At 59.1% G+C, this 111,522-nt stretch carries 111 protein-coding genes and 1 pseudogene (2 of these 112 running past the window's edge); 70 read left to right on the plus strand and 42 right to left on the minus strand.

From position 1 onward, the window contains the following. Both LEPTO7104_RS0119740 and LEPTO7104_RS0119745 read left to right on the plus strand, forming a co-directional pair. Nucleotides 1-183, plus strand: the final stretch of a protein-coding gene (locus LEPTO7104_RS0119740) for a putative PEP-binding protein (protein WP_017300314.1). The gene continues 2,187 nt to the left of window position 1, outside the view; only the last 183 of its 2,370 coding nucleotides appear in the window; the start codon falls outside the window, past its left edge; its stop codon occupies nt 181-183. Nucleotides 184-394: 211 nt separating this feature from the next. Next, nucleotides 395-859 carry a glutathione peroxidase gene (locus LEPTO7104_RS0119745; protein WP_017300315.1) on the plus strand — a complete coding sequence of 155 codons (465 nt, stop codon included), beginning with the start codon at nt 395-397 and terminating at the stop codon, nt 857-859. Here the strand turns inward: LEPTO7104_RS0119745 and csaB are convergent. After that, nucleotides 856-1,923, minus strand: coding sequence for a polysaccharide pyruvyl transferase CsaB (gene csaB, locus LEPTO7104_RS0119750; RefSeq protein WP_017300316.1), 1,068 nt, complete (start codon nt 1,921-1,923; stop codon nt 856-858). The two genes, LEPTO7104_RS0119745 and csaB, sit on opposite strands and share 4 nt — an antisense overlap. Nucleotides 1,924-2,016: 93 nt before the next feature. Here csaB and LEPTO7104_RS0119755 point away from each other — a divergent pair, with 93 nt between their 5' ends. Continuing rightward, nucleotides 2,017-2,328: a DUF2499 domain-containing protein gene (locus LEPTO7104_RS0119755; protein ID WP_017300317.1), complete on the plus strand. Its 312-nt coding sequence runs from the start codon at nt 2,017-2,019 to the stop codon at nt 2,326-2,328. Between the two features lie 122 nt (nt 2,329-2,450). After that, a complete protein-coding gene (locus tag LEPTO7104_RS0119760) occupies nt 2,451-2,768 on the plus strand; it encodes a DUF3593 domain-containing protein (RefSeq protein WP_017300318.1) in 318 nt (105 codons plus the stop codon). A 324-nt stretch (nt 2,769-3,092) separates the two neighbouring features. On the opposite strand, the gene gorA is transcribed toward LEPTO7104_RS0119760, so the two are convergent. The 8 genes from gorA to LEPTO7104_RS0119800 form a co-directional block, all read right to left on the minus strand. Next, on the minus strand, nt 3,093-4,448 hold the full coding sequence (gene gorA / locus LEPTO7104_RS0119765) for a glutathione-disulfide reductase (RefSeq protein WP_026072872.1): 1,356 nt from the start codon (nt 4,446-4,448) through the stop codon (nt 3,093-3,095). Between the two features lie 113 nt (nt 4,449-4,561). Beyond that, entirely contained in the window at nt 4,562-5,209 is a 648-nt protein-coding gene (locus LEPTO7104_RS0119770; RefSeq protein WP_017300320.1) for a TenA family protein, read from the minus strand. 143 nt (nt 5,210-5,352) lie between these two features. Then, the gene (gene lptC, locus LEPTO7104_RS0119775; protein WP_155523710.1) at nt 5,353-6,501 is read right to left on the minus strand and encodes an LPS export ABC transporter periplasmic protein LptC; all 1,149 of its coding nucleotides are present in this window, start codon (nt 6,499-6,501) and stop codon (nt 5,353-5,355) included. 33 nt (nt 6,502-6,534) lie between these two features. Then, nucleotides 6,535-7,185, minus strand: a complete 651-nt coding sequence (locus LEPTO7104_RS0119780; RefSeq protein WP_040695555.1) for a LabA-like NYN domain-containing protein — start codon at nt 7,183-7,185, stop codon at nt 6,535-6,537. A 69-nt stretch (nt 7,186-7,254) separates the two neighbouring features. After that, a complete protein-coding gene (gene metG, locus LEPTO7104_RS0119785) occupies nt 7,255-8,862 on the minus strand; it encodes a methionine--tRNA ligase (protein ID WP_017300323.1) in 1,608 nt (535 codons plus the stop codon). A 173-nt stretch (nt 8,863-9,035) separates the two neighbouring features. Continuing rightward, nucleotides 9,036-9,278: a hypothetical protein gene (locus tag LEPTO7104_RS0119790; protein ID WP_026072873.1), complete on the minus strand. Its 243-nt coding sequence runs from the start codon at nt 9,276-9,278 to the stop codon at nt 9,036-9,038. A 119-nt stretch (nt 9,279-9,397) separates the two neighbouring features. Continuing rightward, nucleotides 9,398-10,006, minus strand: coding sequence for a signal peptidase I (gene lepB, locus LEPTO7104_RS0119795; protein WP_017300325.1), 609 nt, complete (start codon nt 10,004-10,006; stop codon nt 9,398-9,400). A 229-nt stretch (nt 10,007-10,235) separates the two neighbouring features. Further along, nucleotides 10,236-11,231 carry a cysteine synthase A gene (locus tag LEPTO7104_RS0119800; protein WP_017300326.1) on the minus strand — a complete coding sequence of 332 codons (996 nt, stop codon included), beginning with the start codon at nt 11,229-11,231 and terminating at the stop codon, nt 10,236-10,238. Between the two features lie 205 nt (nt 11,232-11,436). Between LEPTO7104_RS0119800 and LEPTO7104_RS0119805 the strand changes: the two genes are divergently transcribed. Together LEPTO7104_RS0119805 and LEPTO7104_RS0119810 are read left to right on the plus strand one after the other, a co-directional pair. Then, the gene (locus LEPTO7104_RS0119805) at nt 11,437-12,198 is read left to right on the plus strand and encodes an HAD family hydrolase (protein WP_017300327.1); all 762 of its coding nucleotides are present in this window, start codon (nt 11,437-11,439) and stop codon (nt 12,196-12,198) included. Nucleotides 12,199-12,317: 119 nt separating this feature from the next. Continuing rightward, nucleotides 12,318-12,944 carry a TenA family protein gene (locus LEPTO7104_RS0119810; RefSeq protein WP_017300328.1) on the plus strand — a complete coding sequence of 209 codons (627 nt, stop codon included), beginning with the start codon at nt 12,318-12,320 and terminating at the stop codon, nt 12,942-12,944. A gap of 191 nt (nt 12,945-13,135) precedes the next feature. Here the strand turns inward: LEPTO7104_RS0119810 and LEPTO7104_RS0119815 are convergent, their stop codons facing one another. Next, complete coding sequence (locus LEPTO7104_RS0119815) at nt 13,136-13,810, minus strand: phosphoribosyltransferase (RefSeq protein ID WP_017300329.1); 675 nt, start codon at nt 13,808-13,810, stop codon at nt 13,136-13,138. A 223-nt stretch (nt 13,811-14,033) separates the two neighbouring features. On the opposite strand from LEPTO7104_RS0119815, the gene LEPTO7104_RS0119820 reads away from it, so the two are divergent. After that, the gene (locus LEPTO7104_RS0119820; RefSeq protein ID WP_017300330.1) at nt 14,034-14,867 is read left to right on the plus strand and encodes a Cof-type HAD-IIB family hydrolase; all 834 of its coding nucleotides are present in this window, start codon (nt 14,034-14,036) and stop codon (nt 14,865-14,867) included. Here the strand turns inward: LEPTO7104_RS0119820 and LEPTO7104_RS34645 are convergent. From LEPTO7104_RS34645 to LEPTO7104_RS0119850, 6 genes are all read right to left on the minus strand, one after another. Next, nucleotides 14,788-15,594, minus strand: coding sequence for a polysaccharide deacetylase family protein (locus LEPTO7104_RS34645; RefSeq protein ID WP_017300331.1), 807 nt, complete (start codon nt 15,592-15,594; stop codon nt 14,788-14,790). The genes LEPTO7104_RS0119820 and LEPTO7104_RS34645 overlap by 80 nt on opposite strands. 5 nt (nt 15,595-15,599) lie before the next feature. Then, the gene (locus tag LEPTO7104_RS0119830; RefSeq protein ID WP_017300332.1) at nt 15,600-16,511 is read right to left on the minus strand and encodes an ABC transporter permease; all 912 of its coding nucleotides are present in this window, start codon (nt 16,509-16,511) and stop codon (nt 15,600-15,602) included. Next, on the minus strand, nt 16,501-17,463 hold the full coding sequence (locus LEPTO7104_RS0119835; RefSeq protein WP_017300333.1) for an ABC transporter permease: 963 nt from the start codon (nt 17,461-17,463) through the stop codon (nt 16,501-16,503). The genes LEPTO7104_RS0119830 and LEPTO7104_RS0119835 overlap by 11 nt, the downstream gene beginning before the upstream one ends. 51 nt (nt 17,464-17,514) lie before the next feature. Beyond that, complete coding sequence (locus LEPTO7104_RS0119840; RefSeq protein WP_017300334.1) at nt 17,515-18,831, minus strand: MFS transporter; 1,317 nt, start codon at nt 18,829-18,831, stop codon at nt 17,515-17,517. Between the two features lie 481 nt (nt 18,832-19,312). After that, nucleotides 19,313-19,960: an ATP phosphoribosyltransferase gene (gene hisG / locus LEPTO7104_RS0119845; protein WP_017300335.1), complete on the minus strand. Its 648-nt coding sequence runs from the start codon at nt 19,958-19,960 to the stop codon at nt 19,313-19,315. A 9-nt stretch (nt 19,961-19,969) separates the two neighbouring features. Then, nucleotides 19,970-21,205 carry an LL-diaminopimelate aminotransferase gene (locus LEPTO7104_RS0119850; RefSeq protein WP_017300336.1) on the minus strand — a complete coding sequence of 412 codons (1,236 nt, stop codon included), beginning with the start codon at nt 21,203-21,205 and terminating at the stop codon, nt 19,970-19,972. A gap of 156 nt (nt 21,206-21,361) precedes the next feature. Here LEPTO7104_RS0119850 and purC point away from each other — a divergent pair, with 156 nt between their 5' ends. The 21 genes and pseudogenes from purC to LEPTO7104_RS0119955 all read left to right on the plus strand — a co-directional run bounded on the left by purC (nt 21,362) and on the right by LEPTO7104_RS0119955 (nt 43,738). Next, nucleotides 21,362-22,120, plus strand: coding sequence for a phosphoribosylaminoimidazolesuccinocarboxamide synthase (gene purC / locus LEPTO7104_RS0119855; RefSeq protein ID WP_017300337.1), 759 nt, complete (start codon nt 21,362-21,364; stop codon nt 22,118-22,120). 130 nt (nt 22,121-22,250) lie between these two features. After that, nucleotides 22,251-24,767, plus strand: a complete 2,517-nt coding sequence (locus tag LEPTO7104_RS0119860; RefSeq protein ID WP_017300338.1) for a BamA/TamA family outer membrane protein — start codon at nt 22,251-22,253, stop codon at nt 24,765-24,767. Further along, a complete protein-coding gene (gene lpxC, locus LEPTO7104_RS0119865; protein ID WP_017300339.1) occupies nt 24,767-25,696 on the plus strand; it encodes a UDP-3-O-acyl-N-acetylglucosamine deacetylase in 930 nt (309 codons plus the stop codon). The genes LEPTO7104_RS0119860 and lpxC overlap by 1 nt, the downstream gene beginning before the upstream one ends. An 88-nt stretch (nt 25,697-25,784) precedes the next feature. Further along, entirely contained in the window at nt 25,785-26,303 is a 519-nt protein-coding gene (gene fabZ, locus LEPTO7104_RS0119870) for a 3-hydroxyacyl-ACP dehydratase FabZ (protein WP_017300340.1), read from the plus strand. Nucleotides 26,304-26,351: 48 nt separating this feature from the next. Then, nucleotides 26,352-27,176: an acyl-ACP--UDP-N-acetylglucosamine O-acyltransferase gene (lpxA, locus tag LEPTO7104_RS0119875; RefSeq protein WP_017300341.1), complete on the plus strand. Its 825-nt coding sequence runs from the start codon at nt 26,352-26,354 to the stop codon at nt 27,174-27,176. Between the two features lie 18 nt (nt 27,177-27,194). Then, entirely contained in the window at nt 27,195-28,394 is a 1,200-nt protein-coding gene (gene lpxB, locus LEPTO7104_RS0119880) for a lipid-A-disaccharide synthase (RefSeq protein WP_017300342.1), read from the plus strand. Between the two features lie 104 nt (nt 28,395-28,498). Beyond that, on the plus strand, nt 28,499-29,248 hold the full coding sequence (locus LEPTO7104_RS34650; protein WP_083887099.1) for a MotA/TolQ/ExbB proton channel family protein: 750 nt from the start codon (nt 28,499-28,501) through the stop codon (nt 29,246-29,248). Beyond that, on the plus strand, nt 29,245-29,922 hold the full coding sequence (locus LEPTO7104_RS0119890) for an ExbD/TolR family protein (protein ID WP_017300344.1): 678 nt from the start codon (nt 29,245-29,247) through the stop codon (nt 29,920-29,922). Before LEPTO7104_RS34650 ends, LEPTO7104_RS0119890 begins: the two co-directional genes overlap by 4 nt. A gap of 424 nt (nt 29,923-30,346) precedes the next feature. Then, nucleotides 30,347-31,588, plus strand: a complete 1,242-nt coding sequence (locus LEPTO7104_RS0119895; protein WP_017300345.1) for an ABC transporter substrate-binding protein — start codon at nt 30,347-30,349, stop codon at nt 31,586-31,588. 122 nt (nt 31,589-31,710) lie between these two features. Next, on the plus strand, nt 31,711-32,610 hold the full coding sequence (locus LEPTO7104_RS0119900; protein ID WP_017300346.1) for a carbohydrate ABC transporter permease: 900 nt from the start codon (nt 31,711-31,713) through the stop codon (nt 32,608-32,610). A 53-nt stretch (nt 32,611-32,663) separates the two neighbouring features. Continuing rightward, complete coding sequence (locus LEPTO7104_RS0119905) at nt 32,664-33,548, plus strand: carbohydrate ABC transporter permease (RefSeq protein WP_017300347.1); 885 nt, start codon at nt 32,664-32,666, stop codon at nt 33,546-33,548. A gap of 129 nt (nt 33,549-33,677) precedes the next feature. Continuing rightward, a complete protein-coding gene (locus LEPTO7104_RS0119910) occupies nt 33,678-34,745 on the plus strand; it encodes an ABC transporter ATP-binding protein (RefSeq protein ID WP_017300348.1) in 1,068 nt (355 codons plus the stop codon). A 1,102-nt stretch (nt 34,746-35,847) separates the two neighbouring features. Then, nucleotides 35,848-36,141: a hypothetical protein gene (locus LEPTO7104_RS0119915; protein WP_026072878.1), complete on the plus strand. Its 294-nt coding sequence runs from the start codon at nt 35,848-35,850 to the stop codon at nt 36,139-36,141. A 107-nt stretch (nt 36,142-36,248) separates the two neighbouring features. Further along, nucleotides 36,249-36,701 carry a hypothetical protein gene (locus LEPTO7104_RS0119920; protein ID WP_017300350.1) on the plus strand — a complete coding sequence of 151 codons (453 nt, stop codon included), beginning with the start codon at nt 36,249-36,251 and terminating at the stop codon, nt 36,699-36,701. Nucleotides 36,702-36,711: 10 nt separating this feature from the next. Next, nucleotides 36,712-37,224, plus strand: a pseudogene (locus LEPTO7104_RS43700) (hypothetical protein). Nucleotides 37,225-37,368: 144 nt separating this feature from the next. Next, a complete protein-coding gene (locus LEPTO7104_RS0119930) occupies nt 37,369-38,673 on the plus strand; it encodes a P-loop NTPase fold protein (RefSeq protein ID WP_017300353.1) in 1,305 nt (434 codons plus the stop codon). Then, on the plus strand, nt 38,663-40,885 hold the full coding sequence (locus LEPTO7104_RS0119935) for a tetratricopeptide repeat protein (protein ID WP_017300354.1): 2,223 nt from the start codon (nt 38,663-38,665) through the stop codon (nt 40,883-40,885). Before LEPTO7104_RS0119930 ends, LEPTO7104_RS0119935 begins: the two co-directional genes overlap by 11 nt. A gap of 24 nt (nt 40,886-40,909) precedes the next feature. Then, the gene (locus tag LEPTO7104_RS0119940) at nt 40,910-41,605 is read left to right on the plus strand and encodes a HEAT repeat domain-containing protein (RefSeq protein WP_017300355.1); all 696 of its coding nucleotides are present in this window, start codon (nt 40,910-40,912) and stop codon (nt 41,603-41,605) included. A gap of 10 nt (nt 41,606-41,615) precedes the next feature. Beyond that, nucleotides 41,616-42,266 (plus strand): HEAT repeat domain-containing protein, encoded by a 651-nt coding sequence (locus tag LEPTO7104_RS0119945; protein ID WP_071527283.1) that lies wholly within the window; start codon nt 41,616-41,618, stop codon nt 42,264-42,266. A 131-nt stretch (nt 42,267-42,397) separates the two neighbouring features. Beyond that, nucleotides 42,398-42,877 (plus strand): hypothetical protein, encoded by a 480-nt coding sequence (locus LEPTO7104_RS0119950; protein ID WP_017300357.1) that lies wholly within the window; start codon nt 42,398-42,400, stop codon nt 42,875-42,877. A gap of 201 nt (nt 42,878-43,078) precedes the next feature. Further along, nucleotides 43,079-43,738: an ABC transporter permease gene (locus tag LEPTO7104_RS0119955; RefSeq protein ID WP_017300358.1), complete on the plus strand. Its 660-nt coding sequence runs from the start codon at nt 43,079-43,081 to the stop codon at nt 43,736-43,738. 172 nt (nt 43,739-43,910) lie between these two features. On the opposite strand, the gene uvrB is transcribed toward LEPTO7104_RS0119955, so the two are convergent. Together uvrB and LEPTO7104_RS0119965 are read right to left on the minus strand one after the other, a co-directional pair. Then, a complete protein-coding gene (gene uvrB, locus LEPTO7104_RS0119960) occupies nt 43,911-45,914 on the minus strand; it encodes an excinuclease ABC subunit UvrB (RefSeq protein WP_017300359.1) in 2,004 nt (667 codons plus the stop codon). 157 nt (nt 45,915-46,071) lie between these two features. Further along, nucleotides 46,072-48,075 (minus strand): monovalent cation:proton antiporter family protein, encoded by a 2,004-nt coding sequence (locus LEPTO7104_RS0119965; RefSeq protein ID WP_017300360.1) that lies wholly within the window; start codon nt 48,073-48,075, stop codon nt 46,072-46,074. Nucleotides 48,076-48,422: 347 nt separating this feature from the next. Here LEPTO7104_RS0119965 and LEPTO7104_RS0119970 point away from each other — a divergent pair, with 347 nt between their 5' ends. Further along, nucleotides 48,423-48,812, plus strand: coding sequence for a VOC family protein (locus tag LEPTO7104_RS0119970; RefSeq protein ID WP_017300361.1), 390 nt, complete (start codon nt 48,423-48,425; stop codon nt 48,810-48,812). A gap of 24 nt (nt 48,813-48,836) precedes the next feature. Here LEPTO7104_RS0119970 and LEPTO7104_RS0119975 read toward each other — a convergent pair whose 3' ends face one another. Beyond that, nucleotides 48,837-50,030: a trans-sulfuration enzyme family protein gene (locus LEPTO7104_RS0119975; RefSeq protein WP_017300362.1), complete on the minus strand. Its 1,194-nt coding sequence runs from the start codon at nt 50,028-50,030 to the stop codon at nt 48,837-48,839. A gap of 143 nt (nt 50,031-50,173) precedes the next feature. Here LEPTO7104_RS0119975 and LEPTO7104_RS0119980 point away from each other — a divergent pair, with 143 nt between their 5' ends. Further along, nucleotides 50,174-50,986, plus strand: coding sequence for a prepilin peptidase (locus LEPTO7104_RS0119980; RefSeq protein WP_017300363.1), 813 nt, complete (start codon nt 50,174-50,176; stop codon nt 50,984-50,986). Nucleotides 50,987-51,115: 129 nt separating this feature from the next. On the opposite strand, the gene LEPTO7104_RS0119985 is transcribed toward LEPTO7104_RS0119980, so the two are convergent. Next, nucleotides 51,116-51,412 (minus strand): putative quinol monooxygenase, encoded by a 297-nt coding sequence (locus LEPTO7104_RS0119985; protein WP_017300364.1) that lies wholly within the window; start codon nt 51,410-51,412, stop codon nt 51,116-51,118. Nucleotides 51,413-51,573: 161 nt separating this feature from the next. Between LEPTO7104_RS0119985 and LEPTO7104_RS0119990 the strand changes: the two genes are divergently transcribed. After that, a complete protein-coding gene (locus LEPTO7104_RS0119990) occupies nt 51,574-52,038 on the plus strand; it encodes a hypothetical protein (protein WP_017300365.1) in 465 nt (154 codons plus the stop codon). Between the two features lie 89 nt (nt 52,039-52,127). Here the strand turns inward: LEPTO7104_RS0119990 and LEPTO7104_RS0119995 are convergent, their stop codons facing one another. From LEPTO7104_RS0119995 to LEPTO7104_RS0120010, 4 genes are all read right to left on the minus strand, one after another. Beyond that, the gene (locus tag LEPTO7104_RS0119995) at nt 52,128-53,360 is read right to left on the minus strand and encodes a molybdopterin molybdotransferase MoeA (protein WP_017300366.1); all 1,233 of its coding nucleotides are present in this window, start codon (nt 53,358-53,360) and stop codon (nt 52,128-52,130) included. 42 nt (nt 53,361-53,402) lie between these two features. Continuing rightward, nucleotides 53,403-53,621 (minus strand): hypothetical protein, encoded by a 219-nt coding sequence (locus LEPTO7104_RS0120000; RefSeq protein WP_017300367.1) that lies wholly within the window; start codon nt 53,619-53,621, stop codon nt 53,403-53,405. Between the two features lie 134 nt (nt 53,622-53,755). After that, entirely contained in the window at nt 53,756-54,574 is an 819-nt protein-coding gene (locus LEPTO7104_RS0120005) for a tetratricopeptide repeat protein (RefSeq protein WP_026072882.1), read from the minus strand. A 7-nt stretch (nt 54,575-54,581) separates the two neighbouring features. Further along, the gene (locus LEPTO7104_RS0120010) at nt 54,582-55,412 is read right to left on the minus strand and encodes an RMD1 family protein (protein WP_017300369.1); all 831 of its coding nucleotides are present in this window, start codon (nt 55,410-55,412) and stop codon (nt 54,582-54,584) included. 284 nt (nt 55,413-55,696) lie between these two features. Here LEPTO7104_RS0120010 and LEPTO7104_RS34660 point away from each other — a divergent pair, with 284 nt between their 5' ends. Continuing rightward, nucleotides 55,697-56,272, plus strand: coding sequence for a cyclic nucleotide-binding domain-containing protein (locus LEPTO7104_RS34660; protein ID WP_017300370.1), 576 nt, complete (start codon nt 55,697-55,699; stop codon nt 56,270-56,272). Between the two features lie 333 nt (nt 56,273-56,605). Beyond that, nucleotides 56,606-57,061: an FHA domain-containing protein gene (locus tag LEPTO7104_RS0120020; RefSeq protein ID WP_017300371.1), complete on the plus strand. Its 456-nt coding sequence runs from the start codon at nt 56,606-56,608 to the stop codon at nt 57,059-57,061. 83 nt (nt 57,062-57,144) lie between these two features. On the opposite strand, the gene LEPTO7104_RS0120025 is transcribed toward LEPTO7104_RS0120020, so the two are convergent. Continuing rightward, nucleotides 57,145-57,462: a hypothetical protein gene (locus tag LEPTO7104_RS0120025; protein ID WP_026072884.1), complete on the minus strand. Its 318-nt coding sequence runs from the start codon at nt 57,460-57,462 to the stop codon at nt 57,145-57,147. Between the two features lie 221 nt (nt 57,463-57,683). On the opposite strand from LEPTO7104_RS0120025, the gene tmk reads away from it, so the two are divergent. From tmk to LEPTO7104_RS38500, 4 genes are all read left to right on the plus strand, one after another. Then, nucleotides 57,684-58,367 (plus strand): dTMP kinase, encoded by a 684-nt coding sequence (gene tmk, locus LEPTO7104_RS0120030; RefSeq protein WP_017300373.1) that lies wholly within the window; start codon nt 57,684-57,686, stop codon nt 58,365-58,367. Continuing rightward, a complete protein-coding gene (locus tag LEPTO7104_RS0120035; RefSeq protein WP_026072885.1) occupies nt 58,340-59,296 on the plus strand; it encodes a DNA polymerase III subunit delta' in 957 nt (318 codons plus the stop codon). The genes tmk and LEPTO7104_RS0120035 overlap by 28 nt, the downstream gene beginning before the upstream one ends. Nucleotides 59,297-59,429: 133 nt before the next feature. Beyond that, on the plus strand, nt 59,430-59,669 hold the full coding sequence (locus tag LEPTO7104_RS0120040; RefSeq protein ID WP_017300375.1) for a type II toxin-antitoxin system HicB family antitoxin: 240 nt from the start codon (nt 59,430-59,432) through the stop codon (nt 59,667-59,669). Then, a complete protein-coding gene (locus LEPTO7104_RS38500; RefSeq protein WP_071527284.1) occupies nt 59,669-59,896 on the plus strand; it encodes a type II toxin-antitoxin system HicA family toxin in 228 nt (75 codons plus the stop codon). The genes LEPTO7104_RS0120040 and LEPTO7104_RS38500 overlap by 1 nt, the downstream gene beginning before the upstream one ends. A 135-nt stretch (nt 59,897-60,031) precedes the next feature. Here LEPTO7104_RS38500 and LEPTO7104_RS0120045 read toward each other — a convergent pair whose 3' ends face one another. Continuing rightward, on the minus strand, nt 60,032-61,066 hold the full coding sequence (locus tag LEPTO7104_RS0120045; protein WP_026072886.1) for a hypothetical protein: 1,035 nt from the start codon (nt 61,064-61,066) through the stop codon (nt 60,032-60,034). A 111-nt stretch (nt 61,067-61,177) separates the two neighbouring features. Beyond that, entirely contained in the window at nt 61,178-61,687 is a 510-nt protein-coding gene (locus tag LEPTO7104_RS0120050; protein ID WP_017300377.1) for a DUF4168 domain-containing protein, read from the minus strand. 327 nt (nt 61,688-62,014) lie between these two features. Here LEPTO7104_RS0120050 and LEPTO7104_RS0120055 point away from each other — a divergent pair, with 327 nt between their 5' ends. The 3 genes from LEPTO7104_RS0120055 to LEPTO7104_RS0120065 are packed head-to-tail and all read left to right on the plus strand — an operon-like array spanning nt 62,015 to nt 64,046. Continuing rightward, entirely contained in the window at nt 62,015-62,203 is a 189-nt protein-coding gene (locus tag LEPTO7104_RS0120055; RefSeq protein WP_026072887.1) for an NAD(P)H dehydrogenase subunit NdhS, read from the plus strand. A 2-nt stretch (nt 62,204-62,205) separates the two neighbouring features. Next, nucleotides 62,206-62,862 carry an HAS-barrel domain-containing protein gene (locus tag LEPTO7104_RS0120060; protein WP_017300379.1) on the plus strand — a complete coding sequence of 219 codons (657 nt, stop codon included), beginning with the start codon at nt 62,206-62,208 and terminating at the stop codon, nt 62,860-62,862. 2 nt (nt 62,863-62,864) lie between these two features. Beyond that, nucleotides 62,865-64,046, plus strand: coding sequence for an NAD(P)/FAD-dependent oxidoreductase (locus LEPTO7104_RS0120065; protein WP_017300380.1), 1,182 nt, complete (start codon nt 62,865-62,867; stop codon nt 64,044-64,046). An 11-nt stretch (nt 64,047-64,057) separates the two neighbouring features. On the opposite strand, the gene murB is transcribed toward LEPTO7104_RS0120065, so the two are convergent. Then, complete coding sequence (murB, locus tag LEPTO7104_RS0120070; protein ID WP_017300381.1) at nt 64,058-64,981, minus strand: UDP-N-acetylmuramate dehydrogenase; 924 nt, start codon at nt 64,979-64,981, stop codon at nt 64,058-64,060. Between the two features lie 57 nt (nt 64,982-65,038). After that, nucleotides 65,039-66,592 (minus strand): UDP-N-acetylmuramate--L-alanine ligase, encoded by a 1,554-nt coding sequence (murC, locus tag LEPTO7104_RS0120075; RefSeq protein ID WP_017300382.1) that lies wholly within the window; start codon nt 66,590-66,592, stop codon nt 65,039-65,041. Between the two features lie 539 nt (nt 66,593-67,131). Here murC and LEPTO7104_RS0120080 point away from each other — a divergent pair. Continuing rightward, nucleotides 67,132-68,145, plus strand: coding sequence for a type I glyceraldehyde-3-phosphate dehydrogenase (locus tag LEPTO7104_RS0120080; protein ID WP_026072888.1), 1,014 nt, complete (start codon nt 67,132-67,134; stop codon nt 68,143-68,145). 163 nt (nt 68,146-68,308) lie between these two features. On the opposite strand, the gene LEPTO7104_RS0120085 is transcribed toward LEPTO7104_RS0120080, so the two are convergent. After that, nucleotides 68,309-69,313, minus strand: a complete 1,005-nt coding sequence (locus LEPTO7104_RS0120085) for a tetratricopeptide repeat protein (RefSeq protein ID WP_017300384.1) — start codon at nt 69,311-69,313, stop codon at nt 68,309-68,311. Nucleotides 69,314-69,710: 397 nt separating this feature from the next. Here LEPTO7104_RS0120085 and LEPTO7104_RS0120090 point away from each other — a divergent pair, with 397 nt between their 5' ends. Then, nucleotides 69,711-71,327 carry a B12-binding domain-containing radical SAM protein gene (locus LEPTO7104_RS0120090; protein WP_017300385.1) on the plus strand — a complete coding sequence of 539 codons (1,617 nt, stop codon included), beginning with the start codon at nt 69,711-69,713 and terminating at the stop codon, nt 71,325-71,327. Between the two features lie 71 nt (nt 71,328-71,398). Here LEPTO7104_RS0120090 and LEPTO7104_RS0120095 read toward each other — a convergent pair whose 3' ends face one another. Further along, a complete protein-coding gene (locus tag LEPTO7104_RS0120095) occupies nt 71,399-71,884 on the minus strand; it encodes a pentapeptide repeat-containing protein (protein ID WP_017300386.1) in 486 nt (161 codons plus the stop codon). 174 nt (nt 71,885-72,058) lie between these two features. After that, a complete protein-coding gene (locus LEPTO7104_RS0120100) occupies nt 72,059-72,478 on the minus strand; it encodes an acyl-CoA thioesterase (RefSeq protein ID WP_017300387.1) in 420 nt (139 codons plus the stop codon). Between the two features lie 246 nt (nt 72,479-72,724). On the opposite strand from LEPTO7104_RS0120100, the gene LEPTO7104_RS0120105 reads away from it, so the two are divergent. The 5 genes from LEPTO7104_RS0120105 to LEPTO7104_RS0120125 all read left to right on the plus strand — a co-directional run bounded on the left by LEPTO7104_RS0120105 (nt 72,725) and on the right by LEPTO7104_RS0120125 (nt 78,702). Continuing rightward, entirely contained in the window at nt 72,725-73,579 is an 855-nt protein-coding gene (locus tag LEPTO7104_RS0120105) for a universal stress protein (protein WP_017300388.1), read from the plus strand. 242 nt (nt 73,580-73,821) lie between these two features. Continuing rightward, nucleotides 73,822-74,538, plus strand: coding sequence for a biliverdin-producing heme oxygenase (locus LEPTO7104_RS0120110; protein WP_017300389.1), 717 nt, complete (start codon nt 73,822-73,824; stop codon nt 74,536-74,538). Between the two features lie 402 nt (nt 74,539-74,940). Beyond that, nucleotides 74,941-76,560: an apolipoprotein N-acyltransferase gene (gene lnt, locus LEPTO7104_RS34665; protein ID WP_017300390.1), complete on the plus strand. Its 1,620-nt coding sequence runs from the start codon at nt 74,941-74,943 to the stop codon at nt 76,558-76,560. 160 nt (nt 76,561-76,720) lie between these two features. After that, nucleotides 76,721-78,142 carry a serine/threonine protein kinase gene (locus tag LEPTO7104_RS34670; protein WP_017300391.1) on the plus strand — a complete coding sequence of 474 codons (1,422 nt, stop codon included), beginning with the start codon at nt 76,721-76,723 and terminating at the stop codon, nt 78,140-78,142. A 17-nt stretch (nt 78,143-78,159) separates the two neighbouring features. Beyond that, complete coding sequence (locus LEPTO7104_RS0120125; protein ID WP_017300392.1) at nt 78,160-78,702, plus strand: glycine-rich domain-containing protein; 543 nt, start codon at nt 78,160-78,162, stop codon at nt 78,700-78,702. A gap of 8 nt (nt 78,703-78,710) precedes the next feature. On the opposite strand, the gene yddG is transcribed toward LEPTO7104_RS0120125, so the two are convergent. Beyond that, the gene (yddG, locus tag LEPTO7104_RS0120130; RefSeq protein ID WP_040695563.1) at nt 78,711-79,619 is read right to left on the minus strand and encodes an aromatic amino acid exporter YddG; all 909 of its coding nucleotides are present in this window, start codon (nt 79,617-79,619) and stop codon (nt 78,711-78,713) included. Between the two features lie 93 nt (nt 79,620-79,712). On the opposite strand from yddG, the gene LEPTO7104_RS0120135 reads away from it, so the two are divergent. From LEPTO7104_RS0120135 to LEPTO7104_RS0120145, 3 genes are all read left to right on the plus strand, one after another. After that, nucleotides 79,713-80,369, plus strand: a complete 657-nt coding sequence (locus tag LEPTO7104_RS0120135; protein WP_017300394.1) for an ABC transporter ATP-binding protein — start codon at nt 79,713-79,715, stop codon at nt 80,367-80,369. Continuing rightward, on the plus strand, nt 80,369-81,175 hold the full coding sequence (locus tag LEPTO7104_RS0120140; protein WP_017300395.1) for an ABC transporter permease: 807 nt from the start codon (nt 80,369-80,371) through the stop codon (nt 81,173-81,175). Before LEPTO7104_RS0120135 ends, LEPTO7104_RS0120140 begins: the two co-directional genes overlap by 1 nt. Before the next feature lie 476 nt (nt 81,176-81,651). Then, nucleotides 81,652-82,641 (plus strand): IS110 family RNA-guided transposase, encoded by a 990-nt coding sequence (locus LEPTO7104_RS0120145; RefSeq protein WP_040695782.1) that lies wholly within the window; start codon nt 81,652-81,654, stop codon nt 82,639-82,641. A gap of 194 nt (nt 82,642-82,835) precedes the next feature. On the opposite strand, the gene LEPTO7104_RS0120150 is transcribed toward LEPTO7104_RS0120145, so the two are convergent. After that, complete coding sequence (locus LEPTO7104_RS0120150; RefSeq protein ID WP_017300396.1) at nt 82,836-84,098, minus strand: S-layer homology domain-containing protein; 1,263 nt, start codon at nt 84,096-84,098, stop codon at nt 82,836-82,838. A 507-nt stretch (nt 84,099-84,605) separates the two neighbouring features. On the opposite strand from LEPTO7104_RS0120150, the gene LEPTO7104_RS37195 reads away from it, so the two are divergent. From LEPTO7104_RS37195 to LEPTO7104_RS0120180, 6 genes are all read left to right on the plus strand, one after another. Next, a complete protein-coding gene (locus LEPTO7104_RS37195) occupies nt 84,606-84,974 on the plus strand; it encodes a hypothetical protein (RefSeq protein WP_017300397.1) in 369 nt (122 codons plus the stop codon). Nucleotides 84,975-85,063: 89 nt separating this feature from the next. Continuing rightward, complete coding sequence (locus tag LEPTO7104_RS0120160) at nt 85,064-85,669, plus strand: thioredoxin family protein (protein ID WP_017300398.1); 606 nt, start codon at nt 85,064-85,066, stop codon at nt 85,667-85,669. Between the two features lie 5 nt (nt 85,670-85,674). Continuing rightward, nucleotides 85,675-86,364: a cytochrome c biogenesis CcdA family protein gene (locus LEPTO7104_RS0120165; RefSeq protein ID WP_017300399.1), complete on the plus strand. Its 690-nt coding sequence runs from the start codon at nt 85,675-85,677 to the stop codon at nt 86,362-86,364. Between the two features lie 123 nt (nt 86,365-86,487). Further along, on the plus strand, nt 86,488-87,087 hold the full coding sequence (locus LEPTO7104_RS0120170; protein ID WP_017300400.1) for a cytochrome b/b6 domain-containing protein: 600 nt from the start codon (nt 86,488-86,490) through the stop codon (nt 87,085-87,087). Between the two features lie 18 nt (nt 87,088-87,105). Continuing rightward, nucleotides 87,106-87,819: a molybdopterin-dependent oxidoreductase gene (locus LEPTO7104_RS0120175; RefSeq protein ID WP_017300401.1), complete on the plus strand. Its 714-nt coding sequence runs from the start codon at nt 87,106-87,108 to the stop codon at nt 87,817-87,819. Between the two features lie 118 nt (nt 87,820-87,937). Beyond that, nucleotides 87,938-88,954 carry a zinc-binding alcohol dehydrogenase family protein gene (locus tag LEPTO7104_RS0120180; RefSeq protein ID WP_017300402.1) on the plus strand — a complete coding sequence of 339 codons (1,017 nt, stop codon included), beginning with the start codon at nt 87,938-87,940 and terminating at the stop codon, nt 88,952-88,954. A 78-nt stretch (nt 88,955-89,032) separates the two neighbouring features. On the opposite strand, the gene LEPTO7104_RS34680 is transcribed toward LEPTO7104_RS0120180, so the two are convergent. After that, nucleotides 89,033-89,464, minus strand: coding sequence for a hypothetical protein (locus tag LEPTO7104_RS34680; protein ID WP_155523712.1), 432 nt, complete (start codon nt 89,462-89,464; stop codon nt 89,033-89,035). A gap of 135 nt (nt 89,465-89,599) precedes the next feature. Between LEPTO7104_RS34680 and LEPTO7104_RS0120190 the strand changes: the two genes are divergently transcribed. Next, a complete protein-coding gene (locus LEPTO7104_RS0120190; protein WP_017300404.1) occupies nt 89,600-89,854 on the plus strand; it encodes a YlcI/YnfO family protein in 255 nt (84 codons plus the stop codon). Next, nucleotides 89,847-90,263, plus strand: coding sequence for a type II toxin-antitoxin system VapC family toxin (locus LEPTO7104_RS0120195; protein ID WP_026072889.1), 417 nt, complete (start codon nt 89,847-89,849; stop codon nt 90,261-90,263). Before LEPTO7104_RS0120190 ends, LEPTO7104_RS0120195 begins: the two co-directional genes overlap by 8 nt. 58 nt (nt 90,264-90,321) lie before the next feature. Here LEPTO7104_RS0120195 and LEPTO7104_RS0120200 read toward each other — a convergent pair whose 3' ends face one another. Next, the gene (locus tag LEPTO7104_RS0120200) at nt 90,322-92,601 is read right to left on the minus strand and encodes an NACHT domain-containing protein (protein ID WP_017300406.1); all 2,280 of its coding nucleotides are present in this window, start codon (nt 92,599-92,601) and stop codon (nt 90,322-90,324) included. A 116-nt stretch (nt 92,602-92,717) separates the two neighbouring features. On the opposite strand from LEPTO7104_RS0120200, the gene LEPTO7104_RS0120205 reads away from it, so the two are divergent. The 5 genes from LEPTO7104_RS0120205 to LEPTO7104_RS0120225 all read left to right on the plus strand — a co-directional run bounded on the left by LEPTO7104_RS0120205 (nt 92,718) and on the right by LEPTO7104_RS0120225 (nt 96,897). Continuing rightward, nucleotides 92,718-93,926, plus strand: coding sequence for a 4-hydroxy-3-methylbut-2-enyl diphosphate reductase (locus LEPTO7104_RS0120205; RefSeq protein WP_017300407.1), 1,209 nt, complete (start codon nt 92,718-92,720; stop codon nt 93,924-93,926). 79 nt (nt 93,927-94,005) lie between these two features. Continuing rightward, on the plus strand, nt 94,006-94,206 hold the full coding sequence (locus LEPTO7104_RS0120210) for a hypothetical protein (RefSeq protein ID WP_017300408.1): 201 nt from the start codon (nt 94,006-94,008) through the stop codon (nt 94,204-94,206). Continuing rightward, nucleotides 94,193-94,588 (plus strand): type II toxin-antitoxin system death-on-curing family toxin, encoded by a 396-nt coding sequence (locus LEPTO7104_RS0120215; RefSeq protein ID WP_017300409.1) that lies wholly within the window; start codon nt 94,193-94,195, stop codon nt 94,586-94,588. The genes LEPTO7104_RS0120210 and LEPTO7104_RS0120215 overlap by 14 nt, the downstream gene beginning before the upstream one ends. A 147-nt stretch (nt 94,589-94,735) precedes the next feature. After that, nucleotides 94,736-95,344, plus strand: coding sequence for an SH3 domain-containing protein (locus tag LEPTO7104_RS0120220; RefSeq protein ID WP_017300410.1), 609 nt, complete (start codon nt 94,736-94,738; stop codon nt 95,342-95,344). A 248-nt stretch (nt 95,345-95,592) separates the two neighbouring features. Beyond that, nucleotides 95,593-96,897 (plus strand): ATP-dependent DNA helicase, encoded by a 1,305-nt coding sequence (locus LEPTO7104_RS0120225; protein WP_017300411.1) that lies wholly within the window; start codon nt 95,593-95,595, stop codon nt 96,895-96,897. Between the two features lie 91 nt (nt 96,898-96,988). Here the strand turns inward: LEPTO7104_RS0120225 and LEPTO7104_RS34685 are convergent, their stop codons facing one another. Both LEPTO7104_RS34685 and nblR read right to left on the minus strand, forming a co-directional pair. After that, nucleotides 96,989-97,594, minus strand: a complete 606-nt coding sequence (locus LEPTO7104_RS34685; protein ID WP_155523713.1) for a DUF192 domain-containing protein — start codon at nt 97,592-97,594, stop codon at nt 96,989-96,991. Between the two features lie 139 nt (nt 97,595-97,733). Beyond that, on the minus strand, nt 97,734-98,429 hold the full coding sequence (nblR, locus tag LEPTO7104_RS0120235) for a response regulator transcription factor NblR (protein WP_017300414.1): 696 nt from the start codon (nt 98,427-98,429) through the stop codon (nt 97,734-97,736). A 302-nt stretch (nt 98,430-98,731) separates the two neighbouring features. On the opposite strand from nblR, the gene ctpC reads away from it, so the two are divergent. Then, on the plus strand, nt 98,732-100,030 hold the full coding sequence (gene ctpC / locus LEPTO7104_RS0120240; RefSeq protein WP_017300415.1) for a carboxyl-terminal processing protease CtpC: 1,299 nt from the start codon (nt 98,732-98,734) through the stop codon (nt 100,028-100,030). Nucleotides 100,031-100,109: 79 nt separating this feature from the next. Here the strand turns inward: ctpC and LEPTO7104_RS0120245 are convergent, their stop codons facing one another. Next, nucleotides 100,110-100,355 carry a lipopolysaccharide assembly protein LapA domain-containing protein gene (locus tag LEPTO7104_RS0120245; RefSeq protein ID WP_017300416.1) on the minus strand — a complete coding sequence of 82 codons (246 nt, stop codon included), beginning with the start codon at nt 100,353-100,355 and terminating at the stop codon, nt 100,110-100,112. Nucleotides 100,356-100,443: 88 nt separating this feature from the next. Here LEPTO7104_RS0120245 and rplI point away from each other — a divergent pair, with 88 nt between their 5' ends. The 3 genes from rplI (at nt 100,444) to LEPTO7104_RS0120260 (ending at nt 104,773) form a co-directional block, all read left to right on the plus strand. Further along, the gene (rplI, locus tag LEPTO7104_RS0120250) at nt 100,444-100,902 is read left to right on the plus strand and encodes a 50S ribosomal protein L9 (RefSeq protein ID WP_017300417.1); all 459 of its coding nucleotides are present in this window, start codon (nt 100,444-100,446) and stop codon (nt 100,900-100,902) included. A 224-nt stretch (nt 100,903-101,126) separates the two neighbouring features. Then, nucleotides 101,127-103,067: a DNA primase gene (gene dnaG / locus LEPTO7104_RS0120255; protein WP_017300418.1), complete on the plus strand. Its 1,941-nt coding sequence runs from the start codon at nt 101,127-101,129 to the stop codon at nt 103,065-103,067. A gap of 506 nt (nt 103,068-103,573) precedes the next feature. Beyond that, a complete protein-coding gene (locus tag LEPTO7104_RS0120260) occupies nt 103,574-104,773 on the plus strand; it encodes an FAD-dependent oxidoreductase (RefSeq protein ID WP_017300419.1) in 1,200 nt (399 codons plus the stop codon). Nucleotides 104,774-105,128: 355 nt separating this feature from the next. Here LEPTO7104_RS0120260 and LEPTO7104_RS34695 read toward each other — a convergent pair whose 3' ends face one another. From LEPTO7104_RS34695 to LEPTO7104_RS0120275, 3 genes are all read right to left on the minus strand, one after another. Further along, nucleotides 105,129-106,013 (minus strand): hypothetical protein, encoded by an 885-nt coding sequence (locus LEPTO7104_RS34695; RefSeq protein ID WP_017300420.1) that lies wholly within the window; start codon nt 106,011-106,013, stop codon nt 105,129-105,131. A gap of 345 nt (nt 106,014-106,358) precedes the next feature. Beyond that, nucleotides 106,359-107,711 (minus strand): DUF2254 domain-containing protein, encoded by a 1,353-nt coding sequence (locus LEPTO7104_RS0120270; RefSeq protein WP_026072892.1) that lies wholly within the window; start codon nt 107,709-107,711, stop codon nt 106,359-106,361. Nucleotides 107,712-108,030: 319 nt separating this feature from the next. Beyond that, entirely contained in the window at nt 108,031-109,017 is a 987-nt protein-coding gene (locus tag LEPTO7104_RS0120275) for a GntR family transcriptional regulator (protein ID WP_026072893.1), read from the minus strand. Between the two features lie 132 nt (nt 109,018-109,149). On the opposite strand from LEPTO7104_RS0120275, the gene LEPTO7104_RS42420 reads away from it, so the two are divergent. From LEPTO7104_RS42420 to LEPTO7104_RS0120290, 3 genes are all read left to right on the plus strand, one after another. Further along, the gene (locus tag LEPTO7104_RS42420) at nt 109,150-109,278 is read left to right on the plus strand and encodes a hypothetical protein (RefSeq protein ID WP_017300423.1); all 129 of its coding nucleotides are present in this window, start codon (nt 109,150-109,152) and stop codon (nt 109,276-109,278) included. Between the two features lie 30 nt (nt 109,279-109,308). After that, nucleotides 109,309-110,058: a dienelactone hydrolase family protein gene (locus LEPTO7104_RS0120285; RefSeq protein ID WP_017300424.1), complete on the plus strand. Its 750-nt coding sequence runs from the start codon at nt 109,309-109,311 to the stop codon at nt 110,056-110,058. A gap of 868 nt (nt 110,059-110,926) precedes the next feature. Further along, nucleotides 110,927-111,522, plus strand: the 5' portion of a protein-coding gene (locus LEPTO7104_RS0120290; RefSeq protein ID WP_026072894.1) for an S-layer homology domain-containing protein. The gene runs 643 nt beyond the window's last position; only the first 596 of its 1,239 coding nucleotides appear in the window; it begins with the start codon at nt 110,927-110,929; its stop codon lies off the right edge, out of view.

Genomic DNA, 111,522 nt, shown 5'->3' on the forward strand with positions numbered 1-111,522 from the left:
CACCTGGTCCGAGAGGCCCATCGCTGCGGCCTGATGTGCTCAATTTGCGGCCAGGCCCCGGTGCGCCATCCCGAACTGATTGCCGATCTGGTGGCCTGGGGGATTGGCTCAATTTCCGTGGAAGCCGCGGCCCTGCCCTTTACCTTGGAGGCCGTGTGGCAGGCCGAACAGGGTAAACCCTAGCCTGCTCCAGGACAATGCCCGTCGCTGGGGTGGACAAAGTGCGCCCAACTCTAGCTATAGCTAGCCTGGTTAAGACGTTTCTCCTATGAACGTTCAAACGTTTGAACGTTCATAGAATTTCTGGATGTCCTATCAACATAGCTATGGCTATACCTGGCGCTTGTCAGCAGATGACCGATAATAACAACGTTGTGCAGACGGTTACTTATCTATGGCTCTTCCTACCAACCTAGCCACCCTAGACGGTGCTCCCCTGGCTCCCGAGACTTTGAGCGGCAAAGTTGTTCTCTTTGTCAATGTGGCCAGCAAGTGCGGCCTCACGCCCCAGTACAGCGGCCTAGTAGAGCTGGATAAGGCCTACGGCGATCGCGGCCTGGTGATTGTGGGCGTCCCCTGCAACCAGTTTGGCCAGCAAGAACCCGGCAGCTCCGAAGAGATTAAGGACTTCACCAAAACCAAGTACGATGTCGACTTTACCCTGCTCGAAAAACAGGATGTCAATGGCCCCAATCGCAGCCCGCTCTACCAGTTTCTGGTGGGCAGCGGCCCCGACATCGGCTGGAACTTTGGCAAGTTCTTGGTCGGGCGCGACGGCGAGGTGATCGCCCGCTTCGAGCCCCAAACCGCCCCCAGCGACCCAGCTCTCAAAACCGCCATCGAGCAAGCCCTGGGCTAACCCGCCAGGGCCGACAGCACATCGTGCAGCAAATCCTGGTGCATGAGGGCGCGATCGACCCGCGATTTGATCTGCTCTGGGGCCAGGGGTTCACCGTTGGCATAGACCTCCAGCCAGGTTTGGGTCATCTGCTCTGGAGTGGTGGGCCAGCGGTGTGCCACCGCCTGGGGGCTGAGGTCAAAGCCCGGCAGGTCGAGGTCGGCCATCAGGTGGCTGACCTTGGGGTCGTAGCTCAGCCCGAAGCAGCGACAGCCCTCGGCAGCGGCCATAATCAGGGCGTGCAGCCGCATGCCAATGGTCATCTCGACGCCGCGAAACAGCCCCTTGAGCTGATGGGGATTGCTGAGGCTGTAGATCCGACTGGGGCCTGCCAGCCTGGGCTGGATATACTCCGCAATGGGTAAATCTTTGACGGGCTGAAACGGCACCAGCAGCAGACAGGTGTGGGTAGCCTTTTGAAACGAGGCCAGGGCCTGGGTAAACTGGTCAAGCCGACTTTCCGTTAGCCAAAGATGAGGGCGCAGGGCCACCGCCACGCGGGGGGCGGGCAGCTCCCACAGGCCTTCTACGGGGGCTGCCTCTAAGGCCCAGACCGGGTCGGGGGCCTGCATACCCGGCACCTGCCACCGGGCCAACCAGGCCGCCGACCCGTGGTCGCGCACGCTGACGGCGTCGCAGTGGGCCAGGGCGTAGCGGCTTAGCCCCTGGCTCAGGACATGGTTTAGAGGGCCAATACCCTGGCCCCAGGCAATGGTTTTGAGGCCTAACCACTGGGCCAGCGCCATCAGGCCGCCGTAGTAAATCGGGTTTTGCAGGCTGGTGGCATCCTGCAGCAGGCTGCCCCCTCCCCAGATAAACACATCAGCACCTCGCAGCGCTCTGATCACTGGCCCCAGGGCCTTTCGGGGCACCGTCTCCACCCCGTAGCGCTGGGCTGTCTCCACCGGGTTGCCCGACAGCACCACGGGCGTTACCGCCCTGGGCAACATCTGGAGCAGGGTGGCCAGCAGAGCTTCGTCGCCGCCGTTGCCCATACCGTAGTAGCCACACAAAACCGCTCGCATGCTTACCTACCCAGATTCGAACCGCTAGCTAAACCGCTATACGCCATACCCCGACCTTTCTACAATAGAGGCTGTTGTTACGCCCTGAACGCCATGCATGCCCTCTCCCTGCCCACCTGGATGATCCATATTTCAAGCGTGCTGGAGTGGATGGCAGCGATGTGGTTTGTCTGGCAGTTTGCGGCGGTGACCCAGCGCCCCGTGTGGCGGTGGTTGGCGATCGGCATGCTGCCGGCTTTGGTCAGCGCCATGGCCGCCTGCACCTGGCACCTGTTCGACAATGCCCCGGGGCTGGCCTGGTTAGTCACCCTGCAAGCGGCCATGACCGTGGCGGGCAATGCCACGCTATGCCTTGCCGCCTGGTGGATTTGGCGGCAGGGGAGAGTCTCCACAGAAAATCAGTAAATGAGCACCTTGGGCTTTAAATTTTAAAGAATCCCTGGCGGCTTGGCCCCAATAGCAGCCCTGCCAGCAATCATCCTGATATCTAAGCCCCACCCCACCCCATCACTCCCCACCCCCAAACCATGCTCGACAAAAATACCCTCTTTGCCTTCTCCCTCTTCCCCTATCTGGGGTTTTTATGGTTTCTAACTCGCACTAAGGAGACGCCAAAGCTGGCGCTGATTGGCTTCTACGCGCTGCTAGTGTTTGTCGCCATCACAATTCCGGCTGGTATTTACGCCAAAGTGGGCCTGGGCAAGGAACTGGCGGATGTGGATTGGCTGCACGGCAGCGCCGAGGCCTTTTTGACGCTGTCGAACATTTTGGTGGTGCTGGGGTTTCGCCAGGCGGTGTTGCAGCACCGGGCGGGGTTAGAAGGGGTGGAGGCAGAGGGGAAGTGAGAATGGAGGAGGTGAGGACGATGGGGAGGAGTGGGGAGAATGTTCATGGTCTGGCGAGATATAGCTGTGGACAGTCCGGCTAAGACAGGTCTCTATGAACATTCAAACGTTTGAACGTTCATAGGTTTTTTGGATGTCCTAACCAACGTGACTATGGCTATAGCCATCGCCGCCGTTCAGGCAGTACAGTCCCGTGCTCATTCCACCAGACAAAAAGATTTTGACCGATGCGCCAATGAAACCTTACGCAAGATTTTGAATCAGTCTCGGCCTAAGGACAGTCCAGAGCAAAGGATTCCCCCCATCCCCCCATTCCCCCATCTCCTACTCAAGACCAACAAACTCCTCCGCAATGCTAGGGTGAATAGCTACGGTGACGTCAAAATCGGCCTTGGTGGCCCCCATGGTGAGGGCGATCGCGATGCCCTGCATGATCTCCGCCGCATGGTCCCCGACCATGTGCGCTCCCAGCACTCGATCGGTCGATGTTTGCACCACCAGCTTGACGAGAGCCTTGGTTTCCAGGTTGGACAGGGTGTTGTGCAAGGGCCGGAAATGGGTGCGGTAAATTTGCACATCTCCAGGCCCAAATTTTGTCTGCGCCTCCACCTCGGTGAGGCCTACGGTGCTCATTTCGGGAGTGGTAAATACAGCGCTGGGAATAGCGTCGTAGTTGATGGGCACGGGAGTTGGGCCAAACTCGGCATCGGCAAACTGACGCCCTTCTCGCAGCGCGACCGGGGTGAGGCTGGGATGCTCGGTCACATCGCCGACGGCAAAAATGTGGGAAACGCTGGTGCGCTGCTGGGCGTCTACGGCGATCGCGCCTTCCTTGAGCTGCACGCCGATACGTTCCAGGCCCAGGCCTTCCAGGTTGGGGATGCGTCCGGTGGCGGCCAGGTTCACCGCGTCACAGAGAAGGGTGTCTTGACCGTGGGGGGTGGTGACCGTCACCGTTACCCCCGCCTCGGCTGGGGCGATCGCAATGCTTTCGCTGTGGGCAATGATTTTGATGCCCCGCTGCTGCATGGCCCCGTGGATTTCGCAGCGAAGGTCGTCGTCAAAGCCGCGCAAAACTCTGTCGGCCCGAATAATCTGAATCACCTCGGTACCCAGTCCGTTCAAAATGCAGGCAAACTCGCTGCCGATATAGCCGCCGCCGATAATCACCAGGCGCCTGGGCTGCTGGGGCAGGTGAAAAATGTCGTCGGAGGTAATGGCATGCTCAATGCCGGGAATGTTGCCGGGCAACTTGGGCCTGCCGCCAACGGCAATCAAAATTTTTGCGGCGGTGACGGTGCGATCGCCAACGGCCAGGGTGTGCCCATCGACAAAGCGGGCGTAGTGGGGGAATAACGCCACCCCGGCGTCGTCGAGCATGGCCTGGTAAACCCCGTTTAGGCGCTCGGTTTCCTGCGCGATCGCCGCCCTCAGCGTTGGCCAGTGAAAGGTGCTCTGCTCCACCTGCCAGCCGTAGCTGGCCGCCGCCGTAAACTGGTCGCTAAAGCGGGCGGCATAGACCATCAGCTTTTTCGGCACGCAGCCCCGGTTGACGCAGGTGCCCCCCAGCCGATCCGCCTCTGCCAGGGCGACTCGTGCCCCGTGCCCTGCGGCCCGGCTCGCGGCCGCAATGCCTCCAGAACCACCGCCTACCACAAACAAATCAAAATCGTAGGCCACGGTATTTCCCTGACTGGTGTTCAAACTCCAGCATTGCCCGGGGGCGATCCCCTTGGCATCCGCACTGGGGCACAGTTTCCCTCGGCGGCCCATTCAAGCCTTGCCCCTGTCGCTCACCCGTTCCCCTGGGCGGCGCTAGCGCCCGAGGCAAAGGCCATCTGCCAAAAGGCGGCTTCGAGATCGGCAACGCGCAGAAAGGCGGCTTCGGCCTGGGTCTGGGTGGCGGGGCTGGCGATCGCCAGGGTGGCATCGGCCTGGGCGGCCAGCAGGCGCACGTAGTCGGTAAAGCCGGGGTTGCCCCAGCGATCGGCAAACTCGGCGTAGGGGGCGGGCATGGGGCCGGGCCGCTGCCAGCCCTGGTTATAGGCGCACTCGATGGCCCACAGGGCCGTGGCCTGGACCGCATAGGGCGCGATCGCCAGACTGGCCATAAACTCGCAGTAGTGCTGGCAGGTGGGCTGGGGCGGCGTGGCCAGAGGGAGCGATCGCTCGGCGGCCTTGGCCTCAAACCACAGCAGCTCGTCCTTGAGGGCCGTCAGCCCGGCCAGCAGCACATCGAGGTGATCGTCGGGGGCGGCCCCCAGCACCCGGCCCACCATGCGGGTAAACGCTTTGACGAACAGAAAATCCTGCACCAGCCAGGTGTTGAACTGGGCTGGCTGTAGCCTGCCGCTCTGACAGCCGGTGAGGAAGGGATGGGTGGTGGCCCTGACCCAGGCGGCGGGATGGGCCTGCAAAAGCAGCTGACAACTCAGGGCCATGGGGGTACTTAGGGAATGAGGATTGGATTAAACCTGCGGTTAGAGCGGGTCTACGGGGTTTGGACAGCCGAGGCGGCCATCCCACAAATCCCTGAGTCTCAACCCCTTGAGCGCAGGAAATCGGGGACAGCTTCCCAGGTGCGCTAGTTGGGCACGATTTGGGTGACGACGCGGCCGCCGTCCACCACCACGGTTTCATCGTCCAGGCGGCCCACGGCGCGGGAGCCATTGAGGTTGACGGCGGGGTTGACCTGGCTGTAGTTGACGTCGCCCTCGGCCACCAGGGTCTGGGTCTCGACGTTCCAGTTGAGGCGATCGCTGGTCATGCGGGTCTGGTTGGTTTCGCCCACGGCCACCACGTTGTCGGAGAGGGCAATCTGCTGCTGGGCCAGATCCATCCGCCCCCGGTTGGCGGTAACCCTGACTTTATTTTTGGGATGCACCAGGGTGAGGGGCTGGTTGACGGTCACCTGCTCCTTGGCCACCTGCCAGTCCAGGGCTTCGCTGGTCATGTTGAGGGGCAGCTCTAGCATTTGCATGGCCACCTGACCCCGCAGGGCAACCAGTTTGTCCGCCAGATTGACCGAGCCTCGCTGGCCAGTAACTACATCGGTAATGGCATTTTGCTGAAACTGCTCGACCCGCAGTGGCTGAGTGCTCTCAATTCGCTCATCACGCCAAAACCAGGTCAGCTCTTTCGCCTGGAGCTTGAGCCAGGATTCGGTTTTGGGGTCGGCCACCACGGTGTTGGCGACCACGTTGCCCACTAGCTCCATCCGGTTTTCGCGGTTGAAGACCCGCGCCTCATCCGCCGCCGCCCGCAGCTGGGGATGGGTGCCGGTGATGTGGTCGCGCATGATCAGCACATCCTCCTGGGGGCGCCACTCCATCTCATTGCCCCGCAGCACAGAGCCATTTTGAACGCCCGTGGCGACGATATTGCCGTGCAGCAAAATAACGGTGCCGTTTTCACGCACTTCGCCGGTATCGGCAATCACCCGGTACAGCACTTTGCCGTCCTGGAACAGGTCGCCGTCCGGTCGAGTGATAAAGGCCACCTTCTGGTCGGCGCTGTAGGTTACCTCGTCCCCCTTCACCCGCCACAGCATCTGGCCCTGATCGTCGGGCTGCTCAAGGGTAACGTCGTGCAGGGTGAGGCCGGGCTGCGGATCGTTGGCCGACTCATCGGCGCCATTGTTGGGGTCGAAGCCTGGGCCAACTACGCTGTATAGCCCGATCGCCACCATCGCGATCGCAGCCCCGCCAACCGTTAACTGCCGCCATCGTGCCATTGCTGTTATGCCTCTAGTTGCGCCTCTAAGGGCCTACTCGCCCACCACCAGGCCGTCTTCGGTCGAGTCTGCGGCGGTTAGATTGGGCAGCGGGCGATAGGTGTAGTTCTGGCTGGCAGAACTGCGGGGCAGCTTTCTGATGTCGTCTTTGACCCCTTCCAGGTCGATGTAGCGGTCGGCCACATTAATTAAGCTGTCGCTGGTCATCGATCGCAGGCTCACCACCTCAACCCGCGCCCCCCGATAGCTGGCGGCATCGGCGGCATAGGCCAGGTCGCCATCGCCGCTGACCAGCACGGCGGTGTCGTAGTAATTGACCAGAGCGACCAGGTCTACGGCGATCTCCACATCCAGGTTAGCTTTCTTAGAGCCGTCGGGCAGCTGCACCAAATCCTTGGCAATCACCCGGTAGCCGTTGCGCCGCATCCACAACAGAAAGCCCTGCTGCTTTTCGTTGGTGCGATCTACCCCGGTGTAGAAAAATGACCGAAACAGCCGCGACCCGGCGGTAAGCTTGCACAGCAGCTTGGTGTAGTCAATCTCGATGCCTAGCTGTAGCGCTGCGTAGAACAGGTTAGAGCCGTCGATAAAAATGGCCACCCGACCCCGGTTGTCGAGCACCTGCTCGGGGGTAAATATGGCATCGTCGCTCAAAAGGGAGTGGTTATGGTGAGTGTCTAACATAATTTTGATATGGGGTTGCGTAGGGTTTTAAAGGGGTTTGAAACGAAGGTAGCAAGAGCGCTTGGGGGCCTAGGGGCTGGCCTCAGGTTCGGGCAGTTCCAGCCGCTGAAATACGGGCGCGGCCTCCCCGAGGGGCTGGGTGGGGGGCAGATGGCCCCAGGCGGCGTGGTCGGCGTAGCTGAGCGTCTGCCCCAGGGTCTTGTCGTTAAAATCGACCCCAAAGCCCAGCTGGGCGTAAATCTGATTGCTAATGCCGGGAATCACAGGCGCCAGCAGGTAAGCGGCCTGACGCACCGACTCTAGCACGGCGTACAAAACGGCCTCGGTCTCGGCCTGCTTGCCCTGTTTGTAGAGACTCCAGGGAGCCTGATCGTCCAGGAACTTGTTGCTGGCCTGCACCAGGGCCAGGGTGGCGGTGCAGGCCTGGCTAAAGGCCAGGCGGCTGTAAGCCTCAGTGACGGTCTCGGGCAGCGCCGCCCCGATCGCCCGCAGGGGATGATCTGCCGCGATCGCCTGGGGATCGATATCGGGCACTCTGCCGTCGCAGTAGCGAGCCGCCATCTTCAGGGTGCGGTTGAGCAGGTTGCCCAGATCGTTGGCCAAATCGGCGTTGAGCACGTTGATAAAGCGGGTTTCGTTGAAGTCGCCGTCTTTGCCAAACTCAATTTCGCGCAAAAAATAGTAGCGCACCGCATCGGCGCCGTAGGTTTCGACCAGGGCTACCGGGTCTAAGGTGTTGCCCTGGCTCTTGCCCATTTTTTGGCCGTCCTTAGTCAAAAAGCCGTGGCCGTACACCCGCCTGGGCAGCGGCAGCTCCGCCGACATCAGCATGGCGGGCCAGTACACCGCATGAAAGCGCAGAATATCCTTGCCAATCAGGTGGGTGTGAATGGGCCACCAGTGGGCGATCGCTTTTTCCAGACTGGGGGGATCGTCGGGGTCTTGCAGGGCGGTGATATAGCCCAAAAGGGCGTCAAACCATACGTAGAGGGTGTGCCCCGGATCGGTGGGCACCGCAAACCCCCAGTCGAGGTTGATGCGTGAGATGGAGAAATCTTGCAGCCCCCGATTGACAAAGCTCAGCACCTCGTTGCGGCGAGCCTCGGGCTGAATAAAGTCTGGGTGCTCGGTATAAAACTGCTCTAGCTGCTCCTGATAGCTGGACAGCTTAAAAAAGTAGTTGGACTCGTCGCGCCACTCGACGGGTTTGTTGGTGTGAATGGGGCAGTGCCGGTTGGGCAGCAGATCGCGCTCTTCTTTAAATTCTTCGCAGGAGACGCAGTACCAGCCCTGCTGCTGACCCTTGTAGATATCGCCCCGGTCCCACACGCGCTGAAAAAATTCGTTGACGATGACGTTGTGGCGAGGGGCAGTGGTGCGAATGAAGCGATCAAAGTCGATATTCAGCAATTTCCACAGGCGCTCAAACCCCGCCGCAAATTCGTCGCAGTGGGCCTGGGGGGACACACCTCGATCTTCGGCGGTGCGCTGAATTTTTTGGCCGTGCTCATCGGTGCCGGTAATCATCAGCACCGGATGGCCCATGAGCCGATAAAACCGGGCCACTACGTCAGCGGCGATGGTGGTATAGGCACTGCCTATGTGGGGTAATCCATTGACGTAGTACAGCGGCGTGGTGATGGCAAAGGGCGATTTATCAGCGGGGGTAAAAGTCATACAGGCAACGGGAACACTCGCCTCTAAGAGGCTAGATCAACAACAACGGTAGCCATCGGAGTCAGCCCTACTAGACCTAGAATTCAGGGCAAAACTCGCCAAATAACTAGGATAGCAGCGTCAGCAAAAAGCTGTCTTTTAGCTGCTTTATAAACAAGGCAACAGTCTATAACTTAGTCTGCTCTGTTAACGTTCCCTGAATAAACCCCAGAAGATTTAAGCATCTGCTGGAGTAAAACAATTGCTATTAATTGGCGATCGCAGAGATAGGCGATCGCCTGATTGACCGACAACAATTCTGAAGCAGGTTGATGCTGCGCGAAGCAAAACCCAACACCAGTAACGGTTTTGTTGAGTTGCGCTAGCGCCAACCCAATCTCCGGCAGCATAAGGATTTCAAGGACTTTGTCAGTCAACCAGTACTCAAAGGCTGGACTGTGCCCTCTCCCCAACTCCCCAACTCCCCAACTCCCCCGCGATCGCCAATAGTCGTCACCCTTGTGCCCCAGTCTGCTAAGGCGATCGCAGAAATGGATTAATGGTTGAGCAGGCCGACGCGATCGGGCGGCCAAAACCGCACCACGGCTTTGCCAATGATGTTTTCCTGGGGCACAAATCCCCAGATGTGGCCGTCATAGCTGCTGTTGCGGTTGTCGCCCAGCACCAGGTAGGAGGCCTCGGGGACGGTCTCTGGCCCCCACTCGTAGTCGGGAGCCGCCTTGATATAGGGCTCGTTTAGCACCTCGCCATTGCGAATGACGTGGCCGTCGCGGACTTGTACCACATCCCCCGGCAGCCCAATGATGCGCTTAATAAAAGCATCCCGATGCTGGCCGGGAGGGGTGAGGCTGGCGGGCGGCCAAAACACAATAATATCCCCATGCTCAGGGGGGTTGAGGTGGTAGCTAATTTTCTCGATCACCAGGCGATCGTTAATTTGCAGGGTGGGTTCCATCGAGCCAGAGGGAATGTAGCGCGCCTCTGCGACAAAGTGCCGAATCCCCAGCGCCAGCACCACGCTCAGCCCAATGGTTTGCAACCCTTCGATCCAGGGGTTGGGCTGCGACGCCCGCCTGGTTTGGGCTGAACCTGGCTCCACAGCGGGCTCGGGCGGCAGCGAAGATTTGTCAGACTGATCGGTCACAGGTATGTCCCCGAAAATTAAAAAGCAGGCGGCGCTCAGATAGACCCCAGGGCTGACTGGCCCCTCGGCTTAGCCCCTTTTCGCCCCTTTGACTGTCCCAGTGTAGTCGATCCGATTTGCAACCACAGGGGCCGATGGACAGTTGGCTACGGCCCTTGCCGCGGGCGGCGCGATCGCTGGCCCAGGCGATTTGCACAGCGCCCTGGCAGCGCGTGAGAGCGAGTATTCCCTAGAAGCTTGCGGGGGCCAGATCCTCAGACCACAGGCCCTTGGCCTCCAGCCAGGGGCGACTGTAAATGCGCGACTGGTAGCGCGAGCCGCCATCGCACAGCACCGTAACAATTTTGTGGCCAGGGCCAAGCTGCTGGGCCAGCTTCACCGCCGCCGCCACGTTGATGCCCACCGAGCCGCCCATAAACAGCCCGTCCCTGTAGAGCAACTGGTAGAGAATGCGCAGCGCTTCGGGGTCCTCGATTTGAATGGCGTCGTCGACGGGAACGTCTTCCATATTGGCGGTGATGCGGCTGTTGCCAATGCCCTCGGTAATCGAGTTGCCCGTCATGGTGACTTCGCCGGTTTTGATATAGCTGTAGAGTCCGCTGCCCATGGGATCGGCCACGACGCAGCGAATTTGAGGGTTCTTCTCTTTTAGGAACATGGCCGTGCCCGCGTAGGTGCCGCCCGTGCCCGTGGCCGCCACCCAGCCGTCCACGGTGCCCTCGGTCTGCGTCCAGATCTCGGGGCCGGTGGTTTCGTAGTGGGCCAGGCGGTTGGCCAGGTTGTCGAACTGGTTGGCCCAGATGGCGTTGTCGAGCTCGTCGGCGAGGCGGCCTGACACCTTGACGTAGTTGTTGGGGTCGCGGTACGGCACGGCGGGAACGGTGCGCACCTCGGCCCCCAGGGTGCGCAGCAGGTCAATTTTTTCCTGGGACTGAGTGTCTGGGATGACGATGAGGCAGCGGTAGCCCTTGGCATTGCAGATGTGGGCCAGGCCAATGCCGGTGTTGCCTGCGGTGCCTTCGACCACGGTGCCGCCGGGCTTGAGCAGGCCTTTGGCTTCGGCGTCTTGAATAATATAGAGCGCGGCGCGGTCTTTGACCGACCCGCCGGGGTTGAGAAACTCTGCCTTGCCCAGAATGTCGCAGCCGGTGGCCTCGCTGACGCTGGGAAGGCGAATTAGGGGCGTGTTCCCCACCGTGGCGACAAAACCGTTTTTGATATCCATATGCTTCGTAACGTTTGACAACAGCCCGCGGCGCCGGGACCGACGCTGGCCAACGATCTGGCGCAGGTCGCCTCTTCATCCTACGGTGAAACGGCGGGCTTCTCGGCTAGAATCGTTGTGCTTTCTCGGTTCTAGCGGGCAATTTCCCCCTGCCGACAGGGCACCGTCGCCGCACCCAAAACCCAACTGCTTACTTCCTCTGTCCATGAAAACCCTTGAGGCGCTCATTTTTGATGTCGATGGCACCCTGGCCGAAACCGAGCGCGATGGCCACCGGGTTGCGTTTAATCAAGCGTTTGAAGAGTTTGGCCTGCGCTGGCACTGGCCCGTGGGCCTCTACGGCCAGCTATTGCGGGTGGCGGGTGGCAAAGAGCGCATTCGCCACTACGTGGATCGCTACCAGCCGAAATTTGTGCCCGAGGGCGACTTTGATGCGCTGGTGACCGCTCTGCACCAGGCCAAAGCCCGCCATTTTCAGGCTCTGGTGCAGAGCGACGTGATTCCTCTGCGGCCTGGGGTGAAGCGGCTGCTGGCGGAAGCCCGTCGTCAGGGGGTGCGGCTGGCGATCGCCACCACCAGCGCCAAAGCCAGCGTAGTCCCTTTACTGGAGCGACTGCTGGGGCCAGACTCTTTGGGCTGGTTTGAGATAATCGCCGCCGGAGACATGGTGCTCGCCAAAAAGCCCGCCCCCGATATCTACAACCTGGTGATTGAGACGATGAATCTCAACCCCGCCACCTGCCTGGTGATTGAAGATAGCCGCCAGGGTTTAGAAGCGGCGATCGCCGCCGGACTTACCACCGTAGTCACCGTCAATGATTACACCCGCAGCTATGCGCTGCCCCACGCTAGCCTCGTGATCAGCCATCTGGGCGAACCCAGCCTCCCGTTTGAAGTGCTTTGGGGCGAGGCCTACAATGCCTACTATTTCTCCCTAGATTTGGCCCAGGCGCTCCTGCCGTCCTGAACGCAACATGATTTTTGCAGGCAATGTGTGGTGTTCTATTGCCTAGTCTAAGGGCGTACGCCGTACGCCCCTATAGGGTTACCCTCTATCTCCCCATCCCCTCATCTCCCTATCCCCTCATGCCCCTCTCCCAAACCCTCTGGCACGCCAACCACGACCTCGCCACCGCCTGCCTGAACCACCCCTTTGTGCAAGGTCTCGGCAACGGCAGCCTGCCCGTGGAAAAATTCGCCTACTACGTCGGCCAGGATGCCTTTTTTCTCGAAGCCTTTGCCCGCGCCTACAGCATTGCCGCCGCCAAAGCGCCGACCTGGGAGGCATTTCAGGTGTTCCACCAGCTGGCCGATGGGGTGCTGGATGAGCTGAACCTGCACGGCAGCTATGCCCAGGAGTGGGGCGTAGATCTGGCTACCGCAGTCCCCGGTGCCGCCACCCGCCGCTATACCGATTTTTTGCTCAGCACCGCCTGGGGGCGATCGCCTGGGGCGACGGCGGTGGCAATGGCCCCCTGCATGCGGCTTTACGCCTTTTTGGGACAGTCCTTAGCACAACTCAAGCATCCCACTCACCGCTACAGCGCCTGGATTGACACCTACAGCAGCGACCAGTTTGAACCCCTGGCGGCGCAGCTCGAAGCGCTGGTTGATGCCCAGGCCGCGGACGCCCCCAGCAACCAGGCCGCCTACCGCTACGGCATGGACTGCGAACTGGCGTTTTTTGAAGCCGCCTGGCAGGTGGCCACCTAGCGCGTGCTCGGTCGGGTCTTGTCGAGAGCAACCGGGTTTCTGGGCTGCGGCAGAGGCTACGGGCAAAGCGCAGAGGAAACCCGGTTTCTGGTCTAGTACTCGAAGGCTGAACTATGCCGACTATTCCATCTCGCTTGGCTCCCTAGCTCCCCAGCGATTGACAATAGTCGTCACACTTGTGCCGCAGCCTACTAGGTTTCTGTGAACCCTGGAGACACTGCCAGCAGTTGGCGAACCTCTTCGTCAGTGGTCTGAGAAAAGTCTTCGTACCAGTAGCCGATCGCGCTGAGCCTGACAGGCATCGTTACGCACACCACCTCATCCACCAGTCGGCTCAGCTCATCGCAGATGGGCGGCGCGGCGACGGGGGTTGCCACCACCAGCCGGGCGGGCCGCTGGGGGGTAATCACGGAAATAGCGGCTCGCATGGTCGCCCCAGTGGCGATGCCATCATCGACCAAAATGACGGTGCGATCGCGGATCTCTGGCGGTGGCCGATCGCCCCGGTAGGCGCGATCGCGGCGCTGTAGCTCTTGCAGTTCTCGGGCCGCAATGGCATCGATGGTTGAGGCAGAAATGGCTAAACCTTCAATCACATCTGGGTTGAGCACCCGCACTCCCCCCGAGGCGATCGCGCCCAGGGCCAGCTCTCTGTGGTCTGGCACTCCCAGCTTGCGCACCAGGCACAGGTCGAGGGGGGCATGGAGGGCACGGGCCACCTCGTAGGCGACGGGCACCCCGCCGCGCGGCAGCCCCAGCACCAGCCCATCGGGGCGGTGGGCGTAGGGCTGAAGCAGGGCCGCCAGCTGTTTTCCGGCGTCGGCCCGGTCTCGAAACGGGGCGGCGTGGTCAGCGGTGTCGAGCATGGTCTACCTCTTTTTCCGGCCTGCTGTAGAGAGGGGTGGCTACCGGTGCCACCTCTGGTCTATGCCCACAATGGTCTAACAGATCCGGTCTATCGGCTATCGACGTTGACCCGGGCCGACGCATCGCCCACTTCCTGTCTGTCGCCGCCCTGCCCGCTGGCGTTGCACAAGAATGTTCTTTTGCCAGAGATAATAAACGCGGAAACACTTACAGGCTCACCCCATGACTGCCGACATTCGCCTACTCGTGCTCGACATCGACGGCACCCTGGCCGGAGCGTCTAACCAGATCAATGCCCCCGTACTGGAGGCGATCGCCCAGGTGCAGCAGCGGGGGATTGCCGTCGCGATCGCCACCGGGCGCATGTATCAGTCGGCCCTGCGCTTTCACCAGAGCGTTGGCTCAGTGCTGCCGCTGATGGCCTACCAGGGAGCCTTCATTAAAGATCCCAAAACCCAAAAACTGCACCGCCACACCCCGCTGCCCCGCAATTTAGCCCTGGAGATTTTGGCCTACCTGGCCCCCATGGAGGCCAGCAACGACCTGTCGATTCACCTCTATATTGACGACCAGCTGCACGTGCGGGCGATCATCGACGATACCAAAGCCTACGCTGAGCGATCGGGCATTGAGCCCGTGGCAGCGGGGGACTTGGCCACGCTGCTGACGGGCAACAGCGCGATCGAAACCACCAAACTGCTGACCCTGAGCGAAAACGTGGATTTGCTCACCGACATTCTGGCTCAGCTGAGCCAGCGCTACCCCACCGACGACCTGTACCTGACGCGATCGGTAGAGCAGTTTGTGGAGGCCACCCACCCCAAGGCCAACAAAGGCGAGGCCGTAAAGTACGTAGCCGAAGACCTGCTGGGCCTGACGCCCGACCAGGTAATGACCATCGGCGACAACTACAACGACCTGGAAATGCTGCGCTACGCGGGGATTGGGGTGGCCATGGGCGATGCCCCCGAGCCGGTCAAGCAGGGGGCTGACTGGGTGGCGCCGGGGGTTGAGGCGGATGGGGTGGCGGCGGCGCTGCGGCAGTTTCTGCTGTAGCGGCCTGGGCCTGGGGCGGGACGGGCAGGCTGTCGTAAAGCTCCGAGAGGGTAACGACCCGGTAGCCCTGGCGATCGATCAGGTTCAGCAGCACCGGCAGCGCCTGGGCCGTTTGCACACAGCGCTCCATGGAGCCGCCGTGCATGACAAAAATTGCGCCCGGAAAAATAAAGCGAGCCAGGTACCAGGTGTTGAGGTTGGGGGTGCTGAGGGGCTTGAGCGTGTCGAAGGGAATCATCGAGGCCAGGGCCAGCAGTGACTCGTAGCCAGGGGTGAGCCGGATGTGGTCGACCATGGCCCGATTGTAGAAGCCGCGCCCGGGGCGATACCAGCGAATGGGCTGCTGGGTTAGCTCGGTGATGCGATCGTGGGCCTCCTGAAAATGGCGGGCAAACTGGGCGGGCTGCAAAACGGCGGGGGTGAGGTCGGTGGTGCCGTGGTTGGCGATTTCGTGGCCGCTGGCCAGAATGTCTTGCAGAATGGTGCTGCCTGGGTTCAGATGGTCGGTAATGATAAAGAAGGTGGCTCGCACCGGCTGCTTAGCGGTGCGGTTGTAGCGATCGAGCGCATCCAGAATGAGGCGGGTAGAGGCATCGCCGCGATCGCCCGGCGTCGGGGCATCGTCAATGGTCAGGGCCACCATCGGAGCCTGGGTGGGTGCGTAGAACAGCGCATCCGGAAACATCCGGGCGACCTGGGTGAGAATCTGCTGCTGGGGAAGAGCCATGGGGGTTAGCGGCTGGTTGGATCTAGACTATCGCGCAGGCGATCGCCCAGGGTATTGATGCACAGCACCGTCATAAAAATGGCCAGACCAGGGGCCAGCACCAGATAGGGAGCGCTCTCGATGTAGTTTTGGGCGTCGTAGAGCATGCGGCCCCAGGTGGGCACATCGGGCGGAAAGCCCACCCCCAAAAAGCTCAGGGTAGACTCCGCCAGCAGGGCGTTGCCCACCCCCAGAGTAGCGGCCACAATCACCGGACCCAGAATATTCGGCAGCAGGTGGGTTTTGACGACGCCCCAGGGACTGGCCCCCAGGGCAACCGCCGCCTGGACAAAGGTGCGCTGCTTCAGGCTCAAAAAGCCCGCCCGCACCAGCCGGGCCACCGCCATCCAGCTGAGGCCGCCAATCACCAGCACCACCAGCAAAAAAATACCCCGCTCTGGCCCCAGACGGCGGCGCACCGGGTCGCCAAACAGGTAGATCACCAGCAGCACCAGGGGCAGCTGGGGCAGGGCCAAAAACAGGTCGGTAACGCGCATCAAACCGACATCTAGCCAGCCGCCGTAGAATCCGGCTACCGCACCTACGCTAACCCCCAGGCCAATGCCCACCAGGGTGGCCGCCAGGCCCACCGCCAGGGAAATGCGGCCCCCGATCAGCAGCCGGGCCAGCTGATCTTGGCCCAGGTCGTTGGTGCCCAGAAGGTGGGCGTGGCCTGGGGGCTGCAAGGCCGCGCTAAAGTCGATGCTGCTGGGCGATACCGAATACAGGGCGGGGCCAAGGGCGATCGCCAGGATTAAAAGTCCCAGCACAACGAGGGCTGATTGGGCGGTGCGATCGCCCCACAGCCGTTCCCAAACCCGATTTTTGCTGGGACCGGGGGCGACTAGCCCCGGCGCTAATTCGACATCAGTGGCCATAGCGCACCCTGGGGTCAATAACGCCGTAGAGCAGATCGGCCACCAGGTTAAAGACCACCACCAGCACGGCGTAGATAAAGGCAATTCCCATCACCACGGGCGTGTCGCCCCGGTAGATGGCCTCAATCAGCAGCGCCCCAATGCCGGGCACCCGAAACACCTGCTCCGTCACCAGCGCCCCGGTAAAAATGGTTGGAATATCCAGCGCCACCAGAGTCACCACCGGAATCAGCGCGTTGCGCAGCATGTGCAGCGTCACAATCCGCCAGCGGCCCAGCCCCTTGGCCCGCGCCGTTGTCACATAGTTCTGCGGAATTTCTTCCAGCATCGCCGCCCGCACAAACCGCAGCAGCACCGCCGTCTGAAACAGCACCAGGGTCGCGATCGGCATAATCGACTGCCGCAGCCACTGGCCCAGACTGGCCAAATCGCTTACCACCAGCGTGTTGTCGTAGATAAAGGGCAGCCAGCCCAGCCGCACGCTCAGCACAATAATCAGCACCAGCCCGGTAAAAAAAGGCGGCGTCGAAAAGCCCATAAACGCCAGCGTGGTAATCGCCCGGTCAACCCAGGTGTTGTGCCGCAGGGCCGCCGCAATTCCCAACGGCAGGGCCAGGCCCACGCTCAGCAGGTAGGCCATGCCAATCACGCAAAGGGTGACGGGCAGCCGCTGGGCAATCAAATCTGCGACGGGCAGGCGGCTGGTAAACGAGTAGCCCAGGTTGCCGCTAAACAGCGCGATCGTCCACTTCAGATAGCGCAGGGCAATGGGCTGGTCGAGGCCGAGCGATCGCCGGATATTCTCCCGCACCTCTGGCGTAATCGCCGGATTCGTCGCCAGATCGCCCAGGGGGTTGCTGGGCGACAGCGCCAGGATAACGAAAATTATCGCGCTAATCGCCAGCAGGGTGGGAACCGCAATCAGCAAGCGCTTGAGCAAATAGCCGAGCATGGCAGTAAAGGTAGGGCAGAGAAATAGTTGCGGGAAACCGTTGCCGCAGATTTATTTTGAAACCGCCTCAGATTCTAGGACAGGTTGAAGCGTCGCTGGCACCGTTGGGGCAGCGGCCATCTCTTCCACCCGCAAGGTCAGGGGTACCGCAATCAAAAAGCAAACTCCGCCCAGCACCACCGCTAGCAGTCGATTGTTGTCGAGCAGATTGGCCATGACCCAGCCCAGGCCCAGCGAGACGATGATCTCGGGCAGCACAATGAACATATTAAAAATGCCCATATAGATGCCCCCTTTGCGGGCCGGCAGCGCCCCCGCCAGCATGGCGTAGGGCAGCGACAAAATACTGGACCAGGCCACCCCCAAGCCAACCATGGGCAGCAGCGCCCAGCCCGGCGACGGCACAAACCAGAGCGAAATTAACCCCACCCCGCCGCAGGTGAGGCACAGCGCATGGGTCATTGGGCGACCCGCCGCCGCCGCCAGACGGGGCAGCAGAAACGAGGTGCCAAAGCAAACCGCGTTGTAAGCCGCCATGCAGAGGCCCGCCCACTCAATCCCCTGGCTGTAGAGCACCGATGACTCCTCCCTGGCCCCGAACAGGTTGTGAGCGATCGCCGGAGGAAAGTACAAAAACACGCAGTACATGCCCAGCCAGCTAAACGCCTGCACCCAGGCCAGCTGGCGCATGGTGGCAGGCATTTGCCGAAAAGCCGTAAAAATTTCTCGGGCCGTAGCGCCGATGCCCAAACGCCTTTCCTGCTGCTCTCGAAACGCCTCCATGTCGCGGGGGGGGCGCTCTTCGGTCGTGCACACGGTCCACATCACGGTGCCCAGAAAAAAAGCAGCGCCGATATAAAAGGAAAGCTTGACCACCAAAGGCACGCCATTGGTGGCAGCGTCCTGGAGACCAAATACATGGGCCAGTAGCCAGGGCATGGCGGAGGCCAGCACCGCCCCCAGGCCAATGAATAAGCTCTGCATAGAAAACCCTTTGGTGCGCTGCCTGGGCGGCAGCAGATCGCTGACAAAGGCCCGAAAAGGCTCCATGCTGACATTGGCTGCCGTATCCAAAATCCAGAGTAGGCCGACCGCTGTCCACAGGTTGCCAGCATTGGGCATCCACAGCAGCGCCACAGAACCAAAGATGGCTCCCACTAGAAAGTAGGGGCGGCGGCGACCCAGCCGCCCCCAGGTGTTATCGCTGAGGTTGCCAATAATGGGTTGTACGATCAGCCCGGTGAGCGGAGCCGCCAGCCACAGAATAGGAATTTGATCCGCATCGGCCCCTAGGCGCTCGAAAATGGCGCTGGTATTGGCCATCTGCAACCCCCAGCCAAACTGAATGCCAAAGAAGCCAATACTCATGTTCCAGAGCTGCCAAAAGGTCAACTCTGGCTTTACCTGCGGTGAAGTCAAACGATTTCTCCAAATTACCATCGGGGGGCAACAGCGGTTAGCAATCTAGGCGCTGGCGACTTCGCTGGTGGGCAAATCTTTGCCACAGCTGGCAGGTCTTCAACTCTTGCTGGGGGCTTGCGACGTCCCACTGTGGTGCAAGGGCGGGTTTTCTGCCCTCGATATGGCTCAAGATGCCGCACCGCCTTAGGCAGGCGCTGCTAAATAGACCACAGAAGTTTCCTAGGCAAACTTGGGAGGCAGCTTTTAGGGCGTCTGTGCACCAGCTAAAATCTGCAACCCAAACGCTTTAAACGCTAGCGCGTTTAGCTAGATGGCCGTTCCGTCACGATACAAATCGTACCGCCATCTTCCATTGTGGTGACTTTTGGGTTGCAGCACATGGCCCTGAAGATAGATTGATCCCCTGGTGGATATCGGTTGCTGGCCTCTACCGGGCAGCGGCCACTGCTCCGTCCCGCAGGCGATCGATCAGCTCCTTCAGGCCGTAGGGGTTAACCCGGTAGCTCAGCGGGTGAGCGATCAGGCGGGCGGTGCTGTGGTACAGCACTTCGAGTTCTGTCAGGTTGTTTTCCTTCAGGGTTTTGCCGGTGGAAACCAGGTCTACGATCGCCTCCGACATGCCCGTAATCGGCCCTAGCTCCACCGAGCCGTAGAGGGGCACAATCTCCACCGGCAGATCCAGGCTTTGGAAATAGTCGCGGGCGCAGCTGACGTACTTAGAGGCCACCCGGCTGTGGGCGGGCAGATCGAGCGCCGAGCGGTAGGGGCTGCTGGTTTTGACCGCCACCGAGAGGCGACAGCCGCCAAACCCCAGATCGGCCAGGTGGGCCACCGCAGGCTTTTTCTCGCGCAGCACATCGTAGCCCACCATGCCTAACTGCGCCTGACCATATTCCACGTACACCGGTACATCCTGGGCGCGCACCAGCAGCCCCCTAGCTCGACCCGTGGGATCTGTGATTTGCAGCTGCCGATTGGCGCTATCTAGAAATAGGCTGAAGTCGAGGCCCACGGCTTTGAGTAACGCAATGCTGTCGTTGAGCATGCCGCCTTTGGGCAGCGCGATGGTAAGCATGGCGGTCTCCTACACCCGAAACTTTTCGGTGACGCGGCGCATGGCCTCGTTGACGTTATCGCGGCTGTTGAAGGCCGAAATGCGAAAGTAGCCTTCGCCTGCGGCCCCAAAGCCCGAGCCGGGGGTACCGACCACGTGGCAGCTGTGCAGCAGCTTGTCAAAAAAGTCCCAGCTAGACAGGTCGTTGGGGGTTTTGACCCACACGTAGGGGGCGTTGACGCCGCCGTAGACGGCGATGCCCGCGCTGGTGAGCTGCTCGCGAATAATCCTGGCGTTCTCCATATAAAAGTCGATCAGCGCTTTGGTTTGGGCCTGGCCTTCGGGAGAATACACGGCCTCGGCCCCGCGCTGGACGATGTAGGAGACGCCGTTGAACTTGGTGGACTGGCGCCGGTTCCACAGGCTGTGGAGGGCTACGTCGCTGCCGTCGGCGGCTTTGCCCATCAGGGTTTTGGGGACGACGGTGAGGGCGCAGCGGGTGCCGGTAAAGCCTGCGTTCTTAGAAAAGGAGCGAAATTCGATCGCGCAGTCCCGCGCTCCCTCAATTTCATAAATAGAGTGGGGAATGGCCGGGTCGGTGATGAAGGCCTCGTAGGCGGCATCGAACAAAATGATCGAGCCGTGGGCGCGGGCGTAGTGGACCCAGGCCTGCAGGTGCTCTTTGCTGGCCACTGCCCCGGTGGGGTTGTTGGGAAAGCAGAGGTAGATGAGGTCTACTTTTTCGCTGGGAATGCTGGCGGTAAAGGCGTTCTCGGCGCTGATCGGCAGGTAGGTGAGGCCGCCGTACTCGCCGTTTTCGTTAGCGGGGCCGGTGTGGCCTGCCATTACGTTGGTGTCAACGTAGACGGGGTAGACCGGGTCGGTGACGGCGATGGAGTTGTTGCTGCCGAAGATATCGAGAATGTTGCCGCAGTCGCACTTGGAGCCGTCGGAGATGAAGATCTCGCTGGCGTCGATGTCGCAGCCCCGGCTTTGAAAGTCGTGCTGGGCCACTTTTTCGCGCAGCCACAGGTAGCCCTGCTCGGGACCGTAGCCTTTGAAACTATCGCGATCGCCCATGTCCTCCACCGCTCTCACCATGGCGGTGCGGCAGGCCTCGGGCAGCGGCTCGGTCACATCGCCAATGCCCAGCTTGATAATCGGCGCGTCGGGGTTGGCCTCGGCAAAAGCCGCGACCCGGCGGCCAATTTCAGGGAACAGGTAGCCCGCTTTGAGCTTGAGATAGTTGTCGTTGATGGTGGCCATGGGGCGTTGCGCGATGGTTACGGTTACTTAATTAGGGTACAGCGCGACGGGGAACCATTGGGTGCTCTGGGGCGCAAAGCGACCATCCCCAATGCCCCCATCCACAACGTAGCTGGGGGCGCTAGTATGGGATGTCCACGCTACCGCCCCAGAACTATGGCTGCTGACCCCTCCAGCGAAACCCCTTCCGGCGAAAAACTCTACGAAGGCAAGGCCAAAATCATCTACGCCACCGACGACCCGGCGGTGCTGCTCACCTACTTTAAAGACGATGCCACCGCCTTTAACGCCCAAAAGCGCGGCCAAATTGTCGGCAAGGGGCAGATCAACTGCGCCATTTCGACCCATTTGTTTCAGCGGCTTGGGGCGGCGGGCGTGGCCACCCACTGGCTTGAGACCACGGGCGATCGCACCATGCTGGTCAAAGCCCTCCAGATCATCCCCCTCGAAGTGGTGGTGCGCAACCTGACGGCGGGCAGTCTTTGCAAGCAGACGGGGCTGCCCCTGGGCCAGCGCCTGGAGCCATCGCTGGTGGAGTTCTACTACAAAAACGACGACCTGGGCGACCCGCTGCTGACGGGCGATCGCATCCGCGCCATGGGTCTGGCCAGCGAGGAACAGATCGGCACCCTGCGCCGTCTTGCCCTCAACATCAACCAGCTGCTGACGGACTTCTTTATGGACTGCGGTATTACCCTGGTCGATTTCAAGCTGGAGTTTGGCCTCGACGCCCAGCACCAGATTCTCCTGGGCGATGAGATCAGCCCCGACACCTGCCGCCTGTGGGATCAGTCCACCGACGACGAAGCTCAGCGGGTGATGGATAAAGATCGCTTTCGGCAAGATCTGGGCCAGGTCGAAGCGGCCTACCAGCGTGTGCTAGAGCGCGTGCTGGCACAATCGCCCAAGAATTAGCGCCATCAATGCGGTAGAATTTGTCCGATTGCGGGGGCATCGGCCCGCCCCAGGGCTATTTTCCCTGGCTTTAAGCCCGGGAGATGGGCCTTTCATTGGTGTGTGGACGTGTTTAGCAGGTATGTTTTAGATGCGGGTATCTCCTAAATTTTTAGCGGTTTTGGCCACCTCCGGGCTGATTGGGCTAGTGGCAGCCCCTGCCCAGGCCAACCCAGTGACGCCGGTAAAGCCTTCCTCTGATTCCGGTTCAGTGCAGGCAGGCAGTTCCGATTACAACCTCAACGCCGCATCGCTAGTCGCGTCAGATTCATCCGATTTATCTAATCCCACTGGCGCCAGTGAGACCGGCGTCAGTGAGACAGTGACGAGTCCCGCCGCTGGATCTACCACCCTCGACTTTGGGGAAATCCAGCCCGAGCCAGACTCCAGCGCTGTGACTGAAAACCTCCAGGGCGCGATCGACGGCTACCGATCCGTTGTCTCTACCGAAGAAGAGACACCAACCACTCCAGAGACAACGGCGGCATCCCCGGCAGCAGGGACAGCATCGTTAGAGGTAGGGACGGCATCTCCAGAGGGAACGATCCCATCTCTAGAGGCAAAGCCTGCGTCGTCAACCGCCCTCTGGCCAGCCCTTAGCCCAGCGGCCCAGCCCGCCCAGAGCATTCAGCTCAGTCAGACCCCCAGCACCCAGCGCGAAATCACCCCCGAAGAGGCCCAGCGCATTCTTGACGGGGCGGTACAGCGCCGCCAGCAGCAGGCTAACCCCAACCAGCAGGAGCAGGCCAGCCCTGAGACCCCCGGTGAGGCAGCCCCCTCAGATGCGGCCCCAGACGGTTCGGCTGGGGAAAGCACCGAGACTCCAGCGCCGGAAGAACCCCGGGTGCTGGTGGCCGAAGTTCGGGTCGAGGCCAGCAATGGCGACCTCGACCCCACTCTCGAAAACCTGGTCTACAGCTCTATCGATACCCAGGCCGGGCGCACGACCACCCGCACTCAGCTGCAGCAAGACATCAACAGCATTTTTGCCACGGGCTATTTTGCCGATGTTGATGCCCGCCCTGAGGACACTGATCTGGGGGTGCGGGTGACGTTTGTGGTGCAGCCCAACCCGGTGCTGACCGATGTCCAGGTGCAGGGCAATGATGTTCTGCCTCAAACCGTAGTCGACAATATCTTCGCCGATCAAAAAGGCAAAATCATCAACCTGATTGATTTTCAAGACGGCATCCTACAGCTGAACCAGTGGTATCAGGATCAGGGCTACGTGCTGGCGCAGGTGGTAGCAGCGCCCCAGGTATCTCCCGATGGGGTGGTCACGCTGGAGGTGGCTGAAGGGGTCATTGAAAGCATCGAGGTGCGCTACACCAATGACCTCGGCCAGACCGTTGACGATGACGGCAACCCGGTCCGGGGGCACACTCGGCCTTTTATCATCACCCGCGAGTTTGAAACCGAGCCCGGTGAGGTGTTTCAGCAGGCTCGCATTGAGCAGGACTTTCAGCGAGTGTTTGGGCTGGGAATTTTTGACGATGTGGTGCCGGGGTTAGAGCCCGCCGAAGATGACCCCCGCAAAGTGAAATTGATTGTCAACGTAACTGAGCGCAACACTGGCTCGGTTGCGGCGGGCTTGGGCTTCAACTTTACCGGCGACCTGTTTGGTACGGTCAGCTACCGCCAGGACAACTTTGGCGGCAACAACCAGAAGTTAAGCGCCGAGGCGCAGCTCAGCACCCGAGACATTCTCTTCGACATATCGTTCACCGACCCCTGGATTGCGGGCGATCCCTTCCGCACCTCCTATACCGCCAATCTCTTTGCCCGTTCGGCCAACAACCTCAACTTTGACGGTGGCCCCAACCCCATCAACCTCTCCAACGGCGATCGGGTGCGTATTCGCCGCCTGGGCACCGGCATTACCTTTAGCCGCCCGCTCAACAACGGTTGGGTAGTGTCCGTGGGTACGTTGATTCAAAACGTGTCGGCCCGGGATGGCGGCGGGCGGGTCAACTCTACCGATGCGGCTGGTAATCCGCTCACCGCCAGCAGCGGCGGGGTGGATGATCTCTGGACCTTCCCCATTACCGCTACCCTCGATCGCCGCAACGACGCCTTTAACCCCACCAGCGGCAGTATTCTGCGCCTCAACACCGAGCAGTCGGTGCCCCTGGGACGGGGCAGCATCTTTATGAACCGGCTGCGGGGCAGCTACAGCTACTACATTCCCCTCAGCCTGCTGCATTTCTCCGACGGCCCTCAGACTCTGGCTTTCAATGCCCAAGTCGGCACGATTGTCGGCGATGTGCCCCCCTACGAAGCCTTCTCCCTGGGGGGCACCAACTCCATTCGCGGCTACGACGAAGGGGAGGTCGGCAGCGGACGCAGCTACGCCCAGTTCACCGCCGAGTACCGATTTCCGCTGTTTTCCTTCCTGGGTGGGGCGCTGTTTTTGGATATGGGTACCGACCTGGGCAGCGGCAATGCTGTGCCAGGGGCACCGGGGCCTTCCCGAGGCAAACCCGGCAGCGGCGTTGGCTACGGGCTGGGCGTGCGGGTGTCTACCCCACTGGGCCCCCTGCGGATTGACTACGGCTTGAGCAGTGACGGTCAGGGGCGTATTCACTTCGGTTTTGGAGAGCGTTTCTAATGGCTCAGACCAGCACGGCCCACAGCCTCCAAGGGACGGCGGGATTGCCTCAGCTGTGGGAAGAAACACCGGTCCAAACCACCCTTGCCGGGGCCGTAGAGCGCCAGGGTGTGGGGCTGCACTCTGGCGTGAGCACCACTGTCACGCTCCGTCCGGCCAAGCCGGGCCAGGGCCGATACTTTGTGCGCACTGACCTACCGGGCCACCCCACGGTGCCTGTAGCCCTGGCGGTGGTAACCCCCACAATGCTCTCCACCGAACTGCGCCAGGGGGATGCGGCGGTGCGCACCGTCGAGCACCTGCTGGCGGCTTTGGTGGGGCTTGGCATTGACAACATTCGCATTGAGATTACTGGCCCAGAGGTGCCGCTGCTCGACGGATCGGCGCTGGGCTGGGTCGAGGCCATTTGCCAGGCCGGGCGAGCAGTGCAGTCAGAACCCCGCCCCGTAGCTCGCCTCAGCCAGCCCGTCACGGTATACCACGGGGATGCCTTTGTAGCGGCCTTTCCAGCCCCTGCACCTCGGTTGACCTACGGCATTGACTTTGACGTATCTGCAATTGGCAACCAGTGGTTTAGCTGGAACTGCCGGACCAACCCCTTCGATGCCGAGGGCTTTGCCGTAGCGGTGGCCCCCGCCCGCACCTTTGGTCTGGCCCACCAGATTGATCAGCTGCGGGCCAGCGGCCTGATTCAAGGGGGTAGCTTAGACAATGCCCTGGTCTGTGGAGATGAGGGCTGGCTCAACCCGCCGCTGCGGTTTGACAATGAGCCCGCCCGCCATAAAATGCTGGATCTAATCGGTGATTTAAGCCTGCTGGGCGGTTTGCCCATGGCCCACATTGTGGCCTACAAAGCTAGCCATCGCCTCCACGGCGAGCTGGCGGCAGCCCTGGTGCCGACCCTGGTCTATGGTGAGGGTACCCTCTAGTGGCAAAATCAGTCTAGGCAAATCGCCTATTGCGCCCACCTAATGTTCTAACCCACCCACTGTGATTGACGTAACTGCATCGAGCCCTGTGACCACTGCCCTAGATCCGATTGAAACCGCCCCCGCCGAGAACACCTCGGCGGCTCCCGTTAAGACCTGCTACAGTGCCGAAGAAATTTACGCTCTGCTGCCCCACCGCTACCCTTTTGCCCTGGTCGATCGCATTGTCGACTACGTTCCGGGTAAGCGCGCCGTTGGCATCAAAAATGTGAGCCTCAATGAGCCGCATTTCCAGGGCCATTTTCCGGGTCGCCCAATTATGCCGGGGGTGCTGATTGTCGAAGCCATGGCCCAGGTCGGGGGGATTGTGCTGACTCAGATTCCGGGCGTGGAAGGGCTGTGCGTGTTTGCCGGTATCGACAAGGTGCGGTTTCGGAGGCCTGTGGTGCCGGGCGATCAGCTGGTGATGACCGTGGATCTGTTGGCGATGAAACGACAGCGGTTCGGCAAAATGTATGGCCGGGCTGAGGTCGACGGGCAGCTGGCCTGCGAGGGCGAGCTCATGTTTTCGGTAATAGAGTTTGCAGCCGATTCCCAGGGGAAATAGGTAAATAATGTGTCTATGTTGCAATCCCTGGGTTCTGGAGGCAGGCCGTTGACTACCCTGATTCATCCCACGGCAGTGGTGCATGCCGGTGCCCAGCTACACCCCACGGTTAAGATAGGTGCCTACGCGGTGATCGGCGAGCAGGTGACCATCGGCCCCGGCACCGAAATTGGCGCCCATGTCGTGATCGATGGCGACACCACGATTGGGGCGCAGAACCGCATTTTTCCCGGCGCCTGTATTGGCCTAGAGTCCCAGGACCTGAAGTACGATGGCTCGATGAGCCAGGTTGTGATTGGCGACAGCAACCTCATCCGCGAGTACGTCACCATTAACCGCGCCACCGATGCTGGGGCAGCTACTCTGCTGGGCAGCCACAATTTGCTGATGGCCTACTCCCATGTGGCCCACAACTGCGTGGTAGAAGACCACGTGATTATTGCCAACTCGGTGGCCCTGGCGGGACATGTGCATGTGGAGTCGGGGGCGCGCATTAGCGGGCTGGTGGGGGTGCACCAGTTTGTGCACATTGGCCGTCTGGCGATGATTGGCGGGCTCAGCCGGATCGATCGCGACGTGCCGCCCTTTACCCTGATCAACGGCAACCCGGCCCAGGTGCGGGGCCTCAACCAGGTGGGCCTACAGCGGGCGGGCCTCACCGCCGATCCGCAGACCTACCGGGAGCTAAAGCAGGCCTACCGCCTGGTCTATCGCTCGGGGGAGTCGCTGCGCGATGCGGTCGAAAAGCTGGCCCACAGCGACGGCAATGCCCTGGTGAGTCACTTCAGCCAGTTTTTGCGGGCGGCCCTCCAGCCCGATCGCCGTGGTCTGACCCCCGGACGGCGCATTAGCAGGCACAGCGATGACGATTAGTCTGGGAGCGGAGTAAGGGTGGAGCATCCCAGCGGGCGGCGGATTTTTATCAGCACGGGCGATGTGTCGGGCGATTTGCAGGGGGCGCTGCTGATTGAGGCGCTGCGCGATCGCGCCTGCGATCGCGGCATTGCCCTCGACATTACCGCCCTAGGCGGGCCGCGCATGGCCGAGGCCGGAGCCACCCTGGTGGGCGAAACCACGACCGTGGGCTCCGTGGGCATTTTTGAGGCCCTGCCCTACATGCTGCCCACCCTGAGGCTACAGCGCCGCGCCAAGCAGACCCTGGCCCACAGCCCCCCCGACCTGGTGATCATGATTGACAACATGGTGCCTAACCTGGCCCTGGGCAAATACCTCAAGCGGGCCTATCCCCAGGTGCCGGTGGTGTACTATATCGCGCCCCAGCAGTGGGTGTGGGCCTTCTCCACGGCGGACACTGAGCAGCTGGTGGCCCAGAGCGATCGCATGGCCTCTATCTTTAAAGCCGAGGCCGAATACTATCAGCGCTTTGGGGCCGATGTCACCTGGGTAGGCCATCCCTTGGTCGATCGCTACCCCGCCCCCGCCGACCAGGCCGCCGCCCGGCAGCAGCTAGGCCTGCCCCCCGACGCCCCGGTGGTGACGCTGCTGCCCGCCTCCCGCCGCCAGGAGGTCAAGTACCTGCTGCCGCTGCTGCTCCAGGCGGCGCAGATTCTCCAGGCCCGGCACCCAGGGGTGAGGTTTTTGCTGCCGGTGTCGAGTCCGTCGCTGCGGGCCAGCTTTGAGCAGGGGCTGGCCCAGTACGGGCTGTCTGGGCGGGTGGTGAGCGACCAGGGCCAGGCCGCGATCGCCGCCGCCGATGTGGCCATTACCAAGTCGGGCACCGCCAACCTTGAGATTGCCCTGATGGATGTGCCCCAGGTGGTGGCCTACCGCATCAACCCGCTCAGCGCCCGGATTGCCCACCACCTGCTCAAATTTGACGTGCCCTACGTGTCGCCGGTCAACCTGGTGGTCAACCAGCCCGTGGTGCCTGAGTTTTTGCAGTGGGAGGCGACCCCAGCGGCGATCGCCGCCGCCGCCAGCACGCTGCTGCAAGACGAAGCCGCCCGCCAGCGCATGCGGGCGGGCTACGCCAAAATGCGCCAGGAGCTAGGGCCACCTGGGGCCTGCCAGCGCACGGCCGATCTGGTTCTAGATACCCTGGCGCAGCCCCAGCCAAGAGAATTGGCCTGAACCTGTTGAAGCGGTCCTAAAGTCACTACAATTGTTATGCTTTGCCGGAGAGAGACCGGGCTGTCGGCTGCGACAATCGGCCCGGTGGTGATAGGAGGATTCTCGTGAATATACCTGAGCTATTTGCCCGTGGCGGTATTGCCATGGGGCCGCTGCTCTTACTGTCGATTTTGGCCGTAGGCACCATTCTGGAGCGCATCTGGTTTTGGTCGCGCATTTTGACCCGCGAGCGCGAGGTCTCGGGCCGAGTGCTGGAGGCCGCCCGCCGGGAATGGCCCGCCGCCGCCGAAATTGCCCAGCGCTCTAGCCTGCTGCCCATGGGGCGTTTCCTATCGGCCCCCCTAAAGCTGCAATCGCCCGACCCGGAGGTGTTTCGTCTGGCCCTAGAAACCGCCGCCAACGAAGAACTCACCACCATGGGGCGGGGCGAAAAAATTCTAGAAGCTGTGATTGCCCTGGCCCCGCTGCTGGGCCTGCTGGGTACAGTGCTGGGCCTGATCAACTCCCTGGGGTCGATTCAGCTCAGCGACCTGGGCAGCGGCGACGCCACGGCGGGTACCTCGCTGGGCATTAGCGAAGCGCTGATTAGCACCGCCGCTGGTCTGATTATTGCCATTACCGCCCTGGCCTTTTATCGGCTGTTTCAGGGGTTTATCTTTGGCCAGGCCAAAATGTTTCGTCAGGCGGGCAGCGAGCTAGAGCTGCTCTACCGCCAGAGCTGGGCCCAGCGCCACGGCATTTCGCCGATGGCTGAACCCGTAGCCCCGGTGGTGCCTGGGTCCTCCATGGCCGCCGCCGAGCCCAATTCGTCTACTCCCGATGCTTCAACCTCAGTGGAGGTACCCTCGCCATGAAAGTAGACCTGCTCGATATTCCCTCCCAGGACGTCCGCCTGGAAATTATCCCCCTGATCGACGTCATCTTCTGTATTCTGACCTTTTTCATTTTGGCGGCGGTGGGGCTAACCCGTCAGCAGGCCATTTCCTTAGATTTGCCCAAGGCCCAAACCGGGCAGCCGCTGCCTGGACAGGTCAGTCAGGGGGCCGATCGCCTCTACGTCAGCGTCGATGGGTTGGGCCAGGCCTATCTCGACCAGCAGCCCGTTACGCTAGATCTGCTTCACGATGTGCTGGTGCAGTTTAACCAGGTCAACCCCGGCGGGCTGATGGTGCTCTATGCTGCCCGCGATGCCCGCTACGAAGATGTGGTGGCGGTGCTAGATTTGCTGCGATCGGTGGGGGGCGATCGCGTGGCGTTGGCCACCCTGCCCAGCGACACCAATCTGAGCCCAGGGCAGACTGCCCCCGGCGCAGCGGCAGATCCCAACGCTTTACCCAATGGGTTTCCTCAAAATACGCCCGGCTCCCAGAACGCGCCCGGTTCCCAGAACGCGCCCGATGGACAGGGGCTGCCCCCCGGCTTTGATCAGCCCGGCAGCGATCCCTTTGCTCCCCAATCGCCGCTGTTCCCCGACCAGCCGACCTCGCCGCTTCAGCCCTCCCCAACTCCAGCGCAGCCCAAGAACTAGCTCGGCTCAGGGCTAGTAGACTGCGGCAGTGTGGCGACTGTTGTCAATCGCGAGGGGGCAGGGGAGCCAGGGAGCCAAGCGAGCTGGAATAGTTGGCATATTTCAACCTTCGAGTACAGGGGCCAGCGTCATTTCCCAGAGCTGTTCTCCAGGGTTTATCTCCCAAAGTGATTCCCCAAAGTCATCCCTAAGGTAGAGGTCAGCGCCCAGGCTTTCCAGTTTTATGGGAAGGCCTGGGTTGGCCGGTGCTGGGTCGTCAGACTCAGATTTTGCATAGATTGCATGATTCGCACAGATGCATGGGTTGTGCGGCGAGCCTGGGAGCGTTAGATTTCCAGGCTTTGTTTTGCGTGATAGATCCTTGCGTTTTAGGCTACTTTCGAGATTTTTGCCCCTGCGCTGGAGGCGGCTAATCTGGGTAAGTTTGGCGCTGCTGATAACGACGGCAACGCTCCTGTTTGGTAGCTATGTTCGCGCTCAGCAGCCCGTCACCATCTCTTTTCTGCTGCGGGCCGTAGAAGCGGACCAGATGCAGGGGTTAGCCGAGCAGTTCATGGCCGAAAACCCCGACATCCGCATTGAAATGGTGCGCGGCCCCAACGCTGCCGATGCCGTTGAAAACCTCTACACCACCTCATTTTTGCTGGGCGACTCCCCCTACGACATTCTGTTTTCAGATGTGGTGTGGATTCCCAAGTTTGCCGCTGCCGGATGGCTGCAAGACCTGTCCGATCGCGTCAGCGAAGCCGATCTGGCTGACTTTCTAGAGGCCGATGTGGCCGCTGGCCAGTACAAAGATGGCTTCTACCGCATGCCCTTTCGCTCCGACATGGGTATGCTCTACTACCGCACCGACCTGCTCGATCAAGTCGGCATAGCCCCGCCCCAAACCTTCAGCGAGCTGATTAGCGCCTCGGAGGCCATTCAGGATCAGACCGATGTGGACTGGGGGTTTGTCTGGCAGGGTTTGCAGTACGAAGGGCTCGTCACCAACTTTGTTGAAATTGTGGCGGGCTACGGCGGCTTTTGGATTGACCCAGACACCCTGGAAGTGGGCCTGGACCAGCCCGCCGCCATCCAGGCCACCGAGTTTATGAAAGGCGCGATCGCCCAGGGTATCTCCCCTCCCGGAGTGACCAACTACGTTGAGGAAGACTCCCTGCGCCAGTTTGAGAACGGCAATGCGGCCTTCTTGCGCAACTGGCCCTACGCCTGGGCCGAGGCCAACGGTGACGACTCCCCCGTGGCCGGCAACATCGCCCTCAAACCCATGGTGCATGCCGAGGGAGAGCAGCCCGCCGCCTGCCTGGGGGGCTGGGGGTTCGGCATTTCGGCCAACACCGCCCATCCCGAGGAAGCCTGGCGCGTGGTGGAGTTTTTCACCAGCCCCGGCCCCATGAAGGATTTCGTCACCGAATTTGCCTACGTGCCCAGCCGTCGCGCCCTGTTCACCGACCCCGAGGTGCTGGCCAAGTTTCCCCACTACAAACAGCTCTTGGAAGTGGCAGACACCGCCGTTCCCCGCCCTCCCGTGGGGCAGTACGCCCAGGTGTCAGATATTTTGCAGCGCTACCTGAGCGCCGCCATTACCGACCAAATGACCCCCGAAGCCGCCATGCAGGCCGCCGCTGGCGAAAGCCGCCGCGTACTGGGCGTAGAGAGCTAGAGCATTTTGGATTTTAGATTGGGGATTTTGGATTTTTGAGCAAAATGCCCCAAACAACACCCAAGTTTTCTCCCTCCCACTCAACGCACCCACGCCCCCACGCCCCCACACCACCACCCACCATGACCAGGGACTACATTCGAGAACGACAACAGCGTACCGGCTGGCTGCTGGTGACTCCGGCGCTGCTGCTGCTGCTGCTGGTCTATGCCTTCCCGATTTTGCGGGCCTTTTGGCTGAGCTTTTTTACCGAAAACCTCAGCACCAGCCTGGAGCCCGTGTTTAGCGGCCTGGACAACTACGGGCGCATGGCGCAGGATGGCCGCTTTTGGCAAAGCATGCGAAATACGGCTGTGTTCACCGTTTTTACGCTGATATTTGAGCTGCTGCTGGGGCTGATTATCGCGCTGTCCCTCGATCAGGCCTTTCGGGGCCGGGGCTGGGTGCGAACGATCGCCATTTTGCCCTGGGCCTTGCCCACCGCCCTGATTGCCCTGGCCTGGCGCTGGATTTTTAACACCGAATTTGGCGTCTGGAACGATCTGCTGCTGCGGCTGCAAATCATTAGCAACCCGGTGAACTGGCTGGGCACCCCCGACTGGGCTATGGTGGCGGTGATTGGGGCCGACGTGTGGAAGACAACCTCCTTTGTGGCGATTTTGCTACTGGCCGGATTGCAGTCAATTTCCCAGGATCTCTACGAGGCCCACGCCATCGATGGGGCCAGCCCCTGGCAAAGCTTTCGACAAATTACGCTGCCGCTGATTGCGCCGCAGATTGTAATTGCCATGCTGTTTCGCTTTGCCCAGGCCTTTGGCATTTTCGACCTGATTCAGGTGATGACCGGCGGCGGCCCCGGCGGTGCCACGGAAATGGTGTCGATCTATATCTATGCCGCCGTGATGCGTTACCTGGACTTTGGCTACGGCGCCGCCCTGGTCACGGTGACGTTTTTAGTGCTAATTGCGGTGGTAGGGATAACCTGGCTCTATCTCTCTCGCCTGCGCGCCAAAACCGAATAATTTTGGATTTTGGCACACCAATCTCCTAATCCCAAATTCCCTCACCATCCCCCATGACCACCGCTCCCCAAACTACGGCCCCGCCCCAAACCAGCGATCGCGGCATCCCCTGGATGCGGGTGCTGCTGTGGGCTGCGATCGCATTCACGGTGATCTTTAGCCTTGCCCCGGTGCTGTGGCAGGTGCTGACCTCGGTTAAAACCAACGACGCCATCACCGCCGATGCGGTGGTGTATTTCCCCGGCCTTGACCAGCTCACCGCTGACCACTACCTGGACCTGTTCCGGCGCAACCGGTTTTACATCTATATGTTCAACAGCGCTCTGGTGTCCATCGTTTCCACGGTGCTGTGCCTGGCGTTGGGGTCGCCCGCAGCCTACGCCCTGGCCCGCCTGCGCATTCCGGGAGAGCAGGTGATCTTGGCGATCGTGCTGGTGGTCACGCTGTTTCCCTACATTTTGCTGTTTTTGGGCCTGCTGGAAGTGGTGCGCGCCTTCGGGCTGGCCAACAACTACCTGGCGCTGATTATTCCCTACACGGCCATCAACCTGCCGCTGACGATTTTGGTGATGCGCAGTTTCTTCCAGCAGCTGCCCAAGGATCTCGAAGACTCGGCCCGAGTCGATGGCTACAACACAGTCCAGATGCTCTGGCGCATCGTGCTGCCCATGACCCTGCCCGCCCTGGTCACCACCGGCATTCTGGCCTTTATTTTCGCCTGGAATGAGTACCTGTTTGCCCTCACCTTCATGACCCGCGAAGAGATGAAAACCATCCCCGTCGCCGCCGCCCAGCTCGGCGGCACCACCCTGTTTGAGGTGCCCTACGGCCCCCTGGCGGCGGCGACTGTCGTCGGCACCCTGCCCCTGGTGCTGCTGGTGCTGTTCTTCCAGCGGCGGATCGTGCAGGGCCTGACCTCGGGGTCGGTGAAAGGGTGATGGCGTAATCGCGCAATCGATTTATCCCCCCCACCCCACGCCCCCCACCCCACGCCCCCACGCCCCCACGCCCCCACACCCCCACGCCCCCACGCTCCCACTCCCCCACCTCCCTACTCCCCCAAGACCATGTCTAAACTCGAACTACAAAACCTAACCAAAGCCTACAGCCGCGACATTGTGCCGGTGAAAAAGCTCAGCCTGGCGGTGGAAGACAACGAGTTCTTGACCCTGGTGGGGCCATCGGGCTGCGGTAAATCGACGATTTTGCGGCTGATTGCGGGGCTGGATCAGCCCACGGAAGGGCGGGTGATCATTGGCGATCGCGATGTTAGTCCGCTGCCGCCGGGCGATCGCAACATTGCCATGGTGTTTCAGAGCTATGCCCTGTATCCCCACATGACGGTGCGCGACAACATTGCCTCGGGGCTCAAAATGCGCAACCTGCCCGCGGGCGACATTCAAAAGCGGGTGCAGGAGGCCTCTGGAGTGCTGGGTCTCGACCCCCTGCTAGATCGCAAACCGGCCAAGCTTTCGGGCGGGCAGCGCCAGCGGGTAGCCCTGGCCCGCGCCCTGGTGCGCAACCCCGACGTGTTTTTGCTTGACGAACCGCTCAGCAACCTGGATGCCCTGCTGCGCGAGCAGGTGCGGGCCGATCTGAAGCAAATTTTTGCCGACCAAAAATCGCCCATTGTCTACGTCACCCACGACCAGACCGAGGCCATGACCCTCTCGACTAAGGTGGCGGTGCTCAGCAACGGCCACCTGCAGCAGCTGGGCCACCCCAACGAGATCTACAAAACCCCGGCCAACCGCTTTGTGGCCAGCTTTATCGGCAGCCCTCAGATGAACCTGATTCCCCTTAGCCGGGTCGGCAATGATGTGGCCCTGGGCGATTTTCGGGTGCCCCTACCCAGCGGTTCGACGGCGAAATCGGTGATTCTTGGCATTCGGCCAGAGCATCTGCGGCTGCCCCGCGAGGGCGATGCCTGCACCGTCAGCGGTGACGTATTTTTGGTGGAAAACTTGGGCATGAGCGACCTGGTCAGCCTGCGGGTGCAGGGCGACCCCAGCCTGACTCTGCGGGCGCTGCTGCCCGCCGATGCCACCTGGAGTAAGGAGAATTTGCGGCTGGCCCTGCCGCCAGAACTCATCCACTGGTTTGACGGCGATACCGAGCAGCGGCTTAACGCTTAGTATCCGGGGGTGAGGCACTTGGTCGAGTAGGTTCAGTTCGGGATAACATCTTCCCCTCCTGGGAGGGGTGCCCGGAGGGCGGGGTGGGTCAAAACGATGACTCCAAAGCAGCTATAGTCTACCGACGAGCTGTTCAACGGTTGAGACCAACCCACCCCCAGCCCCTCCCAGGAGGGGCTGGCGAGTCTGTTTCCCAAAGGGCGAAGCTTAAACCGAATCCAGGTTGAGTAGGTTCGGAGACTACTCGACTAGGTTCGGAGACTACTCGACTAGGTTCGGAGACTACTCGACTAGGTTCGGAGACTACTCGACTAGGTTCGGAGACTACTCGACTAGGCTCAGAGACTACTCGACTAGGCTCAGAGACTACTCGTCTAGGTTCGGAGACTACTCGGCTAACTTTAAAGACTACTCAGCTAGGTTCAGAGATTACTCGTCTAAGCTCGGAGACTACTCAGCTAGGTTCGGAAACTGCTCAGCCTGATGAGGGAATCCCCCGGTTGCTCGTGGTCTTAGTGCCATTCGTTACCCCCTTGAAAAGGGGAAAGTTTTTTGTTGCTGAGCTAGAGATTAAGGTGGGGTTGCCTTGGGTGCATCCTAACTTTTGCAAGTGCCTACGTCATTCCCACGAAAGTGGGAATCTATGCGAGAGTAAGTCGTCCGACGTGGATTCCCGTCTACACGGGAATGACAGACCAGCTAGCCGTCAAAATGACAAACTCTAAAAGTGGGATACACCAGTTACCTTTGCTCCCATTTTTAGGGGGGATCAAGGGGGGATCGTTGCGAGTATCTCTGCCCGAGCGCAATTTGCCGCCCTTGAGTCTGATGCTCAAGTTGTAACAAATTTAACTTGTCTGTGTGGACCGAATGAGATATCTTACTGAGCTATGGCTGTATGCGTGCAGCTTATCTTCCCAAAAATTTGGTCAAGCGCCGCTGGAAGGTGCGCCAACACCAACCAGCAGCTAACCCCTTCGACAGAGCAAGCTGTCTCGGAGGCTAGGGCTATTATTGCCCAGGCCGCCCTGAACTGCACCAGTCTGGGGCGGCCAAGTTTTTGGGTTTCTTACCCGTCGTTACATTCGGAAGGAACCCGATTATGTTGTGTTTGCCATTTTTGGCGTCGTCGGCCCGTGGTGGTGCGGCGACCCGTCCGCCGCTGCTGCTTGCGAACCCTGAGGCCCAACCGGGGCGCGAGCGATTGCGCCATCTGGTGATTGGCTCGCCGGAAGGGGTGCAGGGGGCGATCAACCATCTGCATCTGCTGCAATACGTCGAGCGGCTAGAGTGGAGCCGCCAGTTTACGATACCGGAGTCGGGGATATTGATTACCCCGGAGCAGGGGGAGGTGTTTAGCTTGCTGCTGCGCGATCGTCAAAGACCGGACTCTTAGGGCCATCGCCAGTTGGGTTGATTCTCCTCAATCGTTAAAAACTCAAGCAGGATGGGCAAAGACTTGAATCTTTGTCTATCCTGTTTTCACTTACCTAAACCCCAATTATGTCTACCAAATCCACCATTGCCTATGGGCCAACGTTTCACTTTTATCATGAAGCCCTTGACGACAGCTATGTTTACCTGGAACTGGAGCAGGTACAGTTTGAAGCCTCCTACAACCGTGTCATGGTGCCGATTCCTGTTCATATTTGGGAAGTGATTCGGCAGTATCCAGGCGTCGATTTTTCCTGGGCTGACAAGACAGACCAGGACATTCTGGACTATGTGACCCAGAGTGTAGACGACCGCATTCGCAAATATGAGGAAGCTGAAGCAGACCGAAGAGGGTTCGTTTCATTTTTCGGATGCCTGGCCTTCGGGACAGCAGATGAACCCAGGGATGAGCAGATTGAGAAGGGCGTCACCTTTTACCGAGATCTGCGGACCCGTCAGCAACAGGTTAAGACGGCGATCGAAGAGCTACAACACGCTCAACGCATATCTCCCCAGGCTTGAGGTAGCCGCCATGCTCGATGCCCAACGAGTGCAACACCTTGCAGAGACCTATAGGCCTCAAGAGTTCTTCGCTGCCCTGGTCTGGCAGCGGCGGTTCAACCTGTTCGATGGACCAGAGGTGATTACCGACCTAGCGAACCATCCCGACCTATGGGAAAGCTTTGTGTTCACCAAACCCGTTTTTGCGCCGGACAAGAATTGATTGAGCTTCAACGGTGTCGTAGATACGCTGCTGGCGATGGCCAACTATCGCCCCATGCCGGAAGAGAGCATCATCCACTTTGTGCAATACCCAGCCGATACGCTCTACATTTTGACCGAGAACTGCGACACCACCGTGGCTCAACTGATGGAGTTGGGCAAAAAGTGGAGAGCCGATGAGGTCTCAGCCTTCGATGGCTCTCTGGAGGAAGACGACTGGAAGTTTAGGAACTACCTGTTGCTGCGGCTGAAGGATGCACTGTGGGGCAAGCAGCCTGACGAAGACCGGGATGCGATCGTCGTGTCCTATTGGTGGGATTAGCCGTCAAGTTGCGGGAGTAGAAGCCAGAACTAACCCAGTCAAGGGACTGTGCAACTATAGGAATTCTTGCCAAGGCTTACTGAGAAAAGATCTCTGCTGCATAATTGGTACATACCAGCCGTTAACCCTGTGCAGCCATCACCCATGACTAACCCCCAGGACATGGAAGAGTTACTCGATGAGATGTACAACGCTTTTACCCCAACACCGTTGCAGCCAGGGGATCCAGCGTATGTAGATTGTCGAGCAGTACGGGGGGATGAAGACGTATTGGAAGACTTGGGGCGTACGGTAAGGCGATCTAACGATTTAACCTACCAGCTGTACTCGGGCTATCGAGGCTCAGGAAAAACAACCGAACTGCTGCGATTGAAGAAAGATTTGGAAGATCGTGGTCATGTGGTAGTTTACTTTGCTGCTGACGAAGCCGATCTTAGCGTCCAGGATGCTCAGTACACAGACATCCTCCTAGCTTGTACACGCCATTTATTGAGAGGGTTAAAGCAGGCAAATCCGGCACCTATCCTCAACTGGTTAAAGGCTCGACTGCAAGATTTAAACGCAATCATGCTTACAGAGATTAACGTAGACGACGTTAATCTAGAGGTAGGTTTAAAGGAATTTGCAAAAATAACGGCAGCTGTACGGGCAGAGCCTGGCCAGCGTCAGAAAATTAGAGAGCAGCTAGAGCCACATACGGAAACACTGATTCAGGCGCTGAATGCTTTTATTGTGGATGGTAAAAGCCATTTGCCCGAAAAAACTAAGCTGCTCGTAATTGCAGATAACTTAGATCGCATTGTGCCAATTTTCAGAGACAACGGGCGCAGCAACCATGAAGAGATTTTCTTAGACCGCCACGAACAGCTAAAAGCACTGGATTGTCACATCATTTATACAGTGCCTATTTCAATGATTTATTCTCGCTGGGCAACAGAGTTAAAAGATAACTATGGCATCCCGCAAGTGTTGCCGTCCATTATGGTGCGCCAAGAAAATGGAGACACTTATCAACCTGGGCTGGAGATTCTGATAACCATTATTCAGCTGCGTGTACCAGAGCGCTTGCAAGATGCGCTTGTACCAAAAGTATTCGAGTCAGAAGTAGTACTTAATGAGCTTTGCTTGGTCAGCGGAGGGTATGCGCGGGATCTAGTGCAGCTAATGCAGGAAGCCATCAATAAAACTGATACATTACCTATTCGCGAGAGAGCTGTACGACGGGCTGCTGACGCTTTGCGGGATGTGTATCGCCGTGCAGTAGAAGAAAACCAATGGGCAGTTTTAAAGGAGGTAAGAGACACAAAGGAAATTGACAACGACGAAGTGCAACGCAGCCTACTTTTCAGCCGTTGTGTGTTGGAGTATCGCTATTTTGACAAAGAGGGTGCTAAGCAAACCTGGTACGATGCCCATCCAGTACTTTGGAGGGAGTTAGATGACAGATAGGTCAGCAGCAGCTGAAGTTAATCAGTTAATGAAACCGGAATCCTTAACATTCGATGATGTAGGTGAATGGAGTCCTAAGAATGTAGAAGCGCTGAATGATTTATTACGTGCATTAAGGCGTAAGAAGAATTTCGGCCTGTTCTTTGTTCAGTGTAATCCAGCCCAAAGCCAACGTATTATTGGAGAAATACAAGAAAATCTATCTCGGAAGCGCTTAGTGAAGTTTGAACTTAATAGGGATAGTGAGACACTGTATGATGAATTGATACAATCTTATGATAATCAATCATTTGAGATAGCTTGCATAACGGGTGTAGAGCAAGCCATGTACAGGTACGAGGATACTCAGCGCTTAGCTGGGTGGACCTCTGAAGAAATCTATAACTATAGCTGGAAAGGTTTGCCACCTCTATTAAGCCATTTAAACAGGCAAAGAGAAGCTTTTGAGGAGCACTTACCTATTTCGCTTGTTTTTTTAGTGCCAAGCTTCGTAATCGATTATTTTGTGCAACGGGCACCAGATTTCTTTGATTGGCGTTCAGGCTTCTTTAAACTCGAAGACACCTTCGAGGATGAGCAAAAATCTTTAAATAAATTAATGAATAAAGATTATGATGAGTATATTTCTCTGACGCCCGAAGAGCGAGTGGAGCGGGTCTTAGATATTAAAGATAAAATTCTTCAAAACAAAATTATCGACTGTGAAAAAAGGTCTGATTTATTGCGGGAACAAGGGCGGCTATTCGAAAGCGGTGGGGATATCGTTAGAGCATTAGACTGTTATGAAAGAGCTCTATTTGAAAGTTCTAATAATTATAAGGCATGGCATAACAAAGGGAAGTTACTTCACGATTCGGAAAGGTTCGAAGAAGCAATAGAATGTTATGAAAATATTCTAGAACTAAAGCCAGACTTCCATTTTGCATGGGCAGCACGAGGCGTTGCATATCTCAATCTAAAAAAATACGAGTTGGCATCTCATGATTTCGAAAGATTTCTAGAGCTGCAACCGCAGTTTGGTAGTTTTTGGATCATTCAAGGTGCTCTGCTATTTAAGCTTAAAAAGTACGTTGATGCAATCGAAAAAATTGATTATGGTTTATTTAAAAGTGCTTCTGAGCTGCAGTTCGATAATTGTTATGCATGGACAACGCGGGGAGACGCATTCCTAGAGTTAGAACGTTTTAAAGAAGCGATTGGCAGCTATGATCAAGCGATAAAAATTCAGCCTGAGTATTATGCAGCTTGGCGTGGGCGAGGTGATGCGCTTAAAAATCTAGAATTTCAAAAGGAAGCAATTGAAAGCTATGATCGCGCCTTAGAAATCAAGCCCGAATTGCACTATTTATGGGCCAAAAAAGGCAGTTTGCACTTAGTGCTAGGTGAGTACAATGAAGTGTTGAGGAGTTGCAACAAAGCTTTAGAAATCAAGCCTGATTTATATGATTGCCTCGGGCTCTTAGGTGCAGCACATAATGAGTTAGGTCAACACGAGGAAGCAATAAAATGTTTTGATGATGCTTTAACTATAAGGCCTGATTTTTTTGCAGGTATAAGAGGTAAGGGAATCGCTCTTTATTCTCTTGGTAATCATCAAGCTGCTCTCAATTGCTTTAAGGAGTTAGTCCAAATTTGTCCAGAAGACAAACACGATTTAAACAATCTAGGGTTTTTGACATTGTCGCGATATTCATATGGCTTGAAAGCTGTGCTTGGAAAGCCTCTACTCATTCGTATTCCTTTGGGATTTTCTATTCTCCAGTTTCCTGCTTCTAGTAAAATTGATCAGATAAACTGTCAAGATGCTTTAGAATTTTTTGATGCGGCATTGAAGATTGACCCTAAGCTTACTTTAGCTTGGGCAAATATTAGCTTTCCTGCTTACTATTTGGGCCGACATCAAGATGCTCTGAAATATTGTGATAGAGCCCTTGAACTTGATTCTAAAAATAAGGAAGCAATGAATGATGTTATTTACAGTAATCAAGGCTCCATTCTTCTTCAGCTTCACAATCCTGTATACTCTCTCAACGCCTTTGATACTGCCCTTACGCTTAATCACCGACTTGATGAAGCATGGATAGGCAAGGGCACTGCCCTGTCTCAACTTAAGCGCTACGACGAAGCGATTCATAGCTTTACTCAAGCGCTCCATCTAAATCACCCCCTTGCCCAAGCCAATCTTGATTCTCTTCAAGATTGCATCTATTAATGTCTCTTTTGCTAAAGCGAATTTATGGAACAGCCAACTGATTACCGCCAGATGGTCTTAGACACCATTACCCATGCTCTCACCAGTGACCCCAACCCAGAGGTGCGGGCCAAAGCTGCAGAATCTCTAGGCAAACTGGGCGAGGCAGCAGTAACACCACTGCTGCTAGATGCTTTGCCAGACCCTAACCAAACGGTCCAGTGCAACATCATCCAGGCATTAGGGCAGCTCGGCGACGAATCAGCAATACCCAAATTGCTTGAAGTGCTTGAGACAGGCACTGCAGCTACCCGCCAAACAGCAGCAGCAGCATTGGGGCATATTGGCACAAGGGCTACAATTCCAGGCTTGCTCAAAGCCCTTGAAGACGAAGCCCCCGCCGTTCGGGGCACAGCAGCCAGTGTTCTAGGAGCAATCGGTGCCGAAAGCGCCATTCCAGCATTGCTCAATTTACTTACAGACTCAGACCCAACCGTCGAAGCTCATGCCGTCGAAGCGATTGGTGCCATTGGCTCACAACTGGCCACAGACACCCTGGTCAAACTGATTACCGACCCAAATCCTCATCTGCGGCAGAATGCTGCGATCGCCCTCAGCAAACTGGGACAAAAAGATACCATCCCTCTGTTAGTCCGTCTCTTACAAGACCCAGATGCTACCGTTCGAGAAACAGCTGTAGAAGCTTTGGGCACCGCTGCTCAAGACTATTCCGTAGCTTGAGGGCTTGCGAGTGTCCATTACTCCAGACCAGCAAGCAGAAATCGTCAACATTCTCTGCCAGCTTTTGCTGGAATCTGACAATTACCGAATTAGGGCAAGGGCTGCAAAATCTCTAGGTCGGTTGGGCCTTCCGGAGGCGATTCCAGCGTTGTGTCAGGCCGTATCAACTGACACCCAAGTTCAAGTACGCTTGAATGCAATGGATGCCCTGGTCTTAATCGCAAAACCTCAAATGGCTGAATCACCCAAAAACCAACCCACCTTTAACATTGGTAATGTCGGCAACCTCAATACCGGAGATGTCACCATTCAGGGCGACCAAGTTGGCTTTCAATACAACTACACCACCAGCCCTGAACTTCAGACAGCAATTTCAGACCTGAAAGCTGTCCTCAATGACCTACAAGCTCAAAATCCATCAGTCGCTACGGAATCTCAAGCCTTAACCATTATCGATGCAGAGTTTACCGAAATTCAGCCAAGCGGAGGGTCCAAGCTGACTACCTTACGACAACAGCTCCTGAACCCAGAACGGCACTTTCAGGCTAGCAAAGCAACCCTTGTGGAAGTGTTGAAACACTTCTTAGAAGAAAGCGTTTGGGCGAAAGCGTTCGTTACCTACATCGATACGATGAGTTCAACTCCAGAGGAAGGTGTCTAATAGTCATCCATGTCATGTGATATCTCCGATCGCCCGCCGGGAATATTTAGCCCTATGACCGAGCAGCCATTCAAACGTTCTGCCCGCTCAGGCACCCACTACCCGCATCTATAAAAAGGAGTCATCAGGGTATGCCCTACGAAAACATCAGCGCCACCGTTTCAGACCAGGCCATGGGCGAGATCAAAGGCGCGATCGCCCTCATTCAAGACCACCTCCCCTTCCTCATCACCCTCACCCCCGACGAACGCCGCAAGCGCTTCAAAATGGGCGACAAAAGCCTCGCCTTTGTCCGCAACAGCGTCACCGCCACCCAAAACAACCCCGACATCGTCCCCAGCACCTTCGACATCGCCGAGTTTAACCGCGACTACCACCTCACCGTCGCCCTCAGCGAAGTACTGGGTCTGCTAGAGCAGCTCACCGAAACCGTCGACGACACCCTGCTCGCCGTCGGCAGCGAATCGATGGCGAGCAGCCTGCTCGTCTACGACTACGCCAAAACCGCCGCCCGCCACTCCCCCGGCCTCAAAAGCGTGGCCGACCAGCTGGGCGAACGCTTCAAAGCCCTGGGCAAGCGCCGCAGCAAAGCCAGCGACGCAGCCGCATAAACCAATTCAGCCGCATAAATACAGTCGAGGGGGATGGCTAGCGGGCCATCCCCCTCGACTGCGTTTCAGGACAGTATTGACCAGAAAGACAAAGGAAACGCCGAGCGTAACCAAGGGTTCGCGATCGCCCCACGGCAACTATGCGACTATGGGTTTGGCCCCTTGTTGCCAGGGCCAGTTCGTTTCTGCCAGATCTACCCGATGCTGCCCACCTTCCAAGCCGCCTATCAGTACGCGATCGACAACAGCGATCGCCTCCTCACCGCCCTACAACAGCACCTGCTGCTGGTGGCGGTGCCCCTGGCGATCGGGCTGGTGGTGGGGTTGCCCCTGGGGCTGTGGAGCGCGCGATCGCGCCTGATCTCCACCGTCATGCTCAACAGCTTCAACGCGCTGCGGGTCATCCCCAGCCTGGCGGTGCTGTTTTTGGCCGTTCCGGTGCTGGGGCTGAGCTTCTGGTCGGCGGTGCTGGCCCTCACGCTGCTGGTGATGCCGCCGATTCTCATCAGCACCGACGTGGCCTTTCGCAACATCAGCCCCGCCATTCGCGAGGCGGCCACGGGCATGGGCATGCCCCCGGTTGACATTCTCAAAACCGTCGAAATTCCCCTGGCGCTGCCGGTGATCATTGCGGGCATCAAAACCGCCACGGTGGAGGTGATCGCCAGCGCTACCCTGGCTGCCTTTGTGGGCGCAGGCGGGCTGGGAGCCTTTATCGTGCTGGGCTTTGCCGCCTACGACCCGGCAATTTTGCTGGTGGGGGCGGTGCCCGTGGCGCTGCTGGCGCTGCTGGCGGAGGTGGGGCTGAGCGCGGTGCAGCGAGCCGCGCAGGCTCCGGGGGTGCGATCGGCGCAGGGTTGACTCGGCGTTATGGATTTAGTCTGTCAATCAGGCGTATCTCGTCATCAGTCCGTTTGCGCTGGAGCTGTTGGGTTTCGCTTCGCTCAACACCAACCTACGGCGGCATAAGGGGTTTAAGGGTTCTGTCAGGTAACCAGATCGGTGCCTTGGGCGATCGCCCAAGGATAATGCCCTACGATCGCTTGCCCAAAAGCTGGTCGCGCAGAGATTTGATGCGATCGCGAAATTTAGCCGCCTCCTCAAAGTCGAGGTTTTTGGCGGCCTCTTTCATCTGCTTTTCAAACTGGCCAATCAGCTCGGGAATTTCCTCCAGGGGCAGCTCTTCTTTGTGCTCGTAGACCTCCTCTAGCTCGTGGGCATTGAGGCGGCGCGAGACCTCTAGGAACGACAAAATCGAGTTGCTGTTGCGGCGAATGATGGAGGTCGGCGTAATGCCGTGGGCCTCGTTGTAGGCGGTTTGGATGGCGCGGCGGCGCTCGGTTTCGCTGATCGCCTTGGCCATGCTGTCGGTCAAATTGTCGCCGTAGAGAATGGCCTGGCCGCGAATATGGCGGGCGGCGCGGCCAATGGTTTGAATTAGCGAGCGTTCTGCCCGCAAGAATCCTTCCTTATCGGCATCCAAAATCGCCACCAAAGAAACCTCCGGCAGGTCTAGCCCCTCCCGCAGCAGGTTGACCCCCACCAGCACGTCGTACAGCCCTTCGCGCAAATCCTGAATAATCTCAATCCGCTCAATGGAGTGAATCTCGGAGTGCAGGTAGCGCACCCGTACGCCGTGCTCCTCAAAGTACTCGGTCAAATCTTCGGCCATGCGCTTGGTCAGGGTGGTAATCAGCACCCGCTCCTGCTTGGCGGCTCGCTCTCGCACTTCCCCCAGCAGGTCGTCGATTTGCCCTTCGGTGGGGCGCACAAAGATTTCGGGGTCGAGCACCCCGGTGGGGCGAATGATCTGCTCGACCACCTTGCTGCCGGAGATCTCCATCTCCCAGCTGCCGGGGGTGGCCGAGACAAAGATGCACTGGTTCACCTTTTCCCAAAATTCTTCGGCCTTCAGCGGGCGGTTGTCGGCGGCGCTGGGCAGGCGAAAGCCGTGGTCGATCAGCACCATCTTACGGCTGCGATCGCCGTTGTACATGGCGTGAATCTGCGGAATGGTGACGTGGGACTCGTCGATGACTAGCAGCCAGTCTTTGGGAAAGTAATCTAGCAGGCACTCCGGCGGCGACCCGGCCTGGCGTCCGGCCAGATGGCGGGCGTAGTTTTCCACGCCGTTGCAGTAGCCCACCTCGCGGATCATCTCCAGGTCGTAGCGGGTGCGCTGCTCCAGCCTTTGGGCCTCCAGCAGTTTGCCCTCTTTCTCTAGCTCGGCTAAACGCTCTTGCAGTTCGTCTTTAATCGCCTGACAGGCCTCTTCGATGCGATCGTCGGGGGTGACAAAGTGCTTGGCCGGGTAAATGCTCACCCCATCCATGCTTTGCAGCGTGGCCCCGGTGATCGGGTCTACGTAGCGCACGGCGTCGATTTCGTCGCCAAAAAACTCAATGCGAATGATCCGATCTTCGTAGGCGGGGCCGATCTCCAGCACGTCGCCCTTGACCCGAAACTTGCCCCGGCCCAGATCCAGGTCATTGCGCGCGTACTGAATCGAGGCCAAATCTCGCAGCACCTGGCGCTGGTTCACCTCCATGCCCACCTTCAGCGGAATCGAGGCCTTCAGGTACTCCGACGGAATGCCCAGACCGTAGATGCAGCTGATCGAGGCGACCACAATTACATCCTTGCGCTCGAACAGGGAGCGGGTGGCCGAGTGCCGCAGCATGTCGATCTCGTCGTTGATCGAGGCGGTTTTGGCGATGTAGGTGTCGGTGGTGGGAATGTAGGCCTCGGGCTGGTAGTAGTCGTAGTAGCTAATGAAATATTCCACCGCGTTGTCGGGGAAAAACTCGCGCAGCTCGTTGCACAGCTGCGCCGCCAGGGTTTTGTTGTGGGCCAGCACCAGGGTGGGCTTGCCAATGTTGTCGATCACGCGGGCGATAGTGTGGGTTTTGCCCGTGCCCGTGGCCCCCAGCAGGGTTTGGTACTTGGTGTTGTCTTGCAGAAATTGGGTTAGGCCTGCGATCGCCTTGGGTTGGTCGCCCGTGGGTTCGAAGGGAGCCTGGATATCGAAGTCGCCCATAGGTCAACGGTACAAAGACACTATATACGTTTCTTCATGATGACTGATTTTGCCCCCGATGGTGGTTATGTCGGTAACCTAAGCTGCGCCGAAAAAACTGGGGAGCGCTGCCCCCAACGCCGCGGCAGCGTCTCAACCCTGAGCGGCTGGCGTCGATTTATTTCGGTGCTTGACTCAGCAGCGAGGCAAAGGCGCTGTGAGCCTCGGGACTGCCGACTACCAGCAGGCGATCGCCCCCTGCCATCGCCATCTCTCCGGTGGGGTGGCGGTGCAGGTGCTTTTGCCGCTCGATCGCCATCACCGTCGCGCCGCTCCGGCGGCGAATATCGGTTTCGGCCAGGGTGGCCCCCGCCAGCGGTGAGTCGGGCGGCAGCTCATACCAGCGGCGCAGCAGCCCCTCGATCGCCGCTTCGAGATCGATCGCCCCCCAGTACTCAGAGCGCTCGGGCAAAATGTCGCGGTAGCGGCGGGTGCGGTAGCGGTTCACCACCTGCTGCACCTCAAAGGTCGAGTCGCCCAGGTTCAGCAGCAGGTGCGCCCCCATTTCCAGCGAGGCCTCAAACTCGGGCTGCACCACCTCCTGGGCCCCGAGCTGGTAGAGGGTATCGATTTCGGCGTCGTTGTGGGCGCGCACGGTGATATCCAGCTCTGGGGCCAGGCTCAGCGCCCGGTTTAGCGTCAGGCGGGTGGCCATTGGGTCGGGCAGGGCGATCGCCATGGCCTTGGCCTGGGGCAGCCGCGCTTTTTCCAGCAGCAGGGGGCTGGCGGCATCGCCAAACAGGTAGGGAATGTTGCGATCGCGCAGGGATTGCAGCACCGCCTCGTTGTTGTCGATCACCAGAATTTTGTAGCCCTGAAAGTACAGCATCCGCATCAGGGTGTGCCCCACCCGGCCGCAGCCCACCACCACCACGTGGCCCACCAGGTCTTCCTCTGGCCCCACCAGGCGGGGCGACTGGCTCAGCTGCAAGAACTGGTTCACCCAGGGCATGCGCTCCAGCGCCGCCAGCAGGTGGGGCGTCGCCCGCAGCAAAAACGGCGTCAGCAGCAGCGTGGCCGCCGTGGTGCCCACCGTCAGCCCGTAGAGGCGGGGCGAAAACAGCCCCGCCTGCTGGGCCACCCCCGCCAGCACAAAGGAAAACTCGCCAATCTGGTTAATGCCCAGGCCCACGGCCAGCGCCGTTTTGAGCGAGTAGCCAAACAGCGTCACCACTCCGGTGGCAATCACCGCCTTGCCCACCATGGCCACAGCCACCAGCCCCAGCAAAATCCAGCCGTTGGCCAGCAAAAAGGCCGGGTCGATCAAAATGCCAATGGAGGCAAAAAACAGCGTTGCAAACACGTCGCGCATGGGCAGCATGCGATCGAGGGCGTGGTCGGCATACTCCACGTTGGAAATCATTAGCCCCGCCACAAATGCGCCCATCTCAATGCCCAGGCCCAGCGCCGAGGTGAGCAGGGCAATGCCCAGACACAGCACCAAAATGCCCAGCAAAAACAGCTCCTGGGAGCCGCTGCGGGCCAGCAGCCGCACCACTGGGGGCACCAGCCACTTGCCCGCCAAAATGGCGCAACCCAAAAACAGCAGGGCCTTGAGCACCGCCGCCGCCAGGGCTAACCCAATCACGTTGGTGGGTTCGGTGAGGGCGGGCAAAATCGCCAGCATGAGGCCTACCCCCAGGTCTTGCACCACCAGAATGGCCAGCATGATCTGGCCGTGGTTGGTCTGCATCTCGTTGCGTTCGATCAGGCTTTTGAGCACCACCGCCGTGGACGACAGCGACAGCACCGCGCCCAAAAACACCGCCGTCGGAATCGTCTCGACCCAGCCGGTCAGGTAGGCGAGGCTGCCCCCCAGCGCAATGGTCAGGATCATCTGTAGGGAACCGCCGCCCAGGGCGATCGCGCGCATGCGCAGCAGGTCTTTGAGCGAAAACTCAATGCCCAGGGCAAACAGCAGCAGCGCCACGCCAATGTTGGCCAGCACCTCAATGTCGCCTTCCAGGGTGATGAAGCCCAACCCTGCCGGGCCAATCAGCATGCCGCCCAGCAAATACCCCAGCAGCACCGGCTGCTTCAGGCGGCTGGCCAGATACCCACCCACCGTGGCGGCCCCCAGCACCGTCACCATTTCGACAATTAGCGTCAACTCTTCAGCCATTGGGGTTGTCTGCCAGAGGGGGAATAGGGCGTTTGGGATAGGCTGCGATCGCTTTGCTGCCACTATTTTGACCCAACCCTCAGCCAAAGCCAGGCTTTAGAGCAGAATGCTTTGAGCGACCAAGCCAGTAGACTGCGGCACAAGTGTGACGACGACTGTCAATCGCGAGGGAGCAGGGGAGCTAGGGAGCCAAGTGAGCTGGAATAGTCGGCCTATTTCGGCCTTCGAGCACTATTGACCAAGCTAGCGACCCAGTAAAGCGGCTGCTTGATCGAAGGGGCGATCGCGGGGGATGCCCGGATGCCGCCAGCGATCGCCCCTGGATCTCAGGCTATGATCGTCTCGCTATGGCTCAAGAGGCGTTCATGATTCTCGACCACGTGGGCTTCTATGTCAGCGACTTTGACGCTAGCAAAGCGTTCTATCTACAGGCCCTTCAGCCGCTGGGTATTGGCGTCATTGCCGAAGGCGAAGGCTGGGCGATGATCGGCAAAGATGGCAAAGGTCAGTTTTGGTTTGGCTCCTTTGGCAGCAGCCCCGGCCCTATTCACCTGGCCTTTGCCGCCGAAAATCGCGATCAGGTGCGGCAGTTTTACGACGCTGCGATCGCCGCAGGCGGCCAAGATAACGGCGCCCCCGGCATTCGAGAGCAGTACCACCCCAACTACTACGGCGCCTTTGTGATCGGGCCAGATGGCCACAACATCGAGGCCGTCTGCCATCGGGCCTCGGCCTAGAGCCTGTGTCTACCCGATCAGCATTTAACCCTTGAGGGCCTGGTCGAGGTCGGCCATCAAATCGTCCACCTGCTCCAGGCCAATCGAGAGGCGCAGCAGGTTGGGGGCGGTTGTGGTTCCTTTTTCAATCGAGGCGCGGTGCTCTACGGTGCTGTGGGGGCTGCCAAAGCTGGTGGCGCGGGCAATCAGGCGGGTTTTGGCGGCGACCCCCATGGCGGTGTCTTGGTCGCCCTTGACCAAAAACGAGAGCAGACCGCCATAGCCCATCATCTGCTGCTGGGCAATGGCATGTCCGGGGTGATCGGGCAGGCCGGGGTAGAGCACCCGCTCGATCGCGGGGTGCTGGGCCAGCCAGGTGGCGATCGCCTGGGCCGCCTGGGCCTGGGCGCGCACCCGCAGGGGCAGGGTTTGCAATCCGCGCAGGGTGAGCCAGCAGTCGAAGGGGGAGGGCACCACCCCGCCGATGGTTTGAATCGTTCTCAGCTGCTCAAACAGCGGGTTTAGCTCGCGGGTGACTACCGCGCCGCCAATCACATCGCCGTGGCCCGCCAGATACTTGGTGGTGGCGTGGATGACGAAATCGGCCCCCAGATCGAGCGGGGTTTGCAGGATTGGAGATGCGATCGTGTTGTCGCAGGCCAGGTAGGCGTTGGCCTGGTGGGCCAGATCGGCCACGGCTTGAATATCGGTCACCGCCAGCTGCGGGTTCGACGGCGTTTCAATCAGCACCAGGCGGGTGTTGGGGCGCAGCACCTTGGCCATCGCCGCCAGATCGGTGGTATCCACTAGGGTGTAGCTCAGCCCCCAGGGGGCAAAAATGTTGCTCAGCATCTGCTGCACGCCAAAGTAAACGCTCTGGGGTGCAATCACGTGGTCCTCGGGGCCGAGGGCTTGCAGCAGGCTAAAGGTGGCGGCAGACCCGGAGCCAAAGGTGGCGGTTTCTGTGCCTTGCTCCAGGGCCGTCAGGGCGGTTTCGAGGGCGTCGCGGTTGGGGTTGCCGCTGCGGCCATAGACGTAGCCCTTGGGATAGCTGCCGTCGCCGTCGCGCTCAAAGGTGGTCGAGAGATGAATCGGTGGGGTAAGCGCTCCAGTGCTGGGGTCAATGGCCCTGCCGCTGTGGACAGCCTGGGTATCGGCGGAGAAAGGCATGGCTTCGGGAGACATAAAATGGTGGGGAATGACGTTCTCCTGATTGTAGGAGCGATTTTTCAAAGGCATTGTCCCAGGCGATTCTCGCTCAGGAAGGCTTCGCCAACGCACCCAACCCCGCTCCCCCATCTGGGCACCCTAACCCTATCCCCCCCTCCACCCACCTACTCATCCACTCCCTCACCCCTCCACCCCCCACCCCTCACCCCCCCATGGACGCCCTCATCACCTCCGCCCTTGTCTTCCTCTTCGGCTCTGCTGTGGGCAGCTTTCTCAACGTGGTGATCTACCGGGTTCCGGCGGGGCTGTCGCTGCTGCACCCCCCCTCGCGCTGCCCTACCTGCCACACGCAGCTTAAACCCCACGACAACGTGCCGGTGCTGGGCTGGCTGTGGCTCAAGGGGCGCTGCCGCTACTGCCGTACCCCGATCTCGCCCCGCTATCCGCTGATTGAGGCCTTTACCGGGGCGCTATTTTTGGCGACGTTTTGGCTGTTTGGGCCGAGCTGGCCAACGGTGGGCTACTGGCTTTTGCTGAGCTGGCTGGTGGCCCTCACCTTTATCGACATCGATACGCTGACTCTGCCCAACGTGCTCACCGGGTCGGGGCTGCTGCTGGGGCTGGCGGTTAAGGCCGCTCTGCCGCTGTTGCAGGGAGACCCCTGGCCCAGTCCGATTCAGGGACTGGTGGGCGGCATTCTCGGCGCGGTTTTGGGCATCTGGCTGTTTGATTTAATTACGCTGTTTGCCTCGGCGGCCCTGGGGCAGACGGCCATGGGCGGCGGCGATGCCAAACTGGCGGCCCTGCTGGGGGCCTGGCTGGGCTGGCAGGGGGTATTGCTGAGCGGTTTTTTGGCCTGCGTGGTGGGGGCGGTGGTGGGTGGCGGCGCGATCGCCCTGAAACTGATCAGCCGCCGTCAGCCCATGCCGTTCGGGCCATTTTTGGCGATCGGTGCCCTGATCACGGTGTTCTGGGGCGAGGCAATTATTGGAGCCTACCGGGCCTTGTTTTTCCCGACCCTATAATCGCCTCAGAGTATGTTCAGGGCCTCTCTCATAGAATGGGGTAAAGAAACGATGTCAGCTGCTATTACAGAGGCAATTACAACGCTGGCAGAGGCAGAGCAACGCTATCCCTTGGCAACGGCGATTGCTTCACATCACCAGGTTGTACCACTGGATGTCTGGGGGATGATCGACCAGTTCAGGAATTTCGCGCATGAACTCGTCCATGTAGCCCGAACGGTAGTGAGTCTGAAAGGCGGCCTCGTCTTGCCACTGGCCGATGGTGACAAACTCGCCAGGATTGGAGTGCCCCTGCAACAGCTCGTATTGCAGGCAGCCGGGGTTTTCGCGGGCGAGTTCGGCAACTTCCATCAGCAGTGCTTTCAGCGCGGCTTCCTGCCCAGCTCTGGCTATAACTTTGGCAATGGTGCGAATGCTACCGTTCACGGCTGGTCTCCTGATAGCTCTGGCCTTCCCGCTGTCTTGACCAGACGCACGGGGGTGACCCATGATCTGTGGGAGCGGCCCTAGGCAAGGGCGAACTCCTTTTGGAGAGACTCCGCCATTACCGCCCAACCTGAGCCAACCATACGTCTAGATCGCTCATCGTGAACCAATTCCCGCAATGTTTTAAGCTTAGTCCCTGGGCGCTGAGTGCAGGCTGGCGACGGCGTAGCCTGGCCGCTGGCCGATCGCGCCTGATTGCCCTGTCCACCGTTCTGTTGGGGCTTCTGGTCTGGGCCATTTCTCCCGCCTGCGCCCTGGCCACCACCTGGTACCCGGTCGCCGCCGCCAGCCAGGGTGAGCAGCAGCAGTTTGTCGATCTCGACTCTGTGAAAGCGCTGAGTCCGGGTCGTGTTCGGGTGGGCAGCTACTACATCGACAGCCGCACCGGGCCGCCCCAGCGCACCGACTATGTCACCGAGTACGACTGCGATCGCCGCCGCTTTCGCGATGTAGAGTTCAATGGCCCCGTCGGCAGCCGCGGCTGGATGCCCGTTGATCCCGATCCGCTGAATTCGGCAGCAATGGAGTATGTGTGCGCAATCGCAGGGTCTGAGCAGCAGCAATGATGAAAAGGAAGGGATAGCTCAGGGTAGGGATGCAGGCCCTGCGCCCTTGAGAGAGCACAATTTTCGAATATTTTCGTAGCCAAAGGCCTTTAGCCGACAGACATAACCTGGACAGGCTCGCCCGCAGCAATGAGCGTCGTGCCCACAGGCACGATCGCCAGGGCGTTGGTGCCCGCCAGATTGATCAAATTGCCTGAGTTGTGGCCGCCGCTGGCCAGTTCAAACTCGTAGCCGGATGGCGTTGTGCTGAGCCTGCCCCACAGGTAGGTTTCGCGCTGGCCCCCGGCTTTCAGCGCGTGGCGAGTCGTGGCAGGTAGAAACGTGGGTGCCCATCCGCCATCCAGCCCCGATCGCTTGCGTAGGGCAGGCACCACAAATCGCCAAAACGTCACCAGCGCCGATACCGGATTCCCTGGCAGACCAAAGTAGATCGGTTCGACTCCCCGCTGTGCTGGAATGGTCGCTACGGTCAGGGGCTTGCCGGGCTTGACCGCTACCGAGCGAATATGCAACGTCGCCCCCAGCTCCGCCAAAATCTTGTCTACATAGTCGTAGTCGCCGACCGACACGCCCCCCGACGACACAATTACATTCGCCCGGGCCAGGGCCGACTGAATCGCCGCCCGTAACGCCTCGGGCTGGTCGGCCACAATTCCCAGCGGGACTGGAATCGCCCCCGCCTGGCGCACCAGAGCCGCCAGCGCGTACTGGTTAGAATCGACAATTTGCCCTGGCCGAAGGGCTGTTTCGGGCGTCACCAGCTCATCGCCGGTAGACAGAATCGCCACCCGAGGCTGCGGAAACACCGGCACCTCGACGCACTGGGCCGAGGCCAGTACCGCCAGCTCTGGCCCGCCAATCCGAAGCCCTGAACCCATCAGGGAATCGCCCGCCCGGCAAAAGCTGCCCTGGTGGCGCACAAACTGTTTGGGCGTGGGCGCTTCCAGCACCAAAACGCGATTGCCCTCGCGCTGGGTCACCTCTTGAATAACGATGGTATCGGCACCGTCGGGCAGCATGGAGCCAGTGAGAATGCGGGCGGCCTGGCCGGGGCCGACGGGTCGGGTGGGCGATCGCCCCGCCGGAATGGTTTCCGTCAGCGCCAGCGCTACCGGAGCTTCGGCCCTGGCCCCCTGCACATCGGCGTAGCGCACGGCATAGCCATCCATCGCAGAATTGTCCCAATGGGGAAAGTCGAGCGGGCTGGAGATTGCCTGGGCCAGAATGCGCCCCAGGGCATCGCCTAGGGGGACTTGTTCAGCTTCGGTAGGCGATGAAACGAGGGCAAGAATTTTGGCTTCGGCCTCAGCGGCAGGGAGCATGGGGTGGAGACGGTGGGGGGATGGGGAAGGTGAGGGGATGGGCTAAAAATCGGGACGGGTGAGCAGACAGCTCAGACCCAGGGTGACAGACCCGGCCAAAGTAGCTGCGGTTGAGGCATCGGCACCCAAAAACATCAGCACACTGTAGAGCACTACACCGGCGGTGGCTACCATGCCCAAAGGTGTAGTGACAACATCCAGAAACTCCAGCAGTCCTTCAAGAAACCGCAAAAACTGAAGCCAGCGGGTCAGAAATGCCATAGGTTTACCGTTTAGGTAGCGTTGGCTAAAATGCTTGGGAGTTAGCTTAGGGAACTGTCTCTAGAATAACTGTTGCGCCCTTAACCAAAATTGCCCAACTCGAAATCCGTCGGCCTTTCCTAAGTAAAAGTTGCTCAGTAGAGGGCCTGCATCAGCCGTTTGCGGTAGGTGATGGTGAGTGGGTCGTCGCTGCCCAATAGCTTGAATACCGCCAGCATGGCCTTACGGGCGCCGTCGTTGCGGTAGGCGCGATCGCGCTCCACCACCCCCAAAAATCCCTCCAGGGCGGTAGCAAAGTCTCCCTTTAGGGCATCCTGGCCCGCCGCCCCAAAGGCTTCGTCTAGCGGTGTATCGCCCAGATCCGTCAGGGACTGGCGCAGGGCAAGGAGCCCTTTTAGCCCGTCGGCCATGTCGGCGGCGGCGCGATCGCTGGGGTCAATCAGCTCCAAATACTGGTTCGCCAGGGCATCGTTTCCCTGAATGACGTAGACCTGAGCCGCCTTCAGCAAAATCTGGCTGTTGTTGGGGTAGCGGGTCAGCAGGGTGGTCAACGCCGATAAAATCTCCGCCGGATTGCCCCCAGCCAGGGCTGCGTCAAACGCCGCTAGATCTTGCTCTAGGGTCGATTTCAGGCCCAGTTTGGCCAGCAGCTCGCGCAGCTGGGGCTCGGGCAGCACCCCCACAAACCCCTCTTCCACCTGCCCCTGGGTGACAATGCGCACATCAGGCACCCCTTCCACCCCAAAGGCCTTGGCCAACTCGGGGTTGGCATCAATATCCACCTTGGCCAGAGTAAAGTCATACTCCTGGGCTAGCTTTTCAAGCATGGGCTTGAGCAGCTGGCAGGGTCCACACCAGGTAGCAAAAAAATCGACCAGCACCGGCTGCTCAAACGAGGGTTGCAGCACCTGCTGCTCAAACTCAGCCTGATTCACAACAATAGATTGTCCCATCGATACCTCAGCGGGGGCGAACAAACAGGTCGTACAGCGACAGCAGCACTTCTACCACAATCAGCAGTACCACATACCACTCTAGACGCAGGCCGGTTTGCTGCCGCTGGAGGTCGAGCACCGTTTCAGCGGTACGGCTGACCAGATCGAGCTTGCGCTCTAGGGCCGAGTGGCGATCGCGAATCTCGTACTCGTCCTCCAGACGGTGATACAGCAGGTCCAGCTCGGGGTATTCCCACAAAAGCTCGGGTTTATCGACAATTTCGACCCGGCCCACAATCTTGTGCTGAATGGTCAGGGTCTGCCCAATCTGCTTCAGCAGCTGGTCGCCCTGCACCCGCACCCTGCGCCGCTGTAGCTCAGCGGCGTAGGGCTCAATGCGGTCAAAGACGGCGGCGGCCCCAATTTCGTAGTGGGCCAGCACCACGCTTTTCGCCATTACATCGGCCACCAGCTGGAGCCGCAGCGCATCTAGCGACGAGAGAAAGATCAGGCCATCCTGCACTTTGCCGCTGCTGTTGGCGCTCAGGCGGATGGTGGCGGCCTCGGTTTCGGGCCGATCAAAGGGGGCATTGATGTGGGGCGTGACTGTGGCAATAAACCCCTGTTCTGCCGCCTCCGAGAGGCCAAACAAGACCACCGCCCCATAGCTAAACAGCACCCCCTGGCCCCGGTCGCCGATGGCTATCATCAGCAGAGTGGGTAGCGGGGCCGAGATCTCCATAGCCTGGGCGATCGCCCTGAGATCGATACTCTGGCCCAAAAAGTAGGCCCGCACAGCAATATCGCTATCGGCAGCTGGGGCTTCCAGAGCCGTTACTGGGTTTACGGTAGTCATGGGTTTTCAAAAGATAAAGAAAAAGCCACCACCAGAGTTGCCCCAGACCTTAACTTTCAATCGTTTCATCTGTGTTTAGAACTGTTGCAGAACACCGCAGCGGTGGCAACGTTCCGTACATCCCATCGTAGGGTATGTTAGAAAACTGGCATGATCTTATAAGGTAGCTATGCGGCAGTGTTCCAGCGCTCCAGGTTGGCCCCCCTGCCCCCGTGGCCTCGTGCTAAGTTTTATCCCCAGCCTTGATCAGGACGGGCGAGCCATTGTGGAGTAGGGCCGCAGACATGAAGCGCGTGGTATTCATTCTTGGGGTTTTAGAAGACGATGACGTCGATTGGCTAATTGAGGCCGGGCAGCGGCAAGAACTCCAGCCTGGGCAAGTGCTGATTCACGAGGGTGAACCCTGTGAACACATTTATTTGATTTTAGATGGTGCCTTGGAGGTTTCGGTGGCGGCCCTCAGCTCCCAGCCCATTGCCCAGCTGGCAACCGGCGAGGTGGTGGGCGAAATGTCGTTTGTCGATGGGCAACCGCCGTCTGCGACAGTAGTTGCCCTAGAGTCCAGCATTGTGTTGGCCATTTCCTGCCATCAGCTGCGCCACAAGCTCCAGCAGGATATCTGGTTCGCCTCTCGCTTTTATCGGGCGCTGGCCATTCTGCTCTCCAGCCGACTGCGCAGCACCGTTAAGCATTTACAGGGAGAACACTGGCGACCGGTGGCCACCCTCAACGATGCTGGGCTAGACGAAATGAACGACATGCTCTCCATGGGCGGCATTCGCTTTGACTGGATGCTCAAGCGCCTGCGAGACGTCAACTCCAACCCGTGGGAAGAATTGGAGGTGGACTCCAACGACTAAGAATAAATACCCGCGAACCAATCGGCCACCCATTGAGGATTCTGCTACCATTCAGGCAATGGCAACGAGGGGTAGACTAAAGGGCAACCATTAGTTTGAGCTTGGGGCTCTGTCTTTGCGGTGGCAATAGGCCCGTAAAAGCGCAAGTTGAGGTTACAGGGCACAACGGTCATCACGGGGCATAATGGTCACGGGCCAGCCGGAATAATATCATTGCGGCAGAAGAAGATTCGCCAAATGCAGCTAGGGTGATACGCGGTATACTGTGCTGCCAACTGGGTTTGTTTCCCCTGCCAAGTCGAGTCTGGGTTTCGTTTTTGCTAATGTCAGAGCATGCCACTCCATACCAAACTTAGTAACATCCTGATTGTCGAAGACAGCAAAGGCCGTCGAGAAATCGTCCTGGATGGATCCGTTTATTCCATTGGCCGCGATCCAAAGTGCGATATTCGGCTGTCGTCACAGTTCGTGTCGCGGCACCATGCCACCCTGGTGCAGCTGCCTAAGGACGACGATACCTTTTACTACCGCATTGTGGACGGCAACCTGAAGGGCAAACCCAGCGCCAACGGCATGCTGATTAACGGGCGCAAGCTCCAGGCCCACGACCTTAAAAACGAAGACGAAATCGTCTTCGGTCCCCAGGCTCGGGCTATCTACTATCAACTCAAGCGGGATAGCCAATCTACCCTGCCCCCCGATGAGTTCGATATCACCCTCATTAGCCCAAACATGGTAGAAGAGGGCGAAGAGGACTCAGAAGATCTAGACGACGATACCGATCTCTAGGCTTTGCCCAAGGTAATCTGCCATCTGCGAACCGTCGGAGCCAAGAGAGCGCCCAAAGGCTTCCAGGAGAATGGTTTAAGACGTTAAACTAGCGACACAAGGGCCTCGTTGACGGCGCTGAAAACTTGTTCGCAGTGGTTGTTGCGTTTCAGCGGCAGCTCTTCGTTTTTAACGACGAGATCCACGCAGCCAGAACCGGCGGCTACGGTTGGGGGGTTGATTAAAACTTCAATCGTGGTGAGCTGAGATAGCGACACCTGTCCGGGCTGTTCTTTAGCAACTAAGTAGTCGCCGTTTTCGTAGACCATATTGAGCCCAAAGGCTTGTAGTGAGCTAACAATAGAGTCTCGTAGCCGAGAGGTGGCCTCGGGAACGGGAAGTGAGTTGGTATAACGAGCCATAGGCGTCCTTTGCTGAGACCATAACAGCTACTGCTCAGTGCCAGGTCGGTGGTGACTCCAGTTTAGTTCCCCAACAGACCTATCAACCCACGGTAAGGCGACCCTGGGTTTGTATCTTAATGTATAGCATAGTTTTTGTGGGCGTCGGGCTTGCCGCCTGGGGGGTGAGGGGACTGGGCTTGCCTGTAAGCTTGAGGGGGCAACCACTGGAGTGATGAGCGATGCCGGGGAAGCTGCTGGTCTTTGAGGGGGTGGAGGGCTGTGGAAAATCCACTCAGCTGACGCTGTTGCAGGGGATGCTGCTGCAAAATAGTAGTCTTCAACAGCTTCAGCGGCGGGGCCTGATTCCCCACGTTCTGGCCACGCGCGAGCCGGGGGGGACCGAGCTAGGCTTGGGCCTGCGCGAGCTGTTGCTGGGCTATCGGGGGGAGGCCGCCATGGCCAGCCGGGCCGAGCTGCTGCTCTATGCCGCCGATCGCGCCCAGCACGTGGAAGCGTTGATTAAACCCGCCTTGGCTGAGGGCTGCTGGGTACTGTGCGATCGCTTTATCGACTCCACCGTGGCCTATCAGGGTTATGGTCGCGGCCTCGACCTGGGGCTGATCGACCAGCTAAATCAGGTGGCAACCGGCGGACTGGTGCCTGACCTCACCCTCTGGCTGAAGCTGGATGCCTCCGTAGGTCTGGCCCGCACCCACCAGCGGGGCGCTGCCGATCGCATGGAGCAGGCCGATTTGGCCTTTCACCAGCGGGTGCAGGGGGGCTTTGAGGCGCTGGCCCGGCAGCACCCCCAGCGAATTGTGGCCATCGACGCTGCCCAGTCTGTGGCGGCGGTGGCCGCCGAAATCTATGCCGTTGTAGACAGGTATTTGCAGCAGTGGTACGCTCCCAGTTTGACGGCCTAGTGGGCCAGGACACCGCTGTGGCTCTGCTCTGCCGGGCGATCGCGCAGCGGCGGCTGGCTCCCGCCTATCTGTTTGCCGGCCCCCACGGGGTGGGGCGGCGACGGGCGGCGGCCCATTTTGCCGAAATTTTGTTTGCCCCCGAATCTGGGGAGCCGCCTGCGGCCCTGGGGCGGCGCATTGCCCAGCGCAACCACCCCGATCTGCTGTGGGTGGAGCCGACCTACCTGCACCAGGGCAAGCTCATCGGGGCCTCGGTGGCCGCCGAGGTCGGGGTTAGCCGCAAAAGCCCGCCCCAAACTCGCCTGGAGCAGGTGCGGCAGATTGCCCAGTTTTTGGGTCGTCCGCCCCTGGAAGCGCCCCGCGCCGTGGTGGTGATCGAAGCGGCGGAAACAATGGCTGAGGGAGCGGCCAACGGCCTGCTAAAAACCCTGGAAGAACCGGGACAGGCGACGATTATTTTGCTGGCCCCCGACCCGCAGTCGCTGCTGCCGACGCTGGTGTCTCGCTGCCAGACGATTCCCTTTCAGCGGCTCAACGCAGCGGATATGGCGACGGTGCTTCAGCGAGTGGGACACCCTGAGGTGCTAGAACAACCGCAGATTTTGGCGATGGCTCAGGGTAGCCCTGGGGGTGCGATCGCTGCCTACCAGCAGCTTCAAACCATCCCCGCCGACCTGCTCACCGCCCTGCACCAGCCCCCCGGCAGCCTGCGCCAAGCCCTAGAACAGGCCCGCCAGGTGGCTAAAACCCTCGACACCGAATCGCAGCTCTGGCTGCTCGACTACCTGCTGAACTGGTACTGGCAGAGCTACCCCGCCGAGAGCCCTCGATGGTTGCCCAAGCTCGAAGCCGCCAAGAGCTACTTGCGCCGCTTCGTCCAGCCCCGCCTGGTGTGGGAGGTAATGCTGATGGAATTAGTCCAACCGTGAGCAAGCTAAAGGGGCTGCTCTCCTGCCTGCAAATATTACAATTAGCAGAGATACGCCATGATCTTCTCAATATAATCTTCTCAATGGGCGGATTGTGCTCAGCTAACCACCTTCGGAGTCAAGAAGAACCCCCATGGAACAGATTGCTAAGCTCCACATTGAAAAACTGCCTGAAGGAGTTTACTTGGCTACCTCTGATGATATTCCAGGCTTAGTCGTTCAGGGGTGTACCGTTGCCGAAACGATCGAGATTGCTCGCGACGTGGCCCAAAAGCTCCTAGCGGCTCAATCAGAGCGTCAAGCCCGCCAAACAATGGTGAGCCTTACTAACATTGAAGATACCTTTGATTACCCTCTGGTTTTGGGTATCTGATGGGCCGTCTATCTGGGTTTAAATATCGCCAAGTTGTTAAATGTCTCAAACAACTGGGCTTTGAACTCGATCGCCAAGCTGCGGGTAGCCATGAAATTTGGTACAACCCCACAACTAATCGTTACACCACTATTCCTAATCATCCAGGTGATGTGCCTGAAGGTACGCTCAGAGCAATTTTGAAGCAAGCAGGCATTGCTCCAGAGGACTTTTTGAGACTGAAGTAAGGAGATCGGCTGGATTGAACGTAGGATGGGGCTACACTGCGCTAAGCCATCCTGGCCAAAGGTTTTGAGCTTTGCAAAGGGAGAGCGAAATCCTCCAAGCAATGGCGCTCTCCCACGTAACCTGAGTGGTTCAGACTAATCTTCTTCGACCATCAGTCGCCAGCGGATAGTTTGGGCGGTGACGCTGTCGATTTCGCCCAGGCGCACCTGCACCGTTTCGCTGGTGACGGGGCCGAGGGCGGTAAGCAGGGCGCGCAGGTTGGGAGTGCTCTCGCCGCTGTCCACAAATACCCGTTCGGCTAGCTGGTTCAGCCGTTTCCAGGCGGTGAAGAGCTTGACGGCGGTCTGCTCGATCTGGGCGGCCTGGGCCACCATGTCGGCGGCGGAGTTGAGGCAGCCCACCCGCAGGGCCTCTTCGAGGGCCAGCTCCAGGTCGACGCCGCTGGCTTCGAGCAGCTGCACCTGGTTGGCGGAGGCCAGGTATTTGGAGAGGTAGCGGGCTTCAGCGGTGACCTGCTTGAGGGTATCGAGATCGGGATTGAGTTCGACTTCGGTTTTGAGGGTGCTCTGGTGGGTGGGGGGCAGCTTTTCCATCTCTTTGACCAGGGGCGCGATGTAGCGGGTGGGGATGGTGTTGTTGGCGGCTTTTTCCCGCAGGGTTTCGGGAATTAAATCGGAGGTCATGGCGGCCCATTCGTTGGCTACCTGGCGCACTTCGCGGCGGGTGATGTGGTCGCCCTTGCGGGCCGAGTCGCTGACCAGCTGCTGCACTTCGGGGGCGGCTTTGGCGGTTTCCACAAAGGCGCGCTTGCTGAACTGGTTCACCTCTTTGGGGGTGAGCATACCGGCGTCGAGCAGCTGGTCGGCGCTTTCGGCCAGTTCGATCAGGTTGTAGGCGTGGCTTTTGGTAATTTCGCGGTCCTTGAGCCAGTTGAGAAAGCCGGTGCCGCGCCCGTCGCCGCCGCGCTTTTCGCGATCGCGCACCGTCCGCAAAATTCTGCCGCGCCAGATGTCGGTTTGCAGATCGAAGCGATCGCACACCTGCCAGGCGGCCTCCATCTGCTGATTAAACTCGTAGTCAGAGATGGCTTCATCGCTAGGGTCCGGCAGGGCTAAGGTCAGCTCTCCCGCCTGCATTGCTGACTCGATCGCCTCAGAAGAATAGGGCATTGTCGCCGTCACACCGTCGATACCACACGCACAGGCTGTTCATTCTCCCACGTCTGCGCATGGAAAAGCCCCCGCTGGGCAGGGGCTTTTAGGAAGAGGCGGCGATCGCAACTACTTGACCAATCGTTCGGCAATGGCCTGTTGCAGATCGGTGTCCTGCTGAGCCTGGGCCAGAATTTGCTCAAACTCATCGACCGTTAGAGAATGGGCCTCGATGGCCGCCTGCATTTCCTGGCGCGCGCCTGCGCGCAGGGTGGCGACCTGTTCGGCGGCGGCGGCAAACTGTTCGGCCTGCTCCGGGGATACATCGGTGGCCGTTTCGGGGGTCTGCTGCGATGCCGCGATCGCATTGTAGGTGTCTACCGTAAGCCCTTGAGCTTCCACGGCGTTGACCAGGTCGGCCTGCACAGCTTGCTGAATGGTTTGAATAGCCTGGTAGGCATTGGCAAAACTATCGATTTGCTCCTCAGATACCTCCATGGGCTCAGGGGTTGGCTCGGGCGCGGCCTGGGCAGGCTGATCGGGGGCAGGAGCGCCCTGGGTTTGGGCCATCACCGCCGCTGGGGTGCCCAGCAAAACGGTGGAGGCCAGCAGACTCTTGAGCAGGGTTGATGGTTTCATCGCGATTGTCCTCGCATATCATCAGCCGCGAACGACCCTGGGGAGGTTCGCAGCGGAGCACCGGAAAACCGATGCCCTTGGGGTGTCACCCTAGGGGGTGATCGTGGCTGTGAGATGACGACCGTGTTGCAGCAGCGTGGCATCCCTGTGTCGATGGTGTGACGGCAGGTCGATATCGCCGATCAGCTCGACCTGGAATGGCCGGAATAGCCCAGATGGCAGTTAGACGCCGCGAAAGGTCAAACTCGCTCCCAAAATACTGGCAACCATAGGCCAGTTCAGCACATTGCCTTAAACTGTAGGGGCAGATCAAAAGCATTGATTACCATGATTTTTCCTGGGGCTCCAGTTACGGTTATCAACGTCAACGATACCTACTACGGTTTTCAGGGGCTGGTGCAGCGCATCACCGATGGCAAGGTGGCCGTCCTGTTCGAGGGCGGCAACTGGGATAAGCTCGTCACCTTTAATATGTCTGAGCTGGAGCCGGTTAGCTCTTCCGGCAAGCGGCGCTAGCTATGCGCTTACCCCTGCCTCAGGGCGCGGCCCAGGCGCGGCAGCCCGACCACATTGCCGAGGTGATTGAAACGGCGACCACCGAGTTTTTGGCCCAGTGCCTGGAGCCAGAGGCGCTTGCTTTCTCGCCGATGCCTCCCTTTGGCAGCTGGGTTACCGCCGTGGATGAAGAGTCGGCCAATATGGTCTATGGCATTGTCTACCATGCCACCACCAGCCCGATTGACTCGGTTCATCGAGCCAGGGCGCTGGGGCTGTCGCTCGAAGATCTGCGTCAGCAGCAGCCGCAAATTTTTGCCATGCTCAAAACCGAATTTAAAGCAGCGATCGTGGGGTTTCGCGCTCCCGACCTGGCGGGTCAGCCCCTGGGGCCGCTGTTTCAGCACCTGCCGCCGCGTCCGCCCCAGGTGCATCAGGCCGTCTACCGCTGCACCCCAGAAGCGGTGATTGAGTTTACTGAGCAGCTCGATTTTTTGAGAACGCTGCTGGCGATGGGCAGTGCTCCGGTCGATAGCCTGGTGGCGGCGGTGCTGCGCCAGGGCTACCAGCTGCGCAAGCTCGATCGCCCCTGGCTGGTGCAGGCAGGCCGTAACCTGAGCATATTTCTGAAGGACGACTACGATCGCCTGCGCACTATTCTCGGCCAGGTCTACGCCTAGTCATGCAAACCTTTGACTGGATTGTGGTTGGCAATGGTTTGGTGGGTGCTGCCGTCAGCTACGAGCTGGCCCGGTGCGGTCTCTCGGTGCTGCTGCTCGATTCCGCTCTGGAACCCGGCAGCGCCACCCGCTACAGCTACGGCGGCATTCCCTACTGGTCGGGCAGTACTGAGCTGACCCGGCAGCTCTGCCGCGAAGGCATTGCCAAGCATCGCCAGCTCGGCGACGAGCTAGACGGCGATACTCAATTTCGTGACTTAGATCTGCTGCTGACCCTGGCGGCTGACGGCGATCCCATGGCGGCCGCGGCCCCCTATGCCCAGTGCATGACGCCGCCCCAGTTTGTCTCCGCCGCCGTGGCCCAGGAGCTGGAGCCGCTGCTGAATCGGGATGCGATCGCAGGCGCATTTACCGTGCGCCACGGGCATGTTTCTCCCGCTGCCCTGGTCGGCGCCTATAACCATGCCTTTAAGCGGTTGGGCGGCACCCAAATGATTGCTTCTGCAATCGATCTGGTCCGCATCAAGGATCGAGTGACGGGCCTTCTCACCGCCGAGCAGGCTTACCCCGCCAAGCAGGTTCTAGTGGCCGCCGGGGCCTTTAGCCGGGCGCTGCTGCACCGGGCAAAGCTATCGGTTCCGCTCTACTACACCCACGCCGAGCTGATTGAAACACCGCCGCTGGATCTCACCCTGCGCGCCCTGATCATGCCGGCTCAGACCCAGCGGTTTGCCCTGGAGGCCAAGGCCAGTCAGCCAGCTACGGATGCCCAGTGGGATGAACCAGGCCACGAGGTCACGCCCTCCATTCTCGACAGCGGCGCCATTCAGTTTTTGGACGGACACCTGTGCCTCGGCCAGATTAGCCACACCCTGACGGACCTGGAGGCAGAGCTAGATTGGGCAGAGAGCGATCGCCGCCTGCGCGCCGCCATCGCCTCCCAGATTCCGGCCCTGGCCGAGGTGCCCGGCACCTGGCGGCGCTGCCGGGTCAGCTTTAGCCGCGACGGGCTGCCCCTGGTGGGCCGTATCCCCGGGGTTGAGGGGCTGCATCTTATGGCCGGGTTTAGCGCCCCCTTTGTGTACCTGCCGCCCGTGGCTCAGCGGTTTGCCCAGAGCGCAGTAGGCGCGCCCGATCCGGTCATCGATGCCATGGCCGTCGGTCGTTTCGCCCAGCCCGACTAAAGCCTCCCAGGCTAAAGACTGGGGAACTCACCCATGAACTTGACCTCCGGCTGTAGCCGTACGGCCCAGCGCTCCTCCACCTGATTCTGCACGTGGTGAATCAGGCGTTGAATATCCGTCGCGGTGGCACTGCCCAGGTTGACAATAAAGTTAGCGTGGCGCTCAGACACCTGGGCATTGCCGATGCGATAGCCCTTGAGCCCAGCTTTTTCAATGAGAACCCCGGCCATATAGGGGTAGGGGTTGCGAAAGACGCTGCCGCAGTTGGGCCTGTCGTAGGGCTGGGTCGCCCGGCGCTGGTTGAGGCCGGCCAGGGTATCGGCCACCACCACCGCTGGGTCGTGGCCTGGTTCCAGCTGGAACGTTGCCTCTAGCACCACTTTTCGCCCCCCTTGCAGGGTTGAGGTGCGGTAGCGAAAGTCTAGGTCAGCGCGGGTAAGCTGCCCTAGGCTGGGCTCGGCTCCAAGGTCCGGGTCGAGCACGGTGGCCGAGATGAGACTGTCGGCCGCGCAGCCGCCGTGGGCACCGGCATTCATCACCACAGCTCCCCCCACGGTGCCCGGAATGCCCACGGCCCACTCCAGGCCGCGACAGCCGCGTTTGGCGGCCTTCCAGGCCAGAGTCGGCAGGGGTTCCCCAGCCGCTGCGGTGACCCGCCCGCTATCGTCAAATTGGGTGCTGCGCCAGCGCCGGGTGCAGAGCACCAGCCCTGCAATGCCGCGATCGCTGATCAGCAGGTTCGATCCGGCCCCCAGGGGAGTAATGGGAATACCCGCCGCGATCGCCCAGGCTAAGACCTGCTCAAACTCGCCCTGGTGGCGCGGCATAGCCAGCCACTCCGCCGCCCCCCCGACGCGGAAAGTGGTCAACGGCAGCAGCGATACCTGTGGTTTCAGGCAGGCAAGGTGGGGTGCAACCCCGAGGGTTTGGTTCATGGCCCCAGCGCTCAACGGTCGTTCCCCATGCTAGCCAAATTACCAGGGGGCCGCTGCTCAGCAGGCCTCCTGAAGGGAGGGCACCTCTACCTCGGCGTAGTAGGCCATCACCTGGGGAATAATCTGGTTCAAATTGCCTGCTCCCATAAACAGCACCAGGTCGCCGGGGCGCAGACTGTGGGCCAGGGCGGCCTGAATGTCGTCTAGGGTGTGGCCGTAGATAACGCGGGGATGGGATCGGGCGACCGCATCCGCCAATTGGCGACCCGAAACCCCAAAGGTGTTGCTTTCGCCAGCGCTGTAAATGTCGGCCATAATCACCTGGTCGGCATCGCTAAAGGCATCGGTGAAGTCGTTGAGCAACGCTGCTGTACGGCTGAAGCGATGGGGCTGAAACACCGCTACTACGCGGCGGCCCTCGTGGCCGTGGCGGCTGTCGACCAGCGCTGCCAGCGATTGATCGGCCTTGATCCGGGCCGCCGCTAAGGTTGCCCGAATTTCGCTGGGGTGGTGGGCATAGTCGTCAAAAAACTGAATACCGTTGTAGCTGCCCCGGTGCTCAAAGCGGCGGCGGGCGCCGCAGAACTGCTCTAGGCTATCGGCAATATCGCCAAAGGCAACGCCCAGATGACGCCCCACGGCAACAGCGGCCAGCGCGTTGCTGAGATTGTGGCACCCCAGCACCCGTAGGTGTAGCATCCCCATCGGCTGGCCCTGCTCCCACACCAGGGCAGAGGTGCCATCGGCCCCAAATTGAACATCGGTGACGTAGTAGGTGGCGCTGGTAGCGGGGTCTAAACTGTAGGTTATATCCGGGCTGAGGCTGGTGCGTACTACATCGCAGTCGGCACTGGCCACCAGCAGCCCGCACTGGCGCTGAAAGGTTTGGAAGGTGGTGACCACCTGCTCTAGATCGTGGTAGTGGTCGGTGTGGTCGAGCTCAATGTTGGTGACAACGCCGATACTGGCAGACAGCTTAGCCAGGGTGCCGTCGGACTCATCGGCCTCCGCCACCAGGTAGGGACCTTGGCCGAGGCGGGCATTGCCGCCCCAGCTTGAGACTTCACCGCCGACCACAATGGTGGGGTCCAGATTAGCGTTTAGGAGGAGATGGCCAATCATGCTGCTGGTAGTGGTTTTGCCGTGGGTACCGGCTACAGCGATGCTGTTGTACTCCCGAATCAGTGCTGCCAGCAGGTCAGAACGGTGCAAAATGGGGCAGCCCAGCTCCAGGGCCGCCTGGTACTCTGGGTTGTGGGCGTCGATCGCGGTGGAGCAAACCACCTGAGGCGTTGCGTCTGTCGCCTCTGAGGCAAAGGGAGTCAGCCTGGGCTCGGAGGCCAGACCTGGTAATGGGCTGACCCACTCAGCAGCAGTTGCCAGCAAAGGCTGGTTGGCGTGCAGAAAATAGCTCAGGTTGGCGGCCTCTTGCTGCCAGAATATATGCGCCCCGGCCTCTTGCAGCCGACGGGTAATGTGGGTTAAGCGCAGGTCAGACCCGGATACGGGCAGGTTGCGCTTGGTCAGAATGTAGGCCAGTGCCGACATGCCAATGCCGCCTATCCCAATAAAATGAAAGGGCCTGCCGGTAAAATCTACGGAAATTGGCATCGTTACACTCCTTAGAACACCACACCACACCAAGTGTCAGGCGTAATCATAGCAAGAATTGCCGAATTGGCCTAAACATCGGCATTAGCCTGCCCAAGCCGCCCTGGCGCACGGCTGGGGGCCAGCGCCAGACTCTACAGGACGGGCAATCGCTTCTACCTGTAAAGCCTCTGATACTGGCTGGCCTTAGGTTTAGCCTACCCCCGAGCGGAGCTGCCATCTCTGCTTTTGGGTCTATATCTTGCATTACAGCCAGCGGCTAAAAATCTAGCTATATATATAGACTGGATAAGCGGCATATCAATTTTCTATGAAAGCTAAATGAACAGAGTAGGAATGCTTATGCCGCTCATTCAGCTTGATCCCTGAGGACGGCTGCCGTCCCGGGAAAAATGCAGCCATAGAATCGTCGGGCTATTGTTGGTGACTAAATAGATTCAGATCAATGGGTAGCCCCTATAAAGTGGATCATGCTTTGCGATATTATGGTGTCGTCTAAGAATAGATACCTAGTCGACTACAACAGAGGGTTAAACGCAGTGGTTAGAGTAGCAATTAATGGTTTTGGCCGCATTGGTCGTAATTTTCTGCGCTGCTGGTTGACGCGCGAAAACAGCCAGCTTGAGGTGGTAGCTATCAATGATACGTCTGATCCTAAGACTAACTCCCACCTGCTGAAGTATGACTCTATGCTGGGTCGCCTTGATGCTGATGTCAGCGCTGGGGAGGACACGCTGATTGTCAACGGTAAGACCATCAAGTGCTACTCCGATCGCAACCCCAACAACCTGCCCTGGGACGCCTGGGACATTGACCTGGTGATTGAGTCTACCGGCGTGTTTGTCAGTGAAGAGGGCGCGTCTCGCCACATCGAGGCCGGGGCCAAGAAAGTACTCATCACCGCGCCCGGCAAGGGCGGCGGCATTGGCACCTACGTCATGGGGGTCAACGATAAAGACTACACCCACGACAAGCACAACGTCGTGAGCAACGCCAGCTGCACCACCAACTGTCTGGCTCCGGTGGTGAAGGTGCTGAACGATAACTTCGGCATCATCAAAGGCACCATGACCACCACCCACAGCTACACCGGCGACCAGCGCCTGCTGGATGCCAGCCACCGCGACCTGCGCCGGGCGCGGGCGGCGGCACTCAATATTGTGCCCACTACCACCGGAGCCGCTAAGGCTGTGGCCCTGGTGATTCCTGAAATGGCGGGTAAGCTCAACGGCATCGCCCTGCGGGTGCCCACCCCCAACGTATCGGTGGTGGACCTGGTGGTGCAGGTGGAGACCCCTGCGATCGCCGAGCAGGTCAACGAAGTGCTGAAAGCCGCCGCCGAAGGCTCGATGAAGGGCATTCTGGCCTACAGTGACCTGCCGCTGGTATCGATTGACTACCGCAAGACCGACGAGTCCTCTATCGTTGACTCTAGCCTGACCATGGTGATGGGCGGCGACATGGTGAAAGTGGTGGCCTGGTACGACAACGAGTGGGGCTATAGCCAGCGGGTAGTTGACCTGGCCGAAATGGTGGCCGCTAACTGGAAGTAGGCCAAGCTAGCCTGGCCTAAGTCACCTGAGCCTGTGCATTAATAGCCGTGCATTCACAAAAGAGGGGACAGCGGACGCTATCCCCTCTTTTGTCTTAACTGGATCTATTTTGACCCGCTTTGCCTGGTCAGAGAAAATGGTCTAGAGAGGACGGCCTAGATTCCTACATTGAGGGCAGCTCTGGGTGCAGAGCCGCTACCCGCGCCTCGCTCAGCGCTTCGTAGCCCCGCTTGAGATCGTCGAGGAGGACCGCTGCACCCTTGGTATCGCCCAGGGCGCAGGCTATAGACAGGTGGTGCTGGAGATGCACAATGGCTCGGTTGTGATCGCCCATGGCAATGCTGGCATGGGTGAGCTGGACAAGAATTCGGCGGGTGGTGCGGCTGTCAGCGGGGGTGTTGCCGTCAGCGCTGACGGCGATAAATCTCTCGTAGCAGTCAACCGCCTGGGGATACTCCCGCAGGGTGAGGTAGGTGTTGCCCAGGTTTTGCAAGATCTGGAGCCTGGTGTTGCGAGTCGCACCGTGGTCGGAACCCGACTGGGAGCGATTAGCCGCTCCGGAATCGCCCAGGGTGGTCGCTATCATCAGGCTGGCTTCGTAGAGGGTGGCGGCCTGGCGGGTGAGCCCCTTAGCGCGGTAAACCATGGCCAGGTTGTTGAGCGATCGCATTTCGCCGGGGCGATCGCCAATTTTTTTGGCCAAGGTCAAGCTCTGGCCCATGTATTCTAAGGCCCGCTGCAGGTTGCCCAGGTGGCGATAGCTGTTGCCCAGGTGGTCTAGGGTCTGCTGCATCAGTGCGTCATCCCCTAGCTCACGGGCCACGCGCAGGCACTGCCGCCCGTAGTCTGCCGCCCACAGGTAATCTGCCACCCGGTAATACAGGCTGGCCAGGGTCAGCAGCACCTTGGCCTGGCGCTGCTTGTCGCCCAGGTTGCGGTAGCTCTGCAGCGCCTGCTGCAGCAGGGCCAGGGCTGGCGTGTACTGTCCCTTGCGAAGATGCGCCAGCCCCTGCTTTAGCCACTGGGACGCCTCTGCTTCCTGGCACTGATGGTAACCCTGGGCAATCCGCTCGGCCTGAGCTAAAAGTGACGGATCGCGTGGAATACGTACGGTGGTCTCGTCGGCGAGAATGTAAGTGGGGCGTAGAGGAGAATTTGAGGAGGTCATAGGCCGAAGCCGCAGAGTCACTGCGGGTGCATCTAAAGGGTTGTTATCACGGTGTGGTAGCAGGGTAGATCGCGTTGTCTTAATCGTAGATTTATAGTCTCTGGGTCAACACCGTGCTTTTACGACACATTATCTGGGGAAGTCCTCACTCCCTGCGCAAATCAACTGATATTCTCCGGGTTTGTGTGAGCAAAGGTGTCGCCCCAGCCAACGCTTTGCCGATCTGAGCAAAATCTGGGCCAAATCTGGGCCAAACTGACCCCCGGCATTTTATGAAGCTGACTGGTCTACTCCGTAGTTCCTCAGACCGCAGGTTTTTTGTGGCAAAGCCAGCGGCCTGGGTTAAGGTTGCTTCCACTGATTACACTGGAGAGGCTTCATCCGTTTGGCGCTGCCTGTGGCTCCCCTCCCGCTTCGCGACGAAACTCTGCTGTTTGAACCCGCCATCGCCGGAGATGACGCGCTGACGGTGGTGTTCGCCTTCCCCAACAGCTACAGCGTAGGCATTACCAGTCTGGGCTACCAGGTGGTGTGGGCCACCCTGGCCGGCCGGGCCGACCTCAGCGTCAGTCGGCTATTTACCGATGGCCACGAGCCGCTGCCTGCGGCCCCTGCTGTGCTGGGTTTCTCCATCTCCTGGGAGCTAGACTACGGCAATCTGCTCGCTCTGCTGGAGCAGCTGGATATTCCCTTAATGGCGCGCGATCGCACCGATGACCATCCCCTGGTCTTTGGCGGTGGCCCGGTGCTGACCGCCAACCCCGAACCCTTTGCCGACTTCTTTGATGTGGTGCTACTGGGGGATGGGGAGACCTTATTAAACGACTTTTTTGATGCCCTGGTGGAGCTAAAAACCGCCAGCCGGGCCGAAACCCTGCGCCACCTGGCGGCGGTGCCGGGAATCTACGTTCCTTCGCTCTATGCGGTCACCTACGATGGCCCCGGCGGCCCGGTGGGGGCGATCGCCCCCGTAGATGCCGAAATCCCCGCCACGGTGCAAAAGCAGACCTACCGGGGTAACGTGCTCTCCGCGTCTACGGTGGTCACCCCCCACGCCGCCTGGGAAAACATCTTTATGGTGGAGGTGGTGCGCAGCTGCCCGGAGATGTGCCGCTTCTGCCTGGCCAGCTACCTGACGCTGCCCTTCCGCACCGCCAGCCTGGAATCATCTCTCATCCCCGCCATTGAGCAGGGGCTAGCGGTGACCAATCGGCTGGGGCTGCTGGGGGCTTCGGTGACTCAGCACCCCGAATTTGAGACCCTGCTCGACTATTTAAATAAGCCTCAGTTCGACGATGTGCGGCTCAGCCTGGCCTCGGTGCGCACCAACACCGTTACCCCTCAGCTGGCCGAAACCCTCACCCGCCACGACACTCGCTCGATCACCATTGCGATCGAAAGCGGCTCTGAACGGATGCGCCGCATCGTCAACAAAAAGCTGGAAACCGACGACATTGAGCGGGCGGCCCTGAATGCTGAAGCGGGCGGACTCAGCGCCATGAAGCTCTACGGCATGGCGGGGCTGCCGGGCGAAACTATGGATGATCTGGAGCAGACCGCTGCCCTGATGCTGCGGCTGAAAAAAGCGGCCCCCGGCCTGCACCTCACCCTGGGATGCAGCACCTTTGTGCCCAAGGCCCACACCCCCTTTCAGTGGTGCGGCGTCGATAAAGCAGCCGAAAAACGGCTCAAATACCTGCAAAAGCACCTGCGCCCCAAGGGCATTGACTTTCGGCCCGAGAGCTATAACTGGTCGGTGATTCAGGCGCTGATCTCCCGGGGCGATCGCCGTCTGGCTCCCGTGCTAGAACGGGTGCGCCAGTACGGTGATTCCCTGGGCAGCTACCGCCGCGCCTTTAAAGACTTTCAGGGCCAGGTTCCGCCGCTAGAGTACTATGTCCACGACGACTGGACATTGGATCAGCCACTGCCCTGGGATCACCTGCTGGGGCCGCTGCCCAAAGCCACCCTGCAAAAACACTTTGATTCAGCCGTAATTGCTCAGTTAGGTTGAGCTAAGGGATAGAGCAGGTAATAGGTTTGGCGACGGCGGCATCATCGTTTGCCTTTACCTCATCTCCTCACCTACCGGCACCCCAAACTATCCCGCGTCGCCACCCCGGTAATTGCATTCACCCCGTCGGCGTACTTGCACATTTGGGCGGTCTGAAAGCGATCGATGATGGCTCCCGAAAAGTCGGCCCCGGTGAGGATAGCCTCGTTGAAGCTGCTGCTGGTGAGCAAGGCATCGGTGAAATTAGCGTTGGAGAGGTCGGCTCCGTCGAAAATAACGCGATCGGCAAAGGTGCCCGACAGGTCTGCCGAGGATAGATTTGCTCGTAAGAAAGACGCCTTCGTGAGAATAGTGCGACTGAGGTCGGCTTTCTCAAAGTTGGCCTCCCGCATTTCGGCTGCCGCAAAGGAGGTGCCCGAGAGCTGCTTGCCCGAAAAGTCGCGGAAGCTGAGATCTGTGAGGGTGTAGTCGACGGTGTTTTCTTGGGCGTAGGCGGCGGGGGTGGCGCCAAGCCATCCGGCGATCGCGATCACCAGAGCGCAGGCTATAGCGAGCATTTTGGGACAAGAACGGAACATATCCGGCAAACCGTAGGATGGGCAAAGAGCGTTAGACCGTGCCCATCATGGCCCCAAAGGTAGATACCGAGTAGATACCGATGGGCACGCTTCGCTTTGCTCATCCTACAAATTTTTGAGGCAAATTTTGAGGCAACATCGTCTTTAGAATTGTCAGGTCATCGCCCTGAGGGCAGTTTGCAGATGCTCGGGCAGGCGGCGCAGCACCCGCCGGGTTTTGACATCGACTGGAACCAGAGTAACGGTGCCCTCGATGCAGGTCTCCTGGGTAGCGGCGTTTTGAATATCGTAGTGCCACACAAATCGCACCCCTTTGGCTGGTCCCAATCGGGCTTTGACCAGCGCGGTGTCGCCCAGGGCGAGCGATCGCCGATACTTGAGCCCTAAATCGACCACCGGCAAATCTACTCCGGCCTTAATCCAGTCGGCAAACGTCAGCCCGCAGTCGCTGAGATAGTTGACCCGAGCTTCTTCCATCCAGGCGATGTAAGTGCCGTGCCAAACAATCCCGGCGTAATCGGTGTGATGGGGCTGCACCACCACTCGATGCTCATACCAGCGAAAAGATGTCATTGAGGTTATTTCACCGCTTAGCCAGCCAGCCAGACCGACTCTACTACAAATTATGAATCGCCCAAAATAGGCTCAAAACCAGTGCCTATGATGATTGAGAACACCTTATCTCAGTTTTATATCCCGTTGTTCCGATGGTCTTAGACGGGTGAGATAAGGCATCGCTTAGGATCCTTAAACCCCATGTTTTGGTCCTGGCGTTGCCACTTAGCCCCTTGCCGTCAAGCGCAACCCTACGAGGACATCATGATAGAAAAAATTCTTTTGGCTGACTCTGGCACCGGCAATACCGAAGCTGCGATGAAAGCGCTGATGGAGATTCCTCTGGTGCAGCGGGCCTCGGTGACGGTACTCCACGTGGTGCCCTCCCAGGTGTCTGCAGAAACCATGGCAGAGCGTTGGGAAGCGGGTGGGCGCACGCTGGCGACGGCGATTACTAACCTCAACCTCGACCCCAGCCGGGTAAACGCCGTGCTGCGGGAGGGCGACCCCAAAGACGTGGTGATTCAGGTCGCTGATGAAGTCGATGCCGACCTGATCATCATGGGCTCGCGGGGCTTGCAGGGGCTGAAGGCTATTCTCGAAAATTCGGTTAGCCAGTACGTATTTCAGCTGTCGTCGCGGCCTATGCTGCTGGTCAAAGACGACCTCTACAGCATTCGCCCGATCAAGCGGGTGATGGTGGCGATGGATAAGTCAGACTCGGCGCGGGAAGGGTTGAACATTGCCATTTCGCTACTGCGCGATGTCAAGGGTGGGGAACTGACCCTAGTGCATACGGTGTCTAGCCTGAAGACCAAGCCCTTTGACGTGGCGAGCACCGATCCCAGCCAGGACCCCATTTTGATGGATGCTTTGGCAGAGGTGAAGCGGTATGGCATTAGCTATAAGCTGTCGGCTCCCGAGGGCAAGCCCGGCCGCCGCATTTGCCAACTGGCCGAAGAGCGCAACATGGATCTGATTATTTTAGGCTCGCCCGATCGCCGTCCCACCATTGCCAAGGGGCTGCCCGACTTAGATAAGATCCTGGGCGAGTCGCTGACCGACTTTGTGCGGGTGTACGCTCCCTGCCCGGTTCTGCTGACTCGGATGGCGGGCTAAGCCTGATGGCGGTTAAATTGTTTCCTTAGAAAAGCAGGGTTTCAGTAACGGCCTGTAAAAATTCGTAATGGAAACGATGATCAAATCGGTCTAAGTTAAACAAATGTGGCCTTTGTAATGGCAAGTTAAGGCAGTCTCATGTTTGGAGTGGGCCTGCCTGGGCGGGCATCGGCCAACCGAAACTTCGTTGAAACCACACCTAAATCACACCTTTTAATTCACCCTAGAGCGAGACAGTCAGCATGAGCAGTAACCTATCCACCGAGCTGCGCGAAGGCACCAAAAAAGCCCACACCATGGCCGAGAACATGGGCTTTGTGCGCTGCTTTTTGCGGGGCGTGGTCGAGAAGAACTCTTACCGCAAGCTGGTGGCTAACTTTTACTACGCCTACGCGGCCATGGAAGAGGAGCTAGAGCGACACAAAGATCATCCGGTTGTCTCCAAGGTTTACTTTCCTGAGCTGCACCGCAAGGCGTCGCTGGAGTCTGACCTGGCCTACTACTACGGCCCCAACTGGGCCAATGAGATTGCGCTAACCCCTGGCGGACGGCGCTATGTCGATCGCATTCGCGAGGTGGCCAGCACCCAGCCCGAGCTGCTGGTCAGCCATTCCTACACTCGCTACATTGGCGATCTGTCCGGGGGTCAAATCCTCAAGGGCATTGCCCAGCGGGCGATGAACCTCTCCGAGGGCGAAGGTACAGCCTTCTACGAGTTTCCTGAAATCGCCGATGAGAAGGCGTTTAAGGCGAAGTACCGCGAGTCTATGGATGCGGCTCCGGTGGATGAGGCCATGGTGGCCAGGATTGTGGAAGAGGCCAACGATGCCTTTGGCCTGAACATGGAGATGTTCCAGGAGCTGGAGGGGAATCTGATTAAGGCGATCGGTCAGATGCTGTTCAACACGCTGACCAGCCGTCGGCGTCGGGGCAGCACCGAGCTGGCGACCGCTGAGTAGATTTGGCTGGAGCTGAAGCCCCTGGTCTTTCATTTTCGATAACCGTATTGAGGAAGCGATCGCAGGTCGCTTCCTCATTTTTTTGGGCTGTAGGGTGCATTAGCGCAGCAATGCACCGCTAACTTAGGCAGCGAGCAATGGGTCTCAAAGCCAGATCTACCGCTGGGGCCATTTCGCTGGCCCCAGACCCCCTTCGACCAGGGCCGTGCCGCCGCCCTGGACCCAACGGAAAGGATTGATCTGCCATTGGTTTAAACCTCCGTCCTGCAAATTGACCTGCCCTTCTCTGTGATGAACCATTCATAGGCGTGTGGCCGTGTAGGGTGGGCACTGCCCACCACTTGAGCGGCTATTTTTCAGCAACCCTATGTGTCAGGCTGAAAGGGAGAGCTGAGGTTGGGCATGAAGGCGGTAGCAATGTTTTTACGAAGGCTGGTCTACGGCTGGGGCTGGCGGCAGGCTGGTTTGGTCGCTTTTAGCGGCGTGGTGATGGCTTTGGCGCTGCCGCCGTGGAGTCTGTGGCCGTTGGCCTGGGTGGGGCTGGTGCCGCTGTGGTGGGTGATTTTGGCGGCGCCGATCGCGCTGGCGGCGGTCTATGGGCTGCTGTGGGGGCTGGTGTACTACGGCATTTCCCTGGCCTGGATTACTCACCTGCACCCGTTGATGTGGATGGGGGTGCCGTGGCTGAGCAGCATTGCGATCGCCCTCTCAGCCTGGCTCTTTATCGTCCTCTGGGGTTCGGTCTGCATCGCCATTTGGGGTGGGGCTATGGCGTGGCTGGCCCGCCGCTGGCCGGGGCGCAGGGGGTGGATTGCGCTGGCCGGGGCCGCCCTCTGGTGCACCCTCGAAGCCCTGCGCAACCACAGCCCCCTCGACTGGTCGCCCCTCAGCCTGACCCAAAGCCCCAACAATCTCTGGATTCTGCACCTCACTCGCCTGTCAGGTCCATCGGCCATCACCGCCATTCTGGTTGCGACCAACGGTCTGCTGGCCTATGCTCTGCTGGGCGCTAGAATCTTCAAATTTTCGAGCCAAGCGCCGACGAGCTCAGCCCATTCCCCATCATCCCCTCGATCCCTGGCCCTGGCGGCTATCTCCATCGTCATTGCCAGCCACCTGCTGGGCGCAAGTCTCTACCATCGCGTCAGTCCTGTTCCCGACAGCCAATCCCTGACTCTGGGACTGATTCAGGGCAATGTGCCCACCCATGAAAAGCTCACGCCCCAGGGCGTTCGCCAGGCGCTTCAGGGGTATACCGAGGGTTATCAGGCCCTGGTGGCCCAGGGGGTAGAGGCGGTGGTGACCCCGGAAGGGGCATTGCCCCAGCTGTGGGACGTGAGCGCGCCCCAGGTGGCGGCCATTCTAAAAACCGTGGGTCAGGCGGGGGTGCCGCTGTGGTTGGGCACCTTTGCCCCGGTGCCGGGGGAGGGCCGCACCGAGTATACCCAGAGCATTTTGGAACTGCGGGCCGACGGCCAGTACCACGGGCGCTACAACAAAGTGCAGCTGGTGCCCCTGGGGGAGTACATTCCCTTTGAGGCGGTGTTGGGCAAGCTGATTGGCCGCCTTTCACCGCTGGACAGCTACCTGGTGCCGGGGCGACCCGATCAGCGATTTGTCACCAGTGTGGGCCAGGGGATTGTGGGTATTTGCTATGAATCGGCCTACAGCCGCCTGTTTCGCCGTCAGGCGCGGGCGGGGGGCGAGTTCATTGTCACCGCGTCTAACAACGACCCCTACCCGGTGTGGATGATGATGCAGCACCACGGGTTTGACGTGCTGCGGGCGGTGGAGAGCGATCGCTGGGCGCTGCGGGTCACCAACACGGGCCTCTCTGGGGTGGTCGACAACCACGGGCGCACCCTCTGGCTGGGGGAACCCCACACCTATCTCATTCACCGGGCTGAGCTGGAACGCCGCCAGACCCTCACGCCTTACGTGCGCTGGGGCGACTGGCTGACGCCCTTACTGCTGGGGCTAACGCTGGTATTGGGTTGGGGGGGCGATCGCCGCCGGAGCTAGATCAAATCGTAAAATAGCAGGCCCATCGCCCTCGAAATGAAGTGCCAGAATATTAGTCAGGCAGGCCTCGTTGGGTGGGTGGTCTGGCTTGGAACATAAGTTCGGCTGGCTCAGAGCTAGGTATTCTTGTCCATTGCTGTAAACATTTTTCGGCAAGCCTATGGAATCCTTGATTGGCCAAACCCTGCACGGGCGCTACCAAATTCAGGTGTTACTGGGAAAGAAAATTGGGCGCAGGACCTTTCTAGCTACCGATTTAGAAACCCAATCATCTGTTGTGATCAAGCTGCTGCTGTTTGGTCCGGACTTTAGCTGGGAGGATCTCAAGCTTTTTGAGCGCGAGGCCAAAACGCTGAAAGCGCTTAATCATCCGGCCATTCCTAGCTATCTTGACAGCTTTGATATCGATGCTGAGACAGGCCAGGGATTTGCCCTGGTGCAGAGCTATATTGATGCCGTGCCGCTCGATGCGGCCGTTCAGAGCGGTCGCCGTTTTTCAGAGGCAGAACTGGTGGAAATCGCCGACCAGCTGCTAGCGATTCTGGTCTATCTTCACGGGCAGGTCCCGCCGGTTATTCACCGCGACATTAAACCCAGCAATATCCTATTGTCAAATCGATCTGGGCATCGCGTGGGCGATCTTTACCTGGTGGATTTTGGCTCAGTTCAAACCGTCGCCGACAAAAAGAATGACACCATCACTATTGTTGGCAGCTATGGCTATATTCCCCTGGAGCAGTTTACGGGCCAAACCGTTCCGGCTTCTGATTTGTACAGCCTAGGAATGACCCTGGTGTATTTAATTGCGGGCAGGCATCCAGCTGATTTAAGCCAGGTTAACGGCAAAGTTCAGTTTGACAGCAGCGCCATCGACAAGCGGTTTGCTCGGTGGCTGGAGAAAATGACCCACTTTCAGCTAGATAAACGATTTGAATCGGCCCAGATAGCGCTGGCGGCTCTCAAGTCTGAGGACGGCAGCTATGGCAGTCATATCGATCTGAGACCAAAAAATAGCCAGGTTGAAGTTTTTCGCGATCGCGATCGGCTCGAAATTAAGACCCTGCAACAGCCGATTGTAGGCTCTTGCCTGGGATGTTTGGGCCTCGCAGCTGTCACCATACTGGGTTTCTCGCTCACAGGAGCCATCGGCGGCGTGCTGACGATGGCGCTGGCCAGCCTGATCTTTATCATCTACGCCAATCAACTGCCATCCTGTAAATCAGTCATCACCATTGAGCGCGGCGGTAAGATTAGTAAATTCATTCAAACCAAGGCCACCAAGCAGAATATTAAATTTTCCGCCGCAGAAGATATCAGCCTTTTAATCTACAGTCCTGGCTACACGTTCGATCGCTACATTAACGAAAAGGGCAACACCATTCAGGGCGGCAAGGTGACGATTTACCCCAAGCTCTCTGTTTTTGCGGGTAGTGTTGAATATTCAATTGGGCATTCCCTCCTTTCCCAGGCCGAGCTGTGGTGGCTGGGGCAAGAACTCAGCGACTTTCTCGATCTCGAACTGCAAATTGTCTACCCCACGCCCAAGGTTCCGCCTGAGCAAACCTGCGGCTGCGGCTGTTAGCTGTTGAGGATTTTCCCATGACTCCAGAGCAGCAAATTCTGTACGCAAAAATCTGCCGGTTTAAGCTAGACGATCCGGCAGCAGATTTTCCGTTTTCAGCCAAGCTGGCGTGGGAGTATCAGTGGACGGCTATGTACACCTACCGGGCAATTCAAGAGTATAAAAAATTTATGTTTTTGGCGGCGATCGCTGATCAAGATCTATCTCCTTCCACCGCTGTGGATCGGGTCTGGCATTTGCACCTGCTCTATACCCGTTCTTACTGGGATGAATTCTGCGGCAAAGTCCTGAATAAAACACTGCACCACTTTCCCGGCTTGGGGGGTGTCGATGAGGGATTGAAATACTATGCGCAATATTGTCAAACCCTGGATTTTTACCGCAGCTATTTTGGCACACCGCCCGAAGACATCTGGAATCAGCCGAAGTTTAAAAGTGAAGAAGCGCTATTTCAGTGGATCGATCGTCAGCGGTACTGGATTGTTCGGCGACCCCGGCTAATTTTACGTTTGAAGCGGCATTTCAAAGGTCGACTTACGCTCTGGAAGACTGAGCAATAGCCTGCAATTCAGGTCGATTTTTTCGTCACGCCCGATCGAAAGAAATCGAGCGTGGCCAAGACTGCCCCGCCCACAATTAGCGCGCAGGCCAACCCCACTGTCGCCGTTGCCTCTGCTCGCCCAAAGATAATCAGCAGCACGGTCGACAGCAGCGGGGCCGCGTAGGACAGCGCCCCCAGCACCCGAATGTTGCCGTGCTTGACTCCGTAATCCCAGGTAAAAAAGGCCAGCCCGACTGGCCCCAGGCCCAGCCCCAGAATGGCCAGCCATTCCCATCCTGTAGGAACGACCGTTGTTTCAAATAGAGCATGGCAGACCCAGGCCAGAATCGCTGTCGCCCCACAAAACCCTCCCACTGCATTGGTCGGAATTGCCCCAAACCGCCGCGACAGCAGCGAGTAGCCCGACCAGGTGAGGGCACAGACCAGCGCCGCCAGGTAGCCGGTGGTGTACTGGGCCTGAAAGCTAAAGCCCTGGCCCTTGGTCACGAGCAGGGCCGCGCCGAGGAACCCCGCGATCGCCCCCGCCCCGTGAAACCACCGCAGCCGCTCCCCCGGCAGCAGGGCCGAAAAAAACACGATCAGCAGCGGCCACAGGTAGGCGATTAAACTCGCCTCCACCGCCGGGGCGTGGCGCAGGGCCATGAAGTAGAAAAAGTGGTAGCCAAACAGACCAGCAATGCCGAGTACCCAAACCCGCCAGGGCAGCCGCAGGTGATTCAGCACGCTGCCCCCGGCCTGTCGCCAGGCCGCAAGGCCAATGCCGAAGGCGATCGTAAAGGACATTGCGGTGAGCTGAAACGGCGGTACGGTGCCGCTGAGATCCGTCAGCAGGGCCAGGGTGGCCCACATAAGCACCGCTGAGAAACCAATCACCGTCGGCTGTCGTTGGTTTCGTCCTGATTCTCCTGATTCCATGGCGATCTTTTGCTGAACCCCTGGCTGTGTATTGTAGAGATGCCGCTGACTAAAACGTAAAACCTCCTCAATGCAGAGAGTTGACAGGTCACGATGGAGCTAAGCCTCCCCCTACTGTCGGTTAAAAACCTGGGCCGCCAGCTGGGCGATCGCTGGCTGTGGCGGGGGGTGAGTTTTGAGCTAAGGGCAGGCGACTGTATGGGGCTAGTGGCTCCTTCGGGCGCAGGCAAAACCCTACTGATGCGCAATCTAGTCGTTCTCGACCCAATTCAGCAGGGGGAAGTCAGGTTTGAAGGCAAAACCCCGGCAGAGTGGGAGCTACCCGCCTACCGCAGCCGGGTGATGTACGTACCCCAGCGGGCGATCGCCCTCGATGGCACGGTGCAAGACAATCTCAAGCAGGTGTTTGATTTGGCTATCCACCGCCAGCGCCAGTTTCAGCCAGACACCGTTTGCACCTGGCTCAAGCAGCTGGGGCGAGGTCCAGAATTCCTCAATCTTACCGGTTCTCGCCTTTCGGGTGGGGAGGCGCAAATTCTGGCGCTGCTGCGCGCCCTCCAGCTCGACCCCCAGGTGCTCTTGCTCGACGAACCCACCGCCTCCCTCGATGCTGCCACAACGGCCAAGGTTGAAGCTCTGCTGCATGACTGGCTGCGGCAGCCAGAGCGGGCCTGTATGCTGACCAGCCATGACACCGAGCAAATTCGCCGGGTGACCCACCGACAGCTCAACCTGGGGGACTTTGTCTAGTGGAAAACAACTACATTGCCATTGGCTACGGGCAGCTGGCCCTCTCTGCCCTGCTGATTTTGGTGAACGTGGGGCTATCGGCGGCGCTGCGGCTGGGGCTGGGCCGGTCGCTGCTGGTTGCCGCCCTGCGCATGGTGGTGCAGCTGTTGCTGATTGGCTTTGTGCTGGAGTGGCTGTTTACCCAGGACAACGCCCTGGTGGTGGTGGCGATCGCGCTGGTCATGGCCGCGATCGCCGGAGTGTCTGCCGTCAACCGCACCCAGCGGCGCTTTGGGGGCATCTACTGGCACAGCCTGCTGTCTGTGCTGTCCGCCTCGGCCCTGGTGACGGGCTTTGCCATGGTCGGCATCATTCGGGTGCAGCCCTGGTACGACCCCCAGTACCTGATTCCGATGCTGGGCATGGTGCTGGGCAACACCCTCAACGGCATTTCCCTGGGGCTAGACCGCTTTATGGAAGGACTGATCACCCAGCGAGACCAGATCGAAACTCTGCTGGTCCTGGGAGCCACCCGGTGGGAAGCGGCCCACGACCAGGTGCGCAGCGCCATTCGCGTCGGCATGATCCCCACCATCAACTCGATGACGGTGATGGGGCTGGTCAGCCTGCCGGGCATGATGACCGGGCAAATACTGGCTGGGGCCAACCCCATCGACGCTGTGCGCTACCAGATTGTGATCATGTTTATGATTGCCGCCGGAGCCGCCCTGGGGATTTTTGCCGTGGTGCTGCTGGCCTACCGCCGCCTGCTCAGCCCAGAGCACCAGCTGCGGCTCGACTATTTAGAGAAAGCGGGCCACCGATGACCCAGAGGATTATTTAATTACACCAAAAACCGGGTTTCTATGGAAGTGGAAACCCGGTTTTTAATGGACAGGCGTCCATAGCCTGGGTCTGGCATTCATACCAAATCCTGATCAGCTACCCCCGATTCCCTAGTGGTGCATTGCGGCTAATCAAAGCCATCAGGGCGCTGCCAGGCGAGGGTGTAGCCGCGAATGCACCCTACGGTTCTACCTTTTGGGAATCGGGATTATGGGGATTCGGATTTGGTATCAGAAGATGTTTGAAAAGTCCTATCTTTTGTAGCAAAAGTGGAGATCCCCCTTGTATTTTAAGCAGCAGGACGGTAGACCGATCTCCCCCCGGTTCTAGAAACCGAGATTTAGTCCAGGTCGCCGTTCTGCCATTTGTCAACAGCTCGAAAAATCGCCAGGGTCATGAACCCGCATCGAACAAGGTCGAGTGATGAATGGTCATTCTATTCCTCAGGAGGTGCGTGATGGGGACGAGTGAAGAACGGCAATGGGTGGGTATTGATGTGAGTCAGGCCAAGCTGGACGTAGCGCTGCGACCCTCGGGACGCTACTGGCAAGTGGCTAATGACGAGTCGGGATGGCAGAGGCTGTTGAATGAACTACAGGCTGTCACCGTCGCGCTGGTGGTGGTGGAATCCACAGGTGGGATGGAACGGGGCGTGGTTCAGGTCTTGCAGCGCCATGAAATCGCGGTGGCGGTGATCAATCCGAAGCGGGCGCGGGACTTTAGCAAAGCGTCTGGGCGATTGGCCAAGACCGATCGCATTGATGCGTCGATGTTGGCGCATTTTGGCGAGGCGCTGCAGCCGTTACCGAAACCGTTGGCCTCAGAGCATCAGGAAGCGCTCTCTGACTTGGTCCATCGGCGTTCTCAAGTGATTGAGATGCTCAACAGTGAGCAGCGTCGTCGCCACAGTGCGCGCAACCGCACGGCCCAGGCCGATATTGATACTCACATTGACTGGCTCAAGCAGCGGGTCAAAGCCCTTGATGCGGAGATCGACCAACTCCGTCAGGCCGATGAGACCCGCCAGCAGCGCTACGAGTGGTTGACCAGTGTACCTGGAGTCGGGCGAGTCGTGGCCACCACCCTATTGGCGCTACTGCCGGAGCTGGGCCAACTCTCGACGAAACGGTTGGCTAGCCTAGTGGGTGTCGCCCCGTTCAATTTTGACAGTGGCAAGCTTCGGGGCAAACGCCACATCGTGGGCGGTCGCGCCCTGGTACGCTCCACGTTGTATATGTCAGCCTTGGTGGCCATTCAACACAACCCCGTCATCATCGCGTTCTATCAACGTCTGTTAAGCGCAGGGAAACCCAAAAAGGTCGCCTTGATTGCCTGTGCCCATAAGCTGTTAGGCATCCTCAATGCGCTGGTCACCCAAGGTCAATCGTGGCGAGACCCTAAGGATACAGAACCCGCTCAGACTGCCACGCCAGCCACAAGTGGTTGACAATCAAGATAATCGCTAAATCCCCCTACCCTGCGGGAAGCCGCAAGCGTCTATAAAAGGGGGGACTTCTACCCCCCTTTTGAAGGGGGCAGGGGGGATCAGCAGGTGGCTCAAAGCTACAGCAGATCACGTTTCAAGCGCCCTCTCAGGCAGCCGGGTTTCTAAATTGGCAGAACCCGGTTTTTGCAGTGGCCTCAGTTGCTGGCGATCGCATCCACCGTGAAGTCAGAGCGCATGGTGAGGTCAAGATCGCTGGGGCGAATCACCACCACCGCACTGTCAGAGGTGACCTGGTTGTCGCCATTAATAATCGAGCCAACCACATTGCCCAGGCTGTTGTTGCCGGTAATGGAGGCCAAAATCGACTGGGCCGCGCCGGTAATCAGCGCCCCTTGCAGGGTGCCATTGCCGACGCTGTTGGTGGCCGCGATCGCGCTCGACTCGGCATTGATGTTATAGGTGCGCCCGTTGACGGTGAGGTTGTCGGCTACGTATTTAGCCGCTGTCACCGAAGACCCGCGAATCTCGACTGGCACAATCCGGCCCTGCACGGTGCTGCCCGCCGGAATCAGCACTTGATTTTGGCTGTTGCGAATGGGCTGGGCAATCTCCAGGCTGGTGGCCACGGTTTGGCCGGGGGCTACCACGATATCCACATCGGCGTTGGGGTAGCGTACGTCGAGCTGGGTGCCGTTGGGCACCAGGCGGGGCGAGCTAGCGGTGTTGCCAGAGTTAGATCCAGAGTTGGAGCCAGGGGCATAGCCCACAATGTAGTTGCTGGCGCTCAGCCCAGCTTGCAGGGCGGGCATGCGGCCCTGGGCTACCAGTGCCTGGTAGATAAAGGCGGCCACATCGGCGCGGGTGGCGGTGCGCTGAGGTTGCAGCGTATCGACGTTGGGGTAGTTGACCACCAGGCGATTTTCGGTGGCGGCGGCAACGGGGCCTTCGCCGTAGGCGGGAATCTGGCCCGCATCGCGGTAGACGCTCAGCACCTGGTTAATCGAGCCGCTGGGGTTGTAGTCGAGGCCGTTGGCCAGAGCGACCAAGGCCTGCACCCGAGGAATCTGGGTTTCGGGCTGAAAGGCTCCGTTGGGATAGCCGGAGAGAAAGCCCTGGCTGTAGGCATCGGCGATCGCGGCGTTGGCCCAGTAGCTGCTGGAGACATCGCTGAATCGGGGAGCGGTGCGATCGCGGGGCTGGTTAAAAGCATTGCGCACAATGGCGGCAAACTGGGCGCGAGTCACCGGCTGATCGGGCCGAAAAGTGCCATCGGGGAACCCGGCAATAATCTGTTCAGAGGCCAGATTCTCGATGAAAGGGCGGGCCCAGTAGCTGGCGCCGACATCGCTAAACTCAGCGGTTTGGGCCATAGCCGGCAGCGCCAGGGTGGTGACCGCCGCCGCTCCCAGGGTTGCCAGGGCTGCGGTTTTGGTAGAGAGGTTCAATACGGTGCTCATTGTGAATGGGTCCTTGACAGTGCAATTTGACAGCGTAATTTCAATGGGATGGCTAGACTGCCGCCACTCGTCGCAGCAAATCTGCTCTAGACCGAGGCAGAGAGCAACTGGAGGCAGAAACGCGGAAAAAAGCCAAGTCTGCCCAGATTTTGGCAGAACCAACCCCAGGTCCAGGGGCTAAACCCCTGAGAAAAAGCTAGGGCGCCGGGCTAGATAAATCGTAAATGCACCGACGAGTCGATCGATTTGTCTGTTCTTTTGATTACAGACTGCCAGCTTGGTGCCAGTGTTCCTATCCTTCAAAAGGCTGAATTCAGCATTGCTCAGTCTAAATGAGGCTCTATCTCAGGAAAATTTCAGCTTGGCCTGACATGCTCTCCCTAACATCCTGAGCTAACTCACCGGGTCCACCGTAGCCCTGCTGGGGCGCAGCCCTACGCAGGGTGTGGCAGCCGGGCTCGGGGGGCCAGTATCCATCGAAATCAGTATTGAGGGTAAATAACGGCGATGAAATTGAAATTTTTAGTTTTGGTGGCCAGCTTAGCTTTAACCTCCACCCTGGTGGCCTGTGGTGGGAGTACTCCCAAAACCGAGACGGCCCCTGCCGGTGACGCTATGGAGCAGCCCAGCGGTGCGGCGCAGGGCGACGCCATGAAGGAAGACGGCAGCGCCATGGAAGGCGACGCCATGAAGGAAGACGGCAGCGCCATGGAAGGCGACGCCATGAAGAAAGACGGTAGCGCCATGGAAGGCGATGCCATGAAGAAAGACGGTAGCGCCATGGAAGGCGATGCCATGAAAAAAGACGGCAGCGCCATGGAAGGCGACGCTATGAAAGATGATGGCGGAGCGATGGAAGAAACCGGCTCCAAGTAGCTCCAGGTAAAGGATGGTTTGTCGCTGGCCTCGGCCCCTCGGCCCGGCGCCAGCGATCGCAACTAACGCAGCATTTGGACAATCGCCCCATGGATAAACCCCTATTGCAGCGGCGCCAGCTCCTCTATGCCGGGCTGGGGCTGGCCGGAGCTACCGCCGCGATCGCCTACGGCTTGGGTGCTCGCCAGTCTCCCCCGCCCCGCAGCAGTGATGCTGACGCAGCCCCCGCCAACAGCGCCACGGCGGCGGCCCCGGCCCCCGGTGGCCAGCCCATGCCCGAGCTGCGTGGCATTAGCCAGTGGCTCAACTCCGAGCCGCTGACGATCGCCAGCCTCAGGGGCAATGTGGTCCTGCTCCAGTTTTGGACCTTCAGCTGCATCAACTGCCAGCGTACCCTGCCCTCTCTGGTGGGCTGGCACCAGCGCTACGCCGACCAGGGGCTAAAAATTATTGGCGTGCACACCCCCGAGTTTGCCTACGAGCGCGAGGTCAACAATATCCGGCAGGCGCTACAGCAGCACGGCATCACCTATCCGGTACCCGTAGATAACGACTTCCAAACCTGGCGAGCCTACGACAATCGGTACTGGCCCCACCTGTTTTTGGCCGATCGCAATGGCATCATGCGCTACGACCACATTGGCGAAGGGGCCTACGACACCACTGAGCAAACCATTCGCGCGCTGCTGGGGTAGAAGCTATGGCGGCAGGTGCATCGTTGGGGCTGGCGTGGCTGGGCGGCGTGCTGACCGTGCTGTCGCCCTGCATTTTGCCGGTGCTGCCGATCGTGGTGGGGCGATCGCTGCAATCGCACCGCTACGGTCCGGTGGCGCTGGTGGCGGGTCTGGTGGGCGGCTTTGCGGTGGCGGGCAGTCTGCTGGGCGTTACTGCTCACTGGTTTACGGGCCTGGCCAACGGGCTGCGCTACGGCGCGATCGCCATTCTCCTCGGCCTCGGCCTCGCCGCTCTGTTCCCCCAGCTCAGCTACCGAGTCCTAGGCTACCTACCGATCGGCAAAGCCCTGAAAGAACCGACACGCCTGGGGCTACCGGGAGAATTTTGGCTCGGCACCCAGCTGGGCCTGCTCTGGACCCCCTGCGCCGGGCCGGTGCTAGGCAGCATTTTGGTGCTGGCGGCGGTCGATCGCCAGGTGGCCGGTGCCTTCGGGCTACTGGTCGCCTACGGACTGGGGGCGGCCCTGCCTTTGCTGGCGATCGCCTACGGTGGCCGTTCCGTCAGCCAGCGCCTGCTGGGGCTGCGCCGCCACAGCGCCAAACTACAGCGGCTCGGCGGCGGGCTGATCATCGGCACCGCGATCGCTATCCTATTGGGGTGGGATATCAAAGTTCAGCTCTGGCTGGCCCCGCTCTTCCCCCGCCTGCCCCTCTAAAAAAGTTTTGAATTTTGAACTTTGAATTTTGAACTTTGAACCTCAAGCCCCAACCCACCCGGCCATTCAACCCTCAAACCCTACCCATCCTGCTTCCTCCAGTGGTTTATTCCAAGTAACCCCATGACGGCAACTGCGGCAAAACGAAAAGCCAAGCTCCCCAGCCAGGCCACCATGGCCAAAACCTTTCACTGGGTCAACATCATCGCCCTGCTGTTGATGATGGCCAGCGGCCTGCAAATCTACAACGCCAACCCCGTGTTTGGCGGGCGGGCAGGCTGGGATTTTCCCGAAGTTTTCCTGCTGGGCGGCTGGCTGGCCGGGGGCCGCGCCTGGCACTTTGCGATCATGTGGGTGTATTCGCTCAACCTGCTGGCCTACGGTATTTTTGTCTTTGTCACCCAGCGCTGGCAGCATCGATTTGCTAGTAGCGGTGACCTCAAAGCCCTGCGCGCCAGCCAAAACGAAAAGCGCAAGACCTTTGCTAAGCATCGGCTAGTGTATACCCTGATTGTGCCGGTGCTGCTGCTGGCGATCGCGAGCGGGCTGGCCATGTACAAACCGGCCCAGCTGCACTGGCTGGCGGCGATGTTTGGCAACTGGCAGACCCTGCGCACCGTCCACTTTTTGACCGTGCCTATTGTGCTGGCCTTCACCCTGATTCACTCCATCATGGCGCTCAAGGTGGGCAACCTGCGCCTGGTCAAGTCGATGTTCTTTTAGCTGCTGCCGAGTTTTCCTATGGGCCTCTTTCTGCCTCAATCGATCTCCCGACGGCGACTGCTGCTGGGGGCTGGCCTGTCGGGGGCTGGCCTGCTGCTGAATGGCTGTGGCACCAGCCTGGGCGTGCGCCAGGTGGGCAATCTGACTGAACCGCTCAACCAGGCGATCGAAAAACTGCTGCTCTCCCAAAATGCGGTGCCTGAATTTTCGGCTAGCGCGATCGAACCCGACAAATTGCTGATTAACTCCTTTAACGGCACGCCCGACCTTGACCCCGCCCAGTTTCGCCTGGTGGTCGATGGCGAAGTGAACCAGCCGATGGACTTTTCCCTCGCTGATCTGCAGTCCCTGCCCCAAAAGGACATGGTAATTCGCCATGTGTGTGTGGAGGGCTGGGCGGCGATTGTGCAGTGGGGCGGCGTGCCGCTGCAAGCCCTGGCCAAGCTAGTGCAGCCCAAACCCGAGGCCCGCTACGTCTTTTTTACCTCCGCCGATGGCTACTACGAAAGCTGGGATCTGGCCTCGTCGCTGCATCCCCAAACCCTGATGGTCTACCAAAAAAATGGCCAGCCCCTCTCGCCCCAAAACGGTGCTCCCCTGCGGCTGGCCTCCCCCATTAAGCTGGGCTACAAGCAGAGCAAGTGGGTGACTCAAATTACCTTTATGAATGAACTCACTCCCCGTCTGGGTTACTGGGAAGACCGGGGTTATGAGTGGTTTGCTGGGCTGTAGGAGTGATGAGGGGATGAGGGGATGGGGAGATGGGGGGATGCAGATCTAGTTTTGTGGTTTGTGCCCCCCGGTCTGCCTCTTGGCAAGGCACACTGGTGGTGTTGATCTGCCATTGGTTATGAAAGCTGTTGCCCTCACCCACTACCTGCCCATTAGCGACCTTGAATCCCTCTTCGACACTCGACTGCCCAAGCCCAACCCCACGGGCCGCGACATTCTCGTGCGGGTCGAAGCCGTCTCGGTGAACCCCGTCGATACTAAGGTGCGCGCCCCCAAAGCCAAGGTCGAAGACGATCCCAAGGTGCTGGGCTACGATGCAGCGGGCGTTGTGGAGAGCGTGGGCGATGCCGTAACGCGCTTTCAGCCAGGCGACCAGGTCTACTACGCGGGCGATGTCACCCGCCCCGGCTCCAATGCTGAGTTTCAGCTGGTGGATGAGCGGATTGTGGGCCACATGCCTACCACCCTCTCCTTTGCCGAGGCGGCGGCCCTGCCCCTGACCACCCTCACCGCCTGGGAAGCGCTCTTTACTCGCCTTGACATCAACCGGGCCGGGGGTAATCGCGGCGATTCGATTTTCATCATCGGCGGGGCCGGAGGCGTGGGGTCGATCGCGATTCAGCTGGCCAAGCTGGCGGGTTTAGTGGCGATCGCCACTGCGTCGCGGCCCCAGTCGCAGGCCTGGGTGCGAGAACTGGGTGCCGATCATGCCGTGGACTACAGCGACGCCCTGATCGAAGAAATGGCCAAACTTGGCCACCGCGAAGTCGATTTCATCGCCAATTTCAACAACACCGACGACTACTGGGGCGTGATGGCTGAGCTGATTCGCCCCCAGGGCAAAATTGTCGGCATTGTTGGCAATACAGACCCGCTCGATCTAAATCTGCTGAAGAACAAGAGCGCCACCTTTGCCTGGGAGTTTATGTTCACCCGCTCGATGTACCAGACCGCCGACATGGCCGACCAGGGCAATCTGCTCGACGAAGTGGCCGCCCTGATCGACGCGGGTAAGCTGCGCACGACTCTGCAGCAGACGCTCTCGCCCATCAACGCCGCCAACCTGCGTCAGGCCCATGCCCAGGTGGAGTCGGGGCGGACGATTGGCAAGCTGGTGCTGGCGGGGTGGGGGTAGGCGGGTGGATGGGTGAGCGGGTGGATGAGGCAGGGCACACTACTTCATCTGTCTCCCGTGGTCTTCTCAACGCCTGCTCTATTTCACCGTGACGCGGCCATCGGCTTCGATGGTAATGCTGCGATCGCTCGGTTCAGCCGGGGCATCAAACACCTCCACCCGCAGCGTATTGGGGCCGGGGCGGCTCAGCTGGGCGCGCACGGGTAGCCGTTCCTGCGACCAAAAAAAGACGGAGGGGTTGGGCTGGGCCGTCCAGCCTACCTGGGTTTCGATGGTGTTGCCGGTGTAGAGCACGCGGGGGCCGAGCAGGGGCGGCTGCTCTAGGCTGAGGGGGCGGCTGCCGATGTTGACAACCTGAATGGTGATGCGATCGCCCGGCGTAAACTGTATCTGCCCCGACTTGCAGTTCACGGTGCAAGGGGCTGCCACAGCGGGCAGGCTTATCATCCAGGCCGCCAGGCCAGCCAAACATCCCCCAATCAAAAAACCAGACGCCAAACGCTTCTTCACAGCAACGATCCTCACAGGAAAACGGATCTTTTGTTGTAATCGCTACCAGAGTGCCTTGGAACCCTCTCTACACATCTCGTAGGAATTAATGGTTACACTGAGTGACATCATAATGTGATACCAAGGAAGCGGGCTATGGAACGACAGGCGGTAACGGTACGGTTGCCAACAGATCTTCTTGAGCAGGTCAAACGGTTTCAGGAAAACCGCGAATCGTTTAACGAATTGGTGGTTGAGGCAGTTACCCGCGAAGTGCAGCGGCGGCAAGCGTTAGCCGCCCATCAGCGCATTGTCGCCCGCAGCGCCGAGGTGGAAAAACAAGCAGGCATGCAAGCCAGCTCGTTAGATTTAATTCGTCAGCTGCGAGAGGGCGAAGAGCGGCGTGACTAAGTGTGTTGATACCAGTCTCTGGATTCCTTACCTGTTGCCTGAGTCTTTACAACCCCAAGCAAGAGAACTGATTACGCCATGGCTGGCGTCTAGCGAATATTTAGTAGCACCAGCGTTTGCCTGGGCTGAGGTTGGCTCGGTGTTGCGAAAGAAGGTAAGGCTTGGGTTAATCACCCCTGACCAAGCTACTGGGTTCTACGATGACTTTTGCCAGATGCCAATCAACTATCTGGACAGTGAGACAGTACGTACCAAGACCTGGGAACTCGCGGAGCAGTTCTCGTTAGCCACGCTCTATGATGCCGCTTTTCTAGCCGTTGCGGAGGTTGAATCGGCTGAGTTTTGGACGGCTGATCAGTCTTTAATCAACACGCTAAAGCCTTGCCCTGCTTATGTTCACATCTTGTAAGCAGAAACCGGGTTTATTTCTCGCAAATCCAAAATCCCCAATCCAAAATCTAAAATTGTCACTCGGGTACTGTGACCATGCGCGACTCAATGCCTTCCCACACCTGTGGCGATACCCGAACCGCTGCCTCTTTGCAGCGGATCATGAGTTCTAAAGCATAGAAACAGTTAGTAAGCTGCTGGATTTCTGCCTCGGATATATTGAAATTCTCAAAGTCAAAACTTAAGTTTTTTGAAAAGCATCCGATTATTTTTCTTGGAAATTCCATTTGGATTGCAAGACTTGAGCTATTTCTAGGCAAGCTATTCTTTAACTTAGTTAAATCCATGGTCAAGCTATCTACTAAGTTTAATGGAAAAATTTCTAATTTTTGATATTCCTTTGAAAGGGCGAGAGCAAGGTCAAGAGCTCGGGCTCGGGCACTGGAAAGGGAGAGGGAAAGGTCGAGGGTGAGGGCGCGGGATAGAGTGAGGGTACGAGAGAGATCCCGGGAGATGTCGCGGGTGAGATTGAGGTCGTGGGTGAAGGAGAGGACGCGGGAGAGGTCGAGGGCGAGGTCGCGAGTAAGGGCGCGGGAGAGGTTGAGGTCGAGCTCGCGGGCGCGGGCGCGGGAAAGGTCGAGATCGAAGTCAATAGAGAGGGCGAGAAAAATAGCGGCAACCCGTTTAGCTGTAATTTGATCGTCACTTGGGGTTTTGGCTGTTATAGTTGTAGCCCATTCAATCACGGCTTTGAGTCTATTGCTGGTGATGTAGGTTTGAGCTTGCGTTGACATCTCTGTCAGAAGGCTATCGGCCCCATCCTTGCCTGGTGCCAAGCCAGCTACGAGCAAAAATACCTCTCGCCAATGCTGTTCGGTTACGTGATCGCGCACTAATTGTTTAATCTTGTAATTATCGACAATACACTTTGCAGTCAAATACTCTTGAAAGGTCAAATGCGAAAAAGAATAGGCATTGCGTGCTCGTTCGACCAAAATGCCTTGCTGAATTTCAATTTCTCTTAGTACAGTTTCGGCATCTAGATGGTCGGGAGCATTAAGGTTTTCGATTAAAAATTCTCGAATTTGCTGAATCAGTCTGTCTTTAGCAAAGAAAAGTTGGGCATCGACAAAGCTGGTGTAGGCAATCTCGGCCAGCATATCTAGTTCTAGCTCTGCGCTTAGCTCTTGATAGATTGGGCTTTGCTGAATCCGCTTTTCAGAAGCCCACTTCCTTAATAGCACGTCTAGCGCTTCCCCAAAAAGCGCATGACGCTTTTTGGGGAAGTCTTGAAATTCGTCGTAGACAACGCAGAGCAAAGTGAGCAACAGCGGGGTTTGAGCAAGTTCCTTTGCGGCTTGGTAGTCTTTGCTCTTTAATAATTCCCAGCAGCGTTCGGCAGTTTTGGCTTCGGCATCTCTTTCCTTCTGGAACCAGTTTTTGATAAACTGCTCAATCTGAGCATCTTCAAAGGTGGCCATTGCCACATCTTTGAATCGCGTAAAGCCGCCAAAGGTGTAAGCTGCTACTCGACAAGAGGCAATAAAACGGTTATCGCTATACCGATCAACTAAGCCCCTGATTTCCTTGAGCACATAATCTAACGTGACCATTGTTACTTCGTCTAGGCCATCCAGCAACACCAGCAGCTTGCCATGTTTGAGAAACAGCTCTGTCAGATCCTCTGGATGTGGAAAGTCGCAAATTTCTAATTCTCTTGCAATTGCTGCTTTAATACTGATATCGGGCTTGTCGAACTGACGCAGTTCCAACATCACCGGAATGCTAGGGTGCTCGTAAAAGATCTTCTGTGGCACCAGTAGGTTGCTTGGGGCTTTGCCCGCAAAGTCCCGGCGGCCCAGGGTTCGTAGGGCTTCTAGCCCCACCTTACGTAAGAAGGTCGATTTGCCTACTCCAGGCCCGCCCAGCACCATGAGGAATTGCTGTTCATTTGCGACTTGCAGACCAGGCTTCTTGTCTGCGCTAGTAACGCTGAACCCGCGTCTGCCGCTTTTGCGATATTGCGTCTGCAGTGCATCTTCATCCGCAAAATATTGGCTGGCCGCTCGACGATCTAACAGTTGTACGGCTGTGTAGATTTCGTCGAGCCGCACGGGGTAGTCCATCCGCACGCAGGCGACTTTGAGGGTGCCGTGGCGATCGATGTAGCGGCGCACGTAGTCCACCATCGCCTTTTTCAGGGCCAGGTTTTTGCCAATGTCCCAATCCAGCTTTTTGAGAGTTTCGGTGCCTTTATCTTTCACCAAGCTGGTGATCAGGCCACCCAGGCCAGCGGCGGCGGCTCCGATCAGGGGTTCAAATCCGGTCATGGCAGGGGCATCGGTGGCGGCTGCCACTACTATAGCCTGGGCTTTTTGAGGGGCAACGATTGAAATTTGCTAAGCGGCTCGGCTGCAAAACGCCCCACGCAACCCGTTATCCTAGATAACGTGACGCATCCGGTGAGGACTCGATGGATACCAAGGCCTTTAAGCGCTCCCTAAACCACTCCGACAAGTACTTTCGCCAGGGGTTTGGCCACGGAGACGATGTCGCTGGCCAGATGAAGACCGAGTACAACAGCGGACTAATTCAGGACATCCGCGATCGCAACTACACCGTCACCCGGGGCGATGTCACCATCAAGCTGGCCCAGTCCTTCGGCTTTTGCTGGGGGGTCGAGCGGGCGGTGGCGATGGCCTACGAAACCCGCCAGCACTTCCCCACCGAGCGCATCTGGATTACCAACGAAATCATCCACAACCCCAGCGTCAACCAGCGCCTCAAGGACATGGCGGTGGAGTTCATCGACGTGGTGGATGGCAGCAAAGACTTTTCCGTAGTAGGCGCGGGCGATGTGGTGATCCTGCCCGCCTTTGGGGCCAGCGTGCAGGAAATGCAGCTGCTCAACGACAAAGGCTGCACCATCGTCGATACCACCTGCCCCTGGGTCTCTAAGGTGTGGAACACGGTCGAGAAGCACAAGCGCAAAGACCACACCTCGATTATCCACGGCAAGTACAACCACGAAGAAACCGTGGCCACCAGCTCCTTTGCGGGCAAGTACCTGGTGGTGCTGAACTTGGCTCAGGCCCAATACGTGTCCGACTACATTCTGGGCGGTGGCGATAGGGATGAGTTTATGTCCAAGTTTGCCAACGCTTGCTCGGCTGGGTTCGACCCCGACACCGATTTAGACTACATCGGCATCGCCAACCAGACCACCATGCTCAAGGGCGAAACCGAGCAGATCGGCAAACTCTTTGAGCACACCATGCTGAAAAAATTTGGTCCCCAGGCCTTGGGCGACCACTTTCTCAGCTTTAACACCATCTGCGACGCCACCCAGGAGCGCCAGGACGCCATGTTTGACCTGGTGAATGAAAAGCTGGATCTAATCGTGGTGATCGGCGGCTACAACTCATCGAACACCACCCACCTGCAAGAAATCGCGATCGAGCGCAACATCCCCTCCTACCACATCGACAGCGCCAGCCGCATTGGCCCCGGCAACCGCATCGAGCACAAGCAGCTCCACGGCGATATGGCGGTGACCGAAAGCTGGCTGCCCGATGGCCCGATTACTGTGGGCGTCACCTCCGGCGCATCCACCCCCGATCGCTCGGTGGAAGAAACCATCGAGCATATCTTTGCGATCAAAGGGGCGATCGCGGTGGTCTAGGCCAGGTTGGCTCTGCACTACACATTATTATTGAGTTATTTAGAAGAACGACGCAAGCCTACGGGCTAGGGCTACAGCCATGACACCCACCGCAACTCTCAGAGAGCAGATCCTAGAAGAGCTAGATAACCTGTCGGCGGAAGCTCTGACCGAGATCTTGGCCTATGTCCAGTCCCACAAATCACCGGCGGCTGGATCGGAAGAATCTGCTGTCTGGCAGGCTTATCAGCGGTCTAAGCAAAAGCGTGCAGAGGTCTATCGTCGCCTTGCCGATTCCTAACTTTCTCAGTCGAGACGACGTTCTGCTGCTCCATGCCGACCAAATTGAAAGCTTTGGCGGTACTCCTGGGGTGCGAGATGAGGGGTTGCTAGAGTCTGCCCTGGCTCAACCCAGGGCTACCTTTGGGGGTGAACTGCTGCACCCAACTCTGGCAGAGCAAGCAGCTGCATATCTTTACCATCTGTCGCGAAATCATCCCTTTATTGACGGCAACAAGCGGACAGCCTTTGCAGTGATGGATACGTTTTTAGAAGCCAATGGGTACTGCCTGACCCTAAGTGACGATGACGCCTACGACTTGGTCATGCGGGTTGCCCAGGGCGAGGTTGATAAGTCAGTTCTGGCGGAAATCCTGGCTGATGCCCTAGAAATTGTCCCCTGACCTGACTGACGCCGTAGCATGCCGACACCGCTTCGATAAGCTTCATAAAAGCCGCAGCCAGGGCTGATTTTGAGGGTGGTACTATGGCGGAGGTTAACGCCTCAATTCCGCCTTAGAAACCCTATACATAAGGAGTCAGGAGCACCTATGACATCGAAACTGCTGCGCAAGGTTGCCTTTGGAACAGCCTTCCTTCTCTCGGCGGGCTCTGTATCTGTGACCTCGGCCCTGGCCCAAGACACCCGAGCACTGACCGAAAATACAAACCTGATTCGGGGCTGTCGGCAGCTCAACGAAAGTGTATCGGTCTTCGACAACAGCTCCCTGGGGCCAGTTTCTAACCGCATCGGCACCCTGGCGGCGGGTACGCGGGTGACCCTAACCGGGGCCGTGGCCGTAGGTCGGGCGCAGGTGTTTTTAGGCAGCGGCAGTTTGTCTTCGGTGCAGCCTGTGGGCTGGCTCGACGCCAGCAAACTTGGCCCCTGCAGCAGCACCCCGCCGACACCGACCGGGGCCTGCTTTAGGGCCGACCAAGAGCTGGTGGTCAGGTCTGGCCCCTCCACGGGGTATGGCGTTGTGGCGGGCTACAACCGCAACGACCTGGTAGTGGCCAGCACCAACCCGCCCACCCAGCAGACCTCTAGCGACGGTCGCCGCTGGATGCAGGTGCGCATCTACAGCGGCACCACCGGCTGGATTGCCCGCACGGGCACCAACGGGTTGGGCAGCAACGTTACTCCGACCACTTGCCCCTAATCGGATGGTTTCTTCATTAAAATGACTCAGGTGCGGCGCGGAGTTTCTTCGCGCCGCTGACGTTTGGGGTTCGGCGGGGTCACCTTTATAGCTGTGGCCAGTCTGGTTAAGACAGGTCTCCTATGAACGTTCAAACGTTTGAGCGTTTATAGGGTTTCTGGATGTCCTAACCGACGTGACTATGGCTATACAACTTCGCAGGGCAGTGAATCAGGCTAATCTGGGTGTAGAACATCTGTTCCGCTTGTATGGCTCCACCTCGGCCCAAATCTATCGACTCTGGTCTGGCCCTCACGACAGAACAGCAGGAGGCCCTGGAGGCGCTCGATGCCTTTGTGCAGGGCGACGAAAAGCTGTATCTGTTGACCGGCTACGCGGGCACGGGCAAAACGACGCTGCTGCAAGTGTTTATCAGCAAGCTGCGCGATCGCGGCGACGATCGCCCGATTGTGCTCAGCGCCTTTAGCAATAAGGCCACCAAGGTGCTGGCGGCGATGGCAGGCCATTGGCGGCTCGACATTGACGCCATGACCTGCTGCAAGCTGCTGGGCCTGCGCCCCGTCATCGATGAAGAGAACGGCAAGCAGGTATTTGCCATCGATCGCCAGCAGGCCAGCCAGATCGATCGCTACAGCCTGGTGATCGTAGACGAATGCTCGATGATCAACCAGGAGCTGTGGGAACTGCTGGTCAACGCCGTGTCGAACCTGTACCGGGGCACCCAAATTTTGTTTGTGGGCGACCCGGCCCAGCTGCCGCCGGTCAACGAGCCCGAGTCGGCCTGCTTTCGCCAGATTATTCACCGATCGCAGCTCACCGAGGTGGTGCGCTACGGCGGCGCGATCGCCGTCGTAGCCGAAGACATTCGCCGCAACCTGGAGCGTCCCTCGCTGCCCCGCTTCACCAGCGACACCAACCCAGGCAAGACCGAAGGCTGCTTTGTGCTGCCCCGCCCCGCCTGGCACGACCTGCTGATCCGCGCCTTCACCAGCCCCGCCTACCAGGCCAACCCCGATCAGGTGCGGGCGCTGGCCTACACCAACCGCCGCGTCGCCCAGCTCAACCAGCTGATCCGCACCGCCATCTACGGCCCCAATGCCCTGCGGTTTGTGCCCGGCGAGCGGCTAATTGCCATTACCCCCTGCCTGGAAGAAGATACCATTGTGCTGCCCACCTCCGCCGAGTGCGAGGTGCTGCACCTGGCGCGGGGGCGCGAGGGCGAATGGCCCCTGTGGCTGCTGGAAGTGGAAACCGAAGCCGGCGACTACAAGACCCTGCGGGTGCTGCACGAGTCGGGGCAGGGGGAGTTTAAGGCCAGGCTCGATTTTCTGGCCAAAGACAAGCGCTGGATGGAGTTTTGGGACTTGCAGCAGCGCTTCCACGCGGTGGACTACGCCTACAGCCTCACCATCCACAAAAGCCAGGGCTCGACGTTTCAGGATGTGTTTGTGGACGTGCCCTCGATGGCCGCCAACCGCAACGTAATCGAGCGCAACCAGCTCTGCTACGTGGCCTTTACCCGCGCCGCCAGGCGACTGTTTTTGTACCAGTGACTGCCTAAAAATCACCCTGTAGACGGTGCATCGCTGCGCGGATGCACCCTACAGCTACCCATCCACCCACTCACCTGTCCACTCAACTACCCTACTGACCCAGATCTCGGATCACCACCTCATCCCCCGGTGCCAGACCCAGCTCGGCGGCGCGCCCGGCCCGCAGCTCAATCACCTGGTCGACCAGCTGACCGCCAGGGCCGTAGGTGGGGCAGGGTTCGGCGGCGCAGGGGGGCACATTGGCCGCGATCGCCTGAATTTTGCCCTGGTAGATAAACACCATATCCAGCGCCACCGGCACGTTTTTCATCCAGAAGCTGACCGGGCGAGGCCGACCCATTGGAAACAGCATGCCGCGATCGTTGGGCAGGGCATTGCGGTACATCAGCCCCAGGGCCTGCTGCTGGGGAGTAACCGCTACCTCAAGAAAGATCTCCTCGCCCCCCAGGGTAGTGATGGCAGTGGCGAGGAGCTGTTGGCCCCGGGGATCAGCCATGGGAGTCTCGGTGGCGGTTGGCGTTGACTCAGCATTCTGGGTCGCGGAGGTCTCGGTCGCGGGCAACGGCGTAGCCGTAGGCTGCGTTGGCGCACACCCAACCCCCAAGACCAGAGCGCTGAACACCAGGCTCCAGGCCAGGCTCCGCCTGAACCAGGGATACAGCGGCGATCGCGCCAAGCCAGTCAAATAATAGGACATACAAAACCGGAGAAATGACCTGTGGATGCCCATCCTGGGCGATTATATTCTAGTGGCTCACGCTCCCACTCCGCCGCTATCTCGCTTCCCGCTGCCAATCACGCTTCAAACCCCCATCTCCCCCACTCCCCATCTCCCCCTAACTCTCCCGCAGCACATACCCCACCCCCCGCACCGTCTGAATCAGCCGCTTGTCGTCTTCGCCATCGATCTTGAGGCGCAGGTAGCGCACGTACACCTCAATCACGTTGGACTCGCCAACGAAATCGTAGCCCCATACATTTTCGAGAATTTGCTCGCGGGGCAGCACCTCGCGGGGGTGCTCCATTAAATACTTGAGCAGCTCAAACTCCTTCATGGTCAACTCAATCAGGCGATCGCCCCGCAGCGCGTGGCGATTCTCCAAATCGAGCGTCAGGTCGCCAAAGCGCAGATTCTCGGTTTCCCCCGGCGTGGTTTGCAGGTAAAGCTGCACCACCTTTAAAAAGGCATCGGCCCGGTAGGGCTTGAGAAAATAATCGTCGGCCCCGCACTCCAGGCAGGCAATTCGGTCCTCTAAACTGTCCTTGGCCATCAGCAGTATGATGGGCACTTTAATGCCCTCGCTGCGCAGGGTTTGGCACAGCGCCAGCCCCGACTCACCCCCCAGCAGGCGATCGACAACCACTAGGGCCGGGGTGCTCTCGGTGGCCAGGGCCAGACCCGCCTTGGCCCCGCTGGCCACGATCGCATGGTAGCCAGACTCGTGCAGGTCAAACTCCATCTGGCGAATCTGGCCCTCATTGGTACCAATCAGTAGAACGTAGGTTCCTTTGTCGGCAGTGCTTGTGCCCATGGAGTTAGCTCAGCGTCCTAGCGCAGTTGGTGCAACGGTTCGCAGAGGTTTAGACTTGCCGAGCAGGTCGACAAAGTAAAGCGATTATAGCGCGGCATCTGACCCGGCACGATGCCTGGCCTGGGCCGGATATGGAAAGGCTGAGGGGAAGGCCTCAAAGGCTCGTTTTTCCCTAGCTTAAAGGCCCTGGGTGTCGATTGTTACCTTTAGTGACAGCGGCAAAATCCCTCACGAAATCTTCCCTTTGCTTCTCAATTTCCTGTGTTAGATTGGGCGTAATTTGCTGCTAGAACCTACATCACATGACACTTGCAAAGCGCGGACTGATCCTGGGTGCAACCGCCGTCGCTGTGGCTGCGGTAACCGTAACCGGTGCCGGGATTCACCTGTCCCAAAGCAAGGCTTTCTTTGAAGAAAGCCCCAAAGAACTAATTGATCAAGTTTGGCAGCTCATTGACCGCAACTTTGTCGATGCCACCTTCAATCAGGTCGATTGGGATGCGGTGCGGACGGAGTATCTGGGGCGCAACTACGCCAATCAGGAAGAGGCCTACGGGGCCGTCCGCGAAATGCTCGGGAAGCTGGATGATCCCTATACTCGCTTCATGGATCCAGACGAGTTCCGCAGCATGCAAATTGATACCTCCGGGGAGCTGACCGGGGTAGGTATTCAAATTTCCCAGGATGAAGAGACCAAGGACATTGTGGTGGTGTCGCCCATCGAAGATACCCCCGCCTTTGATGCCGGCATTCGCTCCCAGGACATCATTTTGGCTATTGACGGCACCTCCACCGAAGGCATGGAGCTAAACGACGCCGTCAGCCTGATTCGGGGGCCGGTGGGGTCGTCGGTGACGCTTACCATTCGTCGCGGTGAGCAGCAGCTAGAGGTGCCGATTACCCGCGCCCGCATTGAAATTCACCCCGTGCGCTACAACGTTCAGACTGGGCCAGAGGGGCCGGTGGGCTACATCCGCCTCACCCAGTTCAGCGCCAACGCGGCCGCTGAGATGGGCGACGCCATCAAGGATCTCGAAACGAAGGGGGTGACGGGCTACATCCTCGACCTGCGCTCTAACCCCGGCGGGCTGCTGTACTCGAGTATTGACATCGCCCGCATGTGGATTAACAACGGCATTATTGTCTCTACGGTGAACCGCGAGGGCGTGGTCGACGAAGAGTCGGCCAACAGTCACGCCCTGACCGATAAGCCTCTGGTGGTGCTGGTTGACGGCGGTTCTGCCAGCGCCAGCGAAATTTTGTCGGGCGCCCTAAAGGATAACGAGCGGGCGCTGCTGGTGGGGACCCGCACCTTTGGCAAGGGGCTGGTGCAGTCGGTGCGCAGCCTGGGCGACGGCTCTGGGGTGGCGATTACGGTGGCCAAATACCTCACCCCCAGCGGTACCGACATCAATAAGCACGGCATCGATCCCGACGTTAAGGTGGAGCTAACCGAGGCGCAGCAGGAGCAGCTCGCGGCCAACCGCGAGGCCATTGGCACCGAGGCCGATCCTCAGTTTGCGGCGGCGTTGCAGGCGCTGAGCACCGAAATTCAGGAAGCCCGCGCCGGGGGAAACGTCACGGCAGCGCCGGGAAATTAGTCTGGTCCCTGGTCGGCTGGCATGGCCAGCCGATAGTAGCCGGTAGTCGTTGAGTCAACCATTGATAGAGCGGTCTGGGCTACGGCTCAGACCGCTGCTTTTGGCGGCGGCTGGGCCGCAGTGGGTTGCCTCCCAGCACCAGCAGAACCAGGGCCGCTGCCAGCATACCGGCCGCAGCGCAGAAGGCCAGCAGCACCCCAAAGGGAATCTCAATCGATTGCAGGGTGAGCAGGCGAAAGGAGACGGGGGTGGCGTTTTGCACGGCAATGATGGCGATCGCAACGACCCAGAGCGCGGGCACCAGGGCAAAGACAAGTCTAATCATGGACCAGATAGCTCGGAGAAAACGGCAAGGGTTGCCAAGACACAACTGCTTTGAGTAGTATAGTCAACTGGGCTATACGAGAAAAATCATGGCAAAACGGGTACAGGTAGTTCTCACGGAAGACATTCGCAAGCTGGGCTATAACGGCGACCTGGTCGAGGTGGCCCCTGGCTATGCACGTAATTATCTTATCCCCAACGGGAAGGCAGTGCGCACCACCCCCGGTGTGCTGAAGCAGGTGGAGCGTCGGCGCGAGGCGCAAAAGCAGCGGCTGCTAGAAATCAAGCAGGAGGCCGAGGCCACCAAGACCGCCCTGGACACCATCGGTATGTTCACCATTCAAAAGCCCGTGGGCGAGAACGAGGCTATTTTTGGTACCGTTACCTCCGCCGATGTGGCTGACGTGATCAAATCGCTGGCCAGCAAAGAGGTAGACCGCCGCGATATCACCGTGCCCGACATCAACAAGCTGGGCGAGTATCAGGCCGAAGTGAAGCTGCACCCCGAAGTGACGGCCATGGTCAACCTGCGCGTAATCGCTGAGTAAACGACCCGCCGCCGCTGTCTACTGCCAGTTATCCCGTTAAAATCCTCTGAAGCAGGCTCTAGCCCTAGAGCCCTCCGCCTCAGAGGATTCTTGCTTTAAACCACCCCCCCACCTCCCCCCCCACCCCATCACTCCCCACCTCCCCCGATCCGCTACAATCAACCCATCCCCAACATCTAGCGCCTCACCTCCGCCCAGGCCTCAGTCCTAGCGCCCCCAGCCCCATGGATACCCCCCGCCTCCACCCCGACACCATTGAAGCGGTGCGCGATCGCGCCGACATTGTCGATGTGGTCTCCCAGCACGTGGTGCTGAAAAAACAGGGCAAAGATTTTGTCGGCCTCTGCCCCTTCCACGAGGACAAATCGCCCAGCTTTAGCGTCAGCCCCAGCAAGCAGTTTTACTACTGCTTTTCCTGCGGGGCGGGGGGCAACGCCTTTAAGTTTTTGATGGAGCTGAACAAGCGCTCCTTTGCCGATGTGGTGCTGGATTTGGCCCAGCGCTACCAGGTGCCGGTGACAACGCTGGAGCCCGCCAAGCGCCAGGAACTCCAGCGGCAGCTCACCCTGCGGGAGCAGCTCTACGAAATTTTGGCGGTGACGGCGCGGTTCTACGAGCACGCCCTCCAGCAGATCGACGGAGCCGCCGCTTTAGCCTATCTATACCAGCGGGGCCTGGACGACGCCACGATCCAGCAGTTTCAGCTGGGGTTTGCGCCGGGGGGCTGGCAGACCCTCTACGGCTATCTGGTCGAGCAGAAGCACTACCCGGTCGATCTGGTCGAGCAGGCGGGGCTGATTGTGCCCCGGCAAAAGGGCGACGGCTACTACGATCGATTTCGCGATCGCCTGATGATTCCCATTCGCGACGGCCAGAGTCGGGTGATTGGCTTTGGCGGCCGCGCCCTGGGGGACGAAAAGCCCAAGTACCTCAATTCCCCCGACACCGAGCTGTTCGACAAGGGCAAGACCCTCTACGGGCTGGATTTGGCTCGGGCAGCGATCGCCAAAGACGACCGCGCCATCGTGGTCGAAGGCTACTTCGACGTGATCGCCCTCCATGCCGCCGGGCTGGAGAATGCCGTCGCCGCCCTGGGTACGGCCCTGAATGCGGCCCAGGTGCGCCAGCTGCTGCGCTACACCGAATCGAAGCAGATTTTGCTCAACTTTGACGCCGATGCCGCCGGGGTAAAGGCCGCCCAGCGGGCGATCGGCGAAGTGGAAGAAATGGCCTACCGGGGCGACGTGCAGCTGCGGGTACTGAACATTCCCGACGGCAAAGACCCCGACGAGTTTTTGCAGCACCACAGCGCCGCCGACTACCGCGCCCTGATCGAGGCCGCCCCCCTCTGGATCGACTGGCAGATTCACAACCTGATCAGCGGCAAAGACCTGCGCCAGGCCGACCAGTTTCAGCAGACCAGCCAGGCGGTAGTCAAGCTGCTGAGCGAGATTGCCAACGCCGACACCCGCACCCACTACGTGCGCTACTGCGCCGAAATCTTTAGCAACGGCGACAGCCGCCTGGTGCCGCTGCTAGCCGAAAACCTGGTTACCCAGGTGCGCCGCCAGCGCCGTACCACCTCCTCTGACGCTCCCCAGCGATTGGCCCCCGCCGCCACCCCCAGCGCCAGCTCCCTGGAGCAGGCCGAAGCGGCCCTGCTGCGGATCTTTCTCCACGCCGCTGGCCACCGCGACGAAATTCGCCAGATACTCGAAGACCGCGACTTGCAGTTTAGCTACTCCCACCATCGCGCCCTGTGGCGGCAGATGCAGCGGCTGCTAGGGCAGGAGTCCGGGCCAGCGGATTTAGTCAGCCTGCTGCGCAACCACCTGGCCGACACCGGCTTGGCCACCACGCCACTGCAAGCCCTGCTGCACCTGGGCGAAAAGACCAAGCGCGACATTCTCCGCGCCCCCCTGGTGATTCGCGCCGCCGCCGCCTGCATGGAAAAAAACCTCTGCGAAAAGCGCTACCGCCATTTTCTCGCCCTGTGGGAGAAGACCGACTGCACCAGCGCCCCCGACCAGTTTGCCGAGTACCAGCGCCAGATCTACGCCGAAAAGCGCCGCATTGAAGCGCTAGAGAAAGACCGCCAGGTCAGCTTTGAAGACCTGGCGACGATGCCCTGGGTCGGTGAACAGTACGATTCGCTCGATCGCTAGGGTGATTTTGGATTTGCGATTTTGGATTTTGGACGTTGCTGGATTGAGGCGTGAACTTGGTCTAGGGCAGGCGACTGTTTACACCTATGAAAGGCTCTCAAACAGCCCAGGAATTTGCACAAAGCCATAGAACCCATGACCTTCAACAGCCCAATGTGCAGAACAGGAGTTTAAACCGATGATCGATCGCTCCTTTCCGTGAGGTCAAGGACGGCGGAACGTCCTTGTCGATGGGGGTCTGGGGCCAGCGAAATGGCCCCAGCAGCAGATTTTGGCTTTACCCCAAGTTGTGCGCCGCGATCGCCTGCGCCAACCATGAAGCTTTTTGGTCTTGGGGTTGGTGCACTACTGCGCGAGTTGGCGTCAAGCAGGACACTCGATATAGTGAATGGTGCATTGCGGCCCAAAGGCAGAATTTGTGAGGCTTTGCGTGGATTTGGGGGCCGCGAATGCACCCTACAGTCGAGCGTTATTCTGATCAAAGAACCTATCAAAAGCCCCTCAACATGCCCAAAGTCGTTATCGTTGGCGCTGGCCCCACCGGGGCCACCCTGGCCCTGCTGCTGGCCCAGCGCGGCATCCCCGTCACCCTGATCGAAGCCGCCCGCGACTTTCAGCGCCAGTTTCGCGGCGAGGGACTGATGCCCAGCGGCCTCGATGCCCTGCACCAGATGGGCCTCGACTCGCTGCTAGAGACCATCCCCCACCGCCCCCTCAGCGCCTGGGAATTTTGGCTGAGCGATCGCCTCTTGTTTCGGGCCGACGAGCCCATGGGAGCCGCTCGCCCCTGCACGCTGGTTTCCCAACCGCCCCTGCTGGCCGCTCTGGTGCAGACCGCCCAGGCAAAACCAGGCTTCGAGTGGCTGGGCGGCACAGCGGCAAAAGATCTGCTCTGGCGCGACGATCGGGTTGTGGGAGTGATGCTGGCGGATGGGCGCACCCTAGAGGCCGACCTGGTGATTGGGGCCGATGGCCGCGCCTCGGCAATTCGCCAGCGGGGGGCGTTAACCCTCGAAACCCAGCCCAAAAGCATCGACGTGCTGTGGTTTAAGCTGCCTGCCCCGAGCGGTTACGAGACCGACAATCGGTTTTGCACCGTGGTCAAAGGCGGTCGAGTCTTTAGCCTGTTTCATGGGGCAGAGGCGGGTCAGATGCATTTGGCCTGGGCGATCGCCCCCGAGGAGCCCACCGAACACAAAAACTGGGCGACCACCTTCGCGGCCCTGGTGCCGCCGGAGCTAGCCGATCACTTTCGGTCTGTGGGAGAGGCCATTTCAGCGCCAATGCGGCTGTCGGTGCTGGTTGGCCGCTGCGATCGCTGGCACCGCCCCGGCCTGCTGCTGCTGGGGGATGCGGCCCACCCCATGTCGCCCGTGCGCGCCCAGGGCATCAACCTGGCCCTGCGCGATGTCATCGTCGCAGCCAACCACCTGGTGCCGCTGCTGACCTCCGCTAGCGGGGTGGCTCCGGCAGCCCTTGATCAAGCCCTGAGCCGCATTCAGGCCGAGCGTGAGCCCGAAATCATCCAGGCCCAGCGGCTTCAGGCCCATGAGGCTGGCCGGGGAGAACTGCTGCGCCGCTTTGCTCCCCTGCGCCAGGGGCTTGGCCTGGCCAAGCCCATCCTGGGGCCTGTGGTTGAGCGAGTGTGGACGCAGCAGCAGCAGCGGCTGCGCCAAGGAATTACGGCCGTGCAGCTACAGGTGTGATGCCAGCCTGAACGCCAAAAACACCCACAAACAGGCGTCCCACAGAGAAGAATTCCACAGAGAAGAAAAGGAATATATAGCTGTAGCCAGTCTGCTTGAGAGATGTCTCCTAGGAACGTTCAAACGCTTGAGCGTTCCTAGGTTTTTTGGATGTCCTAACCAACGTGACTAGGGCTATACAGCCAGATTTGCCATAAAAAAAGCATCTCTTGCTAAAAGAGATGCCCACTGGAGATGCCCCTGATGAAAGGGTGCCAAATCGGTGGCGTTTAGCGCTCCATCAGTGAGCCACCGCACGGCCCGCAGCCGTTGTCCACTGGCCCACCTACCGGGCGATCGCCCCCCAAATTCCTGACTAGTCAGCTTCGGGAATGGCCGAGGGATAGACGTCGGTAGCGACCAGAACAGGCTTGTTGCTGTACTCCGCCTCTAGCTGACGCTGCACATCGAGATCCCAGGTGAGATTGTAGTCGCGCTCAAAATCGCTGACTACAAAAGAGCGCAACACTCCGGTGACCGCGACCTGCTCCCCATCGGTAACCGCGGGCAGCTGAGCCTCAGTTGTCGATGGCTGCGCGCCCGTCTTCGGCGAAGCATAGACTACAAGCAGATCGTTCGCGCCCAAGAGCTTGTCTTCATCCAGGGTGAAAGCGGCATTGCTCTGAATATCTTTTACTTCCCCCGTGACGGCTAGGGTCTTGCCGTAGTACTGCTCGGGATCCTGGGTAATTTCCCCTGGTTCGGGCGCCAGGGCGATGGATTGAGCGATGATCGCAGGCTGGTTCTCGTAGTCTTGATAGACGGCGGGATCTAGCGTGAGGTTAAATTCGCGATCGACATCGGCAAGGACAAAATTGCGAACTTCGCCGGTTACCTGTACTTCAACATCGTCTTCTTCGGGCAGTACCATCGGTTCCCCCGAGGCGTTGATCACAAGAATTGGCTGGTTGCTAAAGAATCGCTCGTCGCTGACGGTGAATGAGTTATCGCCCACCTTTTCCAAAGGTTCGCTCCGGATCGTGACCGTTTGGCCGATGTAGCCCTCGGTGTTCTTGGTAATTTCTTCGGTTTGTACATTGGTGGAGCCGTCGGAAGTCTCAGTTTGAGGCATATTGTCGGCGCAAGCACCCATTAACCCCGCCACCAGGCCGAAGGCAACGGTGCTTCGAAAGAACCGCTGAGATACACCAAATGACTGTTTCTGGGTAGTGGCGTCTGTTTTTCTAGTTAGCCGAATCATAGTCGTAAACTCCAGATTTAACGCGACTGTTGCTGTAAATTTGCTGCAAAAATTGCTTCTTTAGCTCTGCTAAAAATGCAGCTATTTTATAAAGCTCAACCACCGCCTCTGGCGGCAGTTGAGCGTTCAGTCGCTTTTACTCACAATCGTTATAGTTGTTTTGAAGGCAGGGGGCGTCTGTCAGAATAGCGGTTAACAATTCTGTCTGGGGATATAAATATCGGCGGCGCTGGGATCGGCGGCGATTGCTGAAAACAGATATGAATCCAACAATTAACGCCTTTGATAGGGGCAAATGGCCAATGGATCCTACCCAAAGTCATGCTCCAATTCAGCCGTTTCTAGTTAATGAATGGGCTTTGGGGGGGCCTGGGGATGCTGTAGTGCGGCCAGGGCAGATCGATATTTCTTTTCGACATCTTCCAGATCCTGTTTGTAGTTGAGCTGCCGCTGACTGCTGTGCCAAATCGCTTCCAGGTGCTGCTGCAAGATATAGCGCTGCTTGGGATGGCGGGCAAAGGGGGCAATGGCGGCGATCGCGCTCAGCAGCCGACCGGCCACCACGCTATCGGCGCAGCCGTACTGGCGAATCTGGCTAAAGGCGTTGTCGGCCAAGGTTTCAAACTTAACCGGGGCCGCAATGATGCGCAGGGTATGGTTTTGATCGTAGCGGTAGGGCGACGGAAACTCACGGCCGACGAGCCGAGCCAGGCCGTCGGCCAAGCGGTCAATGCAGCGAACGGCCGTGAACGGGTCGTTGATGGCGGGAGACAGGGCGCGCAGGGCAATTTCAACCAGCTGCTGAATCGGAAAGGCTACGTTTTGCTGCTTGGTCAGATCTCGGCCCAGCACAAAGGCCTGATTGATGCGCGCCTCGATGTCGGGGGTCACTTGATCGGCCGGATAGGCCAGCACCAGAGGGCTACCCTGCAAAATAAACCCGCCCGGATAGGCCTGCACCCGAAGCAAAAGATCTTCCTGACAGGCCAGGTGCATCAACGAGTCGTCCTCAATGCCCTGGAGATAGCCCGTTGATTTTGAGGGCACAGCGCAGGCGGACGCTTCAAAATCGGTGGGGATATCGTCTGCGCTCCCGTCTTCGTCATCTTCGACGGTGTGGCCCAGATTTTCTGGAAACAGGCGGTCGGTCACCTGCTCCAGGTCGTGGCTAACATCGGCAATGACGTGGGATACCTGAATGATCGTGGAGGCGTGGTTGATGAAGTAAATCAGCACCCCGATGCTGAAAATAGCCAGCAGGACTCCCACCGTCACCGACAGATGGGGTACAAAGAGCTGGTAGTTTTCGCCCCGAATGGTGCGCAAAACCAGCAGGCAATAGATAAAGGTGGCAATGAAGGTGCCCAGCACAATTTGATTGCCCTGATCATTCATGAAATTGCGCAGCAGCCGAGGCCCAAAGTGGGATGAGGCCAGCTGCAAGGCAACGATGGTGATTGAAAAGGCCGTCGCGGTGACGGTGACCATGGAGCCAGCGATCACCGACAGCACGGCCCGTGCCCCGTCGGCTCCCCCCTGGTAGATCCAGCCCAGGCCGTGGATATCGGTGGGGTCGGCCCGGTCCAGGGCCAGCAGCACAAAGGCCAGCGCGATCGCCCCCACCGCCATCAGAGTTGGCAAAAACCAGTAATTGGACCGCAGGTTTTCCCAAAATTTGCTGAACTTGATGCTTTTCATCCTGTGACCGGGGCTGGGGATTTCAAAAATTGCGGCGGCCAAAAGACCGGCAGGGGCCATCCGGGTCTGGTTTGGGCCATCTCGCGGCCAGGGGCTATCCCCGGCGGCGGTATTGAACCAGTCCCTAGCCGCTCTCCTCTGATCGGCTAGCTGAGGCAGATTAGCTCTGGGGCGCTGCCTTCCCATGCTGCGGATCTTCTCTCGGGCTGGCATCGCCTAAAGGGTCAGTTGACAGACGCACCGGATGAAGGGAGCGGCGGCCGAGGCAGCGGGGGAGCCAAGCCCAGGGCAATTTCTCCGGCTGGGCGGCACCGACCTGTCAGTCTAGCCCCAGCTCGCGCTTGAGCAGCAGAATCGACTTTTCGCCGATGTAGTTGTCGCACACCACCAGGCGGGGGGGACGAATCAGGTCTTCGCGGGCTTCGGCAATCACCTCTTTTACCGTCGGCAGGCTGGCCTCGTCAAAGACCACGATGGTTTGGGCGCTGCGGATGACGGCGTTGAGCTTATAGGGGTCGTCGGTTTGGGCGGTCATCAGCAGAATTTCGTCGCCCCGCAGGCTGTAGCTAATCACCTCCGCCGCCCGCAAAATGCCGGAGCTGACGCTGACCATGCCCAGGCAGGTGCCCTTGGGCAGATCCTTCAGCAGGCCCAGCTCTTTTTTGTAGTCGTAAATATCGACGGGGATGACGCGCACCGACTTGGGTGCCGCGATCGCCTCCGCTTCGCTGATAAAGTAGCGGCTGGTGACCACTGTGCCGGAGCGGGTTTGGGCCAGAATGGTGTCGAGTTCTTCCAGGGGCACCAGCTGCACCGGAATGTGCAGGGCGCTCTCCAGCTCGCGCACCATCAGCTCGCCCGCGCCGATGTCTTGCTTGGGGGCGGTGACCAGCACTCGGGCGCTACAGCGCAGCCGCCAGTCAATCTCGGCCAGAAATAGCTCCCTGGCCTGGTTGAGCGAGCAGCCCTGGCGCAGCAGCTCGTCTAGGCCCGACTCGACCACATCGCGGGCCTGGGGAAACTCGGCCCAGAGCACTGTTTGGGGCCGGGCACTTTCGGTGCTGTTCTGCTCGCGGACGTAAATACCCGAGCCGGGCATGGCCTCAACCACCCCGGCGTCTTCGAGCTGGCGGTAGACCTTGCTGATGGTGTTGCGGTGCAGCCCCGTCTGCATGGCTAGCTGCCGGGTGCTGGGCAGCCGGTAGCCGGGGGGATACTGCCGCGATGCGATCGCAAACCAGATCTGGTCGTAGAGCTGGGTCGACGCCGGAATCTCGCTGTCAGGCTGAATGTGAAACTGCACCACCAAACTACCTCCCGGCTGCCGCTAGACAGCCCAATTTCAACAATCTCAGACTAGATACACCGGCCATACTGCTAATTTAGGACGAATATTGGAAAAGTCGCCGAGTTCTGACCCACCGCTGCGGCTAACGCAATGATTTTTGACAATTTGCTGACAATGAATATTGTGACAATTGTAGATCTCCCCATCTGGGTTGGGGGTGAGGGCCGGGCGATCGCCCCAGCCCAGCGCTGGCCCCCCGACTCTCAACCCTTTCGCTAAAGTGAACCTGACGACTAAAGCAGCCCGGCCATGACATCTCTAGTACGCACCGAAACCATTGCCATCCCCAGCGGCGACACCGAAATACTGGCCTACCTGGCCGAACCCTCCCGCCCCGGTCGGTTTGGCGCCGTGGTGGTCATTCAGGAAGTGTTTGGCGTCAACAGCCACATTCGCGAGGTCGCAGAGCGCCTTGCGGGGGCGGGCTACGTGGCGATCGCGCCCCACATCTACCACCGCCAGGCCCCCGGCTTTGAGGCGGGCTACACCCAGGCCGATCTGGAGCTGGGCCGCCGCTACAAGCAGGGCACCAGGGCCGAAGAACTGCTGGCCGATGTGCAGGGGGCGATCGCCTACCTCTACGGCAAAGCAAACGTGATACCTGAGGGCGTTGGCTGCATCGGTTTTTGCTTCGGCGGCCATGTCGCCTACCTGGCCGCCACCCTGCCCGAGGTAAAGGCCACCGCCTCCTTTTACGGCGCAGGCATCGCCACCATGACCCCCGGCGGCGGCGAACCCACCCTCAGCCGCACCGCCGATATCAAAGGCACTCTCTACGGCTTCTTTGGCGAAAACGACGCGCTGATTTCGGCCCAGGAGGTGGACCAGATCGAAGCAGCGCTGCAAGAGCACGGCATACCCCACAAAATTGTTCGCTACCCCGGTGCCGACCACGGCTTTTTCTGCGACCAGCGCCCGATCTACAACCCCGAAGCCGCCCGCGACGCCTGGGAGCAGGTGCTGCAACTGTTTAAGACTACGCTGCCCACGGCGCGGTAGATCTGGCCGGGTCACAGGGTAGCCCAACGGCTTTCTGCGGGGGGGCAAGGGAGCATTGAGGCGGCTAAAGGTGCAGCAAATGCGCTTGAACCGTCGGTTGGGTTGAGCTGGCGAAACCCAATAAAACCCTTACTGGTGCTGGGTTCCACTTCGCTCAACACCAACCTACATCAGAACTTTTGTCAGCCAGTCAGGAGTGGTAGGCGTTGCTGAGTTGAGGCATGAATTTGGGTGGGGGCAAAGGGGCATTTGGCCCCTGGGAGCGGCATTGATTGGTTGATTTATGCCTGCCTTCATGCCCGATCAAACGTTTAAATGCGTCACCGCAACTTTATTGGCGGGAACTTTTAGCGCTCATATCAATCTAATATGGATCTATTTTTTAACTGCCTTTGGGCGAGAATGAAAGACTAAATTAACGCCTTAAGATTGCGGGAACTTTTTGGTATCTGAAACAATCTATTTTTGATCAATTTCTTTGAATCTGGTTTCATCACGTCGAAAACAGCTAGACGAATGATAGGGCAAAAATTCTGCTGTGACAGTTGAGATAGCGGAAGGTTGGGCAGGAATTTTTGCATCGTTGACCTTAGATTGAGAACAGCGGGGCAAAGCTATCTTTCGCCTCTAAAAAAGGCTCTCAAGCTATGCGACCGCCCCCTTTATACGCCTAAGCAGCCTTTTGAAAGTTGCTCGCCGATCCTTAAATGGCTAAAAACTAGCGATCTACCGCAATCCAATTTGGTCCTTTAATCAAATACTCATCTCGCCAGAGAAGAGGTCTGTAAAAGCAGATTGAATTGGATCTGTTGAGCTAAATCTACTGAATGCATGTCCGTTCGTTGTTTGTCTTTGGAGTTTTTAAACCATGCCTCATTCTCTCCGCTCAAAATCTGGGACAGCTCTACTGCTAGCACTAGGATTGACCGTCGGGGCCTTCTCGCCAGTTATTTCGGCTGCTCCAGTCATGGCCCAAACTCAGGCTCAAACCCAGTTTGCCGATGTCCCCTCTGGCTATTGGGCGAATCAATTTATTACGAGTTTGGCGAGCAGGGGCATCATCGCCGGTTTTCCAGACGGCACCTTTCGGCCCGATGAGCCGGTGACCCGCGCCCAGTACGCCGCCATGGTTCGCCAGGCCTTTAATCAGTCTTCGGTGCGCACTGCGACCTCCTTTGTCGATGTACCGGCCAGCTACTGGGCCGCCGCCGCCATTCGCGAGGCGGATATGATGGGCTTTTTGTCGGGCTATCCCGGCAACATCTTCCAGCCCGACCAGAATATTCCTCGGGCTCAGGTGCTGGTCTCCCTGGCCAATGGCTTGAACTACACCGCCACCAGCCAGAGCAGCATTAGCGTCTATCGAGATGCCGGCTCGATTCCTGACTATGCGGTGGCCAGCCTGGCGGCGGCCACGGAACGGCAGCTGGTGGTGAACTACCCCGATGTGCAGGTTTTGCGGCT

Origin of the sequence: Nodosilinea nodulosa PCC 7104, from assembly GCF_000309385.1 — a bacterium.
In the GTDB taxonomy this organism is placed as follows: Bacteria; Cyanobacteriota; Cyanobacteriia; order Phormidesmidales; family Phormidesmidaceae; genus Nodosilinea; species Nodosilinea nodulosa.

Coding starts and splice junctions, on each gene's coding strand:
- LEPTO7104_RS0119745 (WP_017300315.1), top strand. CDS start 395: ATGGCTCTTCCTACCAACCTAGCCACCCTAGACGGTGCTCCCCTGGCT.
- csaB (WP_017300316.1), bottom strand. CDS start 1,923: ATGCGAGCGGTTTTGTGTGGCTACTACGGTATGGGCAACGGCGGCGAC.
- LEPTO7104_RS0119755 (WP_017300317.1), top strand. CDS start 2,017: ATGCATGCCCTCTCCCTGCCCACCTGGATGATCCATATTTCAAGCGTG.
- LEPTO7104_RS0119760 (WP_017300318.1), top strand. CDS start 2,451: ATGCTCGACAAAAATACCCTCTTTGCCTTCTCCCTCTTCCCCTATCTG.
- LEPTO7104_RS0119770 (WP_017300320.1), bottom strand. CDS start 5,209: ATGGCCCTGAGTTGTCAGCTGCTTTTGCAGGCCCATCCCGCCGCCTGG.
- lptC (WP_155523710.1), bottom strand. CDS start 6,501: ATGGCACGATGGCGGCAGTTAACGGTTGGCGGGGCTGCGATCGCGATG.
- LEPTO7104_RS0119780 (WP_040695555.1), bottom strand. CDS start 7,185: ATGTTAGACACTCACCATAACCACTCCCTTTTGAGCGACGATGCCATA.
- metG (WP_017300323.1), bottom strand. CDS start 8,862: ATGACTTTTACCCCCGCTGATAAATCGCCCTTTGCCATCACCACGCCG.
- LEPTO7104_RS0119800 (WP_017300326.1), bottom strand. CDS start 11,231: ATGGATATCAAAAACGGTTTTGTCGCCACGGTGGGGAACACGCCCCTA.
- LEPTO7104_RS0119805 (WP_017300327.1), top strand. CDS start 11,437: ATGAAAACCCTTGAGGCGCTCATTTTTGATGTCGATGGCACCCTGGCC.
- LEPTO7104_RS0119810 (WP_017300328.1), top strand. CDS start 12,318: ATGCCCCTCTCCCAAACCCTCTGGCACGCCAACCACGACCTCGCCACC.
- LEPTO7104_RS0119815 (WP_017300329.1), bottom strand. CDS start 13,810: ATGCTCGACACCGCTGACCACGCCGCCCCGTTTCGAGACCGGGCCGAC.
- LEPTO7104_RS0119820 (WP_017300330.1), top strand. CDS start 14,034: ATGACTGCCGACATTCGCCTACTCGTGCTCGACATCGACGGCACCCTG.
- LEPTO7104_RS34645 (WP_017300331.1), bottom strand. CDS start 15,594: ATGGCTCTTCCCCAGCAGCAGATTCTCACCCAGGTCGCCCGGATGTTT.
- LEPTO7104_RS0119830 (WP_017300332.1), bottom strand. CDS start 16,511: ATGGCCACTGATGTCGAATTAGCGCCGGGGCTAGTCGCCCCCGGTCCC.
- LEPTO7104_RS0119835 (WP_017300333.1), bottom strand. CDS start 17,463: ATGCTCGGCTATTTGCTCAAGCGCTTGCTGATTGCGGTTCCCACCCTG.
- LEPTO7104_RS0119840 (WP_017300334.1), bottom strand. CDS start 18,831: ATGAGTATTGGCTTCTTTGGCATTCAGTTTGGCTGGGGGTTGCAGATG.
- hisG (WP_017300335.1), bottom strand. CDS start 19,960: ATGCTTACCATCGCGCTGCCCAAAGGCGGCATGCTCAACGACAGCATT.
- LEPTO7104_RS0119850 (WP_017300336.1), bottom strand. CDS start 21,205: ATGGCCACCATCAACGACAACTATCTCAAGCTCAAAGCGGGCTACCTG.
- purC (WP_017300337.1), top strand. CDS start 21,362: ATGGCTGCTGACCCCTCCAGCGAAACCCCTTCCGGCGAAAAACTCTAC.
- LEPTO7104_RS0119860 (WP_017300338.1), top strand. CDS start 22,251: ATGCGGGTATCTCCTAAATTTTTAGCGGTTTTGGCCACCTCCGGGCTG.
- lpxC (WP_017300339.1), top strand. CDS start 24,767: ATGGCTCAGACCAGCACGGCCCACAGCCTCCAAGGGACGGCGGGATTG.
- LEPTO7104_RS0119890 (WP_017300344.1), top strand. CDS start 29,245: ATGAAAGTAGACCTGCTCGATATTCCCTCCCAGGACGTCCGCCTGGAA.
- LEPTO7104_RS0119900 (WP_017300346.1), top strand. CDS start 31,711: ATGACCAGGGACTACATTCGAGAACGACAACAGCGTACCGGCTGGCTG.
- LEPTO7104_RS0119905 (WP_017300347.1), top strand. CDS start 32,664: ATGACCACCGCTCCCCAAACTACGGCCCCGCCCCAAACCAGCGATCGC.
- LEPTO7104_RS0119910 (WP_017300348.1), top strand. CDS start 33,678: ATGTCTAAACTCGAACTACAAAACCTAACCAAAGCCTACAGCCGCGAC.
- LEPTO7104_RS0119915 (WP_026072878.1), top strand. CDS start 35,848: ATGTTGTGTTTGCCATTTTTGGCGTCGTCGGCCCGTGGTGGTGCGGCG.
- LEPTO7104_RS0119920 (WP_017300350.1), top strand. CDS start 36,249: ATGTCTACCAAATCCACCATTGCCTATGGGCCAACGTTTCACTTTTAT.
- LEPTO7104_RS0119930 (WP_017300353.1), top strand. CDS start 37,369: ATGACTAACCCCCAGGACATGGAAGAGTTACTCGATGAGATGTACAAC.
- LEPTO7104_RS0119935 (WP_017300354.1), top strand. CDS start 38,663: ATGACAGATAGGTCAGCAGCAGCTGAAGTTAATCAGTTAATGAAACCG.
- LEPTO7104_RS0119940 (WP_017300355.1), top strand. CDS start 40,910: ATGGAACAGCCAACTGATTACCGCCAGATGGTCTTAGACACCATTACC.
- LEPTO7104_RS0119950 (WP_017300357.1), top strand. CDS start 42,398: ATGCCCTACGAAAACATCAGCGCCACCGTTTCAGACCAGGCCATGGGC.
- LEPTO7104_RS0119955 (WP_017300358.1), top strand. CDS start 43,079: ATGCTGCCCACCTTCCAAGCCGCCTATCAGTACGCGATCGACAACAGC.
- uvrB (WP_017300359.1), bottom strand. CDS start 45,914: ATGGGCGACTTCGATATCCAGGCTCCCTTCGAACCCACGGGCGACCAA.
- LEPTO7104_RS0119965 (WP_017300360.1), bottom strand. CDS start 48,075: ATGGCTGAAGAGTTGACGCTAATTGTCGAAATGGTGACGGTGCTGGGG.
- LEPTO7104_RS0119970 (WP_017300361.1), top strand. CDS start 48,423: ATGGCTCAAGAGGCGTTCATGATTCTCGACCACGTGGGCTTCTATGTC.
- LEPTO7104_RS0119975 (WP_017300362.1), bottom strand. CDS start 50,030: ATGCCTTTGAAAAATCGCTCCTACAATCAGGAGAACGTCATTCCCCAC.
- LEPTO7104_RS0119980 (WP_017300363.1), top strand. CDS start 50,174: ATGGACGCCCTCATCACCTCCGCCCTTGTCTTCCTCTTCGGCTCTGCT.
- LEPTO7104_RS0119995 (WP_017300366.1), bottom strand. CDS start 53,360: ATGCTCCCTGCCGCTGAGGCCGAAGCCAAAATTCTTGCCCTCGTTTCA.
- LEPTO7104_RS0120000 (WP_017300367.1), bottom strand. CDS start 53,621: ATGGCATTTCTGACCCGCTGGCTTCAGTTTTTGCGGTTTCTTGAAGGA.
- LEPTO7104_RS0120005 (WP_026072882.1), bottom strand. CDS start 54,574: ATGGGACAATCTATTGTTGTGAATCAGGCTGAGTTTGAGCAGCAGGTG.
- LEPTO7104_RS0120010 (WP_017300369.1), bottom strand. CDS start 55,412: ATGACTACCGTAAACCCAGTAACGGCTCTGGAAGCCCCAGCTGCCGAT.
- LEPTO7104_RS34660 (WP_017300370.1), top strand. CDS start 55,697: ATGAAGCGCGTGGTATTCATTCTTGGGGTTTTAGAAGACGATGACGTC.
- LEPTO7104_RS0120020 (WP_017300371.1), top strand. CDS start 56,606: ATGCCACTCCATACCAAACTTAGTAACATCCTGATTGTCGAAGACAGC.
- LEPTO7104_RS0120025 (WP_026072884.1), bottom strand. CDS start 57,462: ATGGCTCGTTATACCAACTCACTTCCCGTTCCCGAGGCCACCTCTCGG.
- tmk (WP_017300373.1), top strand. CDS start 57,684: ATGCCGGGGAAGCTGCTGGTCTTTGAGGGGGTGGAGGGCTGTGGAAAA.
- LEPTO7104_RS0120040 (WP_017300375.1), top strand. CDS start 59,430: ATGGAACAGATTGCTAAGCTCCACATTGAAAAACTGCCTGAAGGAGTT.
- LEPTO7104_RS38500 (WP_071527284.1), top strand. CDS start 59,669: ATGGGCCGTCTATCTGGGTTTAAATATCGCCAAGTTGTTAAATGTCTC.
- LEPTO7104_RS0120045 (WP_026072886.1), bottom strand. CDS start 61,066: ATGCCCTATTCTTCTGAGGCGATCGAGTCAGCAATGCAGGCGGGAGAG.
- LEPTO7104_RS0120050 (WP_017300377.1), bottom strand. CDS start 61,687: ATGAAACCATCAACCCTGCTCAAGAGTCTGCTGGCCTCCACCGTTTTG.
- LEPTO7104_RS0120055 (WP_026072887.1), top strand. CDS start 62,015: ATGATTTTTCCTGGGGCTCCAGTTACGGTTATCAACGTCAACGATACC.
- LEPTO7104_RS0120060 (WP_017300379.1), top strand. CDS start 62,206: ATGCGCTTACCCCTGCCTCAGGGCGCGGCCCAGGCGCGGCAGCCCGAC.
- LEPTO7104_RS0120065 (WP_017300380.1), top strand. CDS start 62,865: ATGCAAACCTTTGACTGGATTGTGGTTGGCAATGGTTTGGTGGGTGCT.
- murB (WP_017300381.1), bottom strand. CDS start 64,981: ATGAACCAAACCCTCGGGGTTGCACCCCACCTTGCCTGCCTGAAACCA.
- murC (WP_017300382.1), bottom strand. CDS start 66,592: ATGCCAATTTCCGTAGATTTTACCGGCAGGCCCTTTCATTTTATTGGG.
- LEPTO7104_RS0120085 (WP_017300384.1), bottom strand. CDS start 69,313: ATGACCTCCTCAAATTCTCCTCTACGCCCCACTTACATTCTCGCCGAC.
- LEPTO7104_RS0120095 (WP_017300386.1), bottom strand. CDS start 71,884: ATGCTCGCTATAGCCTGCGCTCTGGTGATCGCGATCGCCGGATGGCTT.
- LEPTO7104_RS0120100 (WP_017300387.1), bottom strand. CDS start 72,478: ATGACATCTTTTCGCTGGTATGAGCATCGAGTGGTGGTGCAGCCCCAT.
- LEPTO7104_RS0120105 (WP_017300388.1), top strand. CDS start 72,725: ATGATAGAAAAAATTCTTTTGGCTGACTCTGGCACCGGCAATACCGAA.
- LEPTO7104_RS0120110 (WP_017300389.1), top strand. CDS start 73,822: ATGAGCAGTAACCTATCCACCGAGCTGCGCGAAGGCACCAAAAAAGCC.
- lnt (WP_017300390.1), top strand. CDS start 74,941: ATGAAGGCGGTAGCAATGTTTTTACGAAGGCTGGTCTACGGCTGGGGC.
- LEPTO7104_RS34670 (WP_017300391.1), top strand. CDS start 76,721: ATGGAATCCTTGATTGGCCAAACCCTGCACGGGCGCTACCAAATTCAG.
- LEPTO7104_RS0120125 (WP_017300392.1), top strand. CDS start 78,160: ATGACTCCAGAGCAGCAAATTCTGTACGCAAAAATCTGCCGGTTTAAG.
- yddG (WP_040695563.1), bottom strand. CDS start 79,619: ATGGAATCAGGAGAATCAGGACGAAACCAACGACAGCCGACGGTGATT.
- LEPTO7104_RS0120135 (WP_017300394.1), top strand. CDS start 79,713: ATGGAGCTAAGCCTCCCCCTACTGTCGGTTAAAAACCTGGGCCGCCAG.
- LEPTO7104_RS0120145 (WP_040695782.1), top strand. CDS start 81,652: ATGGGGACGAGTGAAGAACGGCAATGGGTGGGTATTGATGTGAGTCAG.
- LEPTO7104_RS0120150 (WP_017300396.1), bottom strand. CDS start 84,098: ATGAGCACCGTATTGAACCTCTCTACCAAAACCGCAGCCCTGGCAACC.
- LEPTO7104_RS37195 (WP_017300397.1), top strand. CDS start 84,606: ATGAAATTGAAATTTTTAGTTTTGGTGGCCAGCTTAGCTTTAACCTCC.
- LEPTO7104_RS0120160 (WP_017300398.1), top strand. CDS start 85,064: ATGGATAAACCCCTATTGCAGCGGCGCCAGCTCCTCTATGCCGGGCTG.
- LEPTO7104_RS0120165 (WP_017300399.1), top strand. CDS start 85,675: ATGGCGGCAGGTGCATCGTTGGGGCTGGCGTGGCTGGGCGGCGTGCTG.
- LEPTO7104_RS0120170 (WP_017300400.1), top strand. CDS start 86,488: ATGACGGCAACTGCGGCAAAACGAAAAGCCAAGCTCCCCAGCCAGGCC.
- LEPTO7104_RS0120175 (WP_017300401.1), top strand. CDS start 87,106: ATGGGCCTCTTTCTGCCTCAATCGATCTCCCGACGGCGACTGCTGCTG.
- LEPTO7104_RS0120180 (WP_017300402.1), top strand. CDS start 87,938: ATGAAAGCTGTTGCCCTCACCCACTACCTGCCCATTAGCGACCTTGAA.
- LEPTO7104_RS0120190 (WP_017300404.1), top strand. CDS start 89,600: ATGGAACGACAGGCGGTAACGGTACGGTTGCCAACAGATCTTCTTGAG.
- LEPTO7104_RS0120205 (WP_017300407.1), top strand. CDS start 92,718: ATGGATACCAAGGCCTTTAAGCGCTCCCTAAACCACTCCGACAAGTAC.
- LEPTO7104_RS0120210 (WP_017300408.1), top strand. CDS start 94,006: ATGACACCCACCGCAACTCTCAGAGAGCAGATCCTAGAAGAGCTAGAT.
- LEPTO7104_RS0120220 (WP_017300410.1), top strand. CDS start 94,736: ATGACATCGAAACTGCTGCGCAAGGTTGCCTTTGGAACAGCCTTCCTT.
- LEPTO7104_RS0120225 (WP_017300411.1), top strand. CDS start 95,593: ATGGCTCCACCTCGGCCCAAATCTATCGACTCTGGTCTGGCCCTCACG.
- LEPTO7104_RS34685 (WP_155523713.1), bottom strand. CDS start 97,594: ATGTCCTATTATTTGACTGGCTTGGCGCGATCGCCGCTGTATCCCTGG.
- nblR (WP_017300414.1), bottom strand. CDS start 98,429: ATGGGCACAAGCACTGCCGACAAAGGAACCTACGTTCTACTGATTGGT.
- ctpC (WP_017300415.1), top strand. CDS start 98,732: ATGACACTTGCAAAGCGCGGACTGATCCTGGGTGCAACCGCCGTCGCT.
- LEPTO7104_RS0120245 (WP_017300416.1), bottom strand. CDS start 100,355: ATGATTAGACTTGTCTTTGCCCTGGTGCCCGCGCTCTGGGTCGTTGCG.
- rplI (WP_017300417.1), top strand. CDS start 100,444: ATGGCAAAACGGGTACAGGTAGTTCTCACGGAAGACATTCGCAAGCTG.
- dnaG (WP_017300418.1), top strand. CDS start 101,127: ATGGATACCCCCCGCCTCCACCCCGACACCATTGAAGCGGTGCGCGAT.
- LEPTO7104_RS0120260 (WP_017300419.1), top strand. CDS start 103,574: ATGCCCAAAGTCGTTATCGTTGGCGCTGGCCCCACCGGGGCCACCCTG.
- LEPTO7104_RS34695 (WP_017300420.1), bottom strand. CDS start 106,013: ATGATTCGGCTAACTAGAAAAACAGACGCCACTACCCAGAAACAGTCA.
- LEPTO7104_RS0120270 (WP_026072892.1), bottom strand. CDS start 107,711: ATGAAAAGCATCAAGTTCAGCAAATTTTGGGAAAACCTGCGGTCCAAT.
- LEPTO7104_RS42420 (WP_017300423.1), top strand. CDS start 109,150: ATGATTTTTGACAATTTGCTGACAATGAATATTGTGACAATTGTAGAT.
- LEPTO7104_RS0120285 (WP_017300424.1), top strand. CDS start 109,309: ATGACATCTCTAGTACGCACCGAAACCATTGCCATCCCCAGCGGCGAC.